Raw genomic sequence first — 103,114 nt, 5'->3', positions numbered from 1 at the left:
CTCGCTTGGCGACGGCCTCGGGCCGGGCTCGATCGCGGATGCCAACGACGAAGCGCAGTTCGCGGAGCTCGATACGCTCGGGGAGCTTACCCGAGTTGCCTGGATGCACGACGTCCAGGTCATGATCGAAGGGCCTGGCCACGTGCCGATGCATCTGATCAAGGAAAACGTCGACCGGCAGATGGCGGTATGCCAGGAAGCGCCCTTTTACACGCTCGGACCGCTCACGACGGACATCGCCCCCGGCTACGACCACATCACATCGGCGATCGGCGCGGCGATGATCGGCTGGTTCGGCACGGCGATGCTCTGCTACGTTACGCCAAAGGAGCATCTGGGCCTGCCGAACAAAGAGGACGTCAAGGACGGCGTTATCGCCTACAAGATTGCGGCGCACGCGGCCGACCTGGCCAAAGGCCATCCACGGGCCAAGCTTCGCGACGACGCGCTGTCCAAGGCGAGGTTCGAATTCAGATGGCGCGACCAGTTCCATTTGTCCCTCGATCCGGAGCGCGCGATGGCCTACCACGACGAGACGCTGCCGGCCGAAGGCGCGAAGACGGCTCACTTCTGCTCGATGTGCGGACCGAAGTTTTGCAGCATGCGAATCACGCAGGATATACGCGATTATGCGGCCGCCCGCGGATTGAACGAAGAGGAAGCGGTGGAAACGGGCATGCGTGAGCAGGCGAACGGCTTTAAGGCGGCGGGCGGGCAGCTCTATGTCTAGCGCCACGACGCTGGCATCTGCACTCGGCAAAGAATCTGCGGCTGTCGGTCAAGACGCCGTTTGGCATGAAGAGTCGCAGTCCAAATACGACCGTCAAATGCGCTTCGCGCCGATCGGAGCGGAAGGTCAGCGCTTGCTCGGCAGCTCGGTCGTCCTCGTGGCGGGCGTCGGCGCGCTCGGGTGCGCGCTCGCCCAGCAGATGGTTCGCGCTGGTGCGGGCACCGTCAGGCTGGCCGACCGAGACTTTGTCGAACGAAGCAATCTGCATCGCCAGTCGCTGTTCGACGAAGCGGACGCGGCGGCGTCGACGCCGAAGGCCGTCGCTGCGGCGGCAAGATTACGAGCCATTAACGGCGCCGTAGGCATCGAGCCGCACGTAGTCGAGATCGGGCCCGCGAATGTCGGCGCGCTGCTGGCCGGCGTAGATCTGGTGCTCGACGGCACGGACAACGCGGACACCCGTCTCTTGCTGAGCGACGCCTGCTTTGTCAGAGGCATCCCTTTCCTGTACGGCGGGGCGACGGGATCTGCCGCGAGCGCCGCGTCGCTCGTGCCCGGACATACGGCTTGCCTTCGCTGTCTGATCGGAGGAGAAGACGAGGCGGAAGCGGGGGACACGTGCGATACGGCTGGCGTGGTAGGCCCGGCGGTCGAGCTGGCTGCTGCGCTTCAGGCGGCGGAGGCGCTCAAGTGGCTGAGCGGCAACCGCGCCGCGCTGCGGCAAACGTGGATCACGGCGGACGTCTGGCAATTCTCGCTGCGAGAGACGAAGCTGCCGACCGGCAGGCCGTCCTGTCCTTACTGCGGAGAGTCTGACCTGTCCCGCGCCAGGGAGCCGGAGCGTCCCGCCGCGGCGTTGGAAGCGACCGTTCTGTGCGGACGAAGCACGATCCAAGTCGCGACGGGAGGTCCGCTCGCGCCTAAGGCTTGCGCGGACCGTCTCGCACGGCGCGGCTGCCGTATTCTGGCCGTCAACGACTATCTGGTTCGGGCGCTGACGCCGTGCGGCGCGACGCTGGCGGCGTTCGCCGACGGCCGGGTGCTCGTGCGCGGCGGGGCGGTCGCCCAGGACGAGGCGAAAGGGGCGGAAGCGGCGATTCGGCTATGCCGAGCCTATGTGCTGGAAACGCCGGAATATGATCAGCGTGAGGAGGAGGAGCTGCATTGAGAGCGATCGAAGACTGCAAGCTGTACGTCATTACGGGCGAAACGTATCATCCCGGCAGACCGCTCGTCGAGGTCATGGAAGCGGCGATCGCGGGCGGCGCGGACATCGTTCAGCTTCGCGACAAGGAGGGGACGCCAGAGGCGCGGCTTGCGAAGGCCAAGATGCTGCGCGCTTTGACCCGGCGCCACGGCGTACTGTTCATCGTCAACGACGATGTCGAGCTCGCGCTCGCCGCCGATGCGGACGGCGTTCATCTCGGTCAAGACGACATGCCTTTGGAAGAAGCGAGGCGCAGAGTCGGCAAAGGCATGCTGATCGGCATTTCCACGCACGAGTTATCGCATGCGCTCAAAGCTGAACGCGAAGGTGCGGACTATGTGGGCGTCGGACCGGTGTTTCCGACGGCGACCAAGCCGGGCAGGCGAGCCGTTACGACGGCCTATGTGGCCGAGGCCGCATCGCAGCTGCGAATTCCTTTTTTTGCGATCGGCGGCATCTCGCCAGCGACGGCAGAAGAAGTGCTGGCGGCGGGCGCGCGGCGTCTGTGTGCGGTATCCGCTGTCGTCGGGCACGCCGACCCGGCTGCCGTTTGCGTCACGCTGAAGCGAAGCATCGAGCGCTGGGAGGCGGAGGATGCCCGGCGGCGCACGAACCGCGGGACGGCGACGATAACGGCGCTCAACGGGGACGTCGCCGCCCCGAACGCAGCGGATCAGGCCGTCGGCCGAATCCCGTTGCTGCTGAACGGCAAAAAGGCCTGGAGCGAGGCCGTCACGATCGGCGCGCTCGCGGGCGAACTCGGCCTTGCCGGGCGACGGGTGATGGCGGAGCTGAACGGCGAAGCGGTGCCGAGGGCGGACTGGGACGCCGTTCGGCTTCGTCCGGACGATCGCGTAGAATTCGTACAATTCGTAGGAGGCGGTTGATCGATGAATACAGCATATTCGCCGCTTAAGATCGGCGGCATAACGCTTCGGTCCAGATTGTTTCTGGGCACGGGGCGGTACCCGAGCCCGGCCGTCATGCGCGAGGCGCTGGAGGCTTCGGGCGCCCAGGTCGTCACCTTCGCCGTTCGCAGAATCGACCTCGACGTCGTCGAGGACGACCCGCTGCTCGGGCAGATGGAAGGCAAGGACCTGGTGTGTCTGCCGAATACGTCGGGCGCGTCGACGGCGGACGAGGCGGTCCGAATCGCCCGGCTGGCCAGGGAGGCGGGACTTGGCAACTGGGTGAAGGTGGAGATCAGCGGGCATCCGCGGCTGCTGCTTCCCGACCCGGTCGAGACGCTGCGGGCGACGGAACGCCTTGCGCGCGAGGGTTTCACCGTGCTGCCGTATACGTCCGACGATCCGATGCAGGCGCTTAGGCTCGAGGAAGCGGGCGCCGCGGCGGTCATGCCCGGCGGCTCGCCGATCGGCACGGGACTTGGCATTCTAAATCCGTATCAGATCGGGTGGATCGTGGAAAACGCGCGCGTACCCGTCATCGTCGATGCCGGACTCGGCTCGGCCTCAGATGCAGCGACCGCGATGGAGCTTGGCGCCGACGGGATCCTGGTCAATACGCCGGTAGCGAAGGCACGGGATCCCGTCGGGATGGCCGCGGCCATGCGGCTTGGCGTCGAGGCCGGATGGCTGTCGCGCCGGGCGGGCCGAATTCCGCAGCGCGCGTACGCTTCGGCAAGCAGCGACGAGGCGGGCGGCTTGTTTGCGGCGCCGACGGCGGCAGGGGGGCTGCAGCCTTGAAACGGACCTTGCTCGTGCTGGGCGGCGGCATCGTCGGCCTGTCCTGCGCCTATGAAGCGCTGAAGCAGGGCTGGCGCGCGATCGTCGTCGACCGCGGCGAGATCGGCGGTCAGGCGTCGGGTGCGGCCGCGGGGATGCTTGCGCCTTTTTACGAGAGCGGCGAAGGTCCCGACGCCTTTTTTCGCCTGTGCCTGGACAGCTTTGACAGATATCCGGCCTGGACGGCGGAAATCGAGGAAGCTGCCGGCATGTCGGCGGGCTTCGTCCGGTCGGGCAGCCTGCACGTCGCGCTGCTCGAGGCGGATACACTGTCGCTGCACGGTCGGCTCGCCTGGCAGACTCGCCACTGCGCCGGACTGGAATGGCTCGACGGGACGGATTTGCCGCGGGTCGAGCCGAGTCTGCCATCGGGGCTTGCGGGAGCGCTGTACTGCCCGGACGAAGCGCATGTGCAGGCGCCGCTGCTGGTCAAGGCGCTGGCCACAGCTTGCGCGCGGCTTGGCGCGCAGCTGCTGCCGCACGCAGGCGAGATGACCGCCGTCAGCCAAAGCGAAGCCGGCGGACTCTCCGTCCGCTTCGAGGCGTGCGGCACGATCGGGGCGGACGCGCTTTGCTGCTGCCTCGGGGCATGGAGCGGCCGGCTGTCGGACTGGCTCGGTTTGCGCATCCCCGTACATCCGATTAGGGGGCAAATTTGCGCGTACGATCCGGCGCCTGTCTCCCTCCGTCATATCGTGTTCGGGCCGCAGGCGTATTGGGTGGGCAAACCCGACGGCTTGCTCGTCTGCGGCGCTTCCGAGGACGAAGCCGGCTTCGATCGGACGGTGACCGCAGGCGGCATCGGACGGCTTGTGCGCGCGGGCGGACGGCTGTTCCCCACGTTGTCCGGCGCCGCGCCCGCGCAAAGCTGGGCAGGACTGCGTCCGGCTACGCTGGACGGCTGGCCGCTGATCGGCCCCGTGCCCGGTAGGCCCGGCGTATACATAGCCGCCGGCCATTATCGCAATGGCATCCTGCTGAGCCCGGCGACGTCGGCCGCGTTCGGGCGTTGGCTGGCAGCGGGAGGCGGAGCCGGCGGCGACGGGGCGGATCGCGCGTTCCGGCCCGATCGCTTCGGCGCGTATGTGGCCGGCGAGCGAGAGGGGGCGACGACTGCATGAGCGACGAAGCCATGGTCTCTCCGGCGGGCGCCGAGGATCGGGGCCGCGGGAGCGTCCCGGCTCGCGCCCTCACGATCGCCGGCTCGGACTGCGGGGGAGGCGCCGGCATCCAGGGCGACTTAAAAACGTTTCAGGAGCTCGGCGTATTCGGCATGAGCGTCGTCACGGCGGTCACTGCGCAAAACAGCTTGGGCGTACAGCGGGCCGATCCGGTATCGCCGCGGCTCATCGCGGCCCAACTGGAGAGCGTGCTCGCCGATTTAGGCGCGGACGCGGCCAAGACGGGAATGATGCCGACGCTAGATGCGGCGGAGGTCGTTGCAGGCGCGCTTAGACGTTTCGGCGTTCGCAGACTCGTGGTCGATCCGGTGCGGCAGTCCAAGGACGGCTATGCGCTGGCGGATCGCGGCGCATTCGAAGCGACGGCGCGGCTGCTGTTCCCGCTGGCCGAGCTGGCGACGCCGAACGTGCCCGAGGCGGCTGCCTTGCTCGGCGTTCGCGAGCCCGAGCTAGCCTTACTCGGCGAGCGCGTCGATGCAGCGAGATCGCTGCTCGCCTGGGGATCGCGCTACGTGCTGCTTAAGGGCGGGCATGCCGCGGACGACGCATGCGCCGATATTTTGGTGAGCGCGGCCGACGGCGGCGCCGAGCCGTTGCTGCTGCGCGGACGGCGCTTGCCGGGAGCAAGCGCCCGCGGCACTGGCTGCGCATTCGCCGCTGCCGCCTGCGCGTCCATGGCGCTCGGCCGGGACGTGCCAACCGCCTGCCGCGATGCCAAGTCGTTCGTCGCCGCGGCACTCGCGGCGCGCCTCCCGCTAGGCGCCGGCACGGCCAGCTTGAAGCATGCGGCCTGGCGCGACGGCAGGCTGCCGGCGGAAGCGTCTATCAGCGACGGACGCTAGCGTCGTTTTGCAGGATGTTTTCTCGGCTGCGCGTGAAGGACGATTACCGCTTATGTATCGCGCACGCCTGGAACACCGCGACCGTCAGCTACTTGTCTATCGCGCAAATATGCAGGATGCACAGTCCGATTGGACAATGAGGCGGCCTATCGCGCAATTGTGCGGATACATGGCTCAATTCGCTCGATCTATCGTCCATTTCACGGCACGATCGTGCACATTTGCGCGATACAACGCGGCGAGGTTGTTTGAGCATTCGTATCGTGCACTTATTCGCGATGCAAGAGCCGCCACCCGGAAGCAGTACTCAAGACGGTGCCGATAAGCGCAAATGGATGCAAACGCTGGCCATTATGTCATGTTCTTTCCAATCAATAATTGTTTTGTCTCCCATTTGCCCGCGTCCGCTTGCTTGACGTGGCGCGTTCCCCTATAATAGTCAGTAATTCAAAGCAAACATGAATAAATGCGACGATGGAGACAAGTAAGCAGCGCCTGCCTGACCAGGGAGGGGACGCCGAGACTGGGAGCGTACCCGAGGAGAAGAGCTGCCGAATTTCACTCCGGAGCAGTCGCTTGAACGCCGACGATGCCAGGCAGCGACGGCCAGTAGAGCGCACCGTCAACGGCACGTTACGCCGTTCGAGCGGGAATTCGCGCTTGACGACGGCGCTGCCAGAGGCAGACGAAGTCGCGAGGCGGTTTCCAATTAGGGTGGTACCACGGTCCTTTCGTCCCTTTTACGGGGAGGAAGGGCCTTTTTTGTCGGTTCGCAAAAGGGCGGGCCGGCGGATAGACCAAGCGATGAAGGAGAGAGGCATCATGAAGGACCGGTTGGAGGCGCTGCGCGTCGAAGCGCTGGCGCAATTGCAGGAGGTGGCCGACGCCGGCCGCCTGAACGATCTGCGCGTGCATTATTTGGGCAAAAAAGGCCAGCTCACGGAAATTCTTCGGGGGATGGGCGGACTGAGCGCGGAGGAGCGGCCGGTCATCGGACAGGTGGCCAACGACGTGCGCGCCGCCATCGAGGCCGTCCTGGCCGACAAGCAAGCTGCCTTCGACCGTGCCGAGACGGCGCGCAGGCTTGCCGCCGAGACGATCGACGTCACGCTTCCGGGCCGAAGCGTCGCGACAGGCAGTATCCACCCGCTGACCAAGGTCACGCAGGAGATCGAAGATATTTTCCTAGGCATGGGCTACACGATCGCTGAAGGTCCCGAGGTCGAGACCGACTACTTCAACTTCGAAGCGCTCAATCTGCCGAAGGATCATCCGGCGCGTGACATGCAGGATTCCTTTTATATTACGGACGAGATCCTGCTGCGCACGCATACGTCGCCGGTACAGATCCGTGCGATGAAAAATGCGGACGGCGCGACGCCGCTCAAGGTCATCTGCCCGGGCCGCGTCTATCGCCGCGACGACGACGACGCGACGCACTCGTTCATGTTCCACCAGATCGAAGGGCTGGTCGTCGGTCCCGACATCCGCATGAGCGACCTGAAAGGCACGCTGCTCCAGTTCGTCCAGGCGATGTACGGCCCGCAGGTGCAGATTCGCCTTCGTCCGAGCTTCTTCCCGTTCACCGAGCCGAGCGCCGAGGTCGACGTTACGTGCACGCAGTGCGGCGGACAGGGCTGCCGGATGTGCAAGCATTCGGGCTGGATCGAGATTCTCGGCTGCGGCATGGTGCATCCGAAGGTGCTTGAGCACGGCGGCTTCGACCCCGAGCAGGTGTCCGGCTTCGCCTTCGGCATGGGCGTCGAGCGTATCGCCCTGCTGAAGTACGACATCGACGATATTCGTCACTTCTACAACAACGATCTGCGGTTTCTCGGGCAATTCGCCCGCATGTGACGGCCAAGGCCGATAGATTAGCGACAGTGGAAATGGAAGGAGCGGGATAACGCGTGAACGTATCCTATCAATGGTTAAGCGAATATATCGATCTCGGCGGTATCGAACCGCAGGAGCTCGCCGATCTGCTCACGAGAGGCGGCATCGAGATCGACGGCGTCTCCCGCAACGCGGGCGTCACGAAGACGGTCGTCGGCTATGTGTTGGAAAAGGAAAAGCACCCGGACGCGGATAAGCTGAACGTGTGCAAAATCGATGCCGGCACGGGCGAAACGCTGCAGATCGTCTGCGGCGCGCCCAACGTAGCGGCCGGGCAGAAGGTGCCCGTCGCGCTCGTCGGCGCAAAGCTGCCGGGCGACCTGCAGATCAAGCGCGCCAAACTGCGCGGCGTCGAATCGCAGGGCATGATCTGCTCCGCGAGGGAGCTGGGCATCAACGACAAGCTGCTGCCCAAGGAGCTGCAGGAGGGCATCCTCGTGCTGCCGCCGGACACCGAGGTTGGCACCGATATCGCCGACCTGCTCGGCCTGAACGATTCGGTGCTGGAGCTCGATCTGACGCCGAACCGCTCGGACTGCCTGAGTCTGCTGGGCGTCGCTTATGAGACCGCCGCGCTGACCGGCCGGCCGCTCTCGCTGCCGGAGCCGGACAAGGCGCTGTACGCGGCTGCCGACAAGACTGCCGACGCGATCGCGGTCGCCATCGAATCGGCGGAGGCTTGCAGCCACTACGCGATGCGCGTCGTGAAGGGCGTCAAGATCGGGCCGTCCCCGCTCTGGCTGCAAAACCGGTTGATCGCAGCCGGCATTCGGCCGATCAGCAACGTCGTCGACGTCACCAACTTCGTCATGCTCGAATACGGCCAGCCGCTGCATGCGTTCGACGCCGCCAAGGTTAAAGGCGCCGTCCGCGTCCGGTTCGCGCGCGAAGGCGAGACGCTGGTCACGCTCGACGGGCAGGAGCGCAAGCTCGAGCCGCATATGCCGGTCATCGCCGACGACGAGCGCGCCATCGCGCTGGCCGGCGTCATGGGCGGCCTCGATACCGAAGTGACGACCGACACGGTCGACATCCTGCTCGAATCCGCCAGGTTCGCCGGCGCTCCGGTTCGCAAGACGTCGCGCCAGCTGGGCCTGCGATCCGAGGCATCGGCCCGCTTCGAGAAGGGCGTCGACCCCGAGCGCGTGCTCGGCGCGCTGGACCGCGCAGCTTCGCTGATCGCGCAGACGGCCGGCGGTCTTGTCACCGACGGCGTCTCCGAGGTGCGCCTCGCGACGCCTGCGCCCGCCGTCATCGAGCTGTCGCTCGACCGGATCAACCGGATGCTCGGCACGTCGCTGTCCACACTTGAGGTCAAGACGATCTGGTCGCGGCTGCAATTCGCCGCCGAGCCGGCGGGCGAAGGCGTCTGGCGCCTGACCGTGCCGTCGCGCCGCGGCGATATTACGCGCGCGGTGGACCTGATCGAGGAGGTCGCGCGCCTCAACGGCTACGACCGCATCCCGACGACCCGCATCGAAGGACCGACGACGACGGGGGCGCTTACGAAGTCCCAGGCCATTCGCAGAGAGCTTCGCAAGCTGCTGTCCGAAGCGGGGCTGAGCGAGGCTGTGACATACTCCGTCACCTCGGCCGGCAGGGCCGCGCTGTTCCCCGAGCTGTCCGGAGCTGCCGACGGCATGCGCCCGATCGGACTGGCGATGCCGATGAGCGAGGAGCGCAGCGCGCTGCGCGCGACGCTGCTGCCGAATTTGCTCGAGGCCGCCGCCTACAACAAGTCGCGCCGCAACGCGAACGCCGCGGTGTTCGAGATCGCAAGCGTGTACCATTCGGCGGAGGAACGGCTTACGACATTGCCCGAGGAGCACCCGAGGCTCGCCTTTTTGCTGACGGGCAACCGGCAGGGCGCGGGCTGGAACCAGACGGCGGCCGCTTACGACTTCTACGACGCGAAAGGTGTCGTCGAAAAGCTGCTGGCGCGGCTCGGCCTGACCGGCGCGGTCCGCTTCGAGCAGGCGCAGCCGGGCGATTTCCATCCGGGCCGCACGGCGGCGTTGAAGCTGGCGACCGCGTCCGGCGAAGCGACGATCGGCTATGTCGGTCAGCTGCATCCGGAGCTGCAGCGCGAGTTCGATCTGGGCGACGCCTACGCCGCCGAGATCGAGTTGAAGCCGCTCTACGAAGCGGCGGATTTCCGCATCGAATACAGCACGCTGCCGCGCTTCCCGTCCGCCGAGCGGGACCTGGCCGTCGTCGTCGACGGATCGGTGCCGGGAGCGTCCCTGGTTGAGGCCGCCCGGCAGGCGGCGGGCGAGTGGCTCGAATCTGTCCGCGTGTTCGACGTTTACGCGGGCGAGCGCCTCGGCGCAGGCAAAAAGAGCGTGGCGCTCTCGCTCGTCTATCGTCATCCGGACCGTACGCTGAACGACGAGGAGATCGCCGAAGCGCAGCAGTCCGTCGTAGCCCGGCTGGAACAATCTTTCAGTGCGGAGCTTCGCAAATAAGCAGGAAACGGCGCAAAGCGCAGCGAATACTTCAGAACGCGAATAGCGGACTGAACGACGTTCGCTGCGATTTTGCTTAAGTTGGAACGTGGGAGGAATAACCGTGAATGCTGACGACAAGACACGCGTAACGGTTGACATATACGGCACGCAATACACGTTGACCGGACATACCAGTACCGACTACATGAAGCGGGTTGCGACGCTCGTGAGCGATCAGATGCACAAGATCGCGAGCGGTTCGCCGCGGCTCGATCTGGCGAGGCTCGGCGTGCTCGCTTCGGTGAATATGGCCGACGAGCTCATGCGCATCCGCCGGGAAAACGAGCGGCTCCTCCACGAGGAAATAGAACGCAAGCGGCTGTCTGCCGAGATCGAGACGCTGCTGGCCGATTGGGACAAGCACAAGGCCGAGAGCGCCGCGGCGCTGGAAGCGGCGGAGCGGGAGTTCGCCGAGCGGCGGGCCGACCTCGAGCAGCGATCCGAGCAGGCCGTCGCGGAAGCGGCGGCCAAGGCGGACGAGGAGCGCGAACGCCTGCGCAGCGTCCATCAAGCCGAGCTCGACCGGATCATGGCCGACCACGCGGCCGAGACCGAGCTCTACGCCGAAGAGGTCGAATCGCTGCGGACGGCGCACGCGTCTGAGCTTGAGCGGCGCACGTCAAGCCATGAGGCGGAGCTGGCGAGCTTGCGATCCGCGCAGCGCGCCGAGCTTGAACGTCTCGCGGCAGCGCATGCGGCGGAGCTTGCGGACGCCCGGGCTGCGCATGCGGACGAGCTGGAGCAGGCGACCGCGGCGCTGCGCGTCGAGTTGGACGCCGCAGCCGCGCGGCATGCGGACGAGCTTGAAAGCGTCGTCTCTGCGCATGCCGCCGAGCTCGAGCGCATCCGGGCCGACCATACGGCCGAAGCCGAGCTGTTCGCGGAGGAGAACGAGGCCCTCAGGCAGGCGCATGCTTCGGCGCTGTCCGAGCTCCGCTCCGCGCACACGGAAGAGCTCGGACGGATTCGGTTGGCGCATGAAGCCGAGCTTGAGCGGACGCAAGCGGAATTCGAGGCGGAGCTGCGCGACGAGCGCGTCTCGCGCACCGAAGAGCTGGAATTGCTGCGCACCGCGCATGCGGCCGAGCTCGGCACGCTGAAGGACGCTCACGAGCGTACGTTGGCTGAGCGGACGGAGCGGCACGACGAAGAGCTGCGCACGATGCGTCAAGGCTACGAGGACGAGCTGACGCTGTTGCTGGAGGGCCAGCAGGAGGAATTGCAGCGGCTCACGCTGACGCTGGAGACTGCGCTGCGGGAGCGCGAGGAGATTCGCGCGCGCATGCAGGACGCGCTGGATGCGGCGCTTAGCGAGGCGGAGGACCGCGTCGGATCGCTGCGGGAGAGTCATGCGGCGGAGCTCGCCGCCCTCGAGGCGCGCCAGGCCGAGGAGCGGGAGCGCGCCGAAGCGGCGCGCGCCTCCGAGCTCGCGGCGCTGAAGGCGGGCCATGCGGCGGAGCTTGAGCGGCTCGCGGCAGGACATGGCGCCGAGCTCGAGGAGCTGCGGCTCGAGCTTGAGCTCGAACGCGAAGCCCGCGAGACGGAAGGCGCCGCAGCGGGCGCGAAGCTGGCCGAAGCGCTGGAGGGCGCGGCGGCCGAACGCGAAGCCACGGTCGCCAGGCTGCGAGCCGAGCACGCCGAGCAGCTCGATCGCGCGCGCGAAGCGAGCCGAAGCGAAGCCGAGCGTCTGCAGGCGGCCCATCAGGCGGAGCTGGAGGCGTTGAAGGGCGAGAGCCTGGAGGCGCTGGAAGCCGTCAAAAGCGAGAGCAGGGAAGCGTTGGAGGCGGCGAAGGCCGAGCTGGGCGGCGAGCTCGAGGCCGCCAGGGCGACGGTGGAGCGGCTGCATGCGCAGCTGGCGGAACAGATGTCCGCGGCCAGGCAGGCGGTAGCGGCGGCGGAGGCGAACTTCGACGAGGAGCGCCGGTCGCTGGTCGAGCGCTTGAACGCATCCGCGAAGGAGACCGAGGCCGCCAGGCAGGCGGAGGAAGCCGCGAAGCAAGCAGCGGATGCAGCGAAGCAGGAGGCGGAGGCGGCGCGGCAGCAGATCGAGGCCGAGGCGCAGCGTTTTGCGGAGGAGCGCGAGCAGTTGGCCGCGCATTCGGAGCGGCAGCTGGCGGAGGCATCGGCGCTGCTCGAGGAGCGCTTGCGCGAAGCGGGCGAGAAGGCGGAGCGGCGTCTTGCGGAAGCGAGAGCGGCCGCGGACGCCGAACGCGAGACAGCCGTGAAGGAAGCCGCTGCTCCGCTGGAAGCCGAACTCGCTGCGGCGCGCAGCGCTGCGGACGATGCGCGGCTGGAGCTGGAGCTGCAGCTTGAGGAGAACGCCGAGGCGCTGAATCGTCTGCTCGCGGCCCAGGCAGAGGAGCTGGCCAGCCTTCGCGAAGCGCAAAGCGAGGAGCTGGCGAAGCTCCGTGCGGCGAAGGACGAGGAAGCGGCGCGGCTTGCCGCCGAACGCGAATCTGCGATCGAGCAGGCGGTAGCGCCGCTTGAAGCCGAGCTGGCTTCGGCGCGCAGCGCCCTGGACGACGCGCGACTGGAGCTGGAGCTTCAGCGCGATGAGAGTGCCGAAGCGCTGGCGCGCCAGCGCGCGGCGCAGGACGAGCAGCTGTCGAAGCTCCACGCTGAACGGGCTGATGAGCTGTCGCGGCTTGCAGCCCAGCGCGATGCCGCGCTGAAGGAGGCTGTAGCGCCGCTTGAAGCCGAGCTGGCATCGGCGCGCAGCGCCCTGGACGATGCGCGGCTGGAGCTGGAACTGCAGCGCGAAGAGAGCGGCGAGCAGCTTGCGCGTACGGTCGCCGCACAGCGCGAGGAGCTGTCGCGTCTGCAAGCCGAAAAGGACGAAGAGCTGGCGAAGCTTCGTGCGGCGCAAGCGGAGGAGCTGTCGCGGCTTGAAGCCGAGCGCGAGGCTGCGCTCCAGGCGGCGACAGCGCCGCTCGAAGCCGAGCTCGTTGCGGCGCGGAGCGCTGCGGACGACGCTCGACTGGAGCTCGAGCTGCAGCGCGAGGAGAGCGGCGAGGAGCTGGCGCGCCTGGTCGCCGCGCAGCGCGAGGAACTAACGCGACTGCAGGCGGAAAGGGACGAGGCGTTGTCGCGTCTTCGGACGGCGCAAGCGGAGGAGCTGTCGGCTTTGCGCGAAGCGCAGGCCGAAGAGCAAGCGCGGCTTCGTGTCGCGCACGAGGAAGCGCTGCGCCGAACTGCGGCGGAGGCCGAAGCCGGCGCGGCTTCGGGGCGTCAATCGCTCGAGGAGGAGCTGCGCGTGACGCAGGAACTGTACGAGGCGGAGCTGAAGGAGGCGCTGGGCAGCAGGGACGCTGCACAGGCCGCCGCCGAGGCAGCCCGCACGGAAAACGACCGGTTCGAGGCACGCTGGTCCGAACGAGAGCGCGAATGGCAGTCGCAGCGAGCCAAGCTCGAGACCGAAGTTGAAGCGCTGCGCGCTTCCGCGGAGCAGCGGCTTCAGGCGGCTGCGGCCCGTGAAGAGGCGCTGGCCGAGGCGGAAAAGGCGGCAGCCGAGCGCCTGCGCGACGAAACCGACGCGCGCGAAGCCGCCGAGCGCGAGGCGAACCGGCTCAAGGAACTGGCGGACGAGCTCGCGGAGCGCGAGCAGACCGCCGCGGATTCGATCCGGCAGCTCCAGCGCCGGGCCGAAGAGGCGGCGCGGGAACGCGATGCCGCCGCCGAGCGTCTGGAGGCGCTGGAGAACAAGCTTCGCCAGGCGGCCGGCGAGCAGCAGCGCGAGCGGGATTCGCTGCTCCGCATCGAAGAAGAGCTGAAGTCCGCCCGCGATCAGGCTGCGGCCGCCGTCGCGCTCCGAGCCGAACGCGACGCGCTGGCGCAGCAGCTGCAGGCAGTCTCCGAAGCCGAGCCGGGTGCCGCCGACGGGGCGGAGACGGAGCGGCTGGCCCAAGAGCTCGAGCGCATTCGCAGCGAGCATGAGGCGCTCAAGATCGAGTACAACAAGCTGCAGATCGAATACAACGAGTGGATCGATATGCTCGAAGAACATACTTGACGATCGCCGGCGAATCGGTCCTCGAAGCGCCCGCGAACGAAAATCGCCTCTCCGAACGGATCTTATCCGGCCGGAGAGGCGATTTTTTTCCGCTTTTGGGCGGCTTATTCCACGATCAGCTTGGCCTTCATCGACAAATGCCCTTCCCCGCACACGATGCTGCATTTGATCGTATAGGTGCCGGCGGCCAGCGTCGCCACCTTGGATTTTTTGCCGTTGCTCAGCTTGACGCCCGCCTTCTCGATCTCGATGCCGTGCGCGCCTTGCTCGTTTTCGAGCGTGTAGCGGATCGGCGTATCCTTCGGCACCTTGTATTCAGCCTGGTCAAACTGCCAGTTGGTGGCCCGGATAATCAAGTCCTGCGAAGCGACGGCCGTCTCCTGTCCTGCGTTTTCATCATTTTTGGCGCCGCACGCGGCGAGCGCGCCCGTTAGCGCGAGCGCGAACAAAGCGGCGGCTAATTTTTTGCGAAAATGCATATGTATTCCCCCATCCCCATGATTGCCGGGTATGAGCGGCGTCATGCCCAGACTTTTCTATATTAGCATATACTGCCGCGAGGATAAAAACGGCGCGAGCTGCCATCCATCGATCAAAAACCTCGCGTCATCCTTTACAGGAGACGCGAGGTTTTTGGTTTGCATGGTCGAAGCTGCGCGCTGCCCGCTCTCGTCAATCGTGACGCTTGCCGGCCTTGTACGGGTTGCCGATCGGAATGAACAGATCGATGATCCCGATGACGAGCGCCGCGAGCAGGGCGCCGAGGATGGACGCGGAGACGCCGCCGACGACGAATTGCGCCAGCCAGATGACGAGCGCGCTGCACAGGAAGCCGACGATCCCGCGTCCGAACGGGGTCACGTTTTTGCCGAAAATCGCCTCGATGATCCAGCCGAGAATGGCGATCACGAGCGCGAGCATGAGGGCGCTCCAGAAGCCGCCGACCGAAAAATGGGGAACGAGGTATCCGACGATCATCAGCACGATCGCGGAGACGATAAAGCGTACGACATGTCCTAAGAAATGCATGGCTTGATTACCTCCCGTTGTGGGCTGTCGTCCGGCGGTGCCGCCGGCTTTAAAGGTATTGTATCCAGTTTGATCTTCGGTTATAACGGCAGGCGTAATGCAAGCGCAGCCGCCATCGGATATAATGGAGGGCGAGAGGAGTTGTCGCAACGCCGTGAACGACAAGGCGCTATATACATTGGAATACCATAAAATCTCCGACCGGCTCCGCGAGCTCGGGGAGACCTCGCTCGGCAAGGAGCAGGCGGCGCTCATCCGCCCGTCCTCCGATCTGCGGGAGGTGAGCAGGAGGCTCGACACGACGGCCGAAGCCGTGCGCGCGATGGACGTCAAGGGTGCCCCGCCGTTCGGCGGCATCACCGACGTGCGGCCGGCGCTCGGCCGGGCGAGACTTGGGGCCATGCTGCTCCCGTCGGAGCTCATCGACATCGCGCAGTTCATCATGGGTTCGCGGCGAATCCGCAAGTACGTCGGCGCCGTATCCGAGGAAGCGGACATTCCGCTGCTCGAGGATCTTTGCGAACCGCTTATCGACGCCAAGCAGCAGGAGGACGAGATTCGCCGCTGCATCGACGAGCAGGGCGACGTGATGGACGCCGCGAGCGCCGAGCTGGCCGCGATCCGCAGAGAGATTCGCACGAACGAGGGCCGCGCGAGGGAGAAGCTCGAGAGCATGATCCGCTCGTCTTCCGTGCAGAAGATGCTGCAGGACGCACTGATCACGATGCGCGGAGACCGGTACGTCATCCCGGTCAAGGCCGAGTACAGGTCGAACTTCGGCGGCATTGTGCACGACCAGTCGGGCAGCGGCGCCACGCTGTTCATCGAGCCTGAAGCCGTCCTTCAGATCAACAACAAGCTCCGCGAGCTCAAGCTGCGCGAGACGCGCGAGATCGAGCGCATCTTGCGTCAGCTGTCCGAGAGCGTCGGCGTCAAGGCAGAGCTGCTCATCGGCGACGCCGAGGCGCTCGGCTACATCGATTCGATTTTCGCCCGGGCCAAGCTGGCGGACCGGATGCAGGCGACGAAGCCGCAGATGAACGGCGAAGGGCGTCTTCGGCTCAAGCGTGCGAGGCATCCGCTCATCGATCCGAAAAAGGTCGTGCCGACCGATATCGAGCTCGACGATACGCACTCGGCGATCATCGTCACCGGGCCGAATACGGGGGGCAAGACCGTATCGTTGAAGACGGTCGGCCTGCTCAGCCTGATGGCGATGTCCGGCCTGTTCGTGCCGGCGGACGAAGGTACGATCCTGTGCGTCTTCGACGGCATCTACGCCGATATCGGCGACGAGCAGAGCATCGAGCAGAGCCTGAGCACGTTTTCCAGCCATATGACGAATCTGATCGGCATGCTCGGCCAGGTGACGAGCCGCAGCCTCGTCCTGCTCGACGAGCTGGGCGCGGGCACCGATCCGGCGGAAGGGTCGGCGCTGGCGATCGCCATCCTCGAGCATTTGCACCGCTTGCGCTGCCGGCTGCTCGCGACGACCCACTACAGCGAGCTGAAGGCGTATGCCTACAATCGCGAAGGGATCATGAACGCCAGCATGGAGTTCGACGTCGCGACGCTGAGTCCGACCTACCGGCTGCTCATCGGCGTACCGGGCCGCAGCAACGCCTTCGCGATCGCGGAGCGGCTCGGCCTGCCTCGGTCGATCATCGACCGCGCGCGCGGCGAGGTATCGGACGACGAGCTCAAGGTCGACACGATGATCGCTTCGCTCGAGCGGGATCGCCGGACGGCGGAGTCCGAGCGCCAGCTGGCGGAGCGGCTCAAGCGCGAGGCGGAGGAGCTGCGCCTGAAGCTGGAGGAAGACCGCGCGAAGCTGCAGGAGCAGCGCGTCAAGCTGCTCGAAGAGGCGCGCGAGGAAGCCCGGCTTCAAGTGGCGAAGGCCCGGCGCGAAGCCGAGGAGATCATCGCGGACCTGCGCAAGCTCGCTTTGGAAGAGGCGGCGAGCGTCAAGGAGCACAAGCTGATCGAAGCCCGCCGCAGGCTCGACGACGCCGTGCCGGCGCCGGTCGCGAAGCCGCGCCCGGCCGCAGCCAAGAGCGCGAAGCTCGGACCCGGCGACGAAGTCAAGGTGTACAGCCTGGGCGGCCAAAAAGGCCATATCGTCGAACTGGCCGGCAGCGATGCGTTCGTCCAGCTCGGCATTATGAAGATGAAGGTGCCGCTGGCCGATCTGGAGCCGGTCAAAGCGCCGAAGGACGCGGCCGCCAAGAAGACGCAGCCCGTCGCCTCGGGCGCGACCGTGAAGCGCGCGGCTTCGGATCAGATCCGCACGGAGCTCGACCTGCGCGGGGCCACGCTCGACGAGGCGATCATCGAGACGGACCGCTTTCTCGACGAATCGTTCCTGTCGAATCTGCACCAGGTCTACATTATTCATGGCAAAGGAACGGGCGCGCTGCGCACGGGCATTCAGGAGTTCCTTCGCAGGCACAAGCATGTGAAAAGCTATAGGCTCGGCAATTATGGCGAGGGCGGCGCCGGCGTTACCGTGGCGGAGCTGAACTAGCGTTAGGAGCGTTCCGCATGAATGAGCCAAGTAGCATCGACCGATTGCTGTCCCATCCGGCGGTCGCGGTTCCGGCGTATTTTTCCGTCGGCATTCTGATGCTGATCATCTGCCTGTACTGCTTCGAGCGGGTGACCAAATACGAATGCTGGCAGGAGATCCGCAAAGGCAACGTCGCGGTCGCGATGGCGACCGGCGGCAAAATATTCGGCATCTGCAACATATTCCGGTTTTCCATTCAATCGAGCGACAGCATCTACGAGAGCATGCTGTGGGCGGGCGGCGGATTTCTGCTCCTGCTCGCCGCGTACCTGCTGTTCGAGTTCGTCACGCCGGTATTCCGGATCGACGAGGAGATCGGCAAGGACAATCGCGCGGTGGGCCTGATCTCCCTGCTGCTGTCCGTATCGTTGTCCTACATTATCGGCGCGGCGGTGACGCTGGATTGACGGCGGCCGCCGCAGGAGGTTGCGTATGAAGTATTTATGGGGAACGCTGTTCGCGCTTGCGGCCCTTTTCTTTATTCTTGGCATCGTCTATATGGTGAGGGAGGGTTAAGCTTTGGCTGCCAACGTGATTATATGCCCCTGGTGTCAATCGGAAATTATACAGGAGCCGGGGGAAGAGCCGGACAAGTACTGCCCCGTATGCGACAACGAGCTAAGCGGCTACCGCACGCTCCGCTTCGGTCTCGGCGACGAGGAGCCTGCGGAGGACGAGGAAGAATCGGACGACGACGCGCTTTACGGACGCCGCGGAATCGGGGACCTGCCGGAAAACCTGGAAGGGCTCGACCTGGACCGTGACGACGACCTGCGCGGCAAGGACGAAGCGCTGCTCAGGTACGAGGACACGGTCGAAGCCATTCTTGACGAGCAGGAATTCGTGCCGGAATGCCCGCAATGCCGGGAATACATGGTTGAGACGGGGACACAGGTCGTACAGTCCGCCTCCTTCGCGTCCAAGCGGCCGGAGCGGCTGCGCGGCGGGGCGATTCTCGAGGCGCCTTTCTCGATGACGCTGTATATGTGCCCTTCGTGCTTTACGATGTCGTACGCGCTGTCCGAGGAGGATCGCACCCGCATCGGAGAGCGTCTGAGCCAGGAAGCCGAAGCTGACCGAAAGTGAGATCGTCCACATGAAAAAGCTGGTGTATCAAAGCGTAACGGAAATGATCGGCGATACGCCGGCCGTAAGGTTGAATCGTCTGCCAGGCCCGGGCGACGCGGAGGTGCTCGTCAAGCTTGAGCGCTTCAATCCGAGCGGCAGCGTCAAGGACCGGGCGGCAAGCGCGCTGATCGAGGACGCCGAAGCGAGAGGCCTGATCGGGCCGGGATCGCTCATCGTCGAGCCGACGAGCGGCAATACAGGCATCGGCCTCGCGATGAACGCGGCGGCCAGAGGCTACCGGCTCATTCTCGTCATGCCGGACAATATGTCCAAAGAGCGCATCGACTTGCTGAAGGCATACGGTGCCGAAGTCGTGCTGACGCCGGCGTCCCAGCGTATGCCGGGAGCGATTCGGGAAGCGCGGTCGATCGCGGCCGCCACGCCGGGGAGCTTTATGCCCAACCAGTTCGACAACGCCGCCAATCCCGACGTCCACCGGCGGACGACGGCGCTCGAGATTATGGAGCAAACAGGCGGCCGGCTCGACGCGTTCGTGGCTACGGCGGGCACTGGAGGGACGATTACCGGCACGGGGGAGACGCTGAAGGAAAAGCTGCCGAACCTTTACGTGGCCGTCGTGGAGCCCGCCGGCTCGCCCGTGCTGTCGGGCGGCGTGCCCGGTCCGCACAAGCTCGTCGGCACGAGCCCCGGCTTCATACCGTCCATCCTGAACACGGACGTCTACGACGAGATCGTACAGGTGGCGGACGAAGACGCGATACGGACGATGAAGCGGCTGGCGCGCGAGGAAGGGATATTGGCGGGACCCTCGTCCGGCGCCTCCGTATGGGCCGCGCTCCAGCTGGCCCGCAAGCTCGGCGTCGGCAAGCGCGTGCTCTGCATCGCGCCGGATACGGGCGAGCGGTATTTGTCGATGGATTTGTTTTAAAATTCGCCTCGAGAGCCGCGCACTCCAAAGTGAAGATCGTTTATGCCGTGCCGACGGCTGCGGTGCGACCTTTAACGAGCTGTCCCCATCTCATGAAATGACGGGGCGGCTTTTTTGCTTTTTGGCTGCTTCTCGACTTGCTAAACCGCGCTCAGGTGCGTGGAGTGCGGGCTTGTGCGGGGAGTGTGCAAGAGAATAACGCAAATTTGAGCTATGTAGAGTTCCGCGTGTGTGGTGGGCAAGCTGTCGGGGGACATGTGCACGAGAATAGCGCAGACTTGAGCTAAATTGAGTTCCGCGTGCGTGGCGGGCGAGCTGTCGAGGGATGTGTGTGCGAGAATAACGCAAATTTGAGCTATACAGAGTTCCGCTTGAGTGCCGGACGAGCTATCGGGGGCCTCTGTGTGGTGCCGTGGTCCCGCTTAAGCAGCGCTGAACAACGCCTCGCCAAGCCGAAAGTGGCTCCATATCGAGCTTAATCGTGCCGAATGGCGTCGAGAGTCCGCTATGAGATTCCGTACCGAGCCTGTTCGTACCCGCCGCGCGATCTCGCTGTTTTCGAGCATACTTCCGTACAATGTCGCCGCATCGCGGATAAGCGTCTAACGTTGGCCGCATACTATGTCCCGATTGTCCAATTACAGGAGGGATCGTCATGCTTCAACCGATCAGCGGCAAGGAGCTCGAGTACATCGCGGACTCGATGTCCAACGAGAATCTGCTGCTCAAGCAGTGCGCGGCCGCTTCCGCGTCGTGCTCGAACCAGCAGATCAAGCAGGTGCTCGATCATCAGGCGCAGGTGCACGCGCAGCATTATCAGACGCTGCTGTCGCTGCTGCAGCAGCACCAGCCGCTCGCTCCGACGCAGCCCCAGGCCTAGTATCGCATTCGAGAGAAGGAGGAAACTTTTATGGCGCCAGCTAATCAATTTTTGCCCGACGAGGATTTGGCTTATACCGTGCTCGCGGATCTGAAGCGGGTGACGCGCGAATACGCGACGGCGGCCACCGAATCGGCATGCCCGGCGGTCCGCCAGCAATTTACGCAGCTGCTGAACGTGACGCTGCAAATGCAGGGCGAGCTGTTCACCGCGATGCAGTCGGCCCAAATGTATCCCGCGCCTTCGCCGGCGCTGCGGCAAGCGATCGACAAGTCCCTGAAGTCGTATCAGGACACGCAGACGAAAACGCAGCAATTCGTGCAGCAAACGAATCAAAGCGCGATTCCGGCCTGGCAGCAGCTCCAGCAAAGCGCCTCGCCGCAAATGCAGCAACACTGAGCTTAAAGCGCCCGGCTTTCAGCCGCGCCACCACCTCCCGCGGAAGGCAGTTTCCGGCGGGAGGTTTTTTGTAGACGGACGACATTGAAATTTCTTTTCACGGGGCCTGTATTTGATGTAATATGAAAGTTATTCAGGAGGGATCCCCATGAACGAATTTAAGCTGAAGATTCTGGATCTGCTCAAGGAAGACGCGAGATTGTCCGCTTCGACCATCGCTACGATGCTTGGGGCGGACGAAGCCGAAGTGTCTGCCGCCATCGCGGAGATGGAGCGGGACCATGTAATCGTGAAGTACGCAACGGTCGTCAATTGGAGCAAGGTCGACGACGAGAAGGTGACGGCGCTCATTCAGGTCGAATGCACGCCGGAGCGCGGTCGCGGGTTCGAGAGCATCGCGGAGCGCATCTACCTGTATCCCGAAGTGAAGTCGGTATATCTCATGTCCGGCGCATACGACCTGCAGGTGGAGATCGAAGGCAAGACGCTGAAGGAAGTCGCTTCGTTCGTCTCCAACAAGCTGTCGACCATCGAATCCGTCATTGCGACCAAGACCTTTTTTATTCTCAAAAAATATAAACAGGACGGCATCATCTTCGAGGAGTTCGAGGACGATCAACGCCTGCTCGTCTCTCCTTGACGCGATAAGGGAGCGAGTATTTCGAAAAGGACGGTTGTCCAATGATTACGAACCAACAGACGCGCGGCAAAAATTCTACGGGCGGAATGGATCGCTATTTGTCCGCCGGCGCGCGCGCCATCCCGCCGTCCGGCATCCGCAGGTTTTTCGATCTGGTCAGCGCCAGCAAGGACGGCAGCATCATCTCGCTGGGCGTTGGCGAGCCCGACTTCGTGACGCCCTGGCACATTCGCGACGCCGCGGTCTATTCGCTTGAAAAAGGCAAGACGCAGTACACGTCCAACGCGGGCATGCTGGAGCTGCGCGAAGAGATCGCCGCCTACTTGAACAAGCAGTTCAACATGCAGTACGAGCCAGGCAGCGAGGTGCTCGTGACGATCGGCGGCAGCGAGGCGATCGACCTGGCGATCCGGGCGCTCGTCGAGCCCGGGGACGAGGTGCTGATCCCCGAGCCCTGCTACGTTCCGTACAATCCGATCACGTCGCTTGGCGGCGGCGTTGCCGTCGGCATCGAGACGTTCGCCAAGGACGGCTTCCGGCTGACGGAGGAGAGCCTGCGCGCCGCGATCACGCCGCGCTCCAAGCTGCTGATCCTCTCGTATCCGAGCAATCCGACCGGCGCAATCATGAGCTACGAGGACATGCTGCCGATCGCGAAGCTCGTCGAGGAGCACGACCTGATCGTCGTCTCCGACGAGATTTACGCCGAGCTCACTTACGGCTCGAAGCACGTCAGCTTCGCTTCCTTGCCCGGCATGAAGGATCGCACGATTCTGGTGAGCGGCTTCTCCAAGGCGTTCGCCATGACGGGCTGGCGCATGGGCTACGCTTGCGGCCATCCCGAATTGATCGGCGCGATGCTGAAGATTCACCAGTATACGGTCATGTGCGCCCCGATCATGGGCCAGATCGCCGCGCTCGAGGCGCTGAAGAACGGCATGGACGAAATGTACCGCATGGTCGAATCGTACAACCAGAGACGGAGGCTTGTCGTTCAGGGCTTCCGGGAGATCGGTCTGGATTGCCATGAGCCGCAAGGCGCGTTTTACGTATTTCCGTCGATCGCGTCGACCGGCCTTTCGTCCGAGGAGTTTTCCATGCGGCTCGTGCGGGACGCGAAGGTCGCGGCCGTGCCCGGACACGTTTTCGGCAACGGTGGAGAAGGGTTTATCCGGTGCTCCTACGCGTCCTCCGTCGCCCAGTTGACCGAGGCGCTCGAGCGGATCGGGCAGTTCGTGCAGCAGCTAAAATAGGCAAATTGGAAAAAGGATGTTATTTTTTCTAAAGTTCTGCTATAATTACCCTTGTTTTGCAGACTTGCCCGTAGCTGCGGAGAGGGGGAAAACGATGGCGACAGCAAGCGATCATTCTATGGATTCGGGTCAGCCCGCGAATTGGGCGTCGGCCAGGAATGTCTACAGTGAAGTCGGCGCGCCTCCCTCTTATAACGACCGAAGCCTCATCGAAGAAATCGATCAGCTCAGGCGCCGCATGACGGAAACTTTCCTGCGGGAGGACTCCTTCACCGCGGAGCCCGTCATGGAGATCAGCCGCATGCTTGACGTGAAGATCAACGAATATATGAGACTCAGCTATCATGCCCGTTAAGTCCGGAGCTTCGCTCCGGGCTTTTTATTTTGAAGCCGGCCTGCACGGGCTCGCCGTTTTTTCAAGTCACCCCGCGATTGTGCTATAGTTATGCTAGATATTTTTGCGCCTGGGAGGTGACGGGATATGCTCCTGTTGGTAACCGGCGGCACAGGTTCGGGCAAGTCCGCGTACGCCAGGCGATTGGCGGAGTCGCTGGGCCGGGAGGCGATCGGCTTCACATGTCCCGCCTGGCCGTTGCCAGGCGACCGTCGGACTGACGATGCGATCGCCGCGTCCGACGCGCCTGCCGCCAGTGCGCTTGCCGATGCGAAGCACGCTCCGGGACGCCGCGGATTCGCGTGGACGCAGCTGCCGGCGGATGGCGCCTGCGCGCAGGCGCTCATGCGCGTCAATCTGGACTCGAACCCGTATCGGGCCGAGCGAAGGGCGCTGGTGCTTGACAGTCTGTCGGGCTGGCTCCGGCATCGGGTGCTGGCGGCCCTTCCCGGCGAACGGGACGAGGGACAGGCTGCGGCCGCGACGAACGAGCTGCTCGGCGCACTGCTTGAATTCGAGGGCATCGTCATCGTCGTCACGGAAGAGGCTGCGGCCGGGCTGGTCCCGGATCCGCGCGAGCGAACCTATATGAAGCTGCTGGCCGAGTCCAACCGGCGATTGGCCGCGGCATCGCATACGATCTACCGTCTGTCGTTCGGATTCGCCGAGGCGATCCGGGGCGAACGAATCTGACCGGGAGGACAGGGCAATGAAGCTGTATACAAGAACCGGCGACAAAGGGACGACCACGGTCATCGGCGGCAAAGTGAACAAGGACGATGCGAGGGTGGAGGCGTTCGGGACGATTGACGAGCTGAACGCGTTCGTCGGACAAGCCGCGGCGACCGCGAAGGCGGAGAAGGAAGCGGGCGCCGCGACCGGAGAAAGGCAAGACATCCGCGCTTTCGAAGCCCGGCTACTCGAGGAACTTACGGTTATCCAGCACGAGCTGTTCGACTGCGGCTCGGACCTTTCCTATGCCGCGCCGGAGCCGGGGCAGCTCAAGGTCGCATCCGCGATGGCCGAGCGGCTTGAGGCGTGGATCGATCGCCATGAAGCGGGCAATCCGCCGATCGCGAGATTTATATTGCCCGGCGGGACGGCGACGGCCGCGGCGCTGCATGTCTGCCGCACCGTATGCCGCCGGGCGGAGCGCGCGGTCGTGACGCTGGCGGCCACGGGCAAGCCATGTCCGCCCGAAGTCGCGAAGTATTTGAACCGGCTGTCGGACTACTTTTTTGCGGCGGCACGCGCGGCGAACGCCAAAGCGGGCGTGCAGGACGTCGAATATGAACGGGGCGCGGCTGTTTTTGGCCGCATCGGCAAGGAGCTATAGCATCGATGGAATGGGAACGCACGGAAGGGTATTACAAACCGCTCGTCCACGTCGCGGACGAGCGGGACGAAGGCCGCATGCTGCGCGACGTGCTGCGGAGCAGGATCGGCATTTCGCGGCGGCTGTGGACGAAGCTGAAGGCGTCCGAGGAAGGCGTGACCGTCAACGGGAACGCGGTGTTTTCCAGTTTTATATTAACGGCGGGCGACATCGTGGCGCTGCGTATGGCGGAGGAATCGTCGGACGACATTTTGCCGCAGCCGATGGCGCTCGATATCGTCCACGAGGACGACGACCTGCTCGTGCTCAACAAGCCTGCGGGCGTTATCGTCCACCCGACGACCGGCCACTATGCGAACACGCTGGCAAACGGCGTCGTGCACTATTGGCGCGAGCGGGGCGAGCGCTGCCGCTTCCGCCCGGTCAACCGGCTCGACGAGGATACGTCCGGCCTCGTCATCGTCGCCAAGCACCCGTACGCGCAGCAGCAGCTGTCTGCGCAGATGACGGCGGGCACGGTGCTCAAGCAGTACCGCGCATACGCCTACGGCCGTCCGCCAGCGGACGCGGGCGAGGTGAACGCGCCGATCGGCCGCGTGCCCGAGGACCCGCACAGGCGGGCCGTCCGGGAGGACGGTCAGCCGTCGCTGACGTATTATTCGTTGTCCGAGGCGTTTCCTTGCGGTGCAAGCGCGCTCGACATCCGGCTCGGCACGGGACGGACGCACCAGATCCGCGTACATATGGGCGCGATCGGGTGCCCGCTTGTCGGAGACGCCTACTACGCCGACCCGGCCTGGACCGGCACGCAGCTTGCCGCCGCGCTCTCCGGCGCGATCGGCAGGCAGGCGCTGCATGCGGCGCAGCTGGCGTTCCGCCATCCGGTGACGGGCGCCGAGACGCAGCTGGAGGCGCCGCTGCCCGCGGATTTGCGAGACCTTGAGCGCGTGTTGCGGGAGCTCCCGCCGGGCCTGGACGCGCTTTGAGCATGCATTTATCGAATCTGGAGGAACGCAGCAATGGCTAAAAAATTGACCGTCTACCAATATCCGTCCTGCGACACCTGCCGCAAAGCGATCAAGACGCTGCAGGGCGAGGGACATGAACTGAAGCTTATCCATATCAAGGAGTCTCCGCCGTCTGTGGACGAGCTTCGCAAGCTGGTCGCGGACAGCGGCCTTCCGATCGGCAAGTGGTTTAATACGGCCGGCGACGCCTACCGGTCGCTTGGGCTGAAGGACCGCATGGCGCAGCTGTCCGACGACGAGAAGCTGGCGCTGCTCGCCGGCAACGGCATGCTGATCAAGCGCCCGGTCGTCTCCGACGGACAAAAGGCGACCGTAGGCTACCGCGAAGAGGAGCTGAAGCGTGCCTATGGCGAATGACGGCCGGGAGCATGAAGAGCAGCTGGACGATCGGAGGCTTGCGGACGGCGGACGGGAAAGGCTGACGGATGCGGGCGACGGGACGGGCTCTAACCTGCCTCAAGCCAATCCGCCCGGTCCCGACCTGCCGACCCCGAAGCCGATCGACCCGAACGCGCCGCCCGTTCCGCCGACGCATGGCGACGAGGAGCGGGCCGACGCCCCGGAAGAGGGCAGCCGGCGCAAAGGGGGCGGCGGATCGTGGGCGGCGATCGGCGCGGTGATCGCCTTTTTGCTGGGCAAGGGAAAGGCGGCGCTGCTGCTGTTCCTGAAGTTCGGCAAGCCGCTCATCTCGATGGCGATCACGGTCGGCGCGTACGCCATTATTTATCCATGGTCGTTCGCGATCGGCTTCGTGGCGCTCATCTTCGTTCACGAGATGGGACATGTATGGGTCGCGAAGCGTAAAGGACTGCCCGTAACGGCGCCGCTGTTCATTCCTTTTCTCGGGGCGGCGATCATGATGAAGCGCAATCCGAAGGACGCGGCGACCGAGGCGGATATCGCACTGGGGGGACCGTATTTAGGTACGGCCGCGGCGTTCGTCTGTTACGGCATCGGCGTCTATACGGACAGCGCCGTCTGGCATATGCTGGCTTACGTCGGCTTTTTCCTCAACTTGTTTAATCTCGTGCCGATCCGCCCGCTGGACGGCGGCAGGATCGCATCGGCCGTGAATCGCTGGATCTGGCTCGCGGGCGTGGTGATCGGACCGTTTATCATCTGGTATACGCATAGCGTTATTTTTATTCTGATCTGGGTCTGGTTCCTGTTCTCTACCTACAGGCAGTTCAAGGTGAAGCGCGGCGAAGGGCCGGTGCACATCGCCGAAGGCGTATATCAGGCCAAGGCCGACCCGAATCTGCCGGATTGGTACTACCGGGGCTCCAATCATTTGAGGGAGCTGCCTTACACGGCCTATTGCAAACTTGACGGGCAGCATATGGTCGAGTTCGAGTGGGAGGCGCTGTCGTTCAAGGGCGAGCTGCCGATCGATCAGGCGATCCTCATCCGTCGCGTTTACGCCTATCAGATCGAAGGGCCGGACGATGCGCAGAACCTCACCCTTAAGGTTCGAGTCGAGGGCAACGTGTACGAGCCGGACAATTACTACGAGGTGAAGAGCCGCGACAGATGGCGGATCGGAAGCTTGTACGTCGGCCTCATCGTTTTATTGGTGTATATGATGTGGGTTATTCAAGAAGCGGGCTGGACGAACCCGGCGCAATAACGCGGACGGGTCGTGCGCGAATGGGAAGGAAGCTGCAAAACGATGAATCGGCAGTCTTGGAGATCGGACCGGCTGGACCGACTGGGTTCGGCAATATTTTCGGAGGTGGCCGGCTGGAAGGCCGCGGCCCGTTCGGCGGGGCTGGACGTCATTCAGCTCGATATCGGCAGCCCGGACAGGCCGCCCGCGATGGGGATACGCGAGCGGCTGGCTGCAGCCAGCCTGCGGCCCGAGCTGTACCGTTATCCGGGCACCGACGGCAGTCCCGTTTTTCGCCTGAAGGTTGCGGAGTGGTTCAAGCACCGGTTTCGCGTCGAGCTGGACCCCGAGCGGGAGGTGCTCTCGCTAATGGGGACACAGGACGGTCTCGCCCATCTGGCGCTGGCTGTGACGAATCCCGGCGATGCGGCGCTGCTGCCGGACCCGGGCTATCCCGTCTATCAGGCGGGGCTGGCGGTCGCCGGGGTAGAGACCGTGCCGCTGCCGCTGACGGCGGAGCGCGGCTACCTGCCCGACTTCGACGCCGTCCCGGACGTTGTCTGGGACAAGGTCAAGTTCATGCTCCTCAGCTATCCGAGCAATCCGACGGCCGCGGTCGCGGACCTGTCGTTCTTCGAGGAAGCCGTCGCCGTCGCGAAGCGGCGCGGCGTGCTGCTCGTGCACGACAACGCCTACAGCGAGATGGCGTACGACGGCTTCAAGCCGCCGAGCGTGCTGGAGGTGCCGGGGGCGAAGGAGATCGCGATCGAGTTTCACTCGCTGTCCAAGTCGTTCCATCTGGCCGGCGCGCGCATCGGCTTCGCGGTCGGCAATCCCGAGGCGCTGGACAGTCTTCGGGCGCTGAAGAACAATATCGACTTCGGCGTATTTCTCGCCGTGCAGGAAGCGGCCGTCGAAGCGCTCGAGCTGGATATGAACGCGCCGGACCCCGTCGCGCCCGAATACGAGCGGCGCCGGGATGCCTTCGTCTCGGCGATGGTCGAGGCGGGCTGGCCGATCCCGGCGCCCCGCGGCTCGATGTTCGCTTGGGCGCCCGTGCCGGCGGGCTGGAGCTCGCGCGCGCTCGCGAAGGCGATGCTGGCGCATGCCGGCGTAGCGGTCATCCCCGGCAACACGTTCGGCGCGCTCGGCGAAGGCTATGTGCGCTTCGCGCTCGTCGAGCCGGAGGAGCGGCTGCGCGAGGCGGCGGCGCGCATCGGCCGCTTTTTGCGCGAGCATGCGCCGTCGTGAAGCTGTCGCTTCCAGGGCGCCGGCTGGATTAAAAAGGGAGCGGGCCCAATCCGCGCGTTATGCTATAATAGGACGATAGTTTATAGCGCGAGGGTGATTTTAAAGATGAACCGCAACGATCATAGAGTGCTGCTGGTCGACGGCATGGCGATATTGTTCAGAGCCTATTTCGCGACCGCTTACAGCGGATACATCCGCAAGACGAAGGCCGGGCTGCCGACCAACGCGGTCCACGGCTTCGTCCAATATTTTTTCGACGCGATCAAGACGTTCCGTCCGACGCACGTCGTCTGCTGCTGGGACATGGGAAGCTCGACGTTCAGGACGGAGCAGTTCGGCGCCTACAAGGGCAACCGTCCGGAGCCGCCGCTCGAGCTCATTCCGCAGTTCGACCTCGTCAAGGAAGTTGTCGCGGAGATGGGCGTGCTGAACGTGGGCATGCGCGGCTTCGAGGCGGACGACTGCATCGGCACGCTGGCTACGGCGCTCAGCGTGGATGCCGAGGTGTACGTGCTGACCGGGGATCATGACCTGCTGCAGCTCGTCTCGGACCGGGTGAAGGTCGTCATCATGAAAAAAGGCAAGCTGAATTACGCCGTGTACGACCTGGAGACGCTGATGAGCGAAAGGCAGCTGACGCCCGAGCAGATCGTCGACCTGAAGGCGTTCATGGGGGATACGAGCGACAATTACCCCGGCGTGCCGGGCATCGGCGAGAAGACGGCGCACAAGCTGCTGCTCGAATACCGGTCGGTCGAGGGTGTGCTCGACAATCTCGACAAACTGGCCAAAGGCGTTCGCGCCAAGATCGAAGCGAATCTGGAGCTGCTGCATCTGTCGCGCGAGCTGGCGAAGATTCGTCTGGACGCGCCGATCGCGTGCACGCTGGATGAATGCGTGCTTGAGATCAGGCATGAAGCGGCGACCCGCAAGTTCGAGGAGCTCGAGTTCGGCGGCTTGTATAAGCTGCTGAGCGCTGCCGAATGGCTCGGCCGAGCCGAGGTTGCCGCAGCGGCGGAAGATCCGTTTGCGGAGCCGGAAGTTTTGCAGGCGGAGATTGTGTTCGACGAAGCGGACGCGAAGCTAGTATAGGGGAAGTATGGAACGCCGGAAGTAGCAGTTTAAGGCATGTCAAGCGGAGGGAACCGGACTCAGGAGACTTTATTTCGTAAAAAACGGTCCCATTGCGATCGTTGCGGACTGGACTGACGTTATTAACCGAGATCAAGGCTAAAAAAGGCCGGCAATCCCGCAATAGCGGCCCCTGAGTCCGCGAGCAGGCCGCGAATCGCGATAGGAGCAAGAATAACGGCTCCTCGGTCCATCGGCTACGAGCTAGTGCAAAAACAAGAGTTAAGCAGACGTCTTTTCGTGCCGCAGCGTTATTTCAGCTTCTGAATGGTGCTGCCCGCGTGGAAAGTGCCGCACAGCCTGACATGCTCGTTATGCGGTAAGGTAAAGAGCGCCTGAAAAGGGATTCTTTTCAAGCGCTCTTTTTGATCAATAGGTCGTCATCGGTCTTCGTCCGTATCGATCAGCGGATCTTCGCCCGGATATACGCGCGGCAGGTCCTCGTGGAGCTCGATATTTTCGTAGCCGAAATGCGTGTCCTGGTCGATCCGCCACGGCTTCGTGCGTCCCAGCTTCAGGTTCGTGACCAGGCTGGCGCCGTAAGGGCCTTCCGGAAATTCCTCGAGGAACAGGTCGTTGCGGCCCGACTCAACCGTGCTCAGATCTGTATCAGGGCGGCGTTCTTCGGAAAGGAAGCGGGACATGCGAAGGCCCTCCTTTTAATAAGGATGGGCCTATTGTGCGTCGCAAAAGAGCGATTCATGCATGACAAAGCGTACCAAGCCGCTTCAGTCCGTAAAGTGAACCTCGCCCAGCACGAGCACCAAAAACTGCGACAGCTCGGCCGCCGCTTCTTCTTCCAGACGGAATACGGCCGCGATGACGCCATCTTCCTCGAGATCGTCGCTGGCAAGCACGCCGCTGCGGCCGGACTGCATGTCGATGACGAGCTTTTTGCCGTAAAAACGGTTGGTCGTCACGATCGCCAGGTCGAATCGGTTTAATCCCGGACTTACGAAGGTGACGAAGCGCGTGCTCGTTTGCTCCGTGCTGTCCGAGAGAAAGTCGAAGTCCTTCAGTTCCATGATGGCGCTCCTTTCAGTTCGTTTGTGCGTAGGGCGGATGCTGATGAATGAATTGCGGACTTACGATGCGATCCTCATAACTCTTGTGGAACACGGAGGTCGCGGATGGGGACAGCGGCGGGATCAGCCAGGACCAGCGGCCGGTGACCGCTCTGCCGGCTTTTTCTTCGTTGCGTTCGAAAACGCTGAATTGTTGGGCGGCCGTATGATGATCGACGATTGTGACGCCGGCGCGGCGGTAGGAATGAAGCACCGCGGCGTTGAGCTCGACCAGCGCACGGTCTTTCCAGAGCGTCGCGTTCGACGACGTGTCGAGGCCGAGATTGGCCGCAACGAGTGGCAGCAGGTTGTATCGGGCTTCGTCGCCCAGGTTGCGCGAGCCGATCTCCGTGCCCATATACCAGCCGTTGAAGGGTGCCGCAGGGTATCGGATGCCGCCGATCTCGAGCAGCATGTCGGAAATGACAGGAACGGCGTACCATTTGGCGGGGAAGCCGGCGAACAGGTCGTGCTCCGGATGCGTCAAAGGAACTTCGAGCGCGTGCGTCCGCGGGAGCTCGAACAGCCGCGGGGGCTTTCTGCCGTGCTGAATCACGAGCGGGAGCAGATCGAACGGCGTGCCTTCGCCGCGCCAGCCCAGCCGCTCGCAGACGCGGGTGAACCCGACCGAGGCGGGTTCGCCCACGATGCCTGTCGCCTTTTCATAGCCTGCGTATCTCAGCAGTTGGTGATTCCATATTCGAAAAGTATCGGCGCCCTCTCCCGCCTGCGGCAGGATCGTGATCGCGGGACGGATCTCTCCGCCGTTGGTGGCGAATGCCAGGTGACGCAGCAGCGCTTCGAAAACGTCCTCCTCCGAAGCCGCTTTGCGCACGTCGAACACATGCATCCGGTTCCAGAACAGCCGGCCGATGCATCGGTTCGCATTGCGCCACGCCATCTTCGCGCCGTGGGTCAGCTCCTCGGGCGTATGCGTATAAGCGCCAGTCTCCGCAATCTCCGCAAGCACCTCCTGACGTCTGGCGAGAGCGGCGGCAGGCTCCATCCCGGTCTCCTGCGCGAAGCGCAGCAGGAAGAGCTCGGCTTCGGTTTGCAGCGATTGTATGCCTATATCGGCTGAAGTCGTAACGTGCATCGACGTCCGCTCTCCTTTGCGGCCATGACGGCCCATCTATTGAAATTACCTTAACATATCGATTGCAGCCCGGCAAAAGACGATCCTGTGAATATCGTTGTCGCAGCCTCTTGTCAAAATGCCCTGTTTTTGGTACGCTGAAGTAGAACAGGTCGAACGGACGAGGAAGCACCTCCAACGCCAAGCGCGGGACGAGGTGCTTCTTTTTTGTCGCCTTTTTTCTCCCTTGGACGGCTTGTTATCCCGGCGCCGGCGGATGCCGGACCCATTACAAGGAGGACGAAGGCTATGAAGATCGTATTTCTGAATCGGCTCGAGCAAGGCACCGGCTACCCGGCGGGGCGCGAAGGACAAGTATTCATCGGGGAAGAGCAGGGCAATTGGACCGCGGGCTGGCAAGAGACGGCCGAGAGCGGAGCGACGGAGCGGACGATCTGGTATGAGGGCACGAGTTGGGAGGAGCTGCTGTCGTCGTTCCGTCATGGCGTCGCCGGCAGGATGAAGGAGGGGTACCGTCCGATGCTGGACGGCATGCTGGAGGATACGCCGTTCTGGGAGCGCAAGCCGCAGCTGCAGACGCTCCTTCAGTGCTATGCGGACGGTCGGCCGGCTTCGGAGGAGATCGTCGAATCGCTTCGCGTCTGGCGAAGAACGAAGGCGGCCGAGGAGAAGCGCCCGGCGTATATGATCGCGACCAACCGCGAGCTTCACGGCTTGGCCGTGTTTCTGCCGCATAGCCAGGCCGAGCTGCAGCAGGTGCCAGGCTTCGGCAAGCTCAAGGCGGAGCGGTACGGCGCGGAGCTGGTCGCGATGCTGGCCAAGACGGAGCGCAGCCATGCGTTCCCGCTCGACTGGGTGTCGGCCGCGGTTACTTCCGAACAATACGCTTCCTGGATGTTCGCCCAACGGGAGGACCGCTACGGCAAGAGCCTGTCGCTCATTCAGGAGAAGCGCAAGCTGCTGGCGGGCATTCGCGAGGGCAGCACGCTCGCGGAGCTGGCCGAGCGCATGCAGTGCGCGCGCAGGGAGCTGATCGCGAGGATCGAACAGCTCGACGACGAAGGCTACGATGTGCTGCCGCTGATCGACCAGGAGCTTGCGGCCGTGCCCGAGCAGGAGAAGGAAGTGGCCTTGGGCGCCATGAACGAGCTGGGCGACCGGTTTCTCAAGCCGCTGCAGCAGCGGGTATACGGGACCCAGGCGGGTTCAGAATATGCCGAGACCGAGCGACAGTACGAGAAGCTGCGCATGCTTCGCATAACGTTCCGTAGAAGCAGGAAGATCGCCATTTAAGGTGGAATTCGGCCATAAACCCGCGTTCATGGCTATAAAGCGCCCTTTTGCAGCCGAACCGGACATGATATGATGCCAAGGATATTGAATCGGCACGTATGCGGGTTCGGCAAGGGGCGCTTACCGACATGGAACTGGACAAAAGAATGAAGCTCGGCCGACTTACGTGGCCTATTATGATCGAGATGTTTCTGGCGTTCGCCATCGGCACGTCGGATACGCTTATGGTGAGCCGTATTTCGGACGACGCGGTGGCCGTCGTGGGCTTTTCCAATCAATTTTTTAATGCCGTGATCGTCGTTTTTATGCTCGTCGCCAGCGGCGCGGGCATTCTGATCGCCAACCGGCTTGGCGCGGGCGATGCGTACGAGGCGCGCAAGCTTGCGATCGTCTCGGTCGTACTGACGGGGGCGATCGGGCTCGTCGTCAGCCTGCTGATGGTTTTCGGAGCCAGCCAGATTGCGGGATGGCTCGGCATGCCGCACGATATCCGTCCGCTCGCGCGGGATTATATGTCGATCGTCGGCGGCGGGATGATCTTCACGGCCATCGGCAACGCGCTGTCTACAGCCGTGCGCAATACGGGCAATACGCGCTCGCCGATGTACATCGCGATCACGATGAATATCGTTCACATTTTTCTGAACGCGCTGTTTATATTCGGACTGCTGGGCTTTCCGAAGTGGGGGCTGTTCGGCGTGGCGCTGTCGACGCTGTTCGTGCGGGCCGCTTCGGTCGTGCTGCTTCTGTACATGTTCCGTTCGGCTTTCGGCGGCCGGATCGGGCTTCGCGAATTTTTGCGTCCGGACTGGAGCAAGTCGAAGGAAATTTTGCGGATCGGCTGGCCGCTCAGCATCAACGGCGGCTCGTGGCAGATCTCGCAGCTTGCGATCACGGGTCTCATCGGCATCATGGGCGCGCAGGAGCTGGCCGCGCGAACTTATATGAACACGATGGAGTCGTTCGCTTTTACGATCGGTTGGTCGTACGCGATGGCGGTGCAGATATTAATCGCCTATCTGTTCGGACAGGGAAGGCTGAGAGAGGCGTACCGGAGCGCTTATCGGGCGATGGGCTACGGCATGGCGTTCGTCATGTTCAACACGGCGCTTATGCTTCTGTTGCGCAAGCAGATCATCACCTTTTTCACGGACGACCCGTGGATCGTGGACATGGCGATCGCTCTCCTGTGGCTGAACTTGATTCTGCAGCCGGGCAAGATGCTCAATATGGCGCTTGGCCAGTCGATCGTGGCGGTCGGCGACAGCCGCTACATGATGAAGATCTCGATTCCCAGCCAGTGGCTCGTGTCCGTCGGTCTTACATACGTCCTCGGCATCCAACTGGGCTGGGGATTGTACGGCGTGTATGCGGGCATGATTCTCGACGAGTATATCCGGGGCGTCGTGTTGTACCTTCGCTGGCGGCACCACCGCAAGCGCGGTCTGTTCGCAGACCATGGCGACCACGGCGCGCGAACGCTGGCCCCTGCGGCGGGCGGCGCACAGGCCTGATTGCGTATCGACGACAAAGGCGCTCCCGTTCGCTGCTGCTGCAGCGGATCAGGAGCGCCTTGTCTGCGGTAACGGCCCGGCGTCGTTCATAACCAATCCTTCTTGCGGAAAATGTAGAACATGCCAAAGCCGAGTCCGATCATAATGCACAGCAGCACGACGGAGCCGTACTGATCGTGCATGCCGGGAATATAATCGAAGTTCATCCCGTACACCCCAGTCAGGAAGGTGAGGGGCATGAAGATTGTCGTCAACGCCGTGAACACGCGCATGATCTCGTTGGCCCGGTTGGCGACGCTGGACTGATAGGCTTCGCGCAAGTTGCCCATCAGGTCCCGGTACGTTTCGAACGTTTCGTAAATTTTGACGGCATTTTCGTGAATGTCGATGAAGTACTTTTGCAGCTGATGGTCGATGAGCCTCAGGTCCCGCTTGTTCAGCGTCGCGATGACGTCGCGCTGCGGGCCGAGCACTTTCTTGAGCCACAAAATCTCGCTTCGCAGCCCGATGATCTCGGTAAGATGCGACTTCTTGGTGTGCATCAGAATATCTTCCTCGAGCTGCTCGATGCGGGCCTCGATCCGGTCGCCGACGGAGAAGTAATTGTCGACGACGATGTCGACGAGGTGGTACATCAGCCGGTCGGCCGAGTTGACCTCCTGCTCCCACAGTATCGGCTTGATGCTGCGCAGCTCGTTGATCTTCTGGCGGGTGACGGTGATCAGGTAGTGCCTTCCGAGGAAGACGTTCAGGGCGCGGAGGAAAATCTCCTCGTCGTCGAACCGGATGCTGTTGATGACGAGAAAATAATGGCTCTCGTAAACCTCGAGCTTGGGGCGCTGCTCCTCCTCGGTCAGGCAGTCTTCGACGGCCAGATCGTGGATGCCGAACAGCGGCTGCAGGACGACGAGATCGTCGACGTCCGCATCGATCCAGTAGAAGCCTTCTTCAGGCGGGATAAGCGTCTCGGTAATATCTTCAACAGGCGTGAATACGCCTTGGCGGACCAGGCGGATCTTCATGGATATCGCTCCTTGTCATAATCGGCTTAAGCGCCGTTCGGCGCGCCCGTCCAGAAGGGCGCATGCGTACGGCGCTATCGTATTATGCAGGGCGAAATATCCGCGCGCGAAGGGGTTTACTCGGCGGAGCCGGGCAAGCGCGGGGCTTCGGTGGCGAACTCTCGTCCTGCGGCAATGCGTCTGGATGTGCGACTTGGCCCAGGATGATCTCCTTCCATGACCGGCTCCCCCCTTCCGTTTTGCGGATCGCTGCTTAGCTTAGAATGCGCCCTGTCCGGGCGAATCCGTGTTAAGTATAATCCTCCGCTTCATCCCTTTCAAGGACAATTTCGCGCGGCTGTTCGGATGCTTGACGGAAGCGGGCCGATCGGTTACATTAATTGTAGTTTAACCCATACAACCGAATAGTTTTGCCCATCTTATCAAGAGCAGGCGGAGGGACTAGCCCGATGAAGCCCGGCAACCGGCGTAGCGTACGCACGGTGCTAATTCTTGCGAAGACGTTCGTTTCGGACGTTTCTGGGAGATGAGAGAGGCGATCGATTAACCGTTTGTTAACGACGACCCCTTTCTGACGAAAGCGGGTCTTTTGTTTTTTTCAACCCACCTGAACAGGAGTGATACGATGCCCATCAAAGTACCCGACAATTTGCCTGCCAAGGAAGTATTGGCCGGAGAAAACATATTCGTCATGGACGAAAGCGTCGCCTACCACCAGGATATTCGGCCGCTGAGGATCGCGATACTGAATTTGATGCCGACGAAGGAAACGACGGAGACGCAGCTGCTGCGCCTCATCGGGAATACGCCGCTGCAAGTGGAGGTCGTGCTGCTCCATCCCAAGACCCATACGTCCAAAAATACGTCGTCCGAGCACCTGGAAAGCTTCTACAAGACGTTCGACGAGATCGCCCATCAGCGCTACGACGGCCTGATCATCACGGGAGCGCCCGTTGAAACGCTGCCGTTCGAAGAGGTCAACTATTGGGAAGAGCTGAAGGACATCATGGATTGGAGCGCGAAGTACGTCACCTCGACCTTCCATATTTGTTGGGCGGCCCAAGCCGGATTGTACCACCACTTCGGCGTGCCGAAGGTGGGTCTCGAGGAGAAGCTGTTCGGCGTGTTCCCGCACACGATCGCGAAGCGCAACGTGCCGCTGCTGCGCGGGTTCGACGAGATGTTTTACGTGCCGCAGTCCAGGCATACCGAGGTTCGGCGCGAGGATATCGATAAGGTGCAGCAGCTCGAGGTTTGGGCCGAATCAGAGGAAGCGGGCGTATACATCGTGGCGTCGCGCGGCGGCAAGCAGATTTTCGTAACCGGACATTCCGAATACGATCCGAACTCGCTGAAGTGGGAGTACGACCGCGACAAGGCCAAGGGACTGCGGATCAACGTGCCGAAAAATTATTTTCCGAAGGACGATCCGTCCAAAATGCCGCTGTCGACCTGGCGCGCGCATGCGAACCTTCTATATTCCAACTGGCTGAACTACTACGTTTACCAGGAGACGCCGTACGACCTGGGCGCGGGCATTTGAGCGGAGCAGCCGCAGGAGCAAAGCCATCGCAATCGCAATCGTGAAGTCGGCAAGGATCGGGATCGATCGCAAGTCCGCGGACGCCAGGCGTTCAACCTAAGACGATGGAGGAATTTAATTTATGAAAATCGAAAGCCGCCTTGCCCAAATCGGTTCGCAGGAGGATCCGGCGACCGGCGCCGTCAGCTTCCCGGTGTATCAAGCGACCGCGTTCCGCCATCCCAAGCTCGGACAAAGCACGGGCTTCGACTACGCCCGCACGAAGAGTCCGACGCGAACCGTGCTCGAGGAAGCGGCCGCGCAGCTCGAGAGCGGAGACCGCGGCTTCGCCTGCAGCTCCGGCATGGCCGCGCTTCAGACGATCTTCGCCCTATTCAAGCAAGGCGACCACCTGATCGTCTCCCTCGATCTGTACGGCGGCACCTACCGCCTGCTCGAGAAGATCATGTCCCGCTTCGGCGTTACCGCCTCTTATGTGGACACGAACGATCTGGATGCGCTCGAATCGCTGCGCACGCCCGCGACCCGCGCGGTCCTAATCGAGACGCCGACCAACCCGCTTATGATGATCACGGACATCGCCGCGGTCGCGTCCTGGGCCAAGGTGCATGGACTTCTGACGATCGTCGACAACACGCTCCTCACGCCGTATCTTCAGCGTCCGATCGAGCTGGGCGCCGACATCGTCATTCATAGCGCGACGAAGTATCTCGGCGGCCACAACGACGTGCTCGCGGGACTGATCGTCACGAAGGGACAGGCGTTGTCCGATGAGATGGCATTCCTCCACAACTCGATCGGCGCGGTGCTCGGTCCGCAGGATTCCTGGTTGCTCATGCGGGGCATGAAGACGCTGGCGCTGCGGATGGAGCGGCACGAGTTCAACTCGGTTAAGCTGGCGGAGTGGCTTGCCGAACATCCCGCCGTCGAGTCGGTCTATCATCCGGCGCTGCCGACGCATCCGGGTCACGACGTCCAGAAGCGGCAGGCATCGGGCAGCACAGGCATCTTCTCCTTCCGCATGAAGGACGCCCGCACGATCGAGCCGATCTTGCGGCATCTGCGTTTGATCGCGTTCGCGGAGAGCCTTGGCGGCGTCGAGTCGCTGCTGACGTATCCGGCCGTGCAGACGCATGCCGACATTCCCGAGGAGATCCGCCGGAAGGTCGGCGTCGACGACCGCCTGCTGCGCTTCTCCGTCGGCATCGAGCATATCGACGACCTGATCGAAGATTTGGGACAAGCAATCGAGGCCGCCAACGCGGAGATCGGGGGCGAACGCGCGTGACGCATCCGAACGACCGGCATGCGGGAGACCGCGAATTCGCCACCAAGCTGATTCACTTCGGCGCGGAGATCGACGAAGCGACGGGCGCCTCGAGCGTGCCGATCTACCAGGCGTCGACGTTCCACCACTTCGATCTGGAGCAGCCGCCGAAGCATGACTACAGCCGCTCGGGCAATCCGACCCGCGAAGCGCTGGAGTCCTACATCGCTCTATTGGAAGGCGGAACGCGCGGGTTCGCGTTTTCCTCCGGCATGTCCGCGATCTCTACGGCATTTCTGCTGCTCTCGGCAGGCGACCACGTCATCGTTACCGAGGACGTGTACGGCGGAACGTACCGGCTGCTGACGACCGTGCTGAACCGGCTGGCGATCGATTCCACCTTCGTCGACATGACCGATTTCGAGCAGGTCGTCGCCGCCCGCAGGCCGAACACGAAGGCAATCTTCATGGAGACGCCGTCCAACCCGACGCTCAAGATTACCGACGTCAAGCGGGTCGCGGATTGGGCCAAGGAACAAGAGCTGCTCACGATGCTCGACAATACGTTCATGACGCCTTACCATCAGCGCCCGATCGAGCTCGGCGTCGACCTCGTGATCCATAGCGCCACCAAGTTTCTGGGCGGCCACAGCGATGTGCTCGCCGGGTTGATCGTCACGGCCGGCGAGGAGCTCGGCCGGCGCGTCAAGGCGCTGCAGAACGGCCTCGGGACGGTGCTCGGCACGCAGGAGAGCTGGCTGCTCATGCGCGGCATGAAGACGCTGCAGGTGCGGATGGAAGCGAGCGAGCGCGGCGCGCGCAAGCTGGCGCAGTGGCTGAGCGAGCATCCGGGCGTGGCGCGCGTCTATTACCCCGGATTGGACGGGCATCCGGGCAAAGACATTCACGAGCGTCAGTCGCAGGGCTACGGCGCCGTCGTCTCGTTCGACGCGGGAAGCGGCGAGAATGCGCGGCGGCTGCTCGGCAAGGTCCGCATTCCGATCGTGGCGGTCAGCCTCGGCGCGGTCGAGAGCATCCTGTCGTATCCCGCGATGATGTCCCATGCCGCGATGCCGGCCGAGGTCAGGGCGGCGCGGGGCATTACCGACGGGCTGGTACGTTATTCGGTGGGGCTGGAGGATATCGACGATCTGATCCGCGATCTAGCGCAGGCGCTGGAAGACTGACGAAGGTCTGCCGGACTGTCGAGAGCGCCTGAAAGGAAGCTCACGCACAGCGGACCAGACTAGACCAGGTCAGACTAGACCAGATTAGACCAGACCAGATCTGACCAGGCTGAGCCGGGGATTTCCAGCATTCGCCTTTCCGAGCATTCCGATACGTGATAAAATAGCAACATTCGACATTCGAAACGACAAGGCAGGCGAGGACGTGACCCCAACGATGCTGCTTGAGAGATTAAAGACGATTGCCAAGGCGTTTCTTCCGAATGGCCGGTTGAACGCCTTCCCGCCGGATTTTACGATTCGGCGGCCGATCCTATCTCTGCTGCGGCGGCGTCTCGGTCGCGGAGAAGCCTGCTTTTTAGCGTTGTACCGCTGGGAGGGCAAGGCCGATCCCGAGCATCGTCAACACAGCCGCGAAGAAGAGCGGCAGCTGTCCTCGGCCAGCCGCAGGCAGCTTACGCTGCTCGCGCGCGAGCAGTTCGGCGCACGCGAGCTGATCGGCATGGACCAGTACGGTCCGCAGGACTACGTCGTGCTCGTCAGCGCGCCGCACAATCCGGACGAGTCGTTCGTGCCGGTCGCGCTTTTCCGCAGGCTCGAGCTGCTGCGGCACGCATTCGAGGGCGGCACTGCCGCCGTCCTGCCCGAAGCTGCGGAGTATTGGCAACTGAATGGCACGTACGTGCCCGTATCGGGCGCTGGCGCTAATCAGGCGTCCTCCGCCGACGCGGCGGCGCTGCTGAAGGAGACGTTCGACTTCGCGCTCGCGCTCGCCACAGGCGCGGTCACGCCGCAGGTCATCGAAGCGCGCAGGCAACTGGACGAGATACTCGCAGAGGGCCGAATCTCGGTGCTGGCGCAGCCGATCGTGGATCTGCGAAGCGGCGACGTATACGGCTGGGAGATATTGACGCGCGGCCCGGCCGCGGGCGTCTTCCATATGCCCGACGAGCTGTTCCGCTTCGCGGGCCAGAGCAAGCTGCTCAGCAAGCTTGAATTTATCGTGATCAGGCATGCGCTGGAGGAGATCGCGAGCCGGCGAATCAGCGAGCCGGTATTTCTGAACGTCACGCCGGTGACGTTGGCGCATCCGCTGTTCATGGCGCATCTGGACCAGTGTTTGGAGCGGCATCCGTTGTTGTCGCCCGGGCAGATCGTGCTCGAGATCACCGAGCGCCACGAGATCCACGATCTGGGGGAGATGTCAGGGATTCTGGACCGTTTCCGCGCAAAGGGATACCGCTTCGCCATCGACGACGCCGGATCCGGCTACTCGAGCCTCCAGTGGATCGGCGAGCTGATGCCGGAGCTGATCAAGATCGATCGTTCGGTCATCCAGTTCGTGGACCGGTACAAGGTCAAGGAAAGCCTGCTGCGGGCGATCGTAACCGCGGCGGAGGAGATGAACAGCGATGTCGTCGCCGAAGGCGTCGAGCGCGAGGAAGAGGCGGACGTGCTGTTCCGGCTGAACGTGAGCATGGGGCAGGGCTATTATTTCGCGCGACCGAATCCGCTTTTGCACGCACATGAGCGCGAGATTTTCCAAGAAATGAAGGAACGGATAAAAGTTAGACGCGGCTTGGTTGCTTCCTGATCGTGGGAGGCACCTTTTTATTCGGCGTTAATCGTGATTTATTTCACAAAGAAATGCATGACAAGGACGCGGAACAGCGTTAGAATAAGGGCATAGTGAAGGAGGCTTGAACGATGAGTGCGGTGGATGGAATACTATCACGCGCGCTGCAAGGCCAGCGCTTGGATTTGGAAGATGTCGTCAAGCTGTTCGAGTCGGACGAGATCGAGAAAATGGGAGCGGCGGCGAACGAGCTGATGCTGCGGCGCCATCCCGATCCGATCACGACGTTCGTCGTCGGCCGCAACGTGAACTACACGAATATTTGCGACGTGTACTGCCGTTTTTGCGCCTTCTATCGTGCGCCGGGCTCGAACGAAGGCTATGTGCTGCCGGATGAACTCATTTTGCAGAAAATTCAAGAGACCGTCGATGTGGGCGGAACCGAGATTCTCATGCAAGGCGGGACGAATCCGAATTTGAAGTTCGGCTACTACCTGGACCTGCTGCGCAAGATCAAGGCTCGTTTTCCGGAGATTACGATGCACTCCTTCTCTCCGGCCGAGATTCACAAGATGAAGGACGTCTCGGACGGTCTGTCGCTTGAGGAGGTCATCCGTCAGATCCACGCGGCCGGGCTCGACTCGCTGCCGGGCGGCGGCGCGGAGATTCTGGACGATCGCACACGCCGCAAGATTAGCCGGCTGAAGGGCTCCTGGCGCGACTGGATGGACGTCATGACGACCGCGCACAAGATCGGCATGAACACGACGGCGACGATGGTTATCGGCTTCGGCGAGACGATGGAGGAGCGCGCGCTGCATCTGCTGCGGGTGCGCGAAGCGCAGGACGAGTGCCTGAACAACGGTTATCCGTCCAAGGGCTTCCTCGCGTTTATTCCGTGGACATTCCAGCCGGACAATACGAACATGAAGCGCGAGAAGGCGACGCCGGAGGAATATCTCAAGACGCTGGCGATCAGCCGCATCGCGCTCGACAATATCGACAACTTCCAATCCTCTTGGGTGACGATGGGGCCAGAGATCGGCAAGCTGTCCCTCACCTACGGCTGCAACGACTTTGGCAGCACGATGATGGAAGAGAACGTAGTCTCCGCCGCCGGCACCACGCACAAGGTCAACATCGAACTCATTCTCAAGCTCATTCGCGAAGCCGGGAAGATTCCAGCACAGCGGAATACGCGGTACGAGATTCTGAAGGTGTACAACGAGGACGAGAGCGTGGCGCGGGACTTTATTATGCAGAACTGATTTTAGCGTATGAGCCTTTCCGGCTGCTCGGTTGAAGAGCGGTTGGGAAGGCTTTATTTGACTTGTAGGAAAATAGGATGACTGGGGAATGGGAGGCTACTGGCTGCCGTTGCCTGGTGCGGAGTAACACGGAAAAACCGTGTAATTCCCGCAGAACCTGACGCCGCTAGCCGGAGAAACACGCAAAAACCGTGCAACTCCATGCCTGTAAACGCAAAAAGACACTAATGCCACCTCTGCGACACTCAGGGCGGTGCCGATAAGCGCAAAAAAGCACCGTATCCACCCGCGCCTTCGCTTGGGCTGTGCTCCCCAGTTCCACGACAACCGTATGCGTACGATGATGAGATGCCTTACTTACACAAATTTCTTGACGCTACCCCTCGCAAGCCGGACAGTGCAAACGATCTACATCGCCTCTCGTAGAGAAGGCGATCGCCCAAAGCGCGACCCGACGGCGCTCATCGCCTCTCGTAGAGAAGGCGATCGCCCAAAGCGCGACCCGACGACGCACATCGCCTCTCGTAGAAAAGGCGATCGCCCAAAGCGCGACCCGACGACGCACATCGCCTCTCGTGGAGAAGGCGATTGCCCGAAGTGCGGCTCGGCGACACCCATCGCCTCTCGTAGAGAAGGCGATCGCCCAAAGTGCGACCCGACGGCGCACATCGCCTCTCGTAGAGAAGGCGATCGCCCGAAGCGCGGCCCGACGGCGCTCATCGCCTCTCGTAGAGAAGGCGATTGCCCGAAGCGCGGCTCGGCGGCGCACATCGCCTCTCGTAGAGAAGGCGATCGCCCGAAGCGCGGCCCGACGGCGCTCATCGCCTCTCGTAGAGAAGGCGATTGCCCGAAGCGCGGCTCGGCGGCGCACATCGCCTCTCGTAGAGAAGGCGATCGCCCGAAGCGCGACCCGGCGACGCACATCGCCTCTCGTAGAGAAGGCGATCGCCCAAAGCGCGACCCGACGACGCACATCGCCTCTCGTGGAGAAGGCGATTGCCCAAAGTGCGACCCGACGGCGCACATCGCCTCTCGTAGAGAAGGCGATCGCCCGAAGCGCGGCCCGGCCGCCTGGCGCACAACGGCACTCATCGCCCCCTACGGCCGCCTCCCAGCCCTCTTCCCACCAATTCGCCCCCCCCCCCCCCCCCCCCCCCGCGCCTCTTCAAAATCATCTCCGCCGAATCCGCATTTTACCAGCCGCAAATTAATAAAATATACCACATGCGTCGAGCGATCGTATATCGCGATTCCGGTCACCATATAGCTTAAGAACAGGAAGCCGGGGGTGAGCGGATGAACAGGGAGCAGTGGGTCGTTAGTCTGTACGGCGGTCCGGAGGCGCGCAGCAGGCTGCAGCGCATGATGAACGACGCTTTCGAGGGGCTGGCCGACAGCGCGGGACAAGGCCCGTGGCGCCTTGCCGAACGCGGCGACGCCATCGTGTGCAAGCTGGATATCTCGGCGGGACAAAGGGAATTTTGCGACAAGGTGGGCCTGGTGCTGGCGGAGTTCGTGCTGTCGGTCAAGGAGCCGCAGACGCTCGAACGATTCATGCAGCGCAGGCTGGGTACGCGCGATCCGAAGGAAATTAAGACGGGGATGCGGGAAGCGACCATCCTCATGAACGGAGAGCTGCCGGATGCCGAATCGGGCGGTACCGAGGCAGCGCCTGGCGAAGGCAGGAGGCGGAGACTGGTCAGGATCGCAACGAAACTCGGCGATTATTTGTGGCGGCACGGGTCGCTTCACCTGGACGGCTTCATGCGGTTTCGGATGCGCGAGCATGCCGAGGAGCTGAAGGAAGCGGCGGAAACGGCTGTCGAAGAAATGCTGATGGATCGGCAATACCAGGAGTTCATGCGCCTGCTGCAATCGATGGTGAAAGGGCAGGAGACGGGGCTGCCGGCCATTCATGTGCTTCATGGCGGGGGGCAAGGACCGACGCTGCTCGACGAGAAAATGCGCCCGCTGGAGGACGAAGCCGTCACCGAGCCGATTTTGCAAGCGGCGTCCGACCAGCAGGATCGCGAAAGCTTGCTGGTCACCCGGCTGTTGGCGGCCAGTCCAAGACGGCTATACATTCATACCGACGAGCCGGACGCGCAGGTCGTGCGGACGCTCATGGGCATTTTCGGCGAGCGTGCCGCGATCTGCGACCATCCGATGCCGCGCTGAAGCGGACGCGTGCACAGGCGCATCCGCAGGCCGCGCGAATCGTCCCTGCGTCTTGACGCAGTCGGCTGGATGCGGGTATAATGCAACGTATCGGCTGTGAAAAAGACAGCGGCGCTGCAACGGACGGCCCAGAGAGAGGAACCTTGGCTGCAAGTTCCTTCCGGCAACGGCAAGCGTCGACCCCTTTCGAGCCGCAGCACCGAACGCAAGCGGCATGACTGCATCATTCGCGCACGCGCGAACGGGCGGCACGCGGCTTGACCATTAAGCGCTGCCGGGTCATGACCGTTACTCATGCCTAGAGAATCGTCCGTACTCCGCAATGAGCGGCAGGCGCGGCGATTGAACGAGGGTGGAACCACGGACGCCATACACAGGCGCTCGTCCCTTACCGGGGGCGGGCGCTTTTTTGCGTTGCTTTGTCCCCAACCCAATTTCCACGCTGCCAAGGAGGCCATCGCCATGACTGTACAAATCAAGCTGCCCGACGGAGCGGTCCGCGAATACGAGGACGGCTCCAACATCGCCGACGTCGCGGGCTCGATTAGCCCGGGACTGAAGAAAAATGCCGTTGCCGGCAAGCTGGACGGCAAGGTCGTCGACCTGAACGCGGAGCTGACGCCGGACGCCAAGGTCGAGATCGTGACGCTCGACTCCGCCGACGGCGTCGAAGTGATGCGGCACAGCACCGCTCACTTGATGGCGCAGGCAATCAAGCGCCTTTACGGCGATACGGCCGTGAAGCTCGGTATCGGTCCCGTTATCGAGGACGGCTTCTACTACGATATCGACATGGAGCAGTCGATCACGCCGGACGATCTGGCGAAGATCGAAGCCGAGATGGAGAAAATCGTCAAGGAGGACCTGCCGATCGTCCGCCGCGTCGTCAGCCGCGAGGAAGCGCTCCGGATTTACACCGAGCTCGGCGATCCGCTTAAGCTCGATCTCATCAACGGGTTGCCGGAGGACGCGGAGATTACGATCTACGATCAAGGCGAATTTTTCGACCTGTGCCGCGGGCCTCACTTGCCTTCGACCGGCCGCATCAAGTCGTTTAAGCTGCTGAGCGTGGCGGGCGCATACTGGCGCGGCGACAGCAAGAACAAGATGCTGCAGCGCATTTACGGCACCGCGTTCGCCAAGAAGGCGCAGCTTGACGAGCATCTGCATTTCCTCGAGGAAGCGAAGAAGCGCGACCACCGCAAGCTCGGCAAGGAGCTCGGCATGTTCACCTTCTCCCGCGAGGTCGGACAAGGGCTGCCGCTCTGGCTGCCGAACGGCGCCAAGGTGCGCCAGATGCTCGAACGCTATATCGTCGACCTGGAGGAGAAGCTCGGCTACCAGCACGTGTATACGCCGGTGCTCGCCAACGTCGAGCTGTACAAAATCTCGGGTCACTGGGAGCACTACCAGGAGGATATGTTCCCGCCGATGCAAATGGACAACGAGGAACTCGTCCTGCGCCCGATGAACTGCCCGCATCATATGATGGTGTACAAGAGCGAGATGCGCAGCTACCGCGACCTGCCGATCCGGATCGCCGAGCTCGGCACGATGCACCGCTACGAGATGTCGGGCGCGCTGACCGGCCTGCACCGCGTGCGCGCGATGACGCTCAACGATTCGCACATTTTCTGCCGGCTCGACCAGATCAAGGACGAATTCAAGCGCGTCGTGCAGCTGATTCAGCGCGTGTACGAAGACTTCGGCCTGAAGGAATACCGCTTCCGGCTGTCCTATCGCGATCCGGCGGACAAGGAGAAGTACTGGCCGGACGATCATATGTGGGAAACGACGCAGCGCATGCTGCGCGAAGTCGTGGACGAGCTCGGACTGCCGTACTTCGAGGCGGAAGGCGAAGCGGCGTTCTACGGACCGAAGCTGGACGTGCAGGTCAAGACGGCGCTCGGCAAGGAAGAGACGCTCTCGACCGCGCAGATCGACGTGCTGCTGCCCGATCGCTTTGAGCTTGAATATGTCGGCGACGACGGCAAAAAGCATCGTCCGGTCGTCATCCACCGCGGCATCATCTCCACGATGGAGCGCATGACCGCGTTCCTGCTCGAGAACTTCGCGGGTGCGCTGCCGGTCTGGCTGTGCCCGGTTCAGGCCAAGATCCTGCCGGTCAGCCAAGCGTTCGAGCCCTATGCGCGCGAGCTCGAGGACAAGATCCGCGAAGCCGGCGTACGCGTCGTGGCGGATCTTCGCAACGAGAAGCTCGGCTATAAGATTCGCGAGGCGCAGCTCGAGAAGGTGCCGTACATGCTCGTCGTGGGCGAGAACGAGTCCGCGGCAGGCACCGTCTCCGTCCGCCGCCGCGGCGAAGGCGACATCGGCGCCGAGCCGATCGACGCGTTTATCGCGCGCATCAAGGGCGACATCGACAGCAAACGCACCGACTGAATAGGCGCCTGGTCATCGTGCATAAAGCTTGCGGGCTTTGGACATTCTCCCTCTAGGAGGAATGTTGCAGATGCCCGCAAGCTTTTTTTACAGATCCGCCCTCACGCTGCTCGTCGCAGCCGCCGCATGGACCGGTACGAACGTCCCGCGAGCCGGCGCGGAAGCGGCCGCCGCGGAGGAAGAACGCGAGGAGTCCTATTCCCCGGCGACCGTCTCCGTCCTGGCGACGGGCTATACGGCGGGGGTGGAGTCCACGGGCAAACGCCCGGGACATCCGCAATACGGCGTGACATATTCCGGCGTCAAGGTCAGGCGCAGCAAGGTGTCGACAATTGCCGCCGATACGCGCGTATTTCCATTGGGCACGCTCCTGTATATTCCCGGCTACGGCTACGGCTGCGTCGCGGATACCGGATCGCGGATCAAGGGGAAGCGCATCGATCTTTATTTTCCCTCAACCCGCCAAGTGTTCAAGGAATGGGGCAAAAAGCAGGTCGAAGTCAGAGTCATTCGCCGCGGAAGCGGACGGGTGACGGAGACGATGCTGGACGAGATGAACGAGGTGGCGGTGGCGGGCCAGGACTTGTCCGACAAAAAATTCGATTCTTAGTATATTTATGATATTACGATCGGAATCCATATGTTAAAATAAAGGAGATGAGGATCAAAAGGCCTAAGGAGTGACATTAAGGCATGACGAACTCCCGCGGAGAAATCGGAAGTCGCGAACAATCCGCTATCGAGGATGAACTTCTGAACGAGCTGTATCGGGAGATGCTGCGGGTGGCCCGTCATAGGCTTCATCACAAGAGCGACGCAACCGACGTGGTCCAGGAAGCATGGGTCAGAATCTTGGAAAAGCGGGACACGCTCAGGGAGAGCAACAAGATTATTCCGTGGGCGAAGACGATTGCCGCCAATTTGGCGCTGAACGCCAACCGCGCCAGACGCGTCAAGCCCGTCAGCGAGCTCAGCGAGGACTATGCGGCCGGGGAGTCCGGAGCCGGCAGGCTTAGCGAGCCGGAGACGATGGCAGAGCTGACCGATATTCTCGGGCGGCTGGAGCCGGCGACGCGCACGTTGCTGCTTTACAAGTTTTACTACGGGTTCAAGGACGACGAGATCGCGGCTGCCCTGCAGGTGCCGGTCGGAACCGTCAAAGCCCGCATCCACCGGGGGAAGGCCCGATTGAAGGCCGAAGCCGGCGGCGCAGGAGCCATGGATTTATAGCGATTTGCATATAAGCGAGAGGAACCGCGAGGTTCCTCTTTTATTTTGTCCTGCGGACATATATAATGTTAGCAATTATTACATTATGTCGATTGTTGTAGAAGATGTCGATAAGAATCGGGGGCGATTCGCAGATGGCCGAATGGCGGAAGTGGTTCAGTAAGACGGACGAAGCCGGAGCGAAGCGCAAGGGGGCCGATGCCAGGTCCGGCGGGAACTTCGGCGCGAAAGCCGGAGCGGTTGCCGGCACGACGTCAGGGGCGGCATACGAGGCGGACCAGGATAAGCTGCGCACGATGGTCGGCGAAGCGGTCGTCATCTCCGACCGGCTTCAGGCCGCGGTGGGCGAGGTGGATTCGAGCGTCGGGCAGCTGGAGGCGATCGCCGACCGGTCCGCCGTCCAGGAGGATCGTCTGCGGCAGCAGAGCAGGCTGGCGGCAGGGCGGCTGGACGAGGCGTTTTCCGCGCTGCAAGAGGTGGCGGCCGCATCGGAGGAGATACGCTCGAACTCCGAGAGCATGAGCAAGCAAAGCCAGGAAGCCAGAGACGTCGTGATCGACGTGTGCCGTTCAATGCTGCAGACCGACGAAGTGATGAACGATCTGGCCAGACATCACGGCACGATGGAAGAACGCGTCAGCGGACTGATCGCCGAAGCTTCCAAAATTACGCAAATGAACGAGCTGATACAGGAGATCGTGTCACAAACGTCTCTGTTGGCGCTGAATGCGGCGATCGAAGCTGCACATGCGGGCGAATATGGCAGCGGCTTCACCGTCGTCGCCCAGGAGATACGCAAGCTCGCGGAGCAGAGCGGCGTCGCGGTCAAGCAGTCGACAGGCATCGTCCGCGATATCGAGGCGGGCATCCGGCAGGTCGTCGCGTCGGTGGCGGAGGAGAAGCAGTCGGTCGCGCGCGGACTGGCCGAGATGAAGGTCAATCGCGACCGAATGGACGCGATCTACAACCATATTTTGAAGGTGGACGGCCAGGTCGGCAAGACGCTGACTGCGGCGGCCGAGCAGGCGGACCGGACTTCGGCGGCCAATGCGATGCTCAAGGACGTCGTGGACTCGGTCAATCAGATGATGTCCAGCATCGACGATACGCTTGCCCAGAACGTCAAGCAGCGCGAGGAGACGGCCAAGCTCGGCAGGGTGTCGACGGAGCTTAAAGCTTCTGCGGACGAACTGATCGGCGCCGTCCATCAGGCCGGCGGAAAGGTGTGGTCGGATACCGGGCTCGCCGAAAAGGAAAGATGGACGCAATTTATAACGACGATGGCGGCCGATCCGGCGCTCGGCGGGCTGGACGAGGGGATTCATCGCAGGGTGCTGTCCGGCTGGCTCGCGCAGACGGCAGGAGTCGAGGCGATCTGGTCCAACCGGTCCGACGGCTCCTTCATTTACTCCGAACCGGTGGCGGGTCTGCTCAACGCGCGCAGCCGAGAATGGTGGAAAAAAGCGATCGACGGGGAGATTTTCGTATCGGAGGTTTACTTGTCCGCGATTACCAAAAAGCCCTGCGTGACCGTCTCGACGCCGCTGCAGAGTGCCGACGGCCGCCCGATCGGCGTCATCGGCATCGATATTGTGATCTCTTCCTGAAAAATAGCTGACATAAGGGTTCTCAACTTGGCGATTATCCGATACAATTGGCTTACGTGTGATGAATCTTCACAGGAATAGACAGGTGATATTTCATGACGAAGCCGATTGAGCAAGCTGTACCGTCAACGGCCGTATCGGCTCCGCAAGCCGAGGTTCATTCTTTGCTGGATGCGCTCATTGCCAAAAGGCTCGAGGAAGTGGCGGAGATCGAGCAGATGGTTCAGCGCTACGAGCGACGGATTCAGAAGGAAGAGCAAGCCTATCGAACGATGTCGACGCTGCGCAAATTGTTGAACGGCAAAAAGCCGGACCACCACGCCGCCGTCGAATATATCCACTACGTTAAAAAGCCGCTTGAGAAGGCCAGGAAGCTGCGCGAGGAGATCGCCCGCTACGAGACGATGAAGCAGAACGGCGAGGATCTAACAGAATAGACGCGAACGCTATAAAGCATACCGAAGCTTTTCCGGGCGCCTGCGGGGCGCAGCCGGAAAAGCTTCTTTGTTTGGCCGTCAGGCGTGATGAATCCGCGGCATCGGCATCGGCTCCTTGCCAAGCTCCGCCCATATATATTTCAAGAGCAGTTCCGTTTTTAACCGCTCGGCCGTCGGCTCGTCCCACAAATTCCGAAGCTCGCCCGGATCTTCCTTCAGGTCGAATAGCTCGCCGTAGGTTTGATTGTAGTAGACGGTTATTTTGTATCGCTCGTCCACGTAAGTTTTCTGGTGGATCGTCGTCGGTTCGTGGCGGAACTCGCAGATCGCGTGATCCCGCGCCTTGGTACGATTGCCGAGCCAAACCTCCTTTTGATCGACGCCCGTCATCGACGGCGGGATCGGAATGCCGCAGAAGGACAGGAACGTCGGCGCGAGGTCGACCAGCGATTGGATGGCATCGGAGCGGCGGCCTGCGGGCACGCGGCCCGGATAACGAACGATAAAGGGGAGCTTGATTAAATCCTCGTAATGGAAGCCGCCCTTTGCCTGCAGGCCGTGCTGGCCGAAAAAGTGGCCGTGATCCGTCGTAAAGACGACCAGGGTGTCTTCGGCCAAGCCAAGCTCGTCCAGCCGATCGAGAATCCGGCCGATATATTTGTCCATCAGGCTGATCATGCCATAGTACACGGCGACCAGCTTTTTTTTGTCGTACGCCGTCAATTTGAACTTCGAGCCATATTCGTAATATAGATGCGAACGATAGCCGTGAATGCCGTAGCCGGTCTCGGCCAGAAACGAGAAATCCGGCTCTTCCTCCTGGGTGAGTCCGAAATGCGGCGGATTGCGGTCGTGCTCGCCCGGAACGAGCGCGGGAATCGTCAGCTTGTCCGGGTCGTACATCGTATCCCATGGCTCCGGCGCCAAATATTCGGGATGTGGATCGAAAAAGCTGGCCCAGAGGAAAAAGGGCTCGTCGGTTTTTTGGTACGTCTCCATCATCGCGTTTGTGCGCTCCGCGATCCACGTATTGTAATGATATTTCTCCGGAATCGGCCATTTGTACGTCGAATCGGGGTCCATCGTGCCTGTGGGCGCCCGGAAATAGTCCCGCCAGTTCGCGCAGCCTCTCTCCTCCAGCCACAGGGCGTAATGCTGTCCGACATGGGCCTCGTTTGTATGGTTGCGAGCCAGTTCGACATGGTCGAAGCCGTAAAACGTCTTGTCGAAATTCCGCCAGTAATCCAGGTCCTGAAGAAGCGGGTAGGCCTCGATTGATTCGTATGCTTCGGTCGACTTCAACGGTTGAAAATGCGCTTTGCCGATCAGCGCGGTCCGATAGCCCGCTTGCGCGAAGTCCTCGCCTACGGTATGCCGGTCCTCCAGCAGCTTCGTGCCGAGCGTCCATGCCCCGTGCTGGCTTGGATACATGCCGGTCAGAATCGACGCTCTGCTCGGCGTACAGGTCGGATTCGGGCAATAGGCCCTGTCGAATGTCGTTCCCTCGCGGACGAGGCGATCCAGGTTGGGCGTCGACAATTCGGGGTTGCGGGCACCGATCGTTTGCCAGTGCTGCTGGTCGCTAGTGATGAGCAAAATGTTAGGTTTTCTCGACAAGGATGATCCCCTCCTAGTATGATAATAGGGAAATGGTAACGCTTAATAAATAGCAGGATGTTAGATGACTGTTGTCATTTTGTTAGCTATTGACCAGAATTGGGACGGAGCGGAAGGGGTGTTTTCCGGGATGATGCAGGAGTACGAGTACGAATATGCCCATTTCATTTATTATACGCCCGGCGGGTTGGACAGACAGAGTCAGCTATGGCCGGTCCGCGCGGGACGCAGCATCGCCAAGCCTTCGTATGAGGTCGGGCCGAAAAGGATCGAGTGCTACAGCCTCCATTTCATATCCGAGGGCAAGGTGGGCATCGAAAGCGCGGAGATCGCGGCTGAGCTGCAAAAAGGAGACCTGTTCTGCCTGTTCCCCGGGCAAACGTATCATTACCGTCAACTGCCTTCGGAAGCGCCGCTTCGAATGAGCTGGCTGGCGCTCGACGGCGCAAGAGTCGGTCCGCTGCTCGAGCTGGCGGGGGTGACCCCGGATCGGCCCTACCGGAGAGAGGCGGTCACGCCTGGCGTGATGGCGTCGGCCGAAAGCATCCTCGATGCGCTTGCCGTCGCCGAACGTCTGAAGCCGGCCGAAGCGATGGCGCTGCAAGGGATGATGTGCGGGCTGTTCGCCGGTCTGATCCCGGATTCGACGCCGTTCGACGAACAGTCGCATGAGTCGCATGCCGGATGGATTCGCGAATCCCTGGATTTTATCGAGCTTCACGCGACGGAGGGCATATCCGTGCAGCAGGTAGCGGCGTTCGCGGGCGTACACCGCTCGTACTTCTCCGACATGTTCGCCCGGCAGGTCGGCATGTCGCCGATGAAGTACATCCAGAAGATCCGCATGGACAAGGCGGTCGGACTGTTGACCGGCACGGACGCGACGATTACGGAAGTCGCCCTGTCGCTGGGCTATCCGAATTTGTACGCGTTTACAAGAGCGTTTAAGGTGTACTTCCAAGTCCCGCCGCTGTCCTATCGATCGACGAGAAGCGAAGCGCACCAGGAAGGCTGACCGCAAAGGAGAATGCGAATGTTAAAGCCGGCGGTTTTTCGCAGGCGGTTCTCGCCCGCATTGAACATGCAAGGGAAAATATTTATCGCGATCGCCCTCGTTACGCTGCTGTCCATCGTGTCCGTGACCGGCATCGTCTACGTGAACATGCGCGACACGATCAAGCATAACGCAGTCACCTCGGTGCTGGACAGCATCCGTCAGGCGGATGAATCGCTCAACATTATGCTGCAGGAGATCGACCGGCTGAACACGGTCGTCGTGACCAGCAAATACGCGGTCATCGACACGATCTTAAGTCCGAGCGAGGAGATCAGCTTCGAATGGTTCCAGGAGCAGAAGCTGATCACCGGCTTTCTCTCCGGCCTTATCGATTATAAGCCCTATATATCGCGGATCGCCGTCGTCGGGTTGAACGGGAAGGTGTTTTTCTCCGGCAGTCCCTGGATCGACCGTACGTTTCTGAACACCCCGACGATGGACTATATTTTGCGCAACGGCTCGCGGCACGCCTACTTGAAGCCGAAGGGGACGGCCGACGCGATCACGGTCGGACGCGAGATCAGGTATAACCGAGAGGCGATCGGCGTTGTAATGGTAGATCTCAATTATGAATTTATTAAAAAGACGTACGCCGTGAAGCCGACCGCCGACAGCTTGCTGTACGTCCTGGACGGGCAGGACGAATTCGTCTATGCGACCGATGCCGCGCCCGCGTCGGCGCCTTCGAGCGACACCTTGGTCGGCGTCAAGCGGCGGCTCGCCGGCGGGGGGGATGCGGAGGAAATGAAAATCGACGGCAAATCCTACATCGTCGTCAGCCGTCAATCCGGCTATACGGGCTGGACGACGCTGGCGCTGATTCCGATGGATTCGCTGCTGAGCGAGTCTACGAGAATCCGCAATCTGATGATTGAAGTTTCGGTCATCGTATTCGCCGTCGTTCTGATCGGCTCGCTTCAGATGTCCGCCCGCACGACGATCAACATCAGAAGGCTGAAGTCGATGATGACCCGGGTCAAAGACGGCAATTTGTCCTTTCCGAAGACCGAGATCAACACCAAGGACGAGATCGGCGAGCTCTACCGGGTGTTTATCGGCATGGTAGAGGAGCTGAAGCGGCTGATGGAAGATATCCGGACGAGCGAAAAGAAGAAGCGCGAAGCGGAATTGACCGCGCTGCAGGCGCAAATCAGGCCCCATTTCCTCTACAATTCGCTCAACACGATCAAATATTTGGCCAAGCTCAACGGCGTGCCCAACATCGAAGAGGCGTCGGGCGCATTGATCGAGCTGATGCGGGGCGTGCTGGGCAATTCCAATGAATTTCTCGCGTTAAAGGAAGAGCTGAACTATGTGGCCAGCTACGTTGCGCTCGAGAAATACAAGTTCATGGAGCCGATCCTGCTGCGGACGCAGATCGAGGACGACGAGCTGCTGGCGCGCCCGGTGCTGAAGCTGATGATTCAGCCGCTGGTGGAAAACGCGATCGTTCACGGGATTGGCGCCTCCGGAGGTCTCGTGCTCATACGTGTCTATGCGGAACAGGGCGATCTCAAGATCGAAGTGACCGACAATGGCAAAGGCATGACCAAGGACCGCATCGATTTGCTCCTCGGAGAGCCGAATGCCGCAGAGCAGCCGTCCCGCTTCTCGGGTATGGGCGTGCGCAACGTGCATGAGCGGATCTTACGAATGTACGGCGAGCCGTACGGGGTGAAGCTGTACAGCGAGCCGGGGCTGTACACGACGGCGGAGATTCGTTTCCCGTTGCTCGCGCAAGCGCATCCATCATTGAAAGAGAGGCGTTGACCATGTACCGAGTACTGCTTGTAGACGATGAGCCGTTGGCGCGCCATCACCTGACGACGCTGCTCGATTGGAACAAGGAAGGCTTCGAACTGTGCGGCGAAGCCCACAACGGCGCGATGGCGCTGGCGTCGATCGGAAGATCCGCACCGGATGTCGCGATCATCGACGTGAACATGCCGGAAATGGACGGCGTGGCGCTTAATCGAGCGATTAAAGAGAAGTTTCCGTCCGTGCGAACGATCATGCTGAGCGGCTACGACGATTACGACTATGTGCGAGAATGCCTGAAGGACGGCGCCGTCGATTATTTGCTTAAGCACCGGCTGGATGAAGCTTCGCTTTTGGCGATCTTGAACAAGGCGGTCGAAATGAAGCCTTCCGGCGACCGGCTGCGCGGGAACAACGGCGCCGAAGAAATGGAAGATGGGCGAGAGGGAGCGGCGCTCGTCCGCGATCTGGCGGCGGACCTGGCAAGAGGAAAGCCGGAGGCAGCGGCGAAGCTGGAGGCCGCGGCCGAGCGGCACGGACTGTTCAGGGGCGCGATCAGCTATGTGGCGGCTGCCGTGCAGATCGTGTCGTTCCGACTGTTGACGGAGTCGTACAGCGACGTGCAGACGAATCGGCTTGCCCAGCAGGCCGTCGATATTATGCAGCAAAGTCTCGGCGACATGCGCGAGCGGGTCGCGGCGTACGCGGAGGACGGGAGACTGATCGTCCTGTTCGCGTTCAAGGAACGAAGCGAGCATGTCGTCGCCGGCGAGGTCGGCGGTTCGATCGCGAAGCTTCAGCATGCACTCGAGCTGATGCTGAATCTGAAGTGCATGGCCGCGCCGGGATATGTGTGCGGCAGCCTGACGCAGCTCGCCGCCAGCTACGGCGCCGCGGCGCGCGCGATCGACGTTTCGCCGTCCCCGGAGCGGCCGACCTTGTTCAACGGGCGCGTCTCGCTGACGATCGAGGAGCAGAAGGAGCTGCTGCTTTCGATCGAGCGGCTCGACAAGGAAGGCATGCAGCGGCTGCTGGCGTCCGTGTTTTTTTCGTTGCGCGGACAGCCCGTTCACGCCCAGACCGTGCAGATGGTCGTCAGCGAGCTTCTGCATACCGGAGACAAAGCGATCAAGAAGTGGATGCCGACGCTTTCTTCCGAGGCGGCCGAGCGCGAGCTGCCGTCCCGTTCCGAGCTCGGGAAAATCGCTACGCTTGCCGAGCTGGAGCTGTGGCTGCAGCGCTACTACGCCGGCTTGCTCGAGCTGCTCGGACGACGGCGCGCGAGCGGTCCGTACTCCCGTCACGTCACGCAGGCGATCGAGCTGATCCTGGAGAAATATCAGGGCTACATTACGCTGGAGCTGGCCGCGGGCGCAATCGGCCTCCATCCGTCTTATTTGAGCCGGATTTTCAAAGAGGAGACACGGTCGACATTTTCCGAATATTTGAACCGGGTGCGGATCGACGTCAGCTGCAAGCTGCTGGAGAGTGGCCGTTATTCGATCAAGCAGATCAGCACGCTTGCGGGCTTCGCCAACTACAATTACTTCTTTAAAGTGTTCAAGGAGCTGAAGGGTCAGACGCCGCAAGCCTATTTGAACGGCGAACGCGCCGTCAAATAAGTGGAGTAAATAGTCATATTATTGCAATTGGCAGCGTTTGCAAGGCGTTTAAAATAAAAACACGCCGGTGAAACGCTTACAACGTCGGTCGGTGAACAACAATCAAGCGGAGGTCATAGATGCATGCGTAAAAACTGGAAAATGTGCGCGATAGGCACGGTGGTCGCGTCAAGTCTGGCGCTCGCCGGCTGCAGCTCGAATTCAGGCGCCAGCGGCGGTATGGGTACGGAGCCGTCCGCCTCGTCCGGAGGCGCCGTCAAGGCAAGCGGATTTCCGATCGTGGACCAGCCGATCAAGCTGAAGATGTTCACCCGGACCGCGCCCGTCAACGGGCCGTTCAAAGATATGCCGGTGTTCCAGGATTATGAGAAGCTGAGCAACGTGCAGGTGGAATTCACCGAAGCGCCTACGGACGGTTTCCAGGAAAAGAAAAACCTGCTGTTCGCGTCCAACGAGCTTCCGGACGCCTTGTACCGCTCGGGGCTGTCGCAGCTCGAGACGACGCGCTACGGAGCCGCCGGCCAGCTGATACCGCACGAGGATCTGATCGATCAATACGCGCCTAACCTGAAACAGCTGATGGAGCAATATCCGGAGATTCGCTCGGGCATCACGACGCCTGAAGGCCATATCTACGCCATTCCGGGCATCGTCACGCTGGCTGCGGCCCGCACGGACAAGAAGTGGATTAATCAAGCGTGGCTCGACAAGCTGAACTTGAAAGTACCGGAGACGACGGACGACCTGTATAACGTGCTCGTCGCCTTCAGGGACCAGGACCCGAACGGAAACGGCAAAAAGGACGAGCTGCCGATGACCGCCCGCGCGCCTGTAGCCGGCCAAGGACTGCCCATACTCGCCATGATGAGCGGCTCGTTCGGTCTGGACATGCAGTTCGGCTACAATATCAACCTGGAAAACGACAAGGTCAATATTTGGATGGGAAGCGACCGAAACAAAGAAATGCTGATGTACCTGAACAAGCTATATACGGAAAAACTGCTCGATCCCGAGATGTTTTCGCAAAAGGAAGCGGACTATCTGGCCAAGCAGGGCTCCGGCAATACCGGGTTTTTCTTCGATCAGACGAACAACAACTTCTTGCCGATCCAGGATCAATATGTCGGCATTGCGCCGCCGAAGGGACCTCACGGCGACCGGCTGCAGAGCCATGGCGCGCCCGTGGCGCGGGATTTCGGAGCGTTCGCAATCACCTCCGTGAACAAGTATCCGGACGTCACGATGCGCTGGATCGACTACTTCTACAGCGACGAGGGAGCTACGCTGCTGCGCTTCGGCAGAGAGGGCGAGAACTATGAAGTGAAGGACGGCATTCCCTACTATACCCAAGCCTTCCTCGACACGGGCAACCAGTCGAAGATCACGCCTTACGCCGGCGGCGGCGCGCCGCACCTCATCAGCGAAAAGGTCGCCTCCTTCATCAATCCGCCCCAGGTGCAGGAAGCGCAAAAGCAGCTCGATCCGTACATGCCCAAGGTCCGCTACGCGGCGCCGATGTTCGATGAAGCGACGGCGCAAAAGGTCAACGTCCTGCGCAACGATCTCGACAAGTACTACGAAGAGCAGAGCACGAAGTTCATCGCCGGCGCGCTCGGCTTCGACAAGTGGGATGAATTCCAGGCGACGCTGAAGAAGCTGAAGATCGACGAGCTGCAGCAGATTTACCAGGATGCCTACGACAAGCAGGCCAAGTAATCCGTCTTAGACCCCATCAGGTTACGCGAATGTGAGGAGCGGGGAGCGCGCTCTCTTCGGAAGAACCGCCCGTACGGGAGGGCCGAAGAGAGCCGTTCCCGCTCAGGATAGGAGTAGATTGGCATGGAGAGCGTGCAAGCCAAGGCGCCGGCAGCGGCGCCCGTCGGCCGCAAACGGCAGGGCGGCGGACTGCTGAGGCGGATCGGCAAACGGTACGATTTGTATCTGATGCTTCTGCTGCCACTCGCCTGGTATTTGATTTTTCACTACGGACCGTTGTACGGGCTGCAGATCGCCTTCAAAAATTTCAATCCGGGCAAGGGCATCATGGGCAGCGAATGGGTCGGACTCGAGCATTTTCAGCGGTTTTTCGAATCGTTTTATTTTAAAAGATTGCTGTGGAACACGTTGTCGATCAACCTGTTGTCCCTGCTGATCGCGTTCCCGGTGCCGATCCTGCTGGCGCTGATCGTGAACGAGCTTCGCAGCAAGTCGTTCAGCAAATGGCTGCAGAACATTACCTTTATTCCGCATTTTATGTCGGTCGTCGTCATCGTGGGCATTCTCTCCGTGTTTCTGTCCCCGAGCACCGGACCCGTCAACAAGCTGATCGAATGGCTCGGCGGAGAGCCGATTCGCTTTATGGAGTCCGCGGGCTGGTTCAAGACGATCTTCATCAGTTCGAATATTTGGCAGAACATGGGCTGGCAATCGATTATTTATATCGCTGCGCTCAGCGGGGTGAATCCGCAGCTGTACGAGGCGGCGAAGATGGACGGGGCGTCGCGGCTGCGGCGAATCTGGCATGTGTCCCTGCCGGGAATCGTGCCGGTCATCGTCATTCTGCTTATATTGGATATCGGCCACTTCATGGATGTCGGCTTCGAGAAAATTTTGCTGATGCAAAACAACCTCAATCTCGAGACGAGCGACGTCATCTCGACCTTCGTCTACACGACAGGCATTCTCAAGGGCGAATACAGCTATACCGCTGCGATCGGGCTGTTTAATTCGCTGATCAATCTGACGCTGCTGCTGCTCGTGAACCGGTTCGCGCGCAAGACCGCGGAGACGAGTCTATGGTAAAGGAGACATCCACCGATGGCCAAGCCAACGATAACTAAAAGCGCATCGGACGGCCGCGTATTCGACATCGTCGTGAACGTCCTCGCCGTGCTCATCATGCTCGTCGTGCTGTATCCGCTGATCTTCGTCGTCAGCGCGTCGTTCAGCGATCCGGCCAAGGTGCTCGGCGGAGAGGTGTGGCTGCTGCCCAAGGGGGTCACGCTGGCCGCCTACGAGAACATTTTGCACAACGGGGAAATATGGACCGGTTACCGCAATACGATTTTTTACGCCGTCGCCGGCACGCTGATCAATATGATCATGACGGTGCTCGCCGCCTATCCGCTGTCCAGGCCGGATCTGCCGGGGCGCGGCTTCCTGATGCTGATCATTACGCTCACCATGTTTTTCAGCGGCGGTCTGATCCCGACTTACATGCTGGTCAAAAACCTGCACATGGTCGACACGGTATGGGCGCTGATCGTGCCCGGCGCGATCGCCACCTACAATCTCATCGTTATGCGCACTTACTTTCAGACCAGCATCCCCTGGGAGCTGCAGGAGGCCGCCCATATGGACGGCTGCACCAACTGGCGGCTGCTGTGGAATATCATCCTGCCCCTGTCCAAGCCGATTCTCGCGGTCATGGTGCTGTTCTACGCGGTCGGCCACTGGAACTCGTTTTTTAACGCGCTTATCTATATTCGCCGGGAATCGCTATACCCGCTGCAGCTCGTGCTGCGCGAGATTCTGATGATCAGCCAGAGCGATGCGGTGGACGCGAGCGTCGGGATCGAGGACAAGATTCTGCTCGCCGAGAGCATCAAATACGCCGTCATCATCGTATCCAGCCTGCCGGTGCTCGTCATGTATCCTTTTGTCCAGCGGCACTTCGTCAAAGGCGTCATGATCGGATCGATCAAAGGCTGATAACGATCAAAGACTGAAAAATCAGTAAATCACCATTAAACACGTCCTATGGAGGCCGACCTTGAAAAAGAACGCAACGATATCGATCGACTGCAGCCGACCGAGCGACCATACGGTCAACCCTTATTTGTTCGGACATTTCGTCGAGGACATACGCGATCACATGGACGCGATGCTCGCCTTCCCGCTGAAGGATATGGACTTCGAGAGCGAGGCGGAGGGGAGGCGGGCGGTATCCGGACAATGGCGCGCCTATACGAACGGGAAAAACACGGAGTACGCCCTTGAGGCGCCCGCTCAGCGGCATTCGGGACGCGCCCAGCGCATTCGTCTGCTGAGCGACGACGAGGCCTATGCCGGCATCGCGCAGCGGGCGGCGCTCAAGGGGCCGTCGACATACGCGGTCAAGCTGGTGGCGCGCGCCTCGGTCGAGCTGCGCCACCTGCTCGTCGAGGCGGTCGACCGCCGTACGGAGGCGTCGCTCGGGAGCGTCCGAATCGACCTGACCGGCCACAACTGGCGCGAATACGAAGCTCGGCTGCCGATCTCGCGCGCCTGCGCCGACGCGGAGCTCCGCGTGTACGTACCGGCCTCGCACCCGAGGTGGATCGATCACGTGTCCACCGGCATGCTGTGGATCGATCATGTGTCCCTGCTGCCCGAGGACAGCGTCGGCATCGTGAAGCGCGAGGTCGTCGAGATGACGCGCGACCTGAACGCGGGCATGATGAGGCTCGCCGGCAACTACATCAGCGCCTATCACTGGGAGCACGGCATAGGTCCCGTACTCGAGCGGCCCGTCATGTACAACGAGGCGTGGGGCGGCTGGACGAGCAAATACTTCGGCACCGACGAATTTATCGCTTTATGCAGGGAGCTTGGGGTAGAGCCTCTGATCTGCGTGAACGACGGCTCCGGCACGCCGGAGGAAGCCGCGCAGTGGGTCGAATACTGCAACGGCGGGATCGACACGCCGATGGGCGCCCTGCGGGCGGCCAACGGACATCCCGAGCCCTACGGCGTCCGCTATTGGGAGATCGGCAACGAAGTATGGGGGCAGTGGCAGGTCGGCACCTGCACCGCCGAACAATTCGGCGAGCGCTGCGTCGCCTTCGCCCAGGCGATGAAGGCCGCGGATCCGTCGCTGGCGCTGCTCGCCTGCGGCCATACCGACCAGGACTGGAACCGGGCCGTGCTCGACATCGCGGGCGAGTCCATCGACTATTTGACGCTGCATCTGTATCACGGCTACGGACGCTTCGGCATGAACCGGGAGACGCCGGCGGAAGAGCGGTACAAGGCGATGGCGGCCTATTCGGAATGGACGCGGTCCGATCTCGCGCGGACGGCGGCGGAGCTCGCCGTAAATCCGAAGCACGGCCATATCAAGCTGGCGATTACCGAATACAACACGATGTATTATCCGAATACGATCCGCAAAGGCTTGCCCGACGAGCATACGCTCGGCGCGGCGGTCGCCAATGCCGCCAACCTGAACGAGATGCTGCGATCGAGCGATCTGGTGCAGATCGGCAGCTTCTCCGACCTCGTGAACGGCTGGCTCGGCGGCTGCATTCGCGTCGGCGATTATTATGCCGATCAATACTGCGGCAAGGAAGCGGGCTGGAGCGGGCTGCCCCTGACCGTATACGCCACGCCGACGTATGAAGTGTTGAAGCTATATGCGGGCAGCGGCATCAGCCGCATGCTGCCGGTCGACACGGCGTGCGGCAGCTTCTCCGTCGCCTCCGCCAAGCCGGCCCCCTTCGCGCTGGACGCGCTGCCCGATCTGGACGTCGCGGCGTGCGCGAACGAGGACGGCAGCGTCGTTACCGTATTTATCGTGAATCGCAGCCTGGAAGAGGTCAGGGCGGAGATTCGCTTGGACGGCTTCGCGGCATCGGATGCGACCGAGCTTCACGAGATCACGGGCGATTCGGCGGACGCGATTAACTCCGTATTCGAGCCGGCGAACATCGCTTGTACGACCCGGTCCGTATCCGCCGCCGAATGGCGGAGCGGGTATCCGCTTCGTCCGTCTTCGGTGTACGCGCTTAAGATTGCGGCCAGTGGCGAAGGAGCGGGGAGAAAAGGAGAAGGTGCCGAATGACGACCAAATTTTATATCAAGGACTACCCGAGGCCGCAGTTCGTTCGCGACGGCTGGCAGAGCCTGAACGGCCGATGGGCCTTCCGCTTTGATGACGATAACGCAGGTGAAAGCGGGCGATGGCAGGAGACGTTCGAGGGCACGCATTCGATTAACGTCCCGTTCACGTACGAGACGCAGGCGAGCGGAATCGGCGACGAAGCGTTTCATCCGCACGTCTGGTACAGCCGGTCCATGCCGATCCCGAAGGAAGCCGAGGGCAAGCGGGTGCTGCTGCATCTCCAGGCGGTCGATTATATCGCCAAGGTGTGGGTGAACGGGTCGATGGCCGGCGCCCACCAGGGCGGCTATGCGGCCTTCAGCTTCGATATCACGCCGTATGTGGCGTTCGGCGCCGACAACACGATTACGATCAAAGCCGAGGACAGCGACAGCTGCACGCAGCCGCGGGGCAAGCAGCGCTGGACGAAGGACAACTTCGAGTGCTTCTACGTGCAGACGACGGGCATCTGGCAGACGGTATGGCTCGAATTTGCGGCAGAGCGGCGGCTCGAGCGCGTCAAGATTACGCCGGACATCGACCGCAATCGGGTCCGCTTCGACTACGAGGTGGCCGGAACGGAGGGGGCGAGCGGGCTCCGACTGGAAGCGAACGTCACGTTGAAGGACAAGCCGGTGAAGCGGGTCGGTCTCGATATCGATCGTCCCTGCCTGTCGGTCGAGGTCGATCTCGTGCATGAAGCGAACGGTCCTTGGAAAAAGAGCTGGTGGTCGCCGGAGCAGCCGAACCTGTACGATGTCGAATTCGTGCTGTACGAGGACGGCGCTGAAGTGGATCGCGTCGGGTCTTACTTCGGCATGCGAAAAATTTCGATCGACAAAAACAAAGTGCTGCTGAACAACGTCCCCTACTATCAGCGCCTGATTCTCGATCAAGGCTACTGGACGGAAAGTCATCTGACGCCGCCGAGCGAGGAAGCGCTCGTCGAAGACATCGACAAGGTGATGGAGATGGGCTACAACGGCGTGCGCAAGCATATGAAAATCGAGGACGCCCGCTTCCTTTACTGGTGCGACGTGAAGGGGCTGCTCGTCTGGTCGGAGATGGCGGCGACGTTCGAGTTCCATGACCGGGCGGTCGAGACGTTTTCAAGAGAATGGCTGGAAATCGTCCGTCAGCAGTACAATCATCCGAGCATCGTCGCCTGGGTGCCGTTCAACGAATCGTGGGGCGTCTCCGCCATTCTCCGCGATCGCAGCCAGCAGAAGTTCACGGAGGGCATTTATCATCTGACCAAGGCGATCGATCCGTGCCGTCCGGTCATCGCGAACGACGGCTGGGAGCATACGGTGTCGGATATCGTGACGCTGCACGACTATGTAGAGACCGGTGACGAATTTCTGAAGCGGTATGCGGATCTCGAGGCGATCGCGGGCAACGACACGACCTGCAACCATTGGAAGTATGCCTTCGCGGAGGGCTACGGCTATCGGGGGCAGCCGATCATGATCACCGAATTCGGCGGGATTGCATTCCGCTCGGACCAAGGCTGGGGCTACGGCCGCCAGGTCGATTCGGAGGAAGCGTTCATCGCGCGCTTCGAGGGTCTGACGCGCGCGATCCGCAGCGTCGAAGGCATCTGCGGCTACTGCTATACACAGGTGACCGACGTGCAGCAGGAGATCAACGGACTGCTGACCGAGGACCGCATGCCGAAAATTCCGCTGGAGCGGATCCGGGAGATTAACCGGTCCTGAACGGATTCGGCCTGCGGCCAGCGGTCGGGAACCGGGAACCGGGAGCCGGGCCGACATACGAGGCGATCGCCTAACGAAAAAAAGCCGATTCCGGAAGCGTCCGGAATCGGCTTTTTGTACGTATTCGATGAATCTGGTGCAGCTGCATGATTTGTACCGGCGGGCTACTGCTCCGTCCTCAGCCGCTCGATGTCGAGGAAGTCGTGCTCCTGGCTGTACGCCGGCACGCCGTGAATGCCGACGTCGAGGCCGACGAGCTCTTCGTCGCGGGAGACGCGCACCGGGCGCCAGGCGTTGATCAGCTTGAGCGCGCCCCAGGTGAGCGCGAAGCCCCAGACGGCGACGACGGCGAGCCCCAGCGCCTGGACGCCGAGCAGCTTCCAGCCGCCCCCGTAGAACAAGCCGGCGTTCGCGGACAGGCTCGGCACGGCGAACAGCCCGACGGCCAGCGTGCCGATGCTGCCGCAAATGCCGTGAACGGCGAAGGCGCCGACCGGATCGTCGACGCGGCGCCGCTCGAGCCATTCGGTCGCCAGCACCATGGCGATGCCGCTGAACGCGCCGATCAGGATGGCCGCACCGTCCGATACGAAGGCGCAGCCCGCCGTGATGCCGACGAGACCGGCGAGCGCGCCGTTAATGACGGTAGGCGGATCCGCCTTTTGATAGCGCAGGATCGTAAACAGGATGCAGGCCGCGCTGCCCGCCGCGGAAGCGAGCATTGTCGTCACGGCGATATGGCCGATGTTCGGATTCGTCGCGCTGAGCGTGCTGCCCGAGTTGAAGCCGAACCAGCCGAACCAGAGGATAAAGGCGCCGACGGAGGCAAGCGGGAGGTTGGACGGCGGGACGATGTTGACGCGTCCGTCGTCGGTGAACCTGCCGATGCGCGGGCCGAGGAACAGCGCGGCAGCCAGCGCGGCGAAGCCGCCCAGGGCGTGGATCGCCGCGGACCCGGCGAAGTCGACCATCCCGAGCTTGGCGAGCCAGCCGCCCGAGGACCAGATCCAGTGGCCGGAGATGGGATAGATAAGCCCGGTCATGACGATCGTGTAGACGATATAGGCGCGGAAGTGGATGCGCTCGGCCACGGCGCCGGATACGATGGAGATGACGGCGATGACGAAGGCGCACTGGAACAGCCAGAAGGTGTCGGTCGAGATGTTCAGGCTCAGATGGGACAGATCGCCCTTCATGGCGAAGCCCGAGATGCCGATCCATCCGCCCGCATCCTTGCCGTACATCAGCGCGAAGCCGACGACGTAGAACAGCAGGGCGCCGAACGAGATGTCAACGAATACCTTCATAATAATGCTGACCGCGTTCTTTTGCCGGACGAAGCCTGCTTCGAGCAGCGCGAAGCCGCCTTCCATCAATAAGATCATCGCGGCGGTCAATACGACCCAGATCGTATCGACGCCGCTGGAGAGCGTCTCCAACGTCATTCAACTTCCCCCACAACGATTCGATTTTTTGTCGTTTACCTACAAAACGAATAAAAATACGACCAAATTATATATTTAGAAGTCATATATGTCAACAAAACATGTTATGAAAAATAACATTGTTGACGGTCCGGGAACTTGCTCCGTCCCGAGACCGAGGCAAGTTCCTTCCCGCGCCGCTATGGAAGCGCCCGAACATTCCTTTATAATGAATTCATCGGAATCTATGTCGCACAGAAAAACGGAGGAACCCCTATGCAGCAGTCCGTGCTTCATCGCATTTTTTGGGGCGTTATATTGATCGGGGGCGGCCTGGTTTTTCTGTTGAACCAGAGCGGGGTCATCGATCTCGACATCGGTTATTTATTCTCGACCTTTTGGCCCGCGTTTATCATCTTGTTCGGCATCCAGGGGATGCTCATTCAACAGCGGAACAATTTTGGCTGGAATGCGATCGTCGTGCTGATCGGCCTGTTTTTCCTCGGGCGGAACCTGGGCTGGCTGAATTGGGAGTTCGGGGACCTGATCCGATTCGCGATTCCCGCGGCGCTCATCGTGGCGGGGCTTAACATGGTGTTCAGAGGAAGCGGCTGCGGACGGACGAAGAGGAAGTGGGAGGAAAGCGGATGGAACGAGGTGACGCCTCCGCCCGCTCCGAAGCCGTTCGAGGCTCCGCTGCCGCCGCCTCCTCCGCCGCAGCCGTACGACAGCCCGAACGCTTTTGCCGAAGATCCGGTTCACGAGGAGCCGCACCCGGACGAGGGGCGTACGGCGGAGCCGGAGGCAGGACGTACCCGGGATCGCGGCTGGGATCCCGCGGATCGTCTGAGCGGGCGCATGGAGCGGCGCCAGGAGAGGATCGACCGCTTCCATGAGCGGATGCAGGAGCGGGTCGAGCGAATTCACGCCAAGCAGCGCGAGCGTCATGATCGCCATCGCGCCAAGGTGCGGGATCGTCACGATCGGCAGGGGCAATACGATTACGACAGCTACGATTCGGGCAGCGAGACCCACCGGATGTGGAAGGAATACCATCGGCCGCCCGGCCATTCGATGCGGGGCTCCCGGATCGATCACAGCCGCTTTATCGGCGACGTGCATATCGGACAGGAGATGTGGGAGCTTCAACCGATGAGCATCTCCCATTTTATCGGCGACACGACGATCGATCTGACGCGGGCCCATATTCCGGTCGGCGAGACCCGCATCTACGTATCGGCATTCATCGGTGACGTCAAGGCTTACGTGCCCGGCGATCACAGCGTCGGCATCCGCGTCGTCTCAAGCTGTCTGATCGGGGACGTGAAGGTGCTGGAGCAGAAGCGCGGCGGCTTGTTTAATCAGATGTCCGCCGAGACGCCCGGGTTCCAGGATACGGACAAACAAGTGGTGCTCATCGTCAGCTGTTTTATTGGCGACGTGCGCGTGACGAAGGTAGGTTAAGGCGGGATGCCGAAGCTGCTAAGAAACATCAAGTGGGAATGGGCATTCTACGCGGCGATCTCAGGCGCGGTCGCGCTGGCGATTATCTACGGCCTGTGGCGTCCCCATATCAAGGCGCTGCCAGCGGGCGCGGCGATTTACAGGCTGATCCCGCTTCTGATCGTCGTGCGGATCGTCGGCGCCTACTTCCGCGGCCGGAGATATCAGAGCCGGATCGATGCGCTGCAGGAGGCGCTCAAGCAATCGGCGGCCGGCAACTGGAAGGCGCGTCTTCCCGAGGAGCGCGCCGATGCCTTCGCGGGCGCGTACCGCGAATTCAACCGGCTGCAGCAAGGGCTGGCCGAACGGCTCCGCCTGCTGCAGCAGCTCGGCGAGAAGGAAGTGATGGGCAAGGCCGCCACCGTGGAGGAAGCGGTGCTCGAGGAGCGCAGGCGGCTGGCCCGGGATCTGCACGATACGGTGAGCCAGCAGCTGTTCGCGATCCATATGAGCGCGTCCGCGCTGCCGGCGCTCGTGGACAAAAATCCGGAGCATGCCGGCCGCGTCATGCAGCAGCTCATCGAGATGTCCAAGGCCGCGCAGCGCCAGATGCGCGGCTTGATCGCGCAATTGCGGCCGCTGGAGCTGCAGGGCAGGACGCTGCCGGAGGCGCTCGACCGCTGGTTCCCGGACTACTGCCGGCAGAACGGCATGCAGGGGACGCTCGACGTGCGCGTATCCGCTGCGCTGCCGCCGGCGATGGAGCATCAGCTCTTCCTGATCATTCAGGAAGCGATGGCCAACGTGATGAAGCATTCGGGCGCGGACGAAGTCAGGCTCGTGCTGGGGGAGACGGACAGGCAGGTGCTGTTGTCGATCGACGACGACGGCGAAGGTTTCAGCGCGGACCAGGTCAAGGCAGGCTCTTACGGGCTGACGACGATGCGCGAACGCGCGATCCAGCTGGGCGGCGACGTCGAGATCGCGACCAAGCCCGGCGCGGGCACGCGCATCAAGGTCGCGCTGCCCAAATTCGCGCAGGCGACCGATGGAGACGGAAGGGGTTAAGCACAAATGGTTGAAATGAACGCGACGCAAAATCGATGCAGCGTAATGATCGTGGACGACCACGAGATGGTGAGAGCGGGCATCAGGACGTATCTGATGCTGGACGACCGGTTTGAAGTGATCGGAGAAGCCGCAGGCGGGCAGGAAGCGATCGACCGGCTCGACGCGGGCGCCTTCGGCGGCCGCATTCCGCAGCTCGTGCTGATGGATCTGATGATGCCCGGCATGGACGGGGTGGAGTCGACTCGCGCGCTGTTGGCCAAGTATCCGCATGTGCGGATCATCATCTTGACGAGCTTCCTGGAGGACGACAAGATCGTGGCCGCGATCGAGGCCGGCGCGGTGAGCTACGTGCTCAAGACGGTATCGGCGGACGAGCTTGTGTACGCGATGCAGGGCGCGCTGCGCGGCATGCCGGTCATGAGCGGCGACGTCTCGCAGGCGCTTACCCGCGGCCTTCGCCGGCGAACGGCGCAGGACGAGGACGAGGGCTTGACCGAGCGCGAACGCGAGGTGCTGCTGCTGATCGCCGAGGGCAAGTCCAACAAGGAGATCGGGGACGAGCTGCATATCAGCATCAAGACGGTGAAAACCCATGTCAGCAACCTGCTTATGAAATGCGAGCTGGAAGACCGGACGCAGCTGGCCATTTACGCGCATCGCAAAGGCTGGGTCAAAGCGTAGGCGAAGCGCCTGAGTCGGACGAGGGCAATCGATTCGACGGAAAAACGATGCGCCGCATTATGGCGATGCTAGTGAGGTTTAGCGTGCCGCGCGCTCGGGCATTCTATGGCTAAAAAGGCGGAATTCCGATGCAACAGCTGTCTTCGCGACTCACATCCACGCAGGTTGCCTATATTCAGGCGCAGGAAGGCCTTGACGATCTCGGCTTTAATCTGGGCGGCAACTGGGATTACAAGAGCGGCTCGCTCGACCGGGCGCTCGACAAGGAGCATAAGGTATGGCTGCGTCTGCCCTTCGAGGTCGAACGCGGCGAGCTTGACGCGGAAGCGGAGAAGACCGATGCGATCATCCGGTTCGGTCAGCCCTATGTATTGAGGCACGAATACGAGGAAGGACTGGATCAGGATGCGCAGCCGCGCACGCTAGGCGGCTTCTTCGACCAGTTCGCCGCGCCTTCGAATCCGGACGCCGCCATTGACGAGTCGTGGATCGGCGAAGCCAGGCGCATCTTGGAGCAAGCCGAAAAACGATTTTCAAACTAGCGGCGAACCTCCCGATATTAATGCGGTCCGCCCGCTTTCCGCGACCGCCTCGCATAACGAACGCAGCCCTCCGGCGATACGGAGGGCGTTTCTATTTATAACTTTTTAATATTGATTCAGTTCGCTTTAAGATTGTTTTAAGGTAAATAGGCGAAGATGTTAACAAGAAGAACAAACGACCGCAGGCGCGAGGGCCGCGGCGACATGGGAGGAATCGGACATGGACGACCAGAACAAGAAGCCGGAAGACAATCTCTTCGGGTTCCGATATAACGAGCGCGAAGAGAACGGCGAGGCGGGAACGGCGAAGGGACCGGAGTATCGGTATTCGGATCAGGCGGACGCGCGCGGGGAAGGCCGCGGCGAGACGACGTCCGGCCCGGAGACGCCGGAAGCGGATTATACGACTTCGCGAGAAGAAACGAGGTTCACTTACGGGCCGTTCGGCTCGGACCGGGAACGCGGAGCTTCGTACGGCTCGGCCTACGATAGCGGCAATGGCGCAGGCGAGCGTCCGGCGACGCCGGCCGTTCAGCCGGGCGATCGGGAGTACCGGCCTTTCACCGTATCGGGCAACGGAAGGAACTGGGAGGCATCGAAGCCGCCTCGCAGATCGTCGATCCGTTCGGTATTCGCTTCGTTCATGGCGGGCGTGGTCGTCGTCGGCGGTTTGATGTTCGCGGCCGACCGCGGCGATTGGTTCAGCACCAAGGCGGCGGCGCCGGTATCGGCCGCGGTAGCGTCCGCGAACGACAACGGCGGCGCGAAGACGGTCGCCAACGTCACCGACACCGTCCGGCCGAACAATATCTCGAAAATATTCGAGCAAGCAAGCCCCGCGGTCGTCAAGATCGAGACTTTTGTCAAAGCTTCGGGCCAGGGCGGCTCCGGCAACGGCTGGTTGGACGAAAATCCGCTGTTCCGCCAGTTTTTCGGCGACGAATACGGCGACGGCTCGGGCGGGAACAACGGAAACGGCGGCGGCCCTGACGGTTCGCTGCAGGAGGAGGGCATGGGCTCGGGCTTCATTTTCGACGCAACGGGCTACATCCTGACCAACCAGCACGTCATCGCGGACGCCGACGAGATCAAGGTTACCGTTACCGGCCATCAAGAGCCTTATACGGCGAAGCTGCTCGGCTCCAGCTACGATCTTGACCTCGCGGTCCTGAAGATCGAAGGCACCGACTTCCCGACGCTTAAGCTTGGCGACTCCGGCGCGGCGAACATGGGCGACTGGGTCGTGGCGATCGGCAATCCGTACGGCTTCGACCACACGGTCACCGTCGGCGTGCTGAGCTCCAACGAGCGCAAGATCAGCATTCAGGATTCCGCCGGCACGCGCAATTACGAGCATTTGCTGCAGACCGACGCCTCGATCAACCCCGGCAATTCCGGCGGCCCGCTCATTAACCTGAACGGCGAAGTCATCGGCATCAACACCGCGGTCAGCTCGCAGGCGCAAGGCATCGGCTTCGCGATTCCGACGAGCACGATCACCGAAGTGCTGGATAACCTTAAATCCAACACGAAAATTCCGGCGAAGCCGTCTCCGTTCATCGGCGCGACGCTCTCGGATATTAGCAGCTCGGCCGCGCGCCAGCTCGGATTGTCCGATACGGCAGGTTCGCTCGTCAACGATATTTTGTACAACTCGCCGGCTTACAAGGCGGATCTGCGCAAATACGACGTCATTCTCGGCATGGACGGCACGACGTACAAGAAGAAGGAAGATCTGATCGCCGCCATCCAGAAAAAAGCCGTAGGCGACAAGGCGGTGCTGAACGTATTCCGCGACGGCAAGAAGATCGATCTGACGCTGACGATCGGCAACAAGAGCGACTTTGAGGAACAATCGCAGGAGCAACAGCAACAACCGTAAGATTTTCTGGTAAAATAGCGTTAGCGGGGCAGTCGCTTAAGACTGCCCCATTCTTTTAGACGGAGGAACGCATGAGACCGCATATTCTCGTAATCGACGACGACGACAAGATCACCTCGCTGCTCAGGCGAAGCCTGGCTTTTGAAGGCTATGAAGTATCCACCGCGGCGAACGGCCCGGCAGGCCTTGGCATCGTGGCGGACAAATCCGCGGACCTGGTCATTCTCGACGTCATGATGCCGGGTATAGACGGCTGGGAAGTGTGCCGCAGGCTGCGGACGGCGGGCATTAATGTGCCCGTTCTGATGCTGACGGCCAAGGACGACGTGCAGGATCGGGTGAAGGGACTGGATCTCGGGGCCGACGACTATCTCGTGAAGCCGTTCGCGCTGGAGGAGCTGATGGCTCGCGTCCGCGCGCTCATGCGCCGGCGGCCGGAATCTGCGGGAGAGAACAACCGGCTGCGCTTCGAGGATCTTGTGCTCGACGTCGACGGACGGGAAGCGATCCGCGGCGACAACCGGATCGAGCTGACCGCCAAGGAGTTCGACCTGCTGCATCTGTTCATGCAAAATCCGAAACGCGTTCTGTCGCGCGACCAGATCATGGACAAAATCTGGGGCTACGACTACAGCGGCGAGTCCAACGTGCTCGAGGTGTATGTGGCGATGCTGCGTCAGAAGCTGGAAGAGTTCGGGGACAAGCGCCTCATTCAGACGGTGCGGGGAGCGGGCTATGTCCTGAAGGGAGACAGCTAGGGCATGTCGATCAGGCTTCGACTGACTTTATGGTATTCGGGCCTGCTGGCGGCCGCGCTCGTGGCTTTTGGCATCCTGATATACGCGATCGTTTACCAGAATACGATGGGCAGCATCAAGACAAGGTTGATGAACGAAGCGGAAAATGTTGATGTGGCTTCGACGTTTAATTCCGCCGGGGAACTGAGGATCCTTATCCGTACATCCAACGCGATAGACGTCAGCATAGCGGCGCAAGCCGTCAATTATACCCAAGATCCGCGCGGTCGCATCGATATGCAGACTTCCAATCTGAATGCATTGGGGCTCAAATTCGCCTACCCCGAATTCGATGGCATCAAGACCGGCCGATACCATGCGGAAACGCTGAAAGGCTATCCGTTCGTCATTTATGAAAAAGCGCTCGTTTTGCCTGAGAACGGCGCAATCATCGGACTGTTGCAAGTAGGCGCATATACGAAAAACGAAATCGTCTATCTGTCGCAAATGCGAACCATCCTCTGGATCGCCGGCCTCGCCAGTCTCGTACTCGCCTTCGTCATCGGCCTTTTCCTCGCGCGCAAGGCGCTGCGCCCGATCGAAATGGTCACGGAAGCCGCCGAGCGCGTGCAGAGCGGGTCCGACCTGAAGCTGCGCATTCCCGGCGAGAGCCAGGACGAGATCGGCCGGCTCACGCGGACGCTCAATCATATGCTGGAGCGGGTGGAGAAAGCCTACAATGTGCTGGAGGAGTCCAATGTTGCGCAGCGCAGATTCGTATCGGACGCTCCGCACGAGCTGCGGACGCCGCTGACGACGATTCGCGGCAATGTCGATTTGCTGGAGAAAGTGTGGTCGGAGACAGGCGACAGCGACGCGCAGGATCAGCAGAACGGGCAAGACAGCGTCGTCGTTAAGCCGAAGCTGTCCCCGGCGGAGCGGGAGGAGCTGTCGCGCGAGGCGCTGCACGATATCTCGGACGAAGCGCGGCGGATGAGCCGACTCGTCAACGACTTGTTGTCGCTGGCGCGCGCGGATGCCGGCTACGTCGTCGACAAGGAGCCGATCGACCTGCTGCCGCTTGTCGAAGAAGTCGCGCGCAGAGCAGGATTTTTGCCGCGCAAGGCGGAGTGGGTCGTCGGACCGCTTGACGCGCTTGCGGGCGTGCGGGTCGTCGGCAACCGGGATTACCTGATGCAGCTGCTGTTCATTTTTATCGAAAACGGCTTTAAGTACACGCCCGCAGGCGAAGTCCGCTTGGAGGTGTACCGCCAGGAGGACCGCGTGGGCTTATCTGTCGCCGATACGGGCATCGGCATCGCCAAAGCCGACATGCCCCGCATCTTCGACCGGTTCTACCGGGCGGACGAATCCCGCGGCCGGACGGCCGGCACCGGACTCGGCCTCTCGATCGCCAAGTGGATCGCGGACATGCACCGCGCCTCCCTAGAGGTTCAGTCCAGTCCCGAGGGCGGCAGCCGCTTTACCGTATGGCTTCCCGTCGACTTTTCCGAATGCCCGGATTACGGTATAATGGAGGCATCGGTACGCCCGGCTGTTCCCGATTCGGAACAAAGCTGACAGGTACGGGCGAGAAAGCGGGTTACGAAAATGGAGATCGTCAAAATTTCCCCTCGCGGATATTGCTACGGCGTGGTGGATGCCTTGGTGCTTGCCCTTCAGGCGGCGCGCAACCTGGATCTGCCACGCCCCATTTATATTTTAGGGATGATCGTGCACAACAGCCATGTGACCGAATCGTTCAAGGACGAGGGCATCATCACGCTGGATGGCGCGAACCGTCTCGAGATTCTCGAAGGCGTGGATTCGGGCACCGTCATTTTTACGGCGCACGGCGTCTCGCCCGAAGTCCGCAGAAGGGCCAAGGAAAAAGGGCTGACCATCGTGGACGCCACATGCCCGGACGTCACGAAGACGCATGATCTCATTCGCGACAAGGTCGAAGAGGGCTACGATATTATCTACATCGGCAAAAAAGGCCATCCTGAGCCGGAAGGCGCCATCGGGATCGCGCCGGAGCGCGTTCATCTGATCGAGAACGAAGCGGATATCGCGGAACTTCGACTTGCCGGCGACCGTATTATAATAACGAATCAGACGACGATGTCGCAGTGGGATATCCGACATCTCATCTCGAAGCTGCTCGAGACGTTTCCCCGGGCCGAGGTCCACAACGAGATTTGCCTGGCGACGCAGGTTCGCCAGGAAGCCGTCGCCGAGCAAGCGAAGAATGCGCAGCTCTGCATCGTGGTGGGCGATCCCCGGAGCAACAATTCCAATCGGCTCGCTCAAGTATCGGAGGAGATCTCCGGCGTGAAGGCGTACCGCGTCTCGGACGTCACGGAGATCAAGCGCGAATGGCTGGAAGGCGTCGACCGCGTCGCCGTCACGTCCGGCGCTTCGACGCCGACGCCGCTGACCAAGGAAGTCATCCAATATTTGGAGCGATACGATCACAACGACCCTTCGACCTGGGAAATCCGACGCACCGTCAATATGAGCAAGCTGCTGCCGACGGTTAGAGAAAAATCAACCATTTGAGCCTTTCTTGGCTGGAGTGGCGCCGTAGGCCGCAAGAAAGGAGCGCCATGCAACTACGTCTTCGCAAGTTCGTCCGGTTTTTGAAGCTGCAGTACGTCAAGCTGCTTCGCGCCAAGGGCGGTGCCTATTCGATCGCGATGGGATTCGCGGTCGGGCTGTTCGTCGAGATGTTTAATCTGCCGACTTACGGCACTTCGTTCGTGCTCATCTTTCCGCTGATCTACCTGCTTCGGGGCAATTTACCGTCGGCGCTGGTCGGATTTTTGTTCGGCAAGCTGATCTACATTCCAATGTCCGTGCTGAACAAGATGGTGGCGGACGCGGTCATGCCCGCCCATTTTACGGTGAATTTTTCGTTTCTGCCGGAGAAGATCAACCACTTTCTGCTGTTCAACCTCAAGATGATCGTCGGGGGGATGATCGACGGACTCGCGCTTGGGGTCTTGTTTTTCTTCCCGATCTGGTACAGCGTCCAGGCGTTCAAGCGCAAACGGAGAGAAAAGCGCCGCGCTAGGAAGATCGTGATCGAAGCGAACAAGCCGGCGATGGAGTGACACGGAAAGAAACGGAAATAAACAGAAAGACGCGGAAAGAAGATGGCCCCGGGGATTGACACCCGGGGTTTTATCGTCTATATTTGCTTTAGTGCTTAAAAGCGTATAAGCGTCGAAGCGAACAAGCGCGAAAGCGATATTCAAAAATAATATTCATTTAGAATCCGGGAGCGTGTCCTTATGATCGTCATTACAACTCCGCATATCTCCGAAGAACGCATCTTGGAGATTGCCGACTATATTCAAAAGAGCGGCGTACAGCCCCATATCTCGCGGGGGACGGACCGTACCGTCATCGGCATCATCGGTAAGGCGGAGCCTTCGCTCGCCGAGCACATCCGTTCGATGCAAGGTGTCGAGAACGTCATCAAAATTTCCAAGTCCTACAAGCTGGCGAGCCGGGACTTCCACCCGGACGACACGATCATCGAAGTAAAAGGCGTGAAGATCGGCGGCGACAACCTGGTCGTCATGGGCGGCCCGTGCGCGGTCGAGACGCCGGAGCAGATCGACGAGATCGCCCGTCTGGTCAAGGCGGCCGGCGGCCAGGTGCTGCGGGGCGGCGCATTTAAGCCGCGCACGGGTCCTTACAGCTTCCAGGGGATCGGCGTGGAAGGTTTGAAGTGGATGAAGGAGGCCGGCGAGAAATACGGCTTGCTCACCATCACGGAAGTCATGGCGCCGGAGTTCGTGGACATTTGCGCCGAATACGCGGACATCATGCAGGTCGGCACGCGCAACATGCAGAACTTCGACCTGCTTCGCAAGCTGGGCACGATCCAGAATCCCGTCCTGCTGAAGCGCGGCTTCAGCGCGACGTACGACGAGTGGCTGAACGCGGCGGAGTACATTCTGGCGGGAGGCAATCCGAACGTTATGCTGTGCGAGCGCGGCATTCGGACCTTCGAGACGTATACGCGCAACACGTTCGATCTGGCTGCGATCCCGGTCATTCAGCAGCTGTCGCATCTGCCGGTTATCGCCGATCCGAGCCATGCGACGGGCCGCCGCGAGCTGGTCGAGACGATGACTAAGGCGTCCGTCGCAGCAGGAGCGAACGGCCTCATCATCGAGATGCATACCGATCCGGACAACTCGGCGACGGGCGACGGCGTGCAGTCGTTGTTCCCCGACCAATTCGCCAAACTGCTCAAGGAGCTCGAGCAGCTCTCGCCGCTGCTCGGCAAACGTTTCGACACCGCCAAGGAGCCGGCCGAAGCGTTCGCGACTTGGAAAAAATAATCGAGAAGACAGTAAAGAGCCGCCAGACCTGCTGGCGGCTCCTTACTGTCTTCTGACAGGCATTGTTCATCAGTTTGAGCGCATGAAAAAGCCCGCTGGCGCAACTGCAACGCGCCGGCGGGCTTTGACGATCATTATACTTTTTTAAAGCGTGCGCTTCGGCTTGCGATTGCGAAACCGGATGCCGAGCAGGATCAGCGAGGCTGCGATCAGGCCGTAACCGACGTAAGGATAGATCGGCGCGGTCTCGCCGGTCTTCGGCAGCTGTCCGCTGCCGGAAGCCGAGCCGTTGCCGGAGGAGCCGGATGCGGAGCCGTTAGAGCCGCTGTCAATGCCGCCGTCCTCGCTTCCGCCGTCTCCGTCTGTGTTGCCGCTGCCCGAGTTGTTGCCGCCGGTTTGTCCGCCGCCTTGGCTAGGATTGCCCGAGCCAGGGTTGGCGTTGTCGCCGTTGTCGGTGCCGGTATCGCCGTCGTCTTCGCCGTCAGGCGTCTGCGGCTCGTCCTTCTTGAGGACAAGGCCTGCATCCACTGTCAGGTCGCTCGCGCCAGGCTGGAGCGAGACGACGCCCGTGCGGCCGTCGGGGCCGACGTCGGAGTCGGTGTCGCCCTTGGCGCCCGCGGCATGCGTGGCCGTCCATGCATAGCCGTTCGGAAGCTTGAAGCTCAAGCGGTAAGAGCCAGGTGCCAAATCTTTGAACGCGTAGTAACCAGGCTTGCCGCCGGCGTCATTGCCGGTGATCTGCAAAGCGATCTCATTGCCGTCCGCGTCGAAGAGGGACACCTCCACGCCGTTCAGGCCGATTTCGCCTGCGTCCTGCTTGCCGTTCGAATTGGCGTCGATCCAGACGTAGTCGCCGATGGAGGACAGCGGGACGAGGCCTGCATCGATCGTCTTGTCGTGCACGCCGGCGATCAGAGAGACGACCGGGGTCTTGCCGAGCAAGTCCGCGTTCGAATCTTTGCTGCGGTCTGCGCCTTGCGCGGACTTCGTGAATTGATAGCCCGTCGGCAAAATGAATTTAACCGAATAATCTTCCGGATTGAGGCCGGTGAAGGCGTAATATCCGGGTTGGCCGGACGCGTCGTTGGCCGTGACCTTGGTCGCGACCAGCGCGCCAACGCGATTGTACAGCTCGACGGTGACGCCGTTTAATCCCGTTTCGTTTTCATCCTGCAGGCCGTCGCCGTTCACGTCGATCCATACGCGGTCGCCGAGACCGGCCGGGATGATGGCGGGAACCGGGAAGAAGCCGGCGTCGATATCATCGTTGTATTCGCCCGGCGCCAGCGTGACGGCTTCCGTATCGCCTTCGATGCCGGCGTCGGAGTCCTGCGCCGCGTCTGGCGTGGCGCGCTTGGTCGTGAACAACTGACCGTCCGGGATGTAAAATTTGATTTTGTACGTATCCGGCATCAGGCCATCGAATTTGTAGTGGCCAGGTTTGCCGGCAAGGTCGGCGGTTGTCGTCGTCTTCAGCACGTTGCCAAGGGCGTCGAGCAGCTCGACCTTCAGTCCGTTGCGGCCTTTCTCGTCAGGACCCTGGATCCCGTTCGAGTCCGCGTCTTCCCAGACATAATCGCCTATCGCAGCCGGCAAAACGATGCCTGCGTCGATGCTCAGGTCGTCTTGACCGGCCGTAAGCTTGATGATGCCGGTCGTGCCGGTCGCATCCGCGTTGGAGTCATTGTCCGTCGTGTACCCTGTACCCGTGACCAGGCTCTTAGTGAACAAATAGCCTGCCGGCAGATCGAAGCGTACCTTGTAGTCGCCGGGATACAAGTTCGTAAACAGGTAATGACCCGAAGCGTCCGTGACGGTCGTCACCGGCGTTCCGCCGCTTTGGACAGGCGTTCCGTCGGCTAGAAGCAGGCGCACCGTGACGTCGGCAGCCACTGTGTCCGCAGACTCGCCGTCCTGCTGACCGATCGCGCCGAGGTCGACCCAAAGCTTGTCGCCAAGGTTGACGAGCTTGATCAAGCCTGCATCAAGCGTCGAGTTGACGTCCCCGGAAGACAGCGTTACGGCAGCCGTGCGTCCGCCTTCGTTCGCATTGGCATCGGAATCCAAGTGATCAAGCGCTCCTGCATCCTGCGATGTGAACACGTAGCCGGCAGGAAGGTCGAAGGAGACCCGGTAGTCGCCAGGCAGCAGTTGCTCGAACAAGTATTTGCCGTCCGCATCCGTCGTCGTCGTGACAGGCGAGCCGTTGCTCATGACCGGCGAACCGGCGCCGTCTAGCAAGCGAACGGTTACGCCCGACACACCGGTCTCTCCGGCATCTTGAATACCGTTCAGATTGCGGTCCATCCACACATAATCGCCGAGCGCGGTCAGCTTGACAAGACCTGCGTCAGTATCTACGTCGTTCTCTCCCGGACTGAGGGAGACGATCGCAGAGCGGCCCGTCGTCGTGTCGGCGTCGGAATCGTTCGCCGCGGTACTGCCCGTCGCGTTCTTTTTAGCGAATATATAGTCGGCAGGCAGATCGAATTGAACGATATAGTCGTCCGGAACGAGCTTGTTAAAGCTGTAACGGCCCAACATATTTGTCGTCGTCGTGACAGGCGAGCCGCCTTTCATGACCGGGTTGCCCGCCGCATCGAGCAGTCGGACCGTGACGCCCGCCAAACTCTTTTCGAGCGCGTCCTGAATGCCGTTGTCGTTCCCGTCTTCCCAGACGTAATCGCCGAGAGAAGCAAGCTCGACAAGCCCCGCATCGATCGTCAAGTCATTCTGTTCGGAAACGAGCGTGACGGCTTCGCTGAAACCAAAGTTATTGCCGGAAGCATCGTCGTCTGCGTTCGAATCGATCAGGCGATCGGAACCGGACAGGGCATGCGTGAACATGTATTCGTCGCTCGGCAGAACGAATTGAACGACGTAATCGCCGGGCCACAAGTTGGTAAACAAGTATGCGCCGTTCGCGTCCGTCACCGCCGTGTTGAGGGCGGCCGTCCGGTCGGATGCGTCGTAAAGCTTAACGGTGACGCCTGCGACGCCAGGCTCGCCTCCGTCTTGAATGCCGTCGAAATCGCGGTCGTTCCATACGAAGTTGCCCAGCGAGGCGAGATTTACGATACCGGCGTCAACGTCGGTCCGCTGCTGGCCGATCGCAAGTGTAACGATATCGGTAAGGCCGGCATCCGAATCCGAATTCGAAGCGTCGGAATCCGTCGCGGCTGTGCCTCGACCCGGAATCGTAAACTTGTAACCGGTCGGAAGATCGCTGAATTTCACCTTGTAATCGCCAGCGGACAAGTTAATGAACTTGTACTTGCCGTCGGCATCCGTCAATTGCGGGTCCACGTCGACGCCATAGGCATCGTGCACCGGCGTGCCGTCCTCGTTCAGCAACTCGACTGTAACGCCGCTCTTGCCCGGCTCGCTGGCATCCTGCACGCCGTCGCCGTTGATGTCGTGCCATACGTAATCGCCCAGCGAGGCGAGCGTGTGTACGCCGGCGTCGATCGTCATGTCGTTCTCGCCTGCGGACAAGGTCGTCTCCGCGAGACCAATCGAGCCGTTGCCTTGCTTGATCGCGTCGGAATCGAGCGCGTCATCGCCGCCTTGATTCGGATGTACGAACCAGTAGCCGGTCGGCAGCGTGAATTTGACCGCATAATTGCCCGGAAGCAGGTTGTCGAACTTGTAAAGTCCGGTCGCATCCGTCGTGACCGGAGCGATGGCGGCGCCGTAAGCGTCGGTCGTTACCGGATCGCCTGCGTCATCCAGCAGTTGGACCAGAACGCCGGCCACGCCTTCTTCTACGGAATCTTGCACATTGTCGCCGTCCGCGTCGAGCCAGACTTTATCGCCCACGGATGCGAGCTCTACAAGACCTGCATCGAGCGTTCGGTTTACGTCGCCAGAGGACAGCGTAACGGCATCCGTGCGTCCGCCGTCGCTCGCATCGGCATCGGAGTCCGCGGTATCGACCGAGCCCGCGTCCTGCGAAGTGAACACGTAGCCGGCCGGGAGGTCGAAGGAGACCCGGTAAGCGCCAGGCTGCAGCTGTTCGAACAAGTACTGGCCGTCCACATCCGTCGTTGTCGTGATCGGCACGCCACCGCTCAGGATAGGCGAACCGGATCCGTCAAGCAAGCGGACCGTTACGCCCGCCACGCCGCTTTCGCCGGCGTCCTGAATGCCATTCAGGTTGCGATCCATCCATACGTAGTCGCCGAGCGCGGTCAATTTGACGAGACCCGCGTCGGTGCCGACATCGTTCTCTCCCGGGCTGAGCGAGACAACTGCAGTGCGGCCTGTCGCAGCGTCGGCATCGGAATCGTTAGCCGCGGTGCTGCCCGCTGCGTTCTTTTTCGCGAAAATATAGTTGGTCGGCGGGTCGAATTGAACGATGTAGTCGCCCGGTATGAGCTTGTCGAAGTTGTAAATACCGTTTAAGTCGGTTGTCGCGACGAGCGGTGCGCCGCCCCTCATGATCGGATTGCCGGAGCTGTCCAGCAGGTGGACCGTGACGCCGGCAAAGCTTTTTTCGAGAGCGTCCTGAATGCCGTTGTCGTTCCCGTCTTCCCAGACGTAATCGCCGAGAGAAGCGAGCTCGACAAGCCCTGCGTCGATCGTCAAGTCGTCCTGATCGGAAACGAGCGTGACTGGTTGGCTGAAGCCGAAGCTCGTGCCGGATGCGTCGTCGTCCGCGTTCGAATCGATCAGGCGATCGGGGCCGGAGAGGGCATGTGTGAACATGTACTCGTCGCTCGGCAGGATGAATTGAACGACGTAATCGCCTGGCCACAGGTTGGCAAACAGATATTTTCCGTCCGCATCCGTAGCGGTTGTTCCAATCGCCGTCGTCAGATCGGCAGCGTCGTACAGCTTGACGGTGACGCCTTCGACGCCGGGCTCGCCTCCGTCCTGAATGCCGTCGAAGTCGCGGTCGCTCCATACGAAGTCACCCAGCGACACGCGGTCCACGATACCGGCGTCGACGTCGGTGCGCTGCTGACCGATGGTGAGCGTCACCGTATCGGTCAGACCCAGGTTCGCATCCAAAGGCGAAGCGTCGGAATCCTTCGCAGCGGTCCCTTGACCCTTGCCGGTAAACTTAAAGCCGGTCGGAAGATTACTGAATTTGACCTTATAATTGCCTGCGGACAAGTTCACGAACTTGTACTTGCCGTCGGCATCCGTCGTTTGAGAAGCAACGAGAATGTCGTAAGCATCCTTTGCCGGCGAGCCGTTCTCGTTCAGCAGCTCGACCTTGATGCCGCTCTTGCCCGGCTCGCCTTCATCCTGCACGCCGTCACCGTTGAGGTCGTGCCATACGAAATCTCCGAGCGAAGCGAGCGTGTGCACGCCTGCGTCGATCGTCATGTCGTGCTCGCCGGTAGACAGGTTCGTCTCAGCGAGCCCGATCAGGCTATCCGGCGCCGGTTGCTTGATCGCATCGGAGTCGAGCGCGTCGTTGCTGCCAATATCCGGCTGCACGAACCAGTAGCCGGTCGGCAGCGTGAACTTCACCGTATAATCGCCGGCAGGCAGGTTATCGAATTTGTAAAGTCCATCCGAGCCCGTCGTTTTGGTTGTGATTGTCGTTCCATAGGCGTCGTCCGTTACCGGATCACCTAAGCCGTCCAGCAGTTGGACTTGAACGCCGGTCACGCCGTTTTCTCCGGCATCCTGCACATTGTCGCCGTCCGCGTCGAGCCATACCTTGTCGCCGACAGAGGCGAGCTCAATGAGTCCGGCGTCGATGGTCATGTCGTCGAGGGTATTCAGGGTGAACGTGTCCGTGCTTGCTTTGGTATTTGAAGGGCTCGGCACGTTCACGTTCGAATCTTTACCGGAATCTGCTCCTTGTTCTTTTAGCGTAAACAGGTAGCCGTTGCCCCGCTCAAATTCAACCTTATAGTCGCCAGGATAAAGATTCGCAAATTTATACGAGCCGTCTGCGGCCGTCGTAGCCGACCGATAATTCGCCGTCATTGGCGTCGAACTGTTGCCGTCATGATCGAAAGAAAGGACGACCTTGACGCCGCTCACACCTGGCTCTCCTGCGTCTTGGATGCCGTCTTCATTTTTGTCGTTCCAGACGTAGTCGCCGAGGGCGACCAGTTTGACCAGACCGGCATCGATTTTAAGGTCCTCGCTACCAGGCACTAGTACTGTATCGAACGTGTCCGTCTGGCCGGAAGTTTGCAATGTCTGCCCATTGTTGGCCGAACGGTTGACGTCAGAGTCAGAAGCGACGCTTCCTTGACCTTTGCGCGTAAACCCATAGGCTGGAGGCAGATCGAATTGAACTTTGTATTTTCGCGGCAATAGATCCTTGAACAAATAATTGCCGTTAAGGTCGGTGTCGACCGTTACATCGGCACCGTTATTATCCTTGACCTTCGTTCCGTTCTCGGTCAGCAGGCTTACCTTAACGCCTTTGGATACCACGTCAAAGGGATCGTCTTGCACGCCGTTATAATTTGCGTCTACCCATACTTGATCGCCTAGCTTTACGGGAAGTACGTAGCCTGCGTCTACAGTCAGGTTGATCTCACCGAGCTGCAGCTGGATAACATCCGTGAAGCCAAGCGGCTTCGCATCGTCCTCCGTTGCGGCTGAGCCAAAGGATGCAGCACTCGCCAGATCGTATGCATTGGAATCCTTCGTTCGGTTGTTCCCTTGGCTTTTAAAAGTTAGCAGGGTCTTTTCATTCGTACTGTCGGAGTCCGTGTCATACAATTGTTCTGTTGGAAACTGTACTTTGTACTCGCCGGGCAGCAGACCGTCGAAACGATATAGGCCGCTTGCATCTGTCGTTTTCGTATCTTTGTTTTCCCACACGCCGGAATCGTTTTTCTTGAACAACTTGACCGTAACGCCTTCGATTCCGGGTTCGGACGCATCTTGCGTGCCGTTGCCATTTTTATCGTACCAGACATAGTCGCCTATCGCGCCGAGCGGTGGCTCGAGGCCCGCGTCGATCGAGATGTCGTCGGCGGTCAGGTGGATTGAACCGGTAATGACGGTCGGCGAGATGTCGTTGCCGCCGGGCAAGCCGACGTTGGAGTCCAGGTTCGCATCGCCGACGTTTATTTTAGTCCAGGCATTAAAATGATTGGCCGCGTTCGAATAAGCGTCGGAACCGCTGCCGTATTTATAATCCTCCGGCAAGACGGTCGGCATAGTAAAGCGGACCTTGTAATCCCCGGCGCCGAGAGAGTCGCTTGCCGGCAGTTCGGGGAACAGGTAATAGCCGGGCTTGCCGTCGGCATCGGGACCGGTCACCGTCGTGACGGGGACTTGAACTGTATTGCCGTCGTCTTTGAACGTCTTCGTGAATACGGAATCGTCGGCCGCATTCAGCAATTCGACCTTGACACCGTTAATTCCCTGCTCATCCGGGTCTTGCACGCCGTCCTTGTCGAGGTCGGCCCACACATAGTTGCCGAGCGACACCTTGTCAGAAGAAGGCGGATTGATGTGCACGCCGACCTTCGGCGGCTCTGCCGGCAAAAGGGGATCGTGATTATCCTTTGCTTGGGCCTGGTGGGCGAACGAGTTCCAGGCAATTACGTTCTGGGTCGTGCCGAGCGGCGCTCTCATCGACCAAATAATCGGAATAGAAGCCCCAGGCGCAAGCGAGAACGTCGGATCGAACGCGAACTTGAGCGCCGTAACGGTAGTCAGATCGTCCGGTGCCGTGGTACTCCAAGACGTCGACGAATTGTCGATCTTCGCATGCGCGTCCGTGCTGTAATATACCGTGTAGTCCTTGCCCGTGTCGTCCAGCGGCTCCGTCAATACCGTACCCCACTGGGAACCGCGCGAGCCGAGCAACGCGCCTTCATCGCCGATGCGAGGTAGCGTATCGACGACGACGATATGGTCTACATCGATGTTGGAGTTGTTTTTGACGGTCAGCTTGTAGTCGACGCGTCCGCCGGCGACCGTATTCGCAAGCTTGTCGCATGCTGTGTTGCCGAACGTACAACCATCGGGGAAGGCGCCTTCCTTCCAGTCGTCGTCCAGCTCGCCGCGCACCCGCTTGTAGGAGCCAAGCTCGGTTACACGATTGACTGTGTATTCGGCGGAGTCAGCTACATATGAATCATCATGTTGGCCGTCGCCGTCCAGATCGTCGACGTCCGTTTTCAGATCAAAGAAGTAGTCATTAAAGTAGGGATCGGTGTCGGTAGTCAGCGCAGCCTGATTGATATAATTTCCAGGCGGCGCATACTCGTCGATTTTCGCTTTAATGCGAACTGTGAATGCAGTGTTCTTCTGCATCGTGCCCGAGAAGTTCCACTTTAGCGTCGTCTTGCCCGTGGAAATATCCTTCGCGACAGTAGGAGTAACGCTATTCAAAGTCGCAGTTGGAATGTCGGTTGAATTGTCCTTGATATCAAAAGAATCATACGTCGAATACTTCGGCAATATATCGATCAAAATTGGATTTTGGAAGATATCGCTCGAGTACTCGGTATTCGATACTTTAAGATCGAATTCAACATATTTGGGTGCAGAGGCACTGGAGGGAACGAGAGCCCCGCCGGTCGTCAGTGTTTTGTCGAGCCGCACGAGCGGCCGGTTCTCCCAGACATGCACAGTCGCGCTGTCGGCAGCGCTCTTCGGCACGGAATCAAACAAGTAGTCGACTCGTGCCGTGTTTTCCACCATCTTGCCATTGCTGATCGCCGTGCCGCTGCCAAGCGTGTAGGTCATGACAAAATTGGTCGTTTGACTGAACGAGACGGGAAGCGAGCTCGCGAATCGGAACTGTACGCCCATCACATGCTCGCCGCCGGCAAGAGGAAGCGAAGAAACGGCAAGTTTCTCGGATGTTTCCGGACTGACCGACTTCCAGTATTTCCAGTCCGCAGGTGTAGCGGTTGTCGTGTAGTATACCGCATAGCTCACGCTTGCATCATGAAAGGTCGCGGTATCGATCTCCTTGAGATCAAATTGTACGGGCGTATTGTCCGTGTACGTCGTCGGCGTCATATCGGTAATGACGGCATCCTCGAGCGTGCTGTTCGAACGATTGCGGAATCCGCCGATGTAGAATTTGACGTCTTGGCCGAAGGAGATTTCTTGCTGGCGCGTTTCGACGTCTTTAAAGAAGCCGCCCTGGCCGGTGTCCGTCTTCGTCGTCGTAAAGAAGTGGTCAACGCTGGCGCCAGTTGAACGCAAAGATTTTCCCAGAGGATTATAAGTGACATCAGCCTTGTTGGTTACTTTGATAGCGGGATCTATATCCGCTGGATATCGGACAGTGACGTAATATATCGTATCCTGAGAAAGCGTCCCCGCCGGCTTCCAGGTGACGATGCCGGATTCGCCCGGATTCGGCGCGGAATCCGGTGCAGGGGAGGCCGACACAAACTCGGCTTCATCAGGCAGCGTATCCGTCAAGACGACATTTTCGATATCCAACACACCGATATCGGTATTCGATTTATTATTGTCGAACAAAATTTGATATTGGACTTCTCCGCCTGCAAGCGGATCCGGAATCGGCGAGATGCGCTCTTTTTTCAAAACCCAATCCGCATCTGCATGGGCCATTACCGTGACATCGTTGGAAGACTCCAATTCGTCCGTCGGATTGCCGTCGGCGTCGGGTCCATAAATGACGGCAGCCGTTGTCGTCGAAGTGTTGTCCAGCGTCGTATGCGCCGTATACTTTGCGTTGACTTGGAGCTTGTACGAAGTTCCCGCCGCCGGGCCGCCGTCGCTCGACGATTTAAAGCGAAATTCAATATTGTTTCCATTCTCGACTGGATCGCTTGCTAGGATCGAAAGCGGAATCGAACCCGCAAATTCGACGCCAACCGGCAGCGGGAGCACAAGCTTCAGATTTTCGCTGCCGATCGAGCTGTGTACGAGACCGGAAAAGCTGAAATTAATCGTGTACGTAAAAACACGGCCGGAGTCGACCGAAGATACATCGGACGTCATGCTCAACAAAATGCCGTTTGTTGGGTCGCTGTCCGCGTTCGCGTCCGGCTCGGGCAGCCACGATCGGCTCCACAGCAGTCCGAAGACGAGCGTGACCGCTAAAAAGGATTTGAAAATCTTCATCTCTTACATGTCTCCTGTTCCTTCGATATTGTTGATGAGAACGGCATGGACAATCAGGCGCTGCGTCGGATTTTTGCGAGGATGGCAGGTGATGAGCGTCAACTCGGAGACGCCGCCCGAATTGTCCAGCACCGACAAGTCGCCAGGCTCCACGATCTTGATGTCGGTTACGCGATATGTAGAGCGGCCGATCGAGGTGTCAACGTTCACGACGTCGCCGACGACCGCTTCGCCTAAGCGATTGAAGTGCCTGCCGCGGGTGAGGCTCCGATGCCCGGCGAGCACGAAATTGCCCGGCTCGCCGGGCAGCTTGCCTTCGACAACCGTCCCGGCACCTCGCTTCAAAGCGGCCGCATCCGATCCGTATACGATCGGCTGGCTAATGCCGATCCGGTTGATCGAGACCGTGCCGAGCACCTTGGCGCCGTCGATGTCCTGCCATTGAGGCAGCCGCTTGGCGTTCGCAGTCGCGGCCGCCGGCGTATCGGCAGCGGGCGTCTGCGTGGCGGCCAACTGAGCGGTCCAGGCCGCCAGCAGGCGAAGCTCGCGTTCATCCTCGCGCTGCTCGGCGAAACGCGGATATATTACGAGCGCGACGCCCGCGGCCAACAGGAAAATCGCCGTCAAGGTCAACAGGGGGTTGCCGCGCTTCGGCGTTTGTTTCACATCAATCCGTTCCTCCTTATTGGAAGTTTAATTTCCATACCAGCGAACAGTGTAAAATACAAAACTCTACAAAAACTGAACAATTGCGCGTTCAGGAAAAAAGAAACCGACAACGTCCAAAGTTCAAGGACGTTGCCGGTTTTTCACAATCCCAATTTAGGGGTGGAGGGCGAGACGCGCGTGCCGCCTAGCGATTCGCGAAGCCGTCAAGGATGGAGAGTCGGAGCGGGCTGATCGGGACGGCGGCCGGCATACCAGGCCGCGATATCCGCGGCGGGCGGTTGCCCGTACTGCTCTTCGCTCATTTTGACGAGCAGCGTATATTGCTGATCGACCATGCTGTTTTCTCCGAGTGCGGCATGGAGCTTCATGATCTGGAAGCAGACCTCTTCGGAATAAGGAAAACGCGCCTGCACCCGGTACAGCCAATCCAGCCCATGCTCCGGCATGCCGTGCTCCTCCAGCAGGGAGGCCAGCCTGAGGGCGTACCGGTACCAAAGTATGCGCAGTCTGCGGCGCTCGGCGTCCGCCCACTCGTAATCCTGCTCCTCCAGATAATCGCCGGTAAACGCGTCGAGCCACGCTTCGTAATGCTGCAGCTGATCCGGCGAATTGTCGTCGTTCGTCGGCATGCGCCGTTCCCATTCGTCGACGTCGATCACAATGTCGTCGGTGACGAGCTCATAGCCGGCTTTTGTATTCTGGATGCGGATGCCGATGCCGGCGGCGTCGATGGACTTGCGCAGCTGGTAGACCGTCGTATAAAGGAGGGCATAGCTGCGCTCGGGCGCAAGCTCGGGCCACAGCAGCTCGATCAGCGTATCCTTGCGCGTCTGCTGGCCCCGCCGGTGGAGCAAATAGGCGAACAGCTCCTGCGCTTTGTTCGTCCGCCAAGCTAGCTGCGACGGGGGCGAACCGTATTCGACGGACAGGGAACGAAAGCACCGGATGGTCGCATCCACGCCGGCCGCAGCGGCGTTAGCCGTCGCCGCTACAGCCGTCGCCGCGCTCTCGAGCCGTTGGAGTGTCTGCGCCAGCCGCGGCAGCAGCACGGGCTTAAGCAGGTAGTCGAGCGCATTGACCTCGAACGCTCGCAGAGCATACTCCTGGTAAGCGGTCACGAAGACGATCCGGACGCCGGGTTGCGCTTCCTGAAAGTGAAAGGCGGCTTCAAGACCGTTCATGACGGGCATGTCGATATCGAGAAATACGACGTTCGGCTCCAGGGCGCCAAGCGCGTCCAGCGCTTCCCTGGCGTTGCCGAATTTGCCGCAGATCTCGATCCCGCCGAGTTTTTTGAGCTGTCTTTCCATATCGTTCAGTGCCAGAGGTTCGTCATCGACGATTATGCATTTCAATTCGATCCCGCCTCGTTTTTGATGCCGGCGCAGACAACGATTCGCCATTTTTCTACATTATATCGAAATTGGCGGCAAAATGGGGACTTCAAAGCATAAATTCTGCGCTTCGCACGTTCCGCGTACATATAGGTAGAGAGAGGTGATCGCCGAATGTTGAAGCTGGGCGTACTGGATCAATCCCCCGTGCTTGGCGGGGGAGATGCCGCGCAAGCGCTTCGGGATACGATCGAGCTGGCGAAGCTCGCCGAACGGCTCGGTTATTCGCGGTTCTGGGTGTCGGAGCATCATAACGCGAAGGGACTTGCCGGCTCTTCGCCCGAGGTGCTCCTCGCCGCGCTGGGGGCCTGCACCTCGCATATCCGCATCGGTTCGGGAGGCGTGCTGCTGCCGCATTACAGCCCGTACAAGGTCGCCGAAAACTTCAGAGTGCTCGAAGGCTTGTATCCGGGAAGGGTCGATCTCGGCATCGGCCGGGCGCCGGGCGGCATGCCGCTCGTATCGTTGGCGATGGGCAGGGAAGCCGGCAAGGATAAAGAAGCGGGCTTCGTCAACTCGCTGCAGGAGCTTGCGGCCTATTTGAACATCGGGCCTCCGCTTGCGTCCGGCCATCCGTTGGCCGGCCTGGCGGCAACGCCCGATGTCGCTACGCGCCCCGAGGCTTGGCTTCTAGGCTCCAGCGCCCATAGCGCGCAGGTCGCATCGGCGATGGGGTCCGGGTTCGCGTTCGCTCATTTTATCAACGGGCAAGGCGGGCAAGCCGCCGCGCGCGAGTACAGGCGGCGGTTCAGGCCGGGACCGCTCGGCGCGACGCCCCGCGTCGCGGTGTGCGTGTTCGTCGTCTGTATGGAAGACGACGCGAGCGCCGAGCGGGAAGCGGCATCGCTGGATCTGCGGCTGCTGCGGAACGATAAAGGCGAATACGGCCTTCCGGTGCCGGGTCGCGAGGAGGCGCTCGCCTACGCGTACAGCGCCTGGGACCGGGCGAGAATCGCGGAAAACAGAAAGCGGATGATCGTAGGCGGCCCCGAGCGCACCGAGCGATCGCTTTATGCGCTTGCCGCGAGCTATGGCGCCGACGAGATCATCGTCAATTGCATCACCGAAGACGCGGCGTCCCGGGCAGCCAGCATCGAACGCGTCGCCGGCTTGCTCCGCAGACGGCTCGCCACTTAAAAAAGCGCTGGGTCCGGCATTGGCGGATATCGATAAGAATCGCGCGGAAGCCGGACGTTCGGATTTTCCCGCGCCGGTCGGTCGAGGCGGTGCCGGGACCGTCCCGCCGCCCGCCGGACGCGGGATTTCCTCCCCGCCGCGCCGCGGATTTGCGGTATGTCAAAAGTGTTAACATACCTCACACTTCCACAAAAAATACCTTACATAAGTATTGACGCTCTTCTAGCAATAAATTTATAATAGCGACAGAGTTCAGGTGAAAAGTTGAACGTTGTTTCGTTTTACAAGACCTAATGTTCGGAAATGGGGAGGAAATTCGAAATGTCTGCACAAAACGTTTTGGATCTCATCAAGGAAAAAAATATCGAGTTCGTGGATTTCCGGTTCGTCGATCTGGCCGGCCGCGCTCACCACATCACGCTGCCCGCGACGGAAGTCGACGAAGATACCTTCGTTAACGGCGTAGCGTTCGACGGTTCTTCGATCACCGGCTTCCGCGGCATCGAACAATCCGACATGGTCATGATGCCCGACACCGAGTCGGTCTACGTGGATCCGTTCACCGCTCACGCGACGCTGATCGTCATGTCCAACATTTACACGCCTGATGGCGAGCGTTATGACCGCGACCCGCGTTCGATCGCACACAAGGCTGAAGAATTCCTCCAACAATCCGGCGTCGGTACGACCGCATTTTTCGCGCCTGAGTCCGAGTTCTTCATCTTCGACGACGTTCGTTACGAGAGCACGATGAACTCTTCCTCCTTCTTCGTCGATTCCGAAGAAGCGGCTTGGAACACGAACCGCAAGGAAGAGGGCGGCAACCTGGCGTTCAAGGTAGGCGTCAAGGGCGGTTATGTGCCTGTCGCACCGGTCGACTCCCAGCAAGACATCCGCAGCGAGATGGTCCGCCTGATGCAAGAATCCGGACTGCGCGTCGAGCGTCACCACCACGAAGTGGCGACGGCCGGCCAAGCGGAGATCAACTTCCGCTTCGACACGCTGACCAAGACTGCCGACAACCTGATGAAGTACAAATATATCGTACACAATGTAGCGCGCCAATACGGCAAGGTCGCAACGTTCATGCCGAAGCCGCTGTTCGGCGACAACGGATCGGGCATGCACGTGCACACGTCGATCTTCAACGAAGGCGAGCCGCTCTTCTATGAGAAGGGCGCATACGCGAACCTGAGCGAGCTTGCACTGAACTACATCGGCGGCATCCTGTACCATGCGCCTGCGCTGATCGCGATCACGAACCCGTCGACGAACTCGTTCAAGCGTCTGGTTCCTGGCTACGAAGCACCGGTTAACCTCGTGTTCTCCGCCGGCAACCGCTCCGCTGCCGTCCGTATTCCGGTCGCTGCCGTTACGCCGAAGGGCTGCCGCATCGAGTTCCGTACGCCGGACTCCACGGCGAACCCGTACCTGGCGTTCGCAGCGATGCTGATGGCCGGCCTCGACGGCATCAAGCGCAAGATCGATCCGCGCGCGCTTGGCTACGGTCCGTTCGACAAGAACATCTACGAGCTGTCCGACGAAGAGAAGGCAGAGATCCGCAGCGTACCGGGCAACCTGGACGAAGCGCTGGACGCTCTCGAAGCGGACTTCGAGTTCCTGACCGAAGGCGGCGTCTTCACGAAGGAATTCATCGACAACTACGTCGACGTGAAGCGTGCCGAAGCGAAGGCTGTAGCGATCCGCATTCACCCGCACGAATACGGCCTCTACTTCGATTGCTAATCGAAACGAATTTTAACGAAAAGCTCCCGCGAGGGAGCTTTTCTTGCGTATGGCTCAGCTTTGTCCGGAGAGCGGAATCGAATCAAGCCGTTCGTAGGAAGGCGATCGTCCGAGATGGGAACGGAAGATCGTGATCGCGCTTGCCGGCCAGACGGCGCTCAGCCCTTCTTCGCGGACAGTCGAAGAACGCCACAGCTCTTGAATCGCGCTTTTGGCGCAGCGGTCTCCTTCGCAGCCTCGGGCGAGCGTAATGTGGGGATGGTAGGGCCTGGCCTCCGGCTCATAGCCGATCCGCTCCCGGAGCCGTTCGCCGAGCAGCAAGTGCAGCTGATGCAGCGGAGACAGCGCCGGGTCCGCTTCGTCGGAGCCCGCGACGGCGTTGTCGTCGTTCGTCTCATCGATGCCGCACCAGAGTACGCGCGGCGCCGCCGGCGGCCCGAACGTGCCCGGGGAGGCGAGCGACAGCCGAATCGGATCGGCCATTCCTGCAGCCTCCTGCGCCGCCAGCCGAATGGCAGGCAGCTGGTCCTGCGGCGTATTGCCCAGGTAATGAAGCGTAATATGGTAATCGGCCGAATGCGTCCACTTGCGGAACGACAGCGACGGCTTCATGCCGGATGCGATGCGACCCAATGCGCCTTCAACCGTTTCGGGCAGAGCGATTCCTAGAAAAAGACGAAGATTCTCCATTATTTCCTCCATAATAGTTCGGGAATTTTGAGTTTTGCCATCCTTTTGTCCTTTAAAGCGGTTGAACACCGGGGGCAGCTTTGTTATGATGTTTGAAGATGAAACGACTACAAGGTGGGAATTGAAATGTCCAATCGTGCCTACAATTTTAACGCGGGTCCGGCCGCTTTGCCTTTAGAGGTTTTGCAGCAGGCTCAGGAGCAATTCGTCGATTTTGAAAACAGCGGCATGTCGCTGATGGAAATGTCCCACCGCGGCGCCATTTACGAACGGGTACATAACGAGACGGAGCGGCTCGTGCGGGAGCTGATGGGCGTACCCGACAACTACAAGGTGCTGCTCGTCCAGGGCGGCGCCAGTACACAGTTCGCGGCAGTGCCGATGAACCTGCTCAAGGCCGACAAGATCGCCGCTTACGTCGCGACGGGCAGCTGGGCGACCAAGGCGATCAAGGAAGCGAAGCTGTTCGGCGAGGTCGCGATCGCGGCTTCCTCCGAAGCCGACGCTTATAAGCGGATTCCGTCCCCGGGCGAGCTTAACGTGCCGGGCAACGCCGCTTATGTCCACCTGACGTCGAACGAGACGATCGAAGGGACGCAGTGGGCAGAATATCCGGATACCGGCGAGATTCCACTCGTGGCTGACATGTCCAGCGATATTTTGTGCCGCCCGGTCGACGTCTCGCGTTTCGGCCTTATTTATGCCGGCGCGCAGAAAAATCTGGGACCGTCAGGCGTCACGATCGTCATCGTCCGCGACGATCTGGTCGCCGCGCCGTCGATGACCGTGCCGACGATGCTTCGCTACGATACGCACGCCAAGAGCGGCTCTCTGTATAATACCCCGCCTTCGTTCGCTATCTACATGGCCAACCTGGTACTGAACTGGGTGAAGGCACAGGGAGGCGCTGCAGGCGTGGAGCGTCTGAACAAGGAAAAAGCGGGCCTGATCTATTCGGCGATCGACGCAAGCGGCGGCTTCTATAAGGGCTTTGCGAATCCCGACAGCCGCTCCATCATGAACGTCACGTTCCGATTGGGCAGCGAAGAACTCGAGAAGAAGTTCGTGAAGGATTCCGAAGCCGCAGGCTTCGTCGGACTTAAGGGCCATCGGGACGTCGGCGGATTGCGCGCATCGATTTACAACGCCGTGCCGCTGGGCAGCGTCAAGGCGCTGGTAGATTTTATGGGCGAATTCGCCCGCACCAACGGTTAGGATCGTCCGGCTGCAGCCGATGCATGCATAGCAGGCCGGAATGGCTCAACCGCGGCGTCCGCCGCGGTTTTTTCGCTTCGTCGAACCGTTTATCGCGCAAAGGAGGAGGGCAACCGAATGCCTTTTCATATCGTGCTCGTCGAGCCCGAAATTCCCGCCAATACCGGTAATATCGCCCGCACCTGCGCCGCCACCGGCACGCATCTTCATCTGGTGCGCCCGCTCGGCTTTTCGACCGACGACAAGGTGCTGAAGCGCGCGGGCCTCGATTATTGGTACGCCGTCGACATTACTTATTACGATTCGTTTAACGAGGTCAGAAGCGCATTTCCGCAGGGCAGGTTCTTCTATGCCAGCACGCGCAGCTCGCGCCGTTATAGCGAGATGGCCTATAAGGACGGGGACCTGTTCGTCTTCGGCAAAGAAACGAAGGGCTTGCCGCAGGCGCTGCTCGACGAAAATCCCGGACAAAGCATACGCATGCCGATGACCGATAAAGTCCGGTCGCTTAATCTCGCCAACTCGGCCGCGATTGTCGTGTATGAGGCGCTCAGGCAGACGGGGTTTGCCGGCTTGGAAGGCTAATACCCTAATAAATTCGACATAAATCGGCAAGATTCTTGCATTATTTTAAGCAAAATCAATTTTTTGCAGGGATTGTCGAGGAAGTTAGCGAACCTAAGGTTATGACTTGAGCAACAACCGTACTTGTTATGAATAACGAAGGAATGGGAGAGGACTGCTTTGAAGCCTGCTGGTGTCGTAAGAAAAGTGGACCAACTCGGCCGGATCGTGCTGCCGAAATCGCTGCGGAAGCGTTATCAGATGAATGAAGGTGATCCTGTAGAAATTCTCGTGCAGGGCGATCATATTATTCTGGAGCGTTATCGTCCGCGGTGCGTGTTCTGTTCGTCCATGGAGAACGTCACCGAATACAAGGAACGCCATGTGTGCGGCGTTTGTATGACGGAAATGAACGCGATTTAATTAGCCCTTTCACGACTTATAACAAGAGCCTTTCCGAACGGCGCGCTAAGCCGTCCCGGAAACGGCTCTTATTCGTTAAAAGACCCCCAGGACGGCCCGCTCGCGCGGGATAGTCTTGGGGGTCTTGCCGCTTCGCGAAGCTTGAGGCGGGCGGACTGTCCGAATCGTGGATCAAAGACCTTTAGTCTTGTCCTCGTTGTATGCGGCAGTCAGCATCGCCGTGATGAACATCGCGAATACAAGCATGACGATCCAGAACTTGTCGCTCATACCCAGAAACATGTTCGACACCTCCACTAAACTTCCTCTATTATAACCAAGCACGCCCAAAAAGAAAACGCAAAAAACGGCGCAGGCGCCGCATACACTGTATCGTGGGCAAAACGCCCGGCGCGCGAGCGCCCGGAAGCGATTGGAGATGGGGGCCATGATCAACTGGATGGGCGGCTGGCCTGCGGAAGGCTTGCTAGCGGAAGCCGAATGGCAGGAAAAGCGCCAGACGTCATCCGTCGCAGCGGCGGAAGCGATTGCGGACAGACTCCGCCGATTGGAGACGGAAAAACGGCTCGCTTCGCTTGTAGGGTCGGGCCAGCTCGGACCGTATTGGCGTCCTGCGGACGACCCTGGACAATGGCTCCTTACGGATGACGCGGACGAAGCGCTCAGACTGGCGACGAAGGCGGTGCTGAAGCCGGGCGACGCGATCCTGGTCGAGCGGCCGACAAGCCGCACGGCGCTGCAGCTGTTCGCCCGGGCCGGTGCCGCTGCATTCGAGGTGCAGGGCAGCGGCGAGGGCATGGATCCCGAAGCGCTGGCGCATGCGATCGCCGCCTTCAAGCCGCGCGCCGTCTATGTATCGTTGACTTGCTCGGATCCGGCGGGCTGCAGGTGGAGCGACGAGCGGCGAGCGGCGCTGCTGCGATCGTGCGCGCAAGCCGGCGTCGCGCTGATTCTCGACGAGCGGCAGAGCTTGACTTGCGACTGGACGAAAAACCTGGCGGAAGAAGCGGAGACGGGACCGACGGCGGTCATCGGCGGCTTGCCGTCCGGACTCGTATCGGGCATGCGGCTCGGATGGCTTCAATGGACCGGGTGGGAGGCTGCGGGCGAAGCATTCTTGCCCGTCCCTTCCGCGAAGAGGCCGGACCGCGAGCGGGAAGCGCTCGAAGATCGCGAGGCGCTGCTTCGCTATTGGAGCGAATCGTCGCCGATTCCCGCGCTCGAGACGTTAAGGTTCATCTACCGGACGCGCCACGCGCTGCTGGCTGAGCGAATCGAGCAGGCGGGAATTCCGGGTCTCGTCTGCAAGCGGCCCGAGGCGGGAAGCCACGCCTGGCTGAAGCTGCCGGACGGACTCGAAGGCGAGCCGCTGCTGAAGGCGGCATGGCTGGAGGGCGTGCTGTTCCAGCCGGGCGCCGGGTACTATGCCGCGGCGGCGAACCGCTCGCGGCTGCGGCTGACGCCGGTCCATTCGGACGAAAGGGAAATTTCGGAGGGTGTCAAGCGGTTGTGCCAGACGATCAAGTCCTTTACGGGAAGATCGATCTAAGCTCAATAATCGGCGCCGCTCGCGTACAATTGGCCGTCTACGAGCTCCACGTTGCGACGCATGAGACGTTCGTCGCCGCGGTTCGTACATTCGCCGGAGCGGCCGTCGAAAGTCCAGTAATGGAGCGGACAGTAAAAATCGCCGTCGGCGAGCAACACCTCTCCGCCGGCATGCGGGCAAAAGGCGAGCAGAAGAACGATCGTGCCGTCCGCCTCTTGCGTCAGCCAGTATGGCTTGCCGTCCAGCTCGATGGACAGGGGCGCATCGGTCAGCATGTCGGCGGGTCCGAGCGGAATGCGGGAATCGGTCATGTTTGGTGCAACTCCTCTATATAATAGGTAGCCATATCGGCCGCTTCGTCGTCTACGGTGTCGCCGCCGTTGGCATTGTCATAGGCGATGTCAGAAAAGGCGGTGTCGTTGTAGGCGGTGTCCTCTTTGGCGGTATCGTCATCGGCGGCATGAAGGGTGTTGGCCTCGGCTTCGGAGGCTACTTCGGCTTCGACTTCGGCTTCGGCGCGGACGGCGGCAGCTGCCGCCCACGGAAAGCGGGTCGTCCAATAGGACACCGCTTCGGCGTATTCATCCAGCGCGGCAAGCCCGACCGGCGTCAATGCATACAGTCCGCGTCCGGCCTTGGCGAACCAGCCGTAATAATTGCTGCGCAGCAGCTGTCCCGGATCGGCGACGCCCGTCAGGGCGCCGACCTCCCGCGGCGCGAGCGCCGTCGCATTCGCGCAGCGAAGCGCCAGCGCGCACTGAAGCGCGCGCTCCCGGTAGGCCGTCACGAGCTTGCGCTTCGTGCTGCCGCCGACATTGTAATCGCCGCTGCGTCCGGCGAATTCCTTGAGCAGCTTGGCGGTGCCTTTACGTCTGCCGCCGGAGCGGGCCGTAGGCACGGCGGCAGGCACGAACGGCGCTGCGACAGCCGTTGCCGCATAAGCCGCCGCGATGTTCTCGGCGACGGCGGCGGGGCCGCCCGCAGCCCGGATTCCTGTGTCCGGCGGACTGCCGATCTCGCACCATACCTCGATCACGGGCGGCTTCGTTTTATAAAAGGTCACCGACATAAAGCCGAGGGAGAGCCTGCGGCACAGATCCGAGATCTCTCCGAAGCGCTGGTTGTGCGCGCCTTTCTTGACGCGATTGCGCTCGACGGCCAGCCATACGGCGGCGCCCGTGCGCTGTCGCTCAAGACCCTGCAGCAGCAGCGCCAGCGTGAACGTTTTTTTCATCTCGACGATGACGGGCAGCGCGTCGCCTTCCCGGATCGCGACCAGGTCGCAGCCTTTAACCTCGGCCTTGACCTCGTAGCCTCTGGCCGTCCAGAACGCTTTCAGCGCAGGATACAATTCCGTCTCGTATTTGACCGCCACGCCGCTTCCCCCGATCGCCGCTTGATTCACACATTATAGCACGGTCATTTATTTTCATCCCGTTTTCGGGGCAAATTCGTCCACCCTCCCGCATAGGTATAGAGTACGTTGCGAAGACGATGAATGGTCACACCGATAGAGAGACGGAAGAGACAGGGAGGACAGCGGCATGGACATCTTCAAGCGGCTCGCCGAGTACCGGACTGCTAGCGAGAGGTTGACGTGGACGGGTACATTTCGCGATTATATCGAATTGCTCAAGGAAGACCCCGTTCCTGCGATGACCGCGCATTCCAGGGTATACGACATGATCGTCTCCCACGGTGTGGAAGAGCAGAACGGCGTGAAGAAGTACAAGTTTTTTGAAAACGACATTTACGGCCTCGATCGAACGCTCGAGCGGCTTGTCGAAGAGTATTTTCACTCGGCGGCGAGGCGGCTCGACGTCCGCAAGCGGATCCTCCTGCTCATGGGGCCGGTCAGCGGAGGCAAGTCCACGATCGTGACGCTGCTAAAAAGAGGGCTGGAGCAGTATTCGCGAACGGCAAGAGGCGCGGTGTTCGCGCTGCAGGGCTGCCCGATGCACGAGGAGCCGCTTCATCTGGTGCCGAACGAGCTTCGGCCGGACTTTGAGAAGGAGCTGAACGTCCGCATCGAGGGCAATCTCTGCCCGTCGTGCGCGCTCCGGCTGCGCAGCGATTACGGTGGGGACATCGAATCGTTCCCGGTCGAGCGCGTGTTTCTGTCCGAGGATACGCGCACCGGCATCGGCACGTTCAGCCCGTCCGACCCGAAGTCGCAGGATATTGCGGACTTGACGGGCAGCATCGATTTTTCGACCATTACCGAATACGGCTCGGAGTCCGACCCTCGCGCCTACCGCTTCGACGGCGAGCTGAACAAGGCGAACCGCGGCCTGATGGAGTTCCAGGAAATGCTGAAGTGCGACGAGAAATTCCTGTGGAATCTGCTCTCGCTGACGCAGGAGGGCAACTTCAAGGCGGGCCGGTTCGCGCTCATCAGCGCCGACGAGCTCATCGTGGCGCATACGAACGAATCCGAGTACAAGACGTTTATCGCCAACAAAAAAAACGAGGCGCTGCAGTCCCGGATGATTGTCATGCCCGTGCCGTACAATCTGCGCGTGAGCGACGAAGAGAAGATATACGCCAAGCTGATCGGCCAGTCCGACATGAGCCACATCCATATCGCCCCGCATGCACTGCGGGCCGCCGCCATCTTTAGCATCCTGACGCGCCTCAAGGAATCCAAGAAGCAGGGCATGGACCTGGTCAAAAAAATGCGGCTGTACGACGGCGAAGAGGTCGAAGGCTTCAAGGACGCCGACCTGAAGGAGATGCAAAACGAGTTCAACGACGAAGGCATGTCCGGCATCGACCCGCGCTACGTCATCAACCGCATCTCCAGCGCCCTGATCAAGCAGGACCAGGAGTACATCAACGCCCTCGACGTGCTGCGCGCGCTCAAGGACGGGCTCGACCAGCATCCTTCGATCACGAAGGAGGAGCGCGAACGCTACTTGGGCTTCATCTCCGTCGCGCGCAAGGAGTATGACGCACTTGCCAAGAAGGAGGTGCAGAAGGCGTTCGTCTATTCGTTCGAGGAATCGGCGCGCACGCTATTCGAGAACTACCTCGACAATATCGAAGCCTACTGCAACTGGCAGAAGATCAAGGACCCGCTAACCGGCGAGTCGATGGATCCCGACGAGCGTCTCATGCGTTCCATCGAAGAGCAAATCGGCATCTCCGAAAACGCGAAAAAGGCGTTCCGTGAGGAAATTCTGATCCGCATCTCCGCCTACTCGCGCAAAGGACGCAAGTTCGACTACAGCACGCACGAGCGTCTTCGCGAGGCGATCGAGAAGAAGCTGTTCGCCGACCTGAAGGATATCGTCAAGATCACCACCTCCACCAAGACGCCTGACGAAAATCAGCTCAAGCGCATCAACGAGGTCATCAATCGCCTCGTCGAGGAGCACGGCTACACGACCGCCAGCGCCAACGAGCTGCTGCGTTACGTGGGCAGCTTGCTGAATCGCTGACCGCTGGAAGCGAGAGCGGCCCGAACCCGCGCGCACGCGCCAAACCGCACAATTGCTGTGCGGTTTTTGGCGTTGCACAATGAGCGTAGACGCCACTACTCGCGAGCTAAAGTAAATCCGCCTCCTCGCCACTAACATGACGCTTTGATATAGCGCATTATTGCGCTATCTGCCCTTGTACCAGTAGATCCGCCTGCCCGATACTAACATGATGCTTTGATATAGCGCATTATTGCGCTATCTGCCCCCCGCACCAGAAGATCCGCCTGCCCGCCACTAACATGACGCTTTGATATAGCGCAAAATTGCGCTATCAGCCCCCTCACCAGTAGTTCCGCCTGACCACCACTAACATGCTGCAGTGATATAGCGCATTATTGCGCTATTCCCGTCCGAAGGCTGTTCGCAGTTAAACTTATAGAAAATGAAACGGAATTCGATCCCGGTTCAACGCGTATTTCCGGATTTTTCGGTGCTCGGCGTTTACGGGCGCAATGAAGTGTTTATCCACGAGCGATCTGAGATACTTATGAGTGGTATTCTTGCTGATTCCGACGGTTGACGCAACCTGGGAGGGCGCGAAATGCCCGGTAAACCTGCTCACGCAGGCAAGTATCCTTCGTTCGGTCGCACACAGTTGATTAAGGGGAGTGGGATGCTCTCCCCCCGCACTCCCCAGCATTTGCTGCAGCAGTTGCTGACATTGGCGCGGTTTGTCGCGGAGCATGAGGAAAGGGAATCGCAGGACCAGCCAGCGATCGAGCACGAGATAGTTCTGGCGCATGAGCTCGTCTTCGAAGTCGGCGGCGGAGATTTGGAGGCGATGCGGTCCCCGGCCGTCCAGTTCGATGGAGATGCGGAGGCCGTTCGTGAGGTAGACGAAGTCGATATAGCGGTAACCATCCCGGTAATCGACGATCTCGTATTCAGGAATAAGTCCTTTGAATGACCGAAATGCCGGCCACCATACGAATCGGAGAAAGTAGAGAGAAGCATGCGGCAAGCCGCCGGCCAACCTAGCGCGACCGCGGGGAGAAGACTTCCTGTACACTTCCTGCCACCAAGCTGCAAAGGCGGCTTCGAAGGCGAGCTGGTTCCGCTCATCCGACAGATCGGGGCGAAGCTCACTGGAACGTAATTGATCTAGCATAAACTTGGCCGCGGAAAGGCGCCTTTTTGCGAAGTTTTGCATGAAAATCCCCCTTAAAAATAAAAAATAGCCGCCCGCACCGCGAATCCGATGATTCGCAGCACGAACGGCATGTGCTTCACGCCTGTTTGAATCTAATGTAGCGCACCGAAGACGAATCCGCAAGCCCGCGAGCAGCCCATAAACCCCATTGACGAACCGCGATGCCTCATGCAGACTAAATGAACATCCGACAAAAAGAGGTTCAATTCATCATGCCATTATTCCGCAACTGGCTTCAAATCATGATGCTCGCGCTGCCGTCGCTGTTCGCGTTCGCCACGCAGACGGTTACCGGCACCGTCAACTTAATTATGGTCGGTCATCTGGGCATCGTCGTCATTGCCGTCGTCGGCGTCTCCAATATTATTATGTACAACGTGTTCGCGTTGTTCTCGGGCATCGGGCACACGGTCAACTACCTTGTCGCGCAAAATTACGGGGCGGGGGAGATGCGAAAGGGGATCGACCGGACTTATCTGGCGTTGACCGCGAGCGTAGGCATCGGTGCGCTGATCGTGCTGGCCGGGTGGCTGGCGAGCGACGGCGTGCTCGCGCTTACCGGCGGCTCCGACAACGTCGTGCGGACGGGCGCCGATTATTTGGAGCTGCGCTTTTACGCGATGGCGTTCGGTATTGTCAGCTTCGTGTTCCACGGCTTCTTCCGCGGCGTGGGCAATACGCGCATCTCGATGATCGTCGCGATCGTGTCCAATCTGATCATGATCGGCCTGACCTACGGATTCGTCAACGGCGAGCTGGGATTGCCGGAGCTAGGTGTCAAGGGCGCCGGATGGGCAATCCTCATCGGAGAGGCGATCCAGCTGCTGCTGTGCCTGATCGTATTCTACGGCCCGATGCACCGCAAGTTCGGCACGCGCTCGATTCCGAAGCCGGATTGGCGGGAGCTTAAGCTCGTCGCCCAGGAGAGCGGCAAGCTGGGGCTGATGGAATTTTCGATGAGCGTGTCCATGTACATCTTCACGATGTTCGTCGCGCGGATCGGGGACGCAGCGCTTGCGGCGAACGAGGTGGCGCTGAATGTCATGTCGTTCGGTTTCATGCCGGCGTTCGCCTTCGGCTCGACGGCGACGATCCTGGTCGGGCAGGAGATCGGTCGCGGCAAGCCGCTGCTCGCGCGCAAAGCCGGCACCGACACGGCGGTTCTGGGAAGCTTGTTCATCCTCCTGCTCGGGACGGCGGAGCTCATCTGGGCCGTCCCGATCGCTCGAATGTTCAGTGAAGATCCGCTCGTGTACGAGACGGCGGCGAATCTTATTAAAGTGTCTGCGTACTTGCAGATTTTCGACGCGCTGTACAACTTTTACGCTGGCGGGCTGCGGGGGATCGGCGATACGACCTTTCTGATGCGGGCTTCGCTGGCGCTCAGCTTCCTGCTGTTCGTGCCGCTTACGTTTTTGTTCGTTCAGGTAGCGGACTGGGGGAGCATGGGGGCGTGGCTATCGTTATATACGTTTCTGACGGTGCTCGGTACTACCGTGGCTGTACGCTATTACCGGACGGACTGGCATGCGGTGCGGCTGAAGGAAGCGCACGGTTGAATCGCCGCGGGCGACGCGCCGCCATGGCGGCCCAGGCGCTCACGGAATAGCGCAAAAACGCGCTATTCTAGTCTGCGCGCGGATGACGCGCCGCCATGGCGGCCCAGGCGCTCGCAGAATAGCGCAAAAACGCGCTATTCTATTGCGCGCGTGGATGACGCGCCGCCATCGCGGCCCAGGCGCTCACGGAATAGCGCAAAAACGCGCTATTCTATTGCGCGCGTGGATGACGCGCCGCCATGGCGGCCCAGGCGCTCACGGAATAGCGCAAAAACGCGCTATTCTAGTCTGCGCGCGGATGACGCGCCGCCAAGGCGGCCCAGGCGCTCACAGAATAGCGCAAAAACGCGCTATTCTAATCTGCGCATGGATGACGCATCGCCATCGCAGCACAGGCGCTCACAGAATAGCGCAAAAACGCGCTATTCTAATCTGCGCGCGGATGACGCATCGCCATCGCAGCACAGGCGCTCACAGAATAGCGCAAAAATGCGCTATTCTAATCTGCGCGTGGGAGGCGCACCGCCATCGCGGCACTGGTGCTCGCAGAATAGCGCAAAAACGCGCTATTCTAATCTGCGCGTGGTAGGCAAGCCGCCATCGCGGCACAGGCGCTCACAGAATAGCGCAAAAACGCGCTATTCTAGTCTGCGCGTGGATGACGCGCCGTCATCGCGGCACAGGCGCTCACGGAATAGCGCAAAAACGCGCTATTCTATTCAGCGCGCGGATGACGCGCCGCCATCGCGGCCCAGACGCTCACAGAATAGCGCAAAAACGCGCTATTCTAGTCTGCGCGTGGATGACGCGCCGCCATCGCGGCCCAGGCGCTCACAGAATAGCGCAAAAACGCGCTATTCTGCTCTGCGCGTGGATGACGCGCCACCGTCGCGCCTCAGGGAGCGCACAGAATAGCGCAAAAACGCGCTATTCTGATCTGCGCTTGGATGACGCGCCGCCATCGCGACCATATTAAACGGAAAAGCACCGCCCCCGGCAATCATGCGCCAAGTGCGGTGCTTTTTTACCTTAACCGTTAATGACAGTCCCCCCGTTGACGTGCAGCACTTGTCCCGTCACGTACGAGGAGTCCTCGCACGCGAGGTAGACATAAGCCGGCGCGAGCTCGTCGGGCTGTCCCGGCCGCTTCATCGGGCTGTCGGTGCCGAACTGCGCCACCTTCTGCTCGTCGAAGGTCGACGGGATAAGCGGTGTCCAGAGCGGCCCCGGCGCGACGGCGTTGACGCGAATGTCCTTTTCCACGACATTGCCCGACAGCGGGCGGGAGAAGGCGAAGATCGCGCCTTTGGTCGAGCTGAAGTCGAACAGCTGGGGGCTGCCGCGATAGGCGGGGATCGATGTTGGGTTAATGATCGTCGCGCCTTTTTTCAAATGC

81 protein-coding genes and 1 riboswitch are annotated in these 103,114 nt (G+C 61.0%); of the genes, 64 read left to right on the top strand and 17 right to left on the bottom strand.

Annotated features, from left to right (window positions below; translation table 11 throughout):
• The 9 genes from KVT38_RS16415 to zapA form a co-directional block, all read left to right on the top strand.
• Positions 1–730, top strand: a 730-nt coding sequence (locus KVT38_RS16415; RefSeq protein ID WP_217594812.1) for a phosphomethylpyrimidine synthase ThiC, incomplete at its 5' end; no start/stop codon positions are given.
• Entirely contained in the window at positions 723–1,898 is a 1,176-nt protein-coding gene (locus tag KVT38_RS16410) for a ThiF family adenylyltransferase (RefSeq protein ID WP_217594811.1), read from the top strand. The genes KVT38_RS16415 and KVT38_RS16410, both read left to right, overlap by 8 nt.
• Entirely contained in the window at positions 1,895–2,824 is a 930-nt protein-coding gene (gene thiE / locus KVT38_RS16405; RefSeq protein WP_254639273.1) for a thiamine phosphate synthase, read from the top strand. Before KVT38_RS16410 ends, thiE begins: the two co-directional genes overlap by 4 nt.
• A gap of 3 nt (positions 2,825–2,827) precedes the next feature.
• Positions 2,828–3,643, top strand: a complete 816-nt coding sequence (locus KVT38_RS16400; RefSeq protein ID WP_217594810.1) for a thiazole synthase — start codon at positions 2,828–2,830, stop codon at positions 3,641–3,643.
• Positions 3,640–4,803: a glycine oxidase ThiO gene (gene thiO / locus KVT38_RS16395; RefSeq protein WP_217594809.1), complete on the top strand. Its 1,164-nt coding sequence runs from the start codon at positions 3,640–3,642 to the stop codon at positions 4,801–4,803. Before KVT38_RS16400 ends, thiO begins: the two co-directional genes overlap by 4 nt.
• Entirely contained in the window at positions 4,800–5,705 is a 906-nt protein-coding gene (gene thiD / locus KVT38_RS16390) for a bifunctional hydroxymethylpyrimidine kinase/phosphomethylpyrimidine kinase (protein WP_254639272.1), read from the top strand. Before thiO ends, thiD begins: the two co-directional genes overlap by 4 nt.
• Positions 5,706–6,527: 822 nt before the next feature.
• A complete protein-coding gene (gene pheS / locus KVT38_RS16385) occupies positions 6,528–7,562 on the top strand; it encodes a phenylalanine--tRNA ligase subunit alpha (protein ID WP_217594808.1) in 1,035 nt (344 codons plus the stop codon).
• 53 nt (positions 7,563–7,615) lie between these two features.
• Complete coding sequence (gene pheT / locus KVT38_RS16380) at positions 7,616–10,066, top strand: phenylalanine--tRNA ligase subunit beta (protein WP_217594807.1); 2,451 nt, start codon at positions 7,616–7,618, stop codon at positions 10,064–10,066.
• 103 nt (positions 10,067–10,169) lie between these two features.
• Positions 10,170–14,117 carry a cell division protein ZapA gene (gene zapA / locus KVT38_RS16375; RefSeq protein ID WP_217594806.1) on the top strand — a complete coding sequence of 1,316 codons (3,948 nt, stop codon included), beginning with the start codon at positions 10,170–10,172 and terminating at the stop codon, positions 14,115–14,117.
• A gap of 104 nt (positions 14,118–14,221) precedes the next feature.
• Here the strand turns inward: zapA and KVT38_RS16370 are convergent, their stop codons facing one another.
• A complete protein-coding gene (locus KVT38_RS16370) occupies positions 14,222–14,596 on the bottom strand; it encodes a cupredoxin domain-containing protein (RefSeq protein WP_217594805.1) in 375 nt (124 codons plus the stop codon).
• Positions 14,597–14,789: 193 nt separating this feature from the next.
• A complete protein-coding gene (locus KVT38_RS16365) occupies positions 14,790–15,146 on the bottom strand; it encodes a phage holin family protein (RefSeq protein ID WP_217594804.1) in 357 nt (118 codons plus the stop codon).
• 154 nt (positions 15,147–15,300) lie between these two features.
• Here KVT38_RS16365 and KVT38_RS16360 point away from each other — a divergent pair, with 154 nt between their 5' ends.
• The 16 genes from KVT38_RS16360 to KVT38_RS16285 all read left to right on the top strand — a co-directional run bounded on the left by KVT38_RS16360 (position 15,301) and on the right by KVT38_RS16285 (position 29,608).
• Positions 15,301–17,670 carry an endonuclease MutS2 gene (locus KVT38_RS16360; RefSeq protein ID WP_217594803.1) on the top strand — a complete coding sequence of 790 codons (2,370 nt, stop codon included), beginning with the start codon at positions 15,301–15,303 and terminating at the stop codon, positions 17,668–17,670.
• 17 nt (positions 17,671–17,687) lie between these two features.
• Positions 17,688–18,119 carry a DUF350 domain-containing protein gene (locus tag KVT38_RS16355; protein WP_217594802.1) on the top strand — a complete coding sequence of 144 codons (432 nt, stop codon included), beginning with the start codon at positions 17,688–17,690 and terminating at the stop codon, positions 18,117–18,119.
• Between the two features lie 112 nt (positions 18,120–18,231).
• The gene (locus KVT38_RS16350; protein WP_217594801.1) at positions 18,232–18,798 is read left to right on the top strand and encodes a hypothetical protein; all 567 of its coding nucleotides are present in this window, start codon (positions 18,232–18,234) and stop codon (positions 18,796–18,798) included.
• A 10-nt stretch (positions 18,799–18,808) separates the two neighbouring features.
• Positions 18,809–19,729 carry a cysteine synthase A gene (cysK, locus tag KVT38_RS16345; RefSeq protein ID WP_217594800.1) on the top strand — a complete coding sequence of 307 codons (921 nt, stop codon included), beginning with the start codon at positions 18,809–18,811 and terminating at the stop codon, positions 19,727–19,729.
• A gap of 655 nt (positions 19,730–20,384) precedes the next feature.
• Entirely contained in the window at positions 20,385–20,609 is a 225-nt protein-coding gene (locus tag KVT38_RS16340; protein WP_217594799.1) for a hypothetical protein, read from the top strand.
• 30 nt (positions 20,610–20,639) lie between these two features.
• Positions 20,640–21,008, top strand: a complete 369-nt coding sequence (locus KVT38_RS16335; protein ID WP_217594798.1) for a spore coat protein — start codon at positions 20,640–20,642, stop codon at positions 21,006–21,008.
• Positions 21,009–21,156: 148 nt separating this feature from the next.
• Complete coding sequence (locus tag KVT38_RS16330) at positions 21,157–21,648, top strand: Lrp/AsnC family transcriptional regulator (protein WP_217594797.1); 492 nt, start codon at positions 21,157–21,159, stop codon at positions 21,646–21,648.
• 41 nt (positions 21,649–21,689) lie between these two features.
• Positions 21,690–22,901: an aminotransferase class I/II-fold pyridoxal phosphate-dependent enzyme gene (locus KVT38_RS16325; protein ID WP_217594796.1), complete on the top strand. Its 1,212-nt coding sequence runs from the start codon at positions 21,690–21,692 to the stop codon at positions 22,899–22,901.
• A gap of 94 nt (positions 22,902–22,995) precedes the next feature.
• Positions 22,996–23,256: an aspartyl-phosphate phosphatase Spo0E family protein gene (locus tag KVT38_RS16320; protein ID WP_254639271.1), complete on the top strand. Its 261-nt coding sequence runs from the start codon at positions 22,996–22,998 to the stop codon at positions 23,254–23,256.
• Positions 23,257–23,382: 126 nt separating this feature from the next.
• On the top strand, positions 23,383–23,988 hold the full coding sequence (locus KVT38_RS16315; protein WP_217594795.1) for a bifunctional adenosylcobinamide kinase/adenosylcobinamide-phosphate guanylyltransferase: 606 nt from the start codon (positions 23,383–23,385) through the stop codon (positions 23,986–23,988).
• 16 nt (positions 23,989–24,004) lie between these two features.
• A complete protein-coding gene (locus KVT38_RS16310; RefSeq protein ID WP_217594794.1) occupies positions 24,005–24,631 on the top strand; it encodes a cob(I)yrinic acid a,c-diamide adenosyltransferase in 627 nt (208 codons plus the stop codon).
• A gap of 5 nt (positions 24,632–24,636) precedes the next feature.
• Positions 24,637–25,617: an RluA family pseudouridine synthase gene (locus KVT38_RS16305; RefSeq protein ID WP_217594793.1), complete on the top strand. Its 981-nt coding sequence runs from the start codon at positions 24,637–24,639 to the stop codon at positions 25,615–25,617.
• 33 nt (positions 25,618–25,650) lie between these two features.
• Complete coding sequence (locus KVT38_RS16300; RefSeq protein ID WP_217594792.1) at positions 25,651–26,016, top strand: Spx/MgsR family RNA polymerase-binding regulatory protein; 366 nt, start codon at positions 25,651–25,653, stop codon at positions 26,014–26,016.
• On the top strand, positions 26,006–27,286 hold the full coding sequence (locus tag KVT38_RS16295; protein ID WP_254639280.1) for a site-2 protease family protein: 1,281 nt from the start codon (positions 26,006–26,008) through the stop codon (positions 27,284–27,286). Before KVT38_RS16300 ends, KVT38_RS16295 begins: the two co-directional genes overlap by 11 nt.
• A gap of 42 nt (positions 27,287–27,328) precedes the next feature.
• A complete protein-coding gene (locus KVT38_RS16290) occupies positions 27,329–28,516 on the top strand; it encodes an aminotransferase class I/II-fold pyridoxal phosphate-dependent enzyme (protein ID WP_217594790.1) in 1,188 nt (395 codons plus the stop codon).
• Between the two features lie 105 nt (positions 28,517–28,621).
• Positions 28,622–29,608, top strand: a complete 987-nt coding sequence (locus KVT38_RS16285) for a 5'-3' exonuclease (protein ID WP_217594789.1) — start codon at positions 28,622–28,624, stop codon at positions 29,606–29,608.
• Positions 29,609–30,027: 419 nt separating this feature from the next.
• Here KVT38_RS16285 and KVT38_RS16280 read toward each other — a convergent pair whose 3' ends face one another.
• From KVT38_RS16280 to KVT38_RS16270, 3 genes are all read right to left on the bottom strand, one after another.
• Complete coding sequence (locus KVT38_RS16280) at positions 30,028–30,291, bottom strand: hypothetical protein (RefSeq protein WP_217594788.1); 264 nt, start codon at positions 30,289–30,291, stop codon at positions 30,028–30,030.
• Positions 30,292–30,375: 84 nt separating this feature from the next.
• Entirely contained in the window at positions 30,376–30,672 is a 297-nt protein-coding gene (locus tag KVT38_RS16275; RefSeq protein ID WP_217594787.1) for a DUF3055 domain-containing protein, read from the bottom strand.
• Between the two features lie 13 nt (positions 30,673–30,685).
• Positions 30,686–31,807 carry a nitric oxide synthase oxygenase gene (locus KVT38_RS16270; protein ID WP_217594786.1) on the bottom strand — a complete coding sequence of 374 codons (1,122 nt, stop codon included), beginning with the start codon at positions 31,805–31,807 and terminating at the stop codon, positions 30,686–30,688.
• 288 nt (positions 31,808–32,095) lie between these two features.
• Here KVT38_RS16270 and KVT38_RS16265 point away from each other — a divergent pair, with 288 nt between their 5' ends.
• Both KVT38_RS16265 and KVT38_RS16260 read left to right on the top strand, forming a co-directional pair.
• Positions 32,096–33,100, top strand: a complete 1,005-nt coding sequence (locus KVT38_RS16265) for an HRDC domain-containing protein (protein WP_217594785.1) — start codon at positions 32,096–32,098, stop codon at positions 33,098–33,100.
• A gap of 128 nt (positions 33,101–33,228) precedes the next feature.
• Positions 33,229–34,614, top strand: a complete 1,386-nt coding sequence (locus KVT38_RS16260; RefSeq protein ID WP_217594784.1) for an MATE family efflux transporter — start codon at positions 33,229–33,231, stop codon at positions 34,612–34,614.
• Between the two features lie 86 nt (positions 34,615–34,700).
• On the opposite strand, the gene corA is transcribed toward KVT38_RS16260, so the two are convergent.
• On the bottom strand, positions 34,701–35,636 hold the full coding sequence (corA, locus tag KVT38_RS16255; protein WP_217594783.1) for a magnesium/cobalt transporter CorA: 936 nt from the start codon (positions 35,634–35,636) through the stop codon (positions 34,701–34,703).
• 416 nt (positions 35,637–36,052) lie between these two features.
• Positions 36,053–36,169, top strand: a riboswitch (SAM riboswitch).
• Between the two features lie 92 nt (positions 36,170–36,261).
• Here corA and metA point away from each other — a divergent pair.
• The 5 genes from metA to mqnC all read left to right on the top strand — a co-directional run bounded on the left by metA (position 36,262) and on the right by mqnC (position 42,477).
• Positions 36,262–37,179, top strand: coding sequence for a homoserine O-acetyltransferase MetA (metA, locus tag KVT38_RS16250; RefSeq protein WP_217594782.1), 918 nt, complete (start codon positions 36,262–36,264; stop codon positions 37,177–37,179).
• Positions 37,180–37,300: 121 nt separating this feature from the next.
• Positions 37,301–38,467, top strand: coding sequence for a PLP-dependent transferase (locus tag KVT38_RS16245; protein WP_217594781.1), 1,167 nt, complete (start codon positions 37,301–37,303; stop codon positions 38,465–38,467).
• A complete protein-coding gene (locus tag KVT38_RS16240; protein WP_217594780.1) occupies positions 38,464–39,633 on the top strand; it encodes a PLP-dependent transferase in 1,170 nt (389 codons plus the stop codon). Before KVT38_RS16245 ends, KVT38_RS16240 begins: the two co-directional genes overlap by 4 nt.
• 205 nt (positions 39,634–39,838) lie before the next feature.
• Entirely contained in the window at positions 39,839–41,227 is a 1,389-nt protein-coding gene (locus tag KVT38_RS16235; RefSeq protein WP_217594779.1) for an EAL domain-containing protein, read from the top strand.
• A gap of 113 nt (positions 41,228–41,340) precedes the next feature.
• Entirely contained in the window at positions 41,341–42,477 is a 1,137-nt protein-coding gene (mqnC, locus tag KVT38_RS16230; RefSeq protein WP_217594778.1) for a cyclic dehypoxanthinyl futalosine synthase, read from the top strand.
• A gap of 376 nt (positions 42,478–42,853) precedes the next feature.
• Here the strand turns inward: mqnC and KVT38_RS16225 are convergent, their stop codons facing one another.
• Positions 42,854–43,450, bottom strand: coding sequence for a hypothetical protein (locus KVT38_RS16225; protein WP_217594777.1), 597 nt, complete (start codon positions 43,448–43,450; stop codon positions 42,854–42,856).
• Between the two features lie 323 nt (positions 43,451–43,773).
• On the opposite strand from KVT38_RS16225, the gene KVT38_RS16220 reads away from it, so the two are divergent.
• The 6 genes from KVT38_RS16220 (at position 43,774) to KVT38_RS16195 (ending at position 50,332) form a co-directional block, all read left to right on the top strand.
• Positions 43,774–44,655, top strand: coding sequence for a putative sporulation protein YtxC (locus KVT38_RS16220; RefSeq protein ID WP_217594776.1), 882 nt, complete (start codon positions 43,774–43,776; stop codon positions 44,653–44,655).
• A gap of 462 nt (positions 44,656–45,117) precedes the next feature.
• Positions 45,118–47,058, top strand: a complete 1,941-nt coding sequence (gene thrS, locus KVT38_RS16215; RefSeq protein ID WP_217594775.1) for a threonine--tRNA ligase — start codon at positions 45,118–45,120, stop codon at positions 47,056–47,058.
• Between the two features lie 61 nt (positions 47,059–47,119).
• Positions 47,120–47,668: a 3D domain-containing protein gene (locus tag KVT38_RS16210; RefSeq protein ID WP_483298177.1), complete on the top strand. Its 549-nt coding sequence runs from the start codon at positions 47,120–47,122 to the stop codon at positions 47,666–47,668.
• Positions 47,669–47,751: 83 nt separating this feature from the next.
• Positions 47,752–48,288 (top strand): RNA polymerase sigma factor, encoded by a 537-nt coding sequence (locus tag KVT38_RS16205; RefSeq protein WP_217594773.1) that lies wholly within the window; start codon positions 47,752–47,754, stop codon positions 48,286–48,288.
• Positions 48,289–48,422: 134 nt separating this feature from the next.
• Entirely contained in the window at positions 48,423–49,895 is a 1,473-nt protein-coding gene (locus tag KVT38_RS16200; RefSeq protein ID WP_217594772.1) for a methyl-accepting chemotaxis protein, read from the top strand.
• Between the two features lie 95 nt (positions 49,896–49,990).
• Positions 49,991–50,332, top strand: a complete 342-nt coding sequence (locus tag KVT38_RS16195; RefSeq protein ID WP_217594771.1) for a hypothetical protein — start codon at positions 49,991–49,993, stop codon at positions 50,330–50,332.
• A gap of 78 nt (positions 50,333–50,410) precedes the next feature.
• Here KVT38_RS16195 and KVT38_RS16190 read toward each other — a convergent pair whose 3' ends face one another.
• Entirely contained in the window at positions 50,411–51,949 is a 1,539-nt protein-coding gene (locus KVT38_RS16190; RefSeq protein ID WP_217594770.1) for a sulfatase family protein, read from the bottom strand.
• A gap of 64 nt (positions 51,950–52,013) precedes the next feature.
• Here KVT38_RS16190 and KVT38_RS16185 point away from each other — a divergent pair, with 64 nt between their 5' ends.
• The 8 genes from KVT38_RS16185 to KVT38_RS16150 all read left to right on the top strand — a co-directional run bounded on the left by KVT38_RS16185 (position 52,014) and on the right by KVT38_RS16150 (position 63,964).
• Complete coding sequence (locus KVT38_RS16185; RefSeq protein ID WP_306795321.1) at positions 52,014–52,964, top strand: AraC family transcriptional regulator; 951 nt, start codon at positions 52,014–52,016, stop codon at positions 52,962–52,964.
• An 18-nt stretch (positions 52,965–52,982) separates the two neighbouring features.
• Positions 52,983–54,776 carry a sensor histidine kinase gene (locus tag KVT38_RS16180; protein ID WP_217594769.1) on the top strand — a complete coding sequence of 598 codons (1,794 nt, stop codon included), beginning with the start codon at positions 52,983–52,985 and terminating at the stop codon, positions 54,774–54,776.
• A gap of 2 nt (positions 54,777–54,778) precedes the next feature.
• Positions 54,779–56,386: a response regulator gene (locus KVT38_RS16175; RefSeq protein WP_217594768.1), complete on the top strand. Its 1,608-nt coding sequence runs from the start codon at positions 54,779–54,781 to the stop codon at positions 56,384–56,386.
• 123 nt (positions 56,387–56,509) lie between these two features.
• The gene (locus tag KVT38_RS16170; RefSeq protein WP_217594767.1) at positions 56,510–58,102 is read left to right on the top strand and encodes a type 2 periplasmic-binding domain-containing protein; all 1,593 of its coding nucleotides are present in this window, start codon (positions 56,510–56,512) and stop codon (positions 58,100–58,102) included.
• Between the two features lie 123 nt (positions 58,103–58,225).
• Positions 58,226–59,188, top strand: a complete 963-nt coding sequence (locus tag KVT38_RS16165; protein WP_217594766.1) for an ABC transporter permease — start codon at positions 58,226–58,228, stop codon at positions 59,186–59,188.
• Positions 59,189–59,203: 15 nt separating this feature from the next.
• Entirely contained in the window at positions 59,204–60,097 is an 894-nt protein-coding gene (locus tag KVT38_RS16160) for a carbohydrate ABC transporter permease (RefSeq protein ID WP_217594765.1), read from the top strand.
• 61 nt (positions 60,098–60,158) lie between these two features.
• The gene (locus KVT38_RS16155; RefSeq protein WP_217594764.1) at positions 60,159–62,207 is read left to right on the top strand and encodes an alpha-L-arabinofuranosidase C-terminal domain-containing protein; all 2,049 of its coding nucleotides are present in this window, start codon (positions 60,159–60,161) and stop codon (positions 62,205–62,207) included.
• Positions 62,204–63,964, top strand: a complete 1,761-nt coding sequence (locus tag KVT38_RS16150) for a glycoside hydrolase family 2 protein (RefSeq protein WP_217594763.1) — start codon at positions 62,204–62,206, stop codon at positions 63,962–63,964. The genes KVT38_RS16155 and KVT38_RS16150 overlap by 4 nt, the downstream gene beginning before the upstream one ends.
• A 164-nt stretch (positions 63,965–64,128) precedes the next feature.
• Here KVT38_RS16150 and KVT38_RS16145 read toward each other — a convergent pair whose 3' ends face one another.
• The gene (locus KVT38_RS16145; protein WP_217594762.1) at positions 64,129–65,409 is read right to left on the bottom strand and encodes an ammonium transporter; all 1,281 of its coding nucleotides are present in this window, start codon (positions 65,407–65,409) and stop codon (positions 64,129–64,131) included.
• Between the two features lie 255 nt (positions 65,410–65,664).
• Here KVT38_RS16145 and liaF point away from each other — a divergent pair, with 255 nt between their 5' ends.
• The 10 genes from liaF (at position 65,665) to aroF (ending at position 76,102) form a co-directional block, all read left to right on the top strand.
• Entirely contained in the window at positions 65,665–66,852 is a 1,188-nt protein-coding gene (liaF, locus tag KVT38_RS16140; protein WP_217594761.1) for a cell wall-active antibiotics response protein LiaF, read from the top strand.
• A 6-nt stretch (positions 66,853–66,858) separates the two neighbouring features.
• Complete coding sequence (locus KVT38_RS16135; RefSeq protein ID WP_217594760.1) at positions 66,859–67,899, top strand: sensor histidine kinase; 1,041 nt, start codon at positions 66,859–66,861, stop codon at positions 67,897–67,899.
• 6 nt (positions 67,900–67,905) lie between these two features.
• Entirely contained in the window at positions 67,906–68,583 is a 678-nt protein-coding gene (locus KVT38_RS16130) for a response regulator (protein WP_254639270.1), read from the top strand.
• Positions 68,584–68,711: 128 nt separating this feature from the next.
• Positions 68,712–69,125 (top strand): YugN family protein, encoded by a 414-nt coding sequence (locus tag KVT38_RS16125; protein ID WP_217594759.1) that lies wholly within the window; start codon positions 68,712–68,714, stop codon positions 69,123–69,125.
• 220 nt (positions 69,126–69,345) lie between these two features.
• Positions 69,346–71,007 (top strand): S1C family serine protease, encoded by a 1,662-nt coding sequence (locus KVT38_RS16120; protein ID WP_217594758.1) that lies wholly within the window; start codon positions 69,346–69,348, stop codon positions 71,005–71,007.
• Between the two features lie 71 nt (positions 71,008–71,078).
• Complete coding sequence (locus tag KVT38_RS16115; protein ID WP_217594757.1) at positions 71,079–71,765, top strand: response regulator transcription factor; 687 nt, start codon at positions 71,079–71,081, stop codon at positions 71,763–71,765.
• 3 nt (positions 71,766–71,768) lie between these two features.
• Positions 71,769–73,325 (top strand): sensor histidine kinase, encoded by a 1,557-nt coding sequence (locus tag KVT38_RS16110; protein WP_217594756.1) that lies wholly within the window; start codon positions 71,769–71,771, stop codon positions 73,323–73,325.
• Between the two features lie 30 nt (positions 73,326–73,355).
• A complete protein-coding gene (locus tag KVT38_RS16105; protein WP_217594755.1) occupies positions 73,356–74,306 on the top strand; it encodes a 4-hydroxy-3-methylbut-2-enyl diphosphate reductase in 951 nt (316 codons plus the stop codon).
• A 47-nt stretch (positions 74,307–74,353) separates the two neighbouring features.
• Positions 74,354–74,860, top strand: coding sequence for a DUF2062 domain-containing protein (locus KVT38_RS16100; RefSeq protein WP_217594754.1), 507 nt, complete (start codon positions 74,354–74,356; stop codon positions 74,858–74,860).
• Positions 74,861–75,040: 180 nt separating this feature from the next.
• Positions 75,041–76,102, top strand: coding sequence for a 3-deoxy-7-phosphoheptulonate synthase (aroF, locus tag KVT38_RS16095; protein WP_217594753.1), 1,062 nt, complete (start codon positions 75,041–75,043; stop codon positions 76,100–76,102).
• 144 nt (positions 76,103–76,246) lie between these two features.
• Here the strand turns inward: aroF and KVT38_RS16090 are convergent, their stop codons facing one another.
• The 3 genes from KVT38_RS16090 to KVT38_RS16080 form a co-directional block, all read right to left on the bottom strand.
• Positions 76,247–86,140, bottom strand: coding sequence for an SdrD B-like domain-containing protein (locus KVT38_RS16090; protein WP_217594752.1), 9,894 nt, complete (start codon positions 86,138–86,140; stop codon positions 76,247–76,249).
• Between the two features lie 3 nt (positions 86,141–86,143).
• Positions 86,144–86,806: a class D sortase gene (locus KVT38_RS16085; RefSeq protein ID WP_217594751.1), complete on the bottom strand. Its 663-nt coding sequence runs from the start codon at positions 86,804–86,806 to the stop codon at positions 86,144–86,146.
• A gap of 206 nt (positions 86,807–87,012) precedes the next feature.
• Complete coding sequence (locus KVT38_RS16080; RefSeq protein WP_217594750.1) at positions 87,013–88,164, bottom strand: response regulator; 1,152 nt, start codon at positions 88,162–88,164, stop codon at positions 87,013–87,015.
• A gap of 153 nt (positions 88,165–88,317) precedes the next feature.
• On the opposite strand from KVT38_RS16080, the gene KVT38_RS16075 reads away from it, so the two are divergent.
• Both KVT38_RS16075 and glnA read left to right on the top strand, forming a co-directional pair.
• Positions 88,318–89,340 (top strand): LLM class flavin-dependent oxidoreductase, encoded by a 1,023-nt coding sequence (locus KVT38_RS16075; protein WP_217594749.1) that lies wholly within the window; start codon positions 88,318–88,320, stop codon positions 89,338–89,340.
• 321 nt (positions 89,341–89,661) lie between these two features.
• Positions 89,662–91,086 (top strand): type I glutamate--ammonia ligase, encoded by a 1,425-nt coding sequence (gene glnA, locus KVT38_RS16070; protein ID WP_217594748.1) that lies wholly within the window; start codon positions 89,662–89,664, stop codon positions 91,084–91,086.
• Positions 91,087–91,140: 54 nt separating this feature from the next.
• Here the strand turns inward: glnA and thpR are convergent, their stop codons facing one another.
• Positions 91,141–91,776 (bottom strand): RNA 2',3'-cyclic phosphodiesterase, encoded by a 636-nt coding sequence (gene thpR / locus KVT38_RS16065; RefSeq protein ID WP_217594747.1) that lies wholly within the window; start codon positions 91,774–91,776, stop codon positions 91,141–91,143.
• Positions 91,777–91,902: 126 nt separating this feature from the next.
• Between thpR and serC the strand changes: the two genes are divergently transcribed.
• The 4 genes from serC (at position 91,903) to KVT38_RS16045 (ending at position 95,527) form a co-directional block, all read left to right on the top strand.
• Entirely contained in the window at positions 91,903–92,991 is a 1,089-nt protein-coding gene (serC, locus tag KVT38_RS16060) for a 3-phosphoserine/phosphohydroxythreonine transaminase (RefSeq protein ID WP_217594746.1), read from the top strand.
• Positions 92,992–93,108: 117 nt separating this feature from the next.
• Positions 93,109–93,576 (top strand): tRNA (uridine(34)/cytosine(34)/5-carboxymethylaminomethyluridine(34)-2'-O)-methyltransferase TrmL, encoded by a 468-nt coding sequence (gene trmL / locus KVT38_RS16055; protein WP_217594745.1) that lies wholly within the window; start codon positions 93,109–93,111, stop codon positions 93,574–93,576.
• A 159-nt stretch (positions 93,577–93,735) separates the two neighbouring features.
• Complete coding sequence (locus tag KVT38_RS16050; protein WP_217594744.1) at positions 93,736–93,978, top strand: AbrB/MazE/SpoVT family DNA-binding domain-containing protein; 243 nt, start codon at positions 93,736–93,738, stop codon at positions 93,976–93,978.
• Positions 93,979–94,405: 427 nt separating this feature from the next.
• Positions 94,406–95,527: an aminotransferase class I/II-fold pyridoxal phosphate-dependent enzyme gene (locus KVT38_RS16045; RefSeq protein ID WP_217594743.1), complete on the top strand. Its 1,122-nt coding sequence runs from the start codon at positions 94,406–94,408 to the stop codon at positions 95,525–95,527.
• A 2-nt stretch (positions 95,528–95,529) separates the two neighbouring features.
• Here KVT38_RS16045 and KVT38_RS16040 read toward each other — a convergent pair whose 3' ends face one another.
• Together KVT38_RS16040 and KVT38_RS16035 are read right to left on the bottom strand one after the other, a co-directional pair.
• On the bottom strand, positions 95,530–95,838 hold the full coding sequence (locus KVT38_RS16040; protein ID WP_217594742.1) for a Rieske (2Fe-2S) protein: 309 nt from the start codon (positions 95,836–95,838) through the stop codon (positions 95,530–95,532).
• Positions 95,835–96,902 (bottom strand): DUF2161 family putative PD-(D/E)XK-type phosphodiesterase, encoded by a 1,068-nt coding sequence (locus KVT38_RS16035; protein ID WP_217594741.1) that lies wholly within the window; start codon positions 96,900–96,902, stop codon positions 95,835–95,837. Before KVT38_RS16035 ends, KVT38_RS16040 begins: the two co-directional genes overlap by 4 nt.
• A 169-nt stretch (positions 96,903–97,071) precedes the next feature.
• Here KVT38_RS16035 and KVT38_RS16030 point away from each other — a divergent pair, with 169 nt between their 5' ends.
• On the top strand, positions 97,072–98,967 hold the full coding sequence (locus KVT38_RS16030; protein ID WP_217594740.1) for a PrkA family serine protein kinase: 1,896 nt from the start codon (positions 97,072–97,074) through the stop codon (positions 98,965–98,967).
• A gap of 415 nt (positions 98,968–99,382) precedes the next feature.
• Here the strand turns inward: KVT38_RS16030 and KVT38_RS16025 are convergent, their stop codons facing one another.
• On the bottom strand, positions 99,383–100,159 hold the full coding sequence (locus tag KVT38_RS16025; protein ID WP_217594739.1) for a DNA-binding response regulator: 777 nt from the start codon (positions 100,157–100,159) through the stop codon (positions 99,383–99,385).
• A gap of 212 nt (positions 100,160–100,371) precedes the next feature.
• Between KVT38_RS16025 and KVT38_RS16020 the strand changes: the two genes are divergently transcribed.
• The gene (locus KVT38_RS16020) at positions 100,372–101,718 is read left to right on the top strand and encodes an MATE family efflux transporter (RefSeq protein ID WP_217594738.1); all 1,347 of its coding nucleotides are present in this window, start codon (positions 100,372–100,374) and stop codon (positions 101,716–101,718) included.
• A 1,029-nt stretch (positions 101,719–102,747) separates the two neighbouring features.
• On the opposite strand, the gene KVT38_RS16015 is transcribed toward KVT38_RS16020, so the two are convergent.
• Positions 102,748–103,114, bottom strand: a 367-nt coding sequence (locus KVT38_RS16015) for an SDR family oxidoreductase (protein ID WP_217594737.1), incomplete at its 5' end; no start/stop codon positions are given.

It is taken from the genome of Cohnella sp. GbtcB17, from assembly GCF_019091135.1.
GTDB lineage: Bacteria > Bacillota > Bacilli > Paenibacillales > Paenibacillaceae > Cohnella.
This window is presented reverse-complemented; position numbering and strand designations above follow the sequence as displayed.

Coding starts and splice junctions, on each gene's coding strand:
- KVT38_RS16165 (WP_217594766.1), top strand. CDS start 58,226: ATGGAGAGCGTGCAAGCCAAGGCGCCGGCAGCGGCGCCCGTCGGCCGC.
- KVT38_RS16205 (WP_217594773.1), top strand. CDS start 47,752: ATGACGAACTCCCGCGGAGAAATCGGAAGTCGCGAACAATCCGCTATC.
- serC (WP_217594746.1), top strand. CDS start 91,903: ATGTCCAATCGTGCCTACAATTTTAACGCGGGTCCGGCCGCTTTGCCT.
- KVT38_RS16020 (WP_217594738.1), top strand. CDS start 100,372: ATGCCATTATTCCGCAACTGGCTTCAAATCATGATGCTCGCGCTGCCG.
- KVT38_RS16270 (WP_217594786.1), bottom strand. CDS start 31,807: ATGCACGTTACGACTTCAGCCGATATAGGCATACAATCGCTGCAAACC.
- KVT38_RS16325 (WP_217594796.1), top strand. CDS start 21,690: ATGATTACGAACCAACAGACGCGCGGCAAAAATTCTACGGGCGGAATG.
- KVT38_RS16100 (WP_217594754.1), top strand. CDS start 74,354: ATGCAACTACGTCTTCGCAAGTTCGTCCGGTTTTTGAAGCTGCAGTAC.
- KVT38_RS16305 (WP_217594793.1), top strand. CDS start 24,637: ATGGAATGGGAACGCACGGAAGGGTATTACAAACCGCTCGTCCACGTC.
- KVT38_RS16110 (WP_217594756.1), top strand. CDS start 71,769: ATGTCGATCAGGCTTCGACTGACTTTATGGTATTCGGGCCTGCTGGCG.
- KVT38_RS16115 (WP_217594757.1), top strand. CDS start 71,079: ATGAGACCGCATATTCTCGTAATCGACGACGACGACAAGATCACCTCG.
- KVT38_RS16370 (WP_217594805.1), bottom strand. CDS start 14,596: ATGCATTTTCGCAAAAAATTAGCCGCCGCTTTGTTCGCGCTCGCGCTA.
- KVT38_RS16125 (WP_217594759.1), top strand. CDS start 68,712: ATGCAACAGCTGTCTTCGCGACTCACATCCACGCAGGTTGCCTATATT.
- KVT38_RS16260 (WP_217594784.1), top strand. CDS start 33,229: ATGGAACTGGACAAAAGAATGAAGCTCGGCCGACTTACGTGGCCTATT.
- corA (WP_217594783.1), bottom strand. CDS start 35,636: ATGAAGATCCGCCTGGTCCGCCAAGGCGTATTCACGCCTGTTGAAGAT.
- KVT38_RS16130 (WP_254639270.1), top strand. CDS start 67,906: ATGGTTGAAATGAACGCGACGCAAAATCGATGCAGCGTAATGATCGTG.
- KVT38_RS16410 (WP_217594811.1), top strand. CDS start 723: ATGTCTAGCGCCACGACGCTGGCATCTGCACTCGGCAAAGAATCTGCG.
- KVT38_RS16045 (WP_217594743.1), top strand. CDS start 94,406: ATGATCAACTGGATGGGCGGCTGGCCTGCGGAAGGCTTGCTAGCGGAA.
- thpR (WP_217594747.1), bottom strand. CDS start 91,776: ATGGAGAATCTTCGTCTTTTTCTAGGAATCGCTCTGCCCGAAACGGTT.
- KVT38_RS16105 (WP_217594755.1), top strand. CDS start 73,356: ATGGAGATCGTCAAAATTTCCCCTCGCGGATATTGCTACGGCGTGGTG.
- KVT38_RS16160 (WP_217594765.1), top strand. CDS start 59,204: ATGGCCAAGCCAACGATAACTAAAAGCGCATCGGACGGCCGCGTATTC.
- mqnC (WP_217594778.1), top strand. CDS start 41,341: ATGAGTGCGGTGGATGGAATACTATCACGCGCGCTGCAAGGCCAGCGC.
- KVT38_RS16295 (WP_254639280.1), top strand. CDS start 26,006: ATGGCGAATGACGGCCGGGAGCATGAAGAGCAGCTGGACGATCGGAGG.
- KVT38_RS16030 (WP_217594740.1), top strand. CDS start 97,072: ATGGACATCTTCAAGCGGCTCGCCGAGTACCGGACTGCTAGCGAGAGG.
- KVT38_RS16200 (WP_217594772.1), top strand. CDS start 48,423: ATGGCCGAATGGCGGAAGTGGTTCAGTAAGACGGACGAAGCCGGAGCG.
- KVT38_RS16220 (WP_217594776.1), top strand. CDS start 43,774: ATGAACAGGGAGCAGTGGGTCGTTAGTCTGTACGGCGGTCCGGAGGCG.
- KVT38_RS16300 (WP_217594792.1), top strand. CDS start 25,651: ATGGCTAAAAAATTGACCGTCTACCAATATCCGTCCTGCGACACCTGC.
- thrS (WP_217594775.1), top strand. CDS start 45,118: ATGACTGTACAAATCAAGCTGCCCGACGGAGCGGTCCGCGAATACGAG.
- KVT38_RS16120 (WP_217594758.1), top strand. CDS start 69,346: ATGGACGACCAGAACAAGAAGCCGGAAGACAATCTCTTCGGGTTCCGA.
- KVT38_RS16185 (WP_306795321.1), top strand. CDS start 52,014: ATGACTGTTGTCATTTTGTTAGCTATTGACCAGAATTGGGACGGAGCG.
- KVT38_RS16210 (WP_483298177.1), top strand. CDS start 47,120: ATGTTGCAGATGCCCGCAAGCTTTTTTTACAGATCCGCCCTCACGCTG.
- KVT38_RS16330 (WP_217594797.1), top strand. CDS start 21,157: ATGAACGAATTTAAGCTGAAGATTCTGGATCTGCTCAAGGAAGACGCG.
- KVT38_RS16275 (WP_217594787.1), bottom strand. CDS start 30,672: ATGGAACTGAAGGACTTCGACTTTCTCTCGGACAGCACGGAGCAAACG.
- KVT38_RS16315 (WP_217594795.1), top strand. CDS start 23,383: ATGCTCCTGTTGGTAACCGGCGGCACAGGTTCGGGCAAGTCCGCGTAC.
- glnA (WP_217594748.1), top strand. CDS start 89,662: ATGTCTGCACAAAACGTTTTGGATCTCATCAAGGAAAAAAATATCGAG.
- KVT38_RS16075 (WP_217594749.1), top strand. CDS start 88,318: ATGTTGAAGCTGGGCGTACTGGATCAATCCCCCGTGCTTGGCGGGGGA.
- KVT38_RS16025 (WP_217594739.1), bottom strand. CDS start 100,159: ATGCAAAACTTCGCAAAAAGGCGCCTTTCCGCGGCCAAGTTTATGCTA.
- KVT38_RS16400 (WP_217594810.1), top strand. CDS start 2,828: ATGAATACAGCATATTCGCCGCTTAAGATCGGCGGCATAACGCTTCGG.
- KVT38_RS16040 (WP_217594742.1), bottom strand. CDS start 95,838: ATGACCGATTCCCGCATTCCGCTCGGACCCGCCGACATGCTGACCGAT.
- KVT38_RS16280 (WP_217594788.1), bottom strand. CDS start 30,291: ATGTCCCGCTTCCTTTCCGAAGAACGCCGCCCTGATACAGATCTGAGC.
- KVT38_RS16145 (WP_217594762.1), bottom strand. CDS start 65,409: ATGACGTTGGAGACGCTCTCCAGCGGCGTCGATACGATCTGGGTCGTA.
- KVT38_RS16265 (WP_217594785.1), top strand. CDS start 32,096: ATGAAGATCGTATTTCTGAATCGGCTCGAGCAAGGCACCGGCTACCCG.
- KVT38_RS16365 (WP_217594804.1), bottom strand. CDS start 15,146: ATGCATTTCTTAGGACATGTCGTACGCTTTATCGTCTCCGCGATCGTG.
- KVT38_RS16150 (WP_217594763.1), top strand. CDS start 62,204: ATGACGACCAAATTTTATATCAAGGACTACCCGAGGCCGCAGTTCGTT.
- KVT38_RS16170 (WP_217594767.1), top strand. CDS start 56,510: ATGCGTAAAAACTGGAAAATGTGCGCGATAGGCACGGTGGTCGCGTCA.
- KVT38_RS16285 (WP_217594789.1), top strand. CDS start 28,622: ATGAACCGCAACGATCATAGAGTGCTGCTGGTCGACGGCATGGCGATA.
- KVT38_RS16335 (WP_217594798.1), top strand. CDS start 20,640: ATGGCGCCAGCTAATCAATTTTTGCCCGACGAGGATTTGGCTTATACC.
- cysK (WP_217594800.1), top strand. CDS start 18,809: ATGAAAAAGCTGGTGTATCAAAGCGTAACGGAAATGATCGGCGATACG.
- metA (WP_217594782.1), top strand. CDS start 36,262: ATGCCCATCAAAGTACCCGACAATTTGCCTGCCAAGGAAGTATTGGCC.
- aroF (WP_217594753.1), top strand. CDS start 75,041: ATGATCGTCATTACAACTCCGCATATCTCCGAAGAACGCATCTTGGAG.
- KVT38_RS16320 (WP_254639271.1), top strand. CDS start 22,996: ATGGCGACAGCAAGCGATCATTCTATGGATTCGGGTCAGCCCGCGAAT.
- KVT38_RS16310 (WP_217594794.1), top strand. CDS start 24,005: ATGAAGCTGTATACAAGAACCGGCGACAAAGGGACGACCACGGTCATC.
- KVT38_RS16195 (WP_217594771.1), top strand. CDS start 49,991: ATGACGAAGCCGATTGAGCAAGCTGTACCGTCAACGGCCGTATCGGCT.
- trmL (WP_217594745.1), top strand. CDS start 93,109: ATGCCTTTTCATATCGTGCTCGTCGAGCCCGAAATTCCCGCCAATACC.
- thiD (WP_254639272.1), top strand. CDS start 4,800: ATGAGCGACGAAGCCATGGTCTCTCCGGCGGGCGCCGAGGATCGGGGC.
- KVT38_RS16340 (WP_217594799.1), top strand. CDS start 20,385: ATGCTTCAACCGATCAGCGGCAAGGAGCTCGAGTACATCGCGGACTCG.
- KVT38_RS16180 (WP_217594769.1), top strand. CDS start 52,983: ATGTTAAAGCCGGCGGTTTTTCGCAGGCGGTTCTCGCCCGCATTGAAC.
- pheS (WP_217594808.1), top strand. CDS start 6,528: ATGAAGGACCGGTTGGAGGCGCTGCGCGTCGAAGCGCTGGCGCAATTG.
- KVT38_RS16245 (WP_217594781.1), top strand. CDS start 37,301: ATGAAAATCGAAAGCCGCCTTGCCCAAATCGGTTCGCAGGAGGATCCG.
- KVT38_RS16290 (WP_217594790.1), top strand. CDS start 27,329: ATGAATCGGCAGTCTTGGAGATCGGACCGGCTGGACCGACTGGGTTCG.
- KVT38_RS16090 (WP_217594752.1), bottom strand. CDS start 86,140: ATGAAGATTTTCAAATCCTTTTTAGCGGTCACGCTCGTCTTCGGACTG.
- KVT38_RS16135 (WP_217594760.1), top strand. CDS start 66,859: ATGCCGAAGCTGCTAAGAAACATCAAGTGGGAATGGGCATTCTACGCG.
- KVT38_RS16355 (WP_217594802.1), top strand. CDS start 17,688: ATGAATGAGCCAAGTAGCATCGACCGATTGCTGTCCCATCCGGCGGTC.
- liaF (WP_217594761.1), top strand. CDS start 65,665: ATGCAGCAGTCCGTGCTTCATCGCATTTTTTGGGGCGTTATATTGATC.
- KVT38_RS16175 (WP_217594768.1), top strand. CDS start 54,779: ATGTACCGAGTACTGCTTGTAGACGATGAGCCGTTGGCGCGCCATCAC.